The 115,343-nt window shown below is 68.6% G+C and carries 86 protein-coding genes and 2 pseudogenes (1 of these 88 only partly in view); 50 read left to right on the top strand and 38 right to left on the bottom strand.

Annotated elements, in window-relative coordinates; genetic code table 11:
• Positions 1-456 precede the first annotated feature (456 nt).
• Positions 457-1,416, bottom strand: coding sequence for a zinc-binding dehydrogenase (locus tag ORI60_RS15665; RefSeq protein WP_266038000.1), 960 nt, complete (start codon positions 1,414-1,416; stop codon positions 457-459).
• Positions 1,417-1,497: 81 nt separating this feature from the next.
• Positions 1,498-2,964, bottom strand: a complete 1,467-nt coding sequence (locus ORI60_RS15660) for an aromatic amino acid ammonia-lyase (protein WP_266037999.1) — start codon at positions 2,962-2,964, stop codon at positions 1,498-1,500.
• 30 nt (positions 2,965-2,994) lie between these two features.
• Here ORI60_RS15660 and ORI60_RS15655 point away from each other — a divergent pair, with 30 nt between their 5' ends.
• Both ORI60_RS15655 and ORI60_RS15650 read left to right on the top strand, forming a co-directional pair.
• On the top strand, positions 2,995-5,973 hold the full coding sequence (locus ORI60_RS15655) for a DEAD/DEAH box helicase (protein WP_266037998.1): 2,979 nt from the start codon (positions 2,995-2,997) through the stop codon (positions 5,971-5,973).
• A complete protein-coding gene (locus tag ORI60_RS15650; protein WP_266037996.1) occupies positions 5,966-6,793 on the top strand; it encodes an SWIM zinc finger family protein in 828 nt (275 codons plus the stop codon). Before ORI60_RS15655 ends, ORI60_RS15650 begins: the two co-directional genes overlap by 8 nt.
• 157 nt (positions 6,794-6,950) lie before the next feature.
• On the opposite strand, the gene ORI60_RS15645 is transcribed toward ORI60_RS15650, so the two are convergent.
• From ORI60_RS15645 to ORI60_RS15630, 4 genes are all read right to left on the bottom strand, one after another.
• Positions 6,951-9,134, bottom strand: coding sequence for an esterase-like activity of phytase family protein (locus tag ORI60_RS15645; RefSeq protein WP_266037994.1), 2,184 nt, complete (start codon positions 9,132-9,134; stop codon positions 6,951-6,953).
• A gap of 1,405 nt (positions 9,135-10,539) precedes the next feature.
• On the bottom strand, positions 10,540-10,812 hold the full coding sequence (locus ORI60_RS15640; protein WP_266037993.1) for a GlsB/YeaQ/YmgE family stress response membrane protein: 273 nt from the start codon (positions 10,810-10,812) through the stop codon (positions 10,540-10,542).
• Between the two features lie 63 nt (positions 10,813-10,875).
• On the bottom strand, positions 10,876-11,358 hold the full coding sequence (locus ORI60_RS15635) for a hypothetical protein (RefSeq protein WP_266037992.1): 483 nt from the start codon (positions 11,356-11,358) through the stop codon (positions 10,876-10,878).
• Positions 11,359-11,452: 94 nt separating this feature from the next.
• Positions 11,453-12,517: a DUF2786 domain-containing protein gene (locus ORI60_RS15630; protein WP_266037991.1), complete on the bottom strand. Its 1,065-nt coding sequence runs from the start codon at positions 12,515-12,517 to the stop codon at positions 11,453-11,455.
• A gap of 62 nt (positions 12,518-12,579) precedes the next feature.
• On the opposite strand from ORI60_RS15630, the gene folP reads away from it, so the two are divergent.
• From folP to ORI60_RS15615, 3 genes are read left to right on the top strand one after another with little or no spacing between them, the layout of a single operon-like run.
• Positions 12,580-13,404, top strand: a complete 825-nt coding sequence (gene folP / locus ORI60_RS15625) for a dihydropteroate synthase (RefSeq protein WP_266037990.1) — start codon at positions 12,580-12,582, stop codon at positions 13,402-13,404.
• Positions 13,405-13,418: 14 nt separating this feature from the next.
• Complete coding sequence (locus ORI60_RS15620) at positions 13,419-14,357, top strand: hypothetical protein (protein WP_266037983.1); 939 nt, start codon at positions 13,419-13,421, stop codon at positions 14,355-14,357.
• 48 nt (positions 14,358-14,405) lie between these two features.
• Positions 14,406-14,690: a hypothetical protein gene (locus ORI60_RS15615; RefSeq protein ID WP_266037982.1), complete on the top strand. Its 285-nt coding sequence runs from the start codon at positions 14,406-14,408 to the stop codon at positions 14,688-14,690.
• On the opposite strand, the gene ORI60_RS15610 is transcribed toward ORI60_RS15615, so the two are convergent.
• Positions 14,647-15,114, bottom strand: coding sequence for a cytochrome P450 (locus ORI60_RS15610; protein WP_266037981.1), 468 nt, complete (start codon positions 15,112-15,114; stop codon positions 14,647-14,649). The two genes, ORI60_RS15615 and ORI60_RS15610, sit on opposite strands and share 44 nt — an antisense overlap.
• A 217-nt stretch (positions 15,115-15,331) precedes the next feature.
• Here ORI60_RS15610 and ORI60_RS15605 point away from each other — a divergent pair, with 217 nt between their 5' ends.
• From ORI60_RS15605 to ORI60_RS15595, 3 genes are read left to right on the top strand one after another with little or no spacing between them, the layout of a single operon-like run.
• On the top strand, positions 15,332-15,496 hold the full coding sequence (locus ORI60_RS15605) for a response regulator transcription factor (protein WP_266037979.1): 165 nt from the start codon (positions 15,332-15,334) through the stop codon (positions 15,494-15,496).
• Positions 15,497-15,528: 32 nt separating this feature from the next.
• Positions 15,529-16,677, top strand: a complete 1,149-nt coding sequence (locus tag ORI60_RS15600; protein WP_266037977.1) for an exonuclease domain-containing protein — start codon at positions 15,529-15,531, stop codon at positions 16,675-16,677.
• Positions 16,674-17,180 carry a hypothetical protein gene (locus tag ORI60_RS15595; protein WP_266037975.1) on the top strand — a complete coding sequence of 169 codons (507 nt, stop codon included), beginning with the start codon at positions 16,674-16,676 and terminating at the stop codon, positions 17,178-17,180. The genes ORI60_RS15600 and ORI60_RS15595 overlap by 4 nt, the downstream gene beginning before the upstream one ends.
• Here ORI60_RS15595 and ORI60_RS15590 read toward each other — a convergent pair.
• The 5 genes and pseudogenes from ORI60_RS15590 to ORI60_RS15570 form a co-directional block, all read right to left on the bottom strand.
• A complete protein-coding gene (locus ORI60_RS15590) occupies positions 17,177-20,950 on the bottom strand; it encodes an SbcC/MukB-like Walker B domain-containing protein (protein ID WP_266037973.1) in 3,774 nt (1,257 codons plus the stop codon). The genes ORI60_RS15595 and ORI60_RS15590 overlap by 4 nt on opposite strands.
• The gene (locus tag ORI60_RS15585) at positions 20,943-22,016 is read right to left on the bottom strand and encodes a TIGR02678 family protein (RefSeq protein WP_266037971.1); all 1,074 of its coding nucleotides are present in this window, start codon (positions 22,014-22,016) and stop codon (positions 20,943-20,945) included. Before ORI60_RS15585 ends, ORI60_RS15590 begins: the two co-directional genes overlap by 8 nt.
• Positions 22,013-23,413 (bottom strand): TIGR02677 family protein, encoded by a 1,401-nt coding sequence (locus ORI60_RS15580; protein WP_266037970.1) that lies wholly within the window; start codon positions 23,411-23,413, stop codon positions 22,013-22,015. Before ORI60_RS15580 ends, ORI60_RS15585 begins: the two co-directional genes overlap by 4 nt.
• Before the next feature lie 55 nt (positions 23,414-23,468).
• A pseudogene (locus ORI60_RS15575) lies at positions 23,469-24,230 on the bottom strand (TIGR02679 family protein); the annotation flags it as partial.
• A 447-nt stretch (positions 24,231-24,677) separates the two neighbouring features.
• Complete coding sequence (locus ORI60_RS15570) at positions 24,678-25,727, bottom strand: hypothetical protein (protein WP_266037969.1); 1,050 nt, start codon at positions 25,725-25,727, stop codon at positions 24,678-24,680.
• 372 nt (positions 25,728-26,099) lie between these two features.
• On the opposite strand from ORI60_RS15570, the gene ORI60_RS15565 reads away from it, so the two are divergent.
• Both ORI60_RS15565 and ORI60_RS15560 read left to right on the top strand, forming a co-directional pair.
• Positions 26,100-26,462, top strand: a complete 363-nt coding sequence (locus ORI60_RS15565; protein ID WP_266038032.1) for a DUF5655 domain-containing protein — start codon at positions 26,100-26,102, stop codon at positions 26,460-26,462.
• A gap of 147 nt (positions 26,463-26,609) precedes the next feature.
• Entirely contained in the window at positions 26,610-30,410 is a 3,801-nt protein-coding gene (locus ORI60_RS15560; RefSeq protein WP_266037968.1) for an AAA family ATPase, read from the top strand.
• 34 nt (positions 30,411-30,444) lie between these two features.
• On the opposite strand, the gene ORI60_RS15555 is transcribed toward ORI60_RS15560, so the two are convergent.
• Positions 30,445-32,574: an N-6 DNA methylase gene (locus ORI60_RS15555; protein ID WP_266037967.1), complete on the bottom strand. Its 2,130-nt coding sequence runs from the start codon at positions 32,572-32,574 to the stop codon at positions 30,445-30,447.
• Positions 32,575-32,752: 178 nt separating this feature from the next.
• On the opposite strand from ORI60_RS15555, the gene ORI60_RS15550 reads away from it, so the two are divergent.
• From ORI60_RS15550 to ORI60_RS15535, 4 genes are read left to right on the top strand one after another with little or no spacing between them, the layout of a single operon-like run.
• On the top strand, positions 32,753-34,414 hold the full coding sequence (locus ORI60_RS15550; protein ID WP_266037965.1) for a PD-(D/E)XK nuclease family protein: 1,662 nt from the start codon (positions 32,753-32,755) through the stop codon (positions 34,412-34,414).
• Positions 34,411-35,529, top strand: a complete 1,119-nt coding sequence (locus tag ORI60_RS15545) for a hypothetical protein (RefSeq protein ID WP_266037964.1) — start codon at positions 34,411-34,413, stop codon at positions 35,527-35,529. Before ORI60_RS15550 ends, ORI60_RS15545 begins: the two co-directional genes overlap by 4 nt.
• Complete coding sequence (locus ORI60_RS15540) at positions 35,522-38,962, top strand: hypothetical protein (RefSeq protein WP_266037963.1); 3,441 nt, start codon at positions 35,522-35,524, stop codon at positions 38,960-38,962. The genes ORI60_RS15545 and ORI60_RS15540 overlap by 8 nt, the downstream gene beginning before the upstream one ends.
• Before the next feature lie 13 nt (positions 38,963-38,975).
• On the top strand, positions 38,976-41,717 hold the full coding sequence (locus ORI60_RS15535; RefSeq protein ID WP_266037962.1) for a pPIWI_RE module domain-containing protein: 2,742 nt from the start codon (positions 38,976-38,978) through the stop codon (positions 41,715-41,717).
• Between the two features lie 670 nt (positions 41,718-42,387).
• On the opposite strand, the gene ORI60_RS15530 is transcribed toward ORI60_RS15535, so the two are convergent.
• The 9 genes and pseudogenes from ORI60_RS15530 to ORI60_RS15490 all read right to left on the bottom strand — a co-directional run bounded on the left by ORI60_RS15530 (position 42,388) and on the right by ORI60_RS15490 (position 60,085).
• Positions 42,388-46,518: an Eco57I restriction-modification methylase domain-containing protein gene (locus ORI60_RS15530; RefSeq protein WP_266037961.1), complete on the bottom strand. Its 4,131-nt coding sequence runs from the start codon at positions 46,516-46,518 to the stop codon at positions 42,388-42,390.
• Positions 46,518-49,424, bottom strand: a complete 2,907-nt coding sequence (locus ORI60_RS15525) for a DEAD/DEAH box helicase (protein WP_266037960.1) — start codon at positions 49,422-49,424, stop codon at positions 46,518-46,520. The genes ORI60_RS15530 and ORI60_RS15525 overlap by 1 nt, the downstream gene beginning before the upstream one ends.
• A 14-nt stretch (positions 49,425-49,438) precedes the next feature.
• Positions 49,439-55,594 carry a protein kinase domain-containing protein gene (locus ORI60_RS15520; protein ID WP_416234410.1) on the bottom strand — a complete coding sequence of 2,052 codons (6,156 nt, stop codon included), beginning with the start codon at positions 55,592-55,594 and terminating at the stop codon, positions 49,439-49,441.
• 322 nt (positions 55,595-55,916) lie between these two features.
• Positions 55,917-56,939, bottom strand: a pseudogene (locus ORI60_RS15515) (PIN-like domain-containing protein).
• 345 nt (positions 56,940-57,284) lie between these two features.
• The gene (locus ORI60_RS15510) at positions 57,285-57,551 is read right to left on the bottom strand and encodes a hypothetical protein (RefSeq protein ID WP_266037957.1); all 267 of its coding nucleotides are present in this window, start codon (positions 57,549-57,551) and stop codon (positions 57,285-57,287) included.
• Positions 57,548-58,852 (bottom strand): WXG100 family type VII secretion target, encoded by a 1,305-nt coding sequence (locus tag ORI60_RS15505; RefSeq protein WP_266037955.1) that lies wholly within the window; start codon positions 58,850-58,852, stop codon positions 57,548-57,550. The genes ORI60_RS15510 and ORI60_RS15505 overlap by 4 nt, the downstream gene beginning before the upstream one ends.
• Complete coding sequence (locus ORI60_RS15500; protein ID WP_266037954.1) at positions 58,849-59,334, bottom strand: DUF6346 domain-containing protein; 486 nt, start codon at positions 59,332-59,334, stop codon at positions 58,849-58,851. Before ORI60_RS15500 ends, ORI60_RS15505 begins: the two co-directional genes overlap by 4 nt.
• Positions 59,331-59,636, bottom strand: a complete 306-nt coding sequence (locus ORI60_RS15495; RefSeq protein ID WP_266037953.1) for a type VII secretion target — start codon at positions 59,634-59,636, stop codon at positions 59,331-59,333. Before ORI60_RS15495 ends, ORI60_RS15500 begins: the two co-directional genes overlap by 4 nt.
• Positions 59,633-60,085, bottom strand: a complete 453-nt coding sequence (locus tag ORI60_RS15490) for a YbaB/EbfC family nucleoid-associated protein (RefSeq protein WP_266037952.1) — start codon at positions 60,083-60,085, stop codon at positions 59,633-59,635. The genes ORI60_RS15495 and ORI60_RS15490 overlap by 4 nt, the downstream gene beginning before the upstream one ends.
• 56 nt (positions 60,086-60,141) lie before the next feature.
• On the opposite strand from ORI60_RS15490, the gene ORI60_RS15485 reads away from it, so the two are divergent.
• The 6 genes from ORI60_RS15485 (at position 60,142) to ORI60_RS15460 (ending at position 66,969) form a co-directional block, all read left to right on the top strand.
• On the top strand, positions 60,142-60,693 hold the full coding sequence (locus ORI60_RS15485) for a hypothetical protein (protein WP_266037951.1): 552 nt from the start codon (positions 60,142-60,144) through the stop codon (positions 60,691-60,693).
• A gap of 83 nt (positions 60,694-60,776) precedes the next feature.
• Complete coding sequence (locus ORI60_RS15480; RefSeq protein WP_266037950.1) at positions 60,777-61,388, top strand: hypothetical protein; 612 nt, start codon at positions 60,777-60,779, stop codon at positions 61,386-61,388.
• Between the two features lie 112 nt (positions 61,389-61,500).
• Positions 61,501-62,820 carry a purine-cytosine permease family protein gene (locus tag ORI60_RS15475; protein WP_266037949.1) on the top strand — a complete coding sequence of 440 codons (1,320 nt, stop codon included), beginning with the start codon at positions 61,501-61,503 and terminating at the stop codon, positions 62,818-62,820.
• A 9-nt stretch (positions 62,821-62,829) separates the two neighbouring features.
• Positions 62,830-64,371 carry a hydantoinase/oxoprolinase family protein gene (locus ORI60_RS15470; protein ID WP_266037948.1) on the top strand — a complete coding sequence of 514 codons (1,542 nt, stop codon included), beginning with the start codon at positions 62,830-62,832 and terminating at the stop codon, positions 64,369-64,371.
• A 10-nt stretch (positions 64,372-64,381) separates the two neighbouring features.
• Positions 64,382-65,443, top strand: a complete 1,062-nt coding sequence (locus ORI60_RS15465) for a DUF917 domain-containing protein (RefSeq protein ID WP_266037947.1) — start codon at positions 64,382-64,384, stop codon at positions 65,441-65,443.
• Positions 65,440-66,969 (top strand): helix-turn-helix domain-containing protein, encoded by a 1,530-nt coding sequence (locus tag ORI60_RS15460; protein ID WP_266037946.1) that lies wholly within the window; start codon positions 65,440-65,442, stop codon positions 66,967-66,969. Before ORI60_RS15465 ends, ORI60_RS15460 begins: the two co-directional genes overlap by 4 nt.
• 3 nt (positions 66,970-66,972) lie before the next feature.
• Here ORI60_RS15460 and ORI60_RS15455 read toward each other — a convergent pair whose 3' ends face one another.
• The 3 genes from ORI60_RS15455 to ORI60_RS15445 all read right to left on the bottom strand — a co-directional run bounded on the left by ORI60_RS15455 (position 66,973) and on the right by ORI60_RS15445 (position 69,026).
• Entirely contained in the window at positions 66,973-67,752 is a 780-nt protein-coding gene (locus ORI60_RS15455; protein ID WP_266037945.1) for a sensor histidine kinase, read from the bottom strand.
• Between the two features lie 116 nt (positions 67,753-67,868).
• Entirely contained in the window at positions 67,869-68,546 is a 678-nt protein-coding gene (locus ORI60_RS15450) for a class I SAM-dependent methyltransferase (RefSeq protein ID WP_266037944.1), read from the bottom strand.
• A 108-nt stretch (positions 68,547-68,654) separates the two neighbouring features.
• Positions 68,655-69,026 (bottom strand): nuclear transport factor 2 family protein, encoded by a 372-nt coding sequence (locus tag ORI60_RS15445; RefSeq protein WP_266037942.1) that lies wholly within the window; start codon positions 69,024-69,026, stop codon positions 68,655-68,657.
• 59 nt (positions 69,027-69,085) lie between these two features.
• Here ORI60_RS15445 and ORI60_RS15440 point away from each other — a divergent pair, with 59 nt between their 5' ends.
• Positions 69,086-69,523 (top strand): MarR family winged helix-turn-helix transcriptional regulator, encoded by a 438-nt coding sequence (locus ORI60_RS15440; protein WP_266038031.1) that lies wholly within the window; start codon positions 69,086-69,088, stop codon positions 69,521-69,523.
• Here ORI60_RS15440 and ORI60_RS15435 read toward each other — a convergent pair.
• Positions 69,520-70,347, bottom strand: coding sequence for a DUF4082 domain-containing protein (locus tag ORI60_RS15435; RefSeq protein ID WP_266037940.1), 828 nt, complete (start codon positions 70,345-70,347; stop codon positions 69,520-69,522). The two genes, ORI60_RS15440 and ORI60_RS15435, sit on opposite strands and share 4 nt — an antisense overlap.
• 111 nt (positions 70,348-70,458) lie before the next feature.
• Between ORI60_RS15435 and ORI60_RS15430 the strand changes: the two genes are divergently transcribed.
• The 6 genes from ORI60_RS15430 to ORI60_RS15405 are packed head-to-tail and all read left to right on the top strand — an operon-like array spanning position 70,459 to position 76,735.
• Positions 70,459-72,672, top strand: a complete 2,214-nt coding sequence (locus ORI60_RS15430) for a xanthine dehydrogenase family protein molybdopterin-binding subunit (protein WP_266037939.1) — start codon at positions 70,459-70,461, stop codon at positions 72,670-72,672.
• A 13-nt stretch (positions 72,673-72,685) separates the two neighbouring features.
• Positions 72,686-73,141 (top strand): (2Fe-2S)-binding protein, encoded by a 456-nt coding sequence (locus ORI60_RS15425; protein WP_266037937.1) that lies wholly within the window; start codon positions 72,686-72,688, stop codon positions 73,139-73,141.
• A 36-nt stretch (positions 73,142-73,177) separates the two neighbouring features.
• Positions 73,178-74,419 (top strand): SLC13 family permease, encoded by a 1,242-nt coding sequence (locus ORI60_RS15420; RefSeq protein WP_266037936.1) that lies wholly within the window; start codon positions 73,178-73,180, stop codon positions 74,417-74,419.
• Between the two features lie 2 nt (positions 74,420-74,421).
• Positions 74,422-74,856: a universal stress protein gene (locus ORI60_RS15415; protein ID WP_266037935.1), complete on the top strand. Its 435-nt coding sequence runs from the start codon at positions 74,422-74,424 to the stop codon at positions 74,854-74,856.
• A gap of 53 nt (positions 74,857-74,909) precedes the next feature.
• Complete coding sequence (locus tag ORI60_RS15410; RefSeq protein WP_266037934.1) at positions 74,910-75,896, top strand: hypothetical protein; 987 nt, start codon at positions 74,910-74,912, stop codon at positions 75,894-75,896.
• 44 nt (positions 75,897-75,940) lie between these two features.
• Positions 75,941-76,735, top strand: a complete 795-nt coding sequence (locus tag ORI60_RS15405; protein ID WP_266037933.1) for a TIGR02452 family protein — start codon at positions 75,941-75,943, stop codon at positions 76,733-76,735.
• Here the strand turns inward: ORI60_RS15405 and ORI60_RS15400 are convergent.
• On the bottom strand, positions 76,719-77,495 hold the full coding sequence (locus ORI60_RS15400; RefSeq protein ID WP_266037932.1) for a hypothetical protein: 777 nt from the start codon (positions 77,493-77,495) through the stop codon (positions 76,719-76,721). The genes ORI60_RS15405 and ORI60_RS15400 overlap by 17 nt on opposite strands.
• Complete coding sequence (locus ORI60_RS15395) at positions 77,485-78,000, bottom strand: SigE family RNA polymerase sigma factor (protein ID WP_266037930.1); 516 nt, start codon at positions 77,998-78,000, stop codon at positions 77,485-77,487. The genes ORI60_RS15400 and ORI60_RS15395 overlap by 11 nt, the downstream gene beginning before the upstream one ends.
• A gap of 155 nt (positions 78,001-78,155) precedes the next feature.
• On the opposite strand from ORI60_RS15395, the gene ORI60_RS15390 reads away from it, so the two are divergent.
• From ORI60_RS15390 to ORI60_RS15370, 5 genes are all read left to right on the top strand, one after another.
• On the top strand, positions 78,156-78,677 hold the full coding sequence (locus ORI60_RS15390; protein WP_266037928.1) for a ribbon-helix-helix protein, CopG family: 522 nt from the start codon (positions 78,156-78,158) through the stop codon (positions 78,675-78,677).
• Between the two features lie 68 nt (positions 78,678-78,745).
• Entirely contained in the window at positions 78,746-79,588 is an 843-nt protein-coding gene (locus tag ORI60_RS15385) for a DUF4097 family beta strand repeat-containing protein (protein WP_266037927.1), read from the top strand.
• A 10-nt stretch (positions 79,589-79,598) separates the two neighbouring features.
• Positions 79,599-80,534: an ATP-binding cassette domain-containing protein gene (locus ORI60_RS15380; RefSeq protein ID WP_266037926.1), complete on the top strand. Its 936-nt coding sequence runs from the start codon at positions 79,599-79,601 to the stop codon at positions 80,532-80,534.
• The gene (locus tag ORI60_RS15375; protein WP_266037925.1) at positions 80,531-81,313 is read left to right on the top strand and encodes an ABC transporter permease; all 783 of its coding nucleotides are present in this window, start codon (positions 80,531-80,533) and stop codon (positions 81,311-81,313) included. The genes ORI60_RS15380 and ORI60_RS15375 overlap by 4 nt, the downstream gene beginning before the upstream one ends.
• A gap of 14 nt (positions 81,314-81,327) precedes the next feature.
• Complete coding sequence (locus tag ORI60_RS15370) at positions 81,328-82,524, top strand: cytochrome P450 (protein ID WP_266037923.1); 1,197 nt, start codon at positions 81,328-81,330, stop codon at positions 82,522-82,524.
• Between the two features lie 6 nt (positions 82,525-82,530).
• Here ORI60_RS15370 and ORI60_RS15365 read toward each other — a convergent pair whose 3' ends face one another.
• From ORI60_RS15365 to sigK, 6 genes are all read right to left on the bottom strand, one after another.
• Entirely contained in the window at positions 82,531-83,232 is a 702-nt protein-coding gene (locus ORI60_RS15365) for an SDR family oxidoreductase (protein WP_266037921.1), read from the bottom strand.
• Between the two features lie 51 nt (positions 83,233-83,283).
• Positions 83,284-85,149, bottom strand: coding sequence for a hypothetical protein (locus ORI60_RS15360; protein ID WP_266037919.1), 1,866 nt, complete (start codon positions 85,147-85,149; stop codon positions 83,284-83,286).
• A gap of 101 nt (positions 85,150-85,250) precedes the next feature.
• Complete coding sequence (locus tag ORI60_RS15355) at positions 85,251-86,234, bottom strand: fatty acid desaturase family protein (protein ID WP_266037917.1); 984 nt, start codon at positions 86,232-86,234, stop codon at positions 85,251-85,253.
• Positions 86,235-86,323: 89 nt separating this feature from the next.
• Positions 86,324-86,674, bottom strand: a complete 351-nt coding sequence (locus tag ORI60_RS15350; RefSeq protein ID WP_266037915.1) for a VOC family protein — start codon at positions 86,672-86,674, stop codon at positions 86,324-86,326.
• A gap of 43 nt (positions 86,675-86,717) precedes the next feature.
• Positions 86,718-87,440: an anti-sigma factor gene (locus ORI60_RS15345; protein ID WP_266037914.1), complete on the bottom strand. Its 723-nt coding sequence runs from the start codon at positions 87,438-87,440 to the stop codon at positions 86,718-86,720.
• Positions 87,437-88,036, bottom strand: a complete 600-nt coding sequence (gene sigK, locus ORI60_RS15340; RefSeq protein WP_266037913.1) for an ECF RNA polymerase sigma factor SigK — start codon at positions 88,034-88,036, stop codon at positions 87,437-87,439. Before sigK ends, ORI60_RS15345 begins: the two co-directional genes overlap by 4 nt.
• 244 nt (positions 88,037-88,280) lie before the next feature.
• On the opposite strand from sigK, the gene ORI60_RS15335 reads away from it, so the two are divergent.
• The 3 genes from ORI60_RS15335 to ORI60_RS15325 all read left to right on the top strand — a co-directional run bounded on the left by ORI60_RS15335 (position 88,281) and on the right by ORI60_RS15325 (position 91,374).
• On the top strand, positions 88,281-88,931 hold the full coding sequence (locus tag ORI60_RS15335; RefSeq protein WP_266037911.1) for a fasciclin domain-containing protein: 651 nt from the start codon (positions 88,281-88,283) through the stop codon (positions 88,929-88,931).
• Positions 88,932-89,109: 178 nt separating this feature from the next.
• Entirely contained in the window at positions 89,110-90,582 is a 1,473-nt protein-coding gene (locus tag ORI60_RS15330) for a molybdopterin-dependent oxidoreductase (protein WP_323055912.1), read from the top strand.
• Between the two features lie 141 nt (positions 90,583-90,723).
• The gene (locus ORI60_RS15325; protein ID WP_266037911.1) at positions 90,724-91,374 is read left to right on the top strand and encodes a fasciclin domain-containing protein; all 651 of its coding nucleotides are present in this window, start codon (positions 90,724-90,726) and stop codon (positions 91,372-91,374) included.
• A gap of 65 nt (positions 91,375-91,439) precedes the next feature.
• Here ORI60_RS15325 and ORI60_RS15320 read toward each other — a convergent pair whose 3' ends face one another.
• Positions 91,440-91,826, bottom strand: coding sequence for an NAD-binding protein (locus tag ORI60_RS15320; protein ID WP_266037910.1), 387 nt, complete (start codon positions 91,824-91,826; stop codon positions 91,440-91,442).
• Positions 91,827-92,254: 428 nt separating this feature from the next.
• On the opposite strand from ORI60_RS15320, the gene ORI60_RS15315 reads away from it, so the two are divergent.
• The 3 genes from ORI60_RS15315 to ORI60_RS15305 all read left to right on the top strand — a co-directional run bounded on the left by ORI60_RS15315 (position 92,255) and on the right by ORI60_RS15305 (position 94,882).
• Complete coding sequence (locus ORI60_RS15315; RefSeq protein ID WP_266037909.1) at positions 92,255-92,953, top strand: hypothetical protein; 699 nt, start codon at positions 92,255-92,257, stop codon at positions 92,951-92,953.
• Positions 92,954-93,084: 131 nt separating this feature from the next.
• Positions 93,085-94,521 carry a hypothetical protein gene (locus ORI60_RS15310; RefSeq protein WP_266037908.1) on the top strand — a complete coding sequence of 479 codons (1,437 nt, stop codon included), beginning with the start codon at positions 93,085-93,087 and terminating at the stop codon, positions 94,519-94,521.
• Between the two features lie 127 nt (positions 94,522-94,648).
• A complete protein-coding gene (locus ORI60_RS15305) occupies positions 94,649-94,882 on the top strand; it encodes a hypothetical protein (RefSeq protein WP_266037907.1) in 234 nt (77 codons plus the stop codon).
• Between the two features lie 96 nt (positions 94,883-94,978).
• On the opposite strand, the gene ORI60_RS15300 is transcribed toward ORI60_RS15305, so the two are convergent.
• On the bottom strand, positions 94,979-95,341 hold the full coding sequence (locus ORI60_RS15300; RefSeq protein WP_266037906.1) for an STAS domain-containing protein: 363 nt from the start codon (positions 95,339-95,341) through the stop codon (positions 94,979-94,981).
• A 291-nt stretch (positions 95,342-95,632) separates the two neighbouring features.
• Here ORI60_RS15300 and ORI60_RS15295 point away from each other — a divergent pair, with 291 nt between their 5' ends.
• From ORI60_RS15295 to ORI60_RS15285, 3 genes are all read left to right on the top strand, one after another.
• Positions 95,633-96,460, top strand: a complete 828-nt coding sequence (locus tag ORI60_RS15295) for a GAF and ANTAR domain-containing protein (RefSeq protein WP_266037904.1) — start codon at positions 95,633-95,635, stop codon at positions 96,458-96,460.
• 182 nt (positions 96,461-96,642) lie between these two features.
• Positions 96,643-97,248, top strand: coding sequence for an ANTAR domain-containing protein (locus ORI60_RS15290; protein ID WP_266037902.1), 606 nt, complete (start codon positions 96,643-96,645; stop codon positions 97,246-97,248).
• A 91-nt stretch (positions 97,249-97,339) separates the two neighbouring features.
• The gene (locus tag ORI60_RS15285) at positions 97,340-98,077 is read left to right on the top strand and encodes a GAF domain-containing protein (RefSeq protein WP_266037900.1); all 738 of its coding nucleotides are present in this window, start codon (positions 97,340-97,342) and stop codon (positions 98,075-98,077) included.
• A gap of 22 nt (positions 98,078-98,099) precedes the next feature.
• Here ORI60_RS15285 and ORI60_RS15280 read toward each other — a convergent pair whose 3' ends face one another.
• Positions 98,100-99,140 (bottom strand): fatty acid desaturase family protein, encoded by a 1,041-nt coding sequence (locus tag ORI60_RS15280; RefSeq protein ID WP_266037898.1) that lies wholly within the window; start codon positions 99,138-99,140, stop codon positions 98,100-98,102.
• Entirely contained in the window at positions 99,137-100,318 is a 1,182-nt protein-coding gene (locus ORI60_RS15275) for an AI-2E family transporter (RefSeq protein ID WP_266037896.1), read from the bottom strand. The genes ORI60_RS15280 and ORI60_RS15275 overlap by 4 nt, the downstream gene beginning before the upstream one ends.
• A gap of 1,102 nt (positions 100,319-101,420) precedes the next feature.
• On the opposite strand from ORI60_RS15275, the gene ORI60_RS15270 reads away from it, so the two are divergent.
• The 9 genes from ORI60_RS15270 to ORI60_RS15230 form a co-directional block, all read left to right on the top strand.
• Positions 101,421-104,951, top strand: coding sequence for a penicillin-binding transpeptidase domain-containing protein (locus tag ORI60_RS15270; RefSeq protein ID WP_266037894.1), 3,531 nt, complete (start codon positions 101,421-101,423; stop codon positions 104,949-104,951).
• Positions 104,948-106,996, top strand: coding sequence for a hypothetical protein (locus ORI60_RS15265; protein WP_266037892.1), 2,049 nt, complete (start codon positions 104,948-104,950; stop codon positions 106,994-106,996). Before ORI60_RS15270 ends, ORI60_RS15265 begins: the two co-directional genes overlap by 4 nt.
• Positions 106,993-107,280, top strand: coding sequence for a hypothetical protein (locus tag ORI60_RS15260; RefSeq protein ID WP_266037890.1), 288 nt, complete (start codon positions 106,993-106,995; stop codon positions 107,278-107,280). The genes ORI60_RS15265 and ORI60_RS15260 overlap by 4 nt, the downstream gene beginning before the upstream one ends.
• 10 nt (positions 107,281-107,290) lie before the next feature.
• Entirely contained in the window at positions 107,291-109,030 is a 1,740-nt protein-coding gene (locus tag ORI60_RS15255) for a hypothetical protein (protein ID WP_266037888.1), read from the top strand.
• The gene (locus ORI60_RS15250; RefSeq protein WP_266037886.1) at positions 109,027-111,207 is read left to right on the top strand and encodes a hypothetical protein; all 2,181 of its coding nucleotides are present in this window, start codon (positions 109,027-109,029) and stop codon (positions 111,205-111,207) included. Before ORI60_RS15255 ends, ORI60_RS15250 begins: the two co-directional genes overlap by 4 nt.
• A gap of 31 nt (positions 111,208-111,238) precedes the next feature.
• Positions 111,239-112,402, top strand: coding sequence for a hypothetical protein (locus tag ORI60_RS15245; protein WP_266037884.1), 1,164 nt, complete (start codon positions 111,239-111,241; stop codon positions 112,400-112,402).
• Complete coding sequence (locus tag ORI60_RS15240; RefSeq protein WP_266037883.1) at positions 112,399-112,908, top strand: hypothetical protein; 510 nt, start codon at positions 112,399-112,401, stop codon at positions 112,906-112,908. Before ORI60_RS15245 ends, ORI60_RS15240 begins: the two co-directional genes overlap by 4 nt.
• Positions 112,909-112,979: 71 nt before the next feature.
• Complete coding sequence (locus tag ORI60_RS15235) at positions 112,980-113,555, top strand: hypothetical protein (RefSeq protein WP_266037882.1); 576 nt, start codon at positions 112,980-112,982, stop codon at positions 113,553-113,555.
• Between the two features lie 392 nt (positions 113,556-113,947).
• Positions 113,948-115,343 carry the 5' portion of a TerB N-terminal domain-containing protein gene (locus tag ORI60_RS15230; protein ID WP_266038028.1) on the top strand. Its footprint extends 752 nt past the window's final position, so the window shows 1,396 of its 2,148 coding nt (coding positions 1-1,396); it begins with the start codon at positions 113,948-113,950; its stop codon lies off the right edge, out of view.

The raw sequence follows: 115,343 nt of genomic DNA, 5'->3' as shown, positions 1-115,343 counted from the left end.
GGCTGGCGCCACCTCGCCACAGGCTTGCCAGTCGTTGTGGTTGCCGACGCCCCCCACCGCTTCGGCTGTGGTCACCGCCCCGGTACCGGCCTCCCGCCGGTCCCGCAGCCGATCTCCCGCCACCTCGCCGCCGGCCTGCCGCCGTTTCTGCCGTCGTTTCTGCCGTCGGTCTCCCGCTATCCCGCTAATGAGGCTGTCGCGCCGTCCCCGCTGCTAGTCACCCGCTGCTGCACTGTCGCCATCCCGCCACCGGCCTGCCCCGCGCCAAGCCGGCTGCCGGCGCCCACCACCTCGCCCAGCGACCACCACCTCGGCCGCAGCCGACGCCCGTCTGCCAGCTGCCACCCTTCCCGGCGACCGCCACGCCTCCCGGTTGCCGCCACACATCCGCCTGCCCCAGCGCAGCCGCCCAGCCAGCCACCCGATGACCGAGCCCGACCCCGGTCGCGCGAGCGGTCACACCAGCAGCAGCGACTTGCCGAGGGTGGCGCGTTCCTCCAGCGAGCGGTGAGCCTTCTCGGCCTCCGCCAACGGATACGTCGCACCGATCACCGGCCGGATCCGGCCCTGCGAGGTGAGGGCGAGCGCGTCCGTGAGGAGTGCACGCACGGTCGCCGGGTCGGGCGGCCCGGCCGCCAGCACGTTGTCCACGTGCACCTGCCGACTGGCCGCCAGGTCCGGATCGATGTCGGCGAACCCGTCCGAGGTGCCGTAGGTGATGAAGCGACCGCCGGAGGCCACCGTCTCGAACACCGCCCTGCCGAGCGGTCCTCCCGCGCCGTCGAAGGCCACGCCGACGCCGCCCGTCGCCTCGCGGACCTGGTCCTGCCAGCCGTCCAGCGAGTAGTCGACGGCCAGGTCCGCACCCAGGTCGCGGCTCAGTGCGAGCTTGCGTTCGCCGCGGGCCGCGGCGACGACTCGTGCGCCCGCGTCGCGCAGGAGTTGCACGAGCAGCGAACCCGCGCCGCCCGTCGCGGCCGCCACCAGGACCCACTCGTCCTTCCTGATCTCCGTGCGGCGGGCGAGCATGAGCGCGGTGACGCCGTCGTGCACCAGTGCCGCCGCCTCGGCCGAGCCCAGGCCATCGGGGACCGCGACGATCTCCTCGGCGGGGAAGACCATCTGCTCCGCGTAGCCGCCTGATCCGCGGCTGATGACGTGCCTGCCCAGCCACGCCGGGTCCACGCCTTCGCCCACCGAGAGCACGTGACCCGCGCCGCCTCCGCCCGGCACGTAAGGGAGGGTCAGCGGGAAGTACTCGCCGCCCCAGCCGTTGCGCAGCAGCGTGTCGAGGAAGATCACGTCGGCGACGGCCATGCCCACCACCACCTGGCCCGGGCCCGCCACCGGCGCGGGAACTTCCTCCGCGCGGAGCACCTCGGGACCACCGAACTCGTGCACACGGACAGCACGCACCACAACCACATCCCCCACCTTGATCAACCTGGCCGCGTCCCACCGTAAAAGCTCCAGTTCGGTGGAGATCAAGCCCGGATCTCAGCAGGTGGCGAAGTCGTCCAGCAGTGCCGAGGCGACCTCGACGTCCGGGCTGAGCTGGCGGTCGGACATGTCCGGGTTGAGCTTCGACTCGGCGGCCTCGAAGGCGGCCCGCAGCGACTCGGTCCGAGGTGTGATGCCGCGCAGCCGCAGGGCGCGGACGGCGGCCACGACCTCGCACGCCAGGACCAGGCGGAACGCGCTCAGCGAGCGCAGGGCCTGGGAGGCGGACTGGAACGCGAAGCTCGAGTTCTCCTCCTGGCCGCGCGACACGACGGCGTTGCCGATGCTCGCGGGCTCGGCGAGGGTGCGGACCTCGGCCAGCGCGGAGTTGGCGCTGTACTCGAGGATCATCACGCCCGAGCTGCCGGGGACGCCCTCGGCGAGGAACGGGCGCAGGCCGGTGAAGCTCGGCTCGACGAGCGTCGCGAGGCGGGCGGTCGAGATGTGGCCGGTGTGCAGCATCGAGAGCCGGAGCCGGTCGAGCGCCTGGCCCAGGTACGCGCTGTGGAACGCGCCGTGGTGGTAGGCGGCGTCGTCCTCGGGGCCGAAGTGGTCGGAGACGATCAGAGGGTTCTCGGCGGCGGCGTTGAACTCGACGTCGAGCACGTGGGCCAGGTCGGTTGCGGCGTCGACGGCCGGGCCGTGGATCTGCGGGAAGCAGCGGTAACCGAACGGGTCCTGGATGCGCGCCGGCGGGCGTGGTGGTTCGCCGATGAGGCGGCGCATCTCGGCGGCCACCGCCACCTGACCGGGGTGCGGGCGGCCGAGGTGGACGCGTTCGTCGTAGGCCTCGACGGCTCCGTCCACGGCGAGGAACGACAGCGCGGCGACGACGTGCGTGGCCTTGAGGAGCTGGTGCGCGTCCTGCCAGGCCAGGCCCGCCATGCCGATGGTGAGGGCGTTGCTGCTGATCAACGCCAGCGCGTCGCCCGAGTCGAGCTCGATCGGGTCAGGCGTCTGCGTGGAGCCGAGCCAGTAGCGCTCGCCGAGCAGCGTCAGGCCGGTCTCGGCGAGTGCGGTGAGGTCGCCCGTGCCGATGGCGCCGTACTCGTGGACGCCGGGGTAGCAGCTGCTGTTCAGGGCGGCGAGCAGTGCGTCGGCCACGGCTCTGCGCACACCGGCGCCGCCCGCGAGGAGCTGGTTGAGGCGCACGACCATCATGGCGCGGACCTGCTCCTCCGGGAGCATGCCGCCGAGCCCGCCCGCGTGGCTGCGCAGCAGGCGCAGGCCGTGCTCCGCCCAGCCCTCCGTGCTGATGATCTGGTTGCGGTTCGCACCGACGCCGGTCGTGCGGCCGTACACCTGTCGCCGCACCACAAGGCGCTGGCTGGCACCCCACGACGCCTCGAGGCGTGCGAGGCCGTCAGCGTGCAGGGCCACCGGCGCGTGGTACCGCGCGACGCGCACCACCTCGTCGGCGCTGAGGGACCGACCGTCCAGCACGACAGGGGAGTCTTCGACCATGGCGCCAATGTGAGCACATAGGGTTCAGAGGTGCTCGTACTGCATGGCCTGTGCACGACCGACGGTGTTCTAGCACTGTGGGCCGAAGACTCCGGGCTGCCCGCACGCAGCGAGAGCACGCGCCGGGACGCGCCACACCCGTTCGCGGCGTCGGCCGAATCGCTGGCCGCCGCGCTCGGGCAGGAACCGGGCAAAACGACCACACGGGCGTTGCTGCTGCCGTCGTTCTCCTCAGGGCCGATGGCGTCGCCTGAACTGGTGCGCGATCCGTTGGCGGCGGAACGAGCGCAGCGCGGCAAGGTGCAGCTGCGGCAGTGGGGCGTGCCCACGATCCGCCTCGACGGTGCCCCGGAACGCGGCGCCGAGGTGCGGCTGAGCGCCTCAGCGCGGTTCGTGTTCGACGTGGCCGGCTTCGCCACCGACCTGGTCGACCGTGGTCGCGTGCTGCCGTCGGTCGCGCCGGACCGGGCCGTCGCGCAGTGGGTGCCGCTGCTCTCGGGAACGGATTCGGCGCGGTTCGCGGCGTTGCAGGCCGCGATGCCGCCCGCCTGCCGGTGCGAGCAGATCGTCAGCGACCCCGCGGAACTCGTGCGCGCGGCCCTGACGACCGCGGTCGACGAGCAGGTGCGGAGCCGGCTGGGCGGCACGGCTCTCGCCCCGGCACGACGTGGCCCCGCGACGACGACGGCGGAGTCCTGGCTCACCGCGCTCACCGGCGAGCCCGTGTTCGACGCGGACCCCGTCGAGCTCTACGAACTGCGTGAGCGACTGGACCGCTGGCGTGACACCGCGGGCAACGAGAGCCCTGTGCGCACGTGCTTCCGGCTGCGCTCGCCGGAGCAGCGCGACGACGAGGAGTGGGCCGTCGAGTTCCTGCTGCAGGCCGTCGACGAGCCGAGCGTCCTCGTACCCGCGCACCAGGTCTGGTTCGCGGACGACAGCGTCCTGCGGCGCTGGATCCCGGCACCGCAGGAGCACCTGCTGGCCGACCTCGGCCGCGCGAGCAAGCTGCACCCCGACCTGGACGAGGCGTTGCGCGGCTCGCACCCCGCCGAGATGGAGGTCAGCGCGGAAGGCGCGTACCGGTTCCTGACCGCCGCACCGGTGCTGGCGCAGGCCGGGTTCGGCGTGCTGCTGCCGTCCTGGTGGCAGCAGACGACGAGGCTGGGCCTGAAGCTCACCACGAAGAGCCGTGGCACCGCCGGCACCGTCGCGAAGGAGAGCGAGATCGGCCTGAAGTCCATCGTGGACTACAAGTGGGAGCTCGCTCTCGGCGAGGACACGCTGACCGACGCCGAGCTCGCCGAACTGGCCAGGGCGAAGGTGCCGCTGGTCAAGGTGCGCGGCCAGTGGGTGCAGGTCGACCAGAAGCGGCTCGCCGCCGGGCTCGCGTTCCTCAAGCGCGGCGGCGGGCAGATGACCGCCGCCGAGGTGATGCTCCACAGTGGACTCACGGAGGAGGACGAGAGCCTGCCGCTCCCGCTGATGTCCGTCGAGGCGGACGGCTGGCTCGGCGACCTGTTGTCCGGCAAGGCCGACGAGCAGCTGGAACCCGTGGAGCCGCCGGAGAGCTTCCTCGCGCGGCTGCGTCCGTACCAGCAGCGCGGCCTGGCGTGGCTCGCGTTCCTCGACAAGATTGGCCTGGGCGCGTGCCTGGCCGACGACATGGGCCTCGGCAAGACCGTTCAGCTGCTGGCGCTGGAGGCGTTGAACCGCGCCGGCGGCAAGAGGCCGCCGACGTTGCTGATCTGCCCGATGTCGGTCGTCGGCAACTGGCAGCGCGAGGCAGCGCGGTTCACCCCGGAGCTCTCGGTGCACGTGCACCACGGCGCGGACCGCCAGAACGGTGACGCGCTGCGCGAAGCCGTCGAAAGCCACGACCTGATCCTCACCACCTACGCCTTGGCCGCGCGCGACGCCGAGGCGTTGAGCGACCTCACGTTCGACCGCGTGGTGCTCGACGAGGCGCAGAACATCAAGAACAGCGCGACCCGCCAGTCCCAGGCGGTGCGGCAGCTCAAGGCACGCCACCGCGTGGCGCTCACCGGCACGCCCGTCGAGAACCGCCTGGCCGAACTCTGGTCGATCATGGACTTCGCCAATCCGGGCGTGCTCGGCACGGTCAACACGTTCCGCGCCCGCTTCGCCGTTCCGGTGGAGCGCCACAACGACCAGGACGCCGCCGCACGGCTGCGCAAGATCACCAACCCGTTCGTGCTGCGCCGCGTGAAGACCGATCCGCGCATCATCAGCGACCTGCCGGACAAGGTCGAGATGCGCCAGCTCTGCAACCTCACCACCGAGCAGGCCTCGCTCTACCAGGCCGTCGTCAACGACATGCTGGAGAAGATCGAGGAGGCGGAGGGCATCGGGCGCAAGGGACTGGTGCTCGCGACCATGTCGAAGCTCAAGCAGGTCTGCAACCACCCCGCCCACTTCCTCGGCGACGGCTCCCGCGTCGCCGGCCGCTCCGGCAAGCTCGCACGCCTCGAGGAAGTGCTCGAGGAAGTGCTCGCCGAGGGCGACAAAGCGTTGTGCTTCACGCAGTTCACCGAGTTCGGCAGCATGCTCGTGCCGTACCTGGCCGCGCGCTTCGACACCGAGGTGCTGTTCCTGCACGGCGGCACGAACAAGGCGTCCCGCGACCGCATGGTCGAGCGCTTCCAGGACAGCAAGGGGCCGTCGCTGTTCCTGTTGTCGCTCAAGGCGGGCGGCACCGGCCTCAACCTCACCGCCGCGAACCACGTGATCCACTTGGACCGCTGGTGGAACCCGGCTGTCGAGGACCAGGCGACCGACCGCGCGTTCCGGATCGGCCAGCGCCGCAACGTGCAGGTGCGCAAGTTCGTGTGCATCGGCACGCTGGAGGAACGCATCGACGCCATGATCGAGGAGAAGCGCGCGCTGGCCCAGCTGGTGGTCGGCGCGGGCGAGAACTGGCTCACCGACCTGTCCACCGCGCAGCTGCGCGACCTGCTGACGTTGTCCGGGGAGGCCATCGGTGAGTGAGCACTGGTCCGGCGAACGTCCCCGGTACGGCAAGACCATCAAGGTGGACAACGGCCTCAAGGCCAAGAGCAAGCGCGGCGACATCGGGGCGACCTGGTGGTCGCGCCGGTTCATCGAGGTGCTGGAGTCGTTCGGCATGGGAGGCCGGCTGACCCGCGGCCGCACCTACGCGCGGCAGGGCCAGGTGCTGTCGTTGTCGCTGTCCACGAGCATGGTCATCGCCCTCGTGCAGGGTTCACGGCCCACGCCGTACAAGACGCGGATCGCGATCAAGTCGTTCACGGGCCAGGAGTGGCAGCGCATCGAGCACGCGCTGGCCGGCAAGGCCCTGTACGCGGCGAAACTGCTGGCCGGCGAGATGCCCCCGGACATCGAGACCCTGTTCGCCTCGCTGGGACTGCGGCTCTTCCCCGCGACGCAGCGCGAGCTGACGATGGACTGCAGCTGCCCGGACTGGGAGGTGCCGTGCAAGCACCTCGCCGCCACCTGTTACCTGCTCGCCGAGTCGTTCGACAACGACCCGTTCGAGATCCTCGCCTGGCGCGGCCGCAGCCGCGAGGACCTGCTCGACCGTCTCCGCGCACTGCGCGGCAGCGTGCGTTCCACCGTGGTCCGCGAGGAGGCGCCGCCGCTCACCAGGTGCCTGGACACGTTCTGGCAGCGGCAGACCACGTCGAGCCTCAGCCTCGGCGACCCCACTGCGGCGGTGCGCACGGACGCGGTGCTCGATCAGCTCGACGGTGTGCCGATCACCGTGGGCGGGTCGTCGCTGGCCGGCCTGTTGCGCCCGGCCTACCTGTCGCTGAAGCCCGAGGAGTGAGGGGGGGGGGCCGGGGGGGCTCCGGAACGCGGGGGGGCCGGGGCCCGGGGGGGGGGGGCCGGCCTACCGGCCGCTGAAGCCCGAGGAGTGAGCGGCGCTGACCGGCTTCCAGCGAAACCGGTCAGCGCCGCTCACGAGCTCGAGTCGTCCGTCCGCGTCAGCGGATCCAGCCGAGGCGCAGGAACACCGACTCGCCCGGAGCGTCGTCCAGCCCGTCGTTGTCCACCACGCCGACGAGCCGCTGGAGCGGCCAGGTGCCGATCACGGCGAGGCCTTCCGGCTTGTCGTGGGTGGTGGCGCCGCCGGCCTGGAGGGCGGGGAGGAGGTCCTCGGCCTGCTTCTTGGCCACCAACGGCTTCTCGGCACCCGCGGCCACCGGCGTCACGCCGGTGATGTCGACGCGGTAGACCTTCTTCGTCCTGGCCGCGTCACCGCGCTGGTTGTCGCGCTCGAGGACCAGCAGCGTGCGGTCGTTCAACGCGGTGATCTCGGACAGGCCGATCCACGCACCGGCCTGCGGAGCGTCGAGCGGGTACGCGGCGAACGCCCACTCACCGGTCGCCGGGGTGTAGCGGGCCAGCGTCGCCTGGCCGAGCCTGTCGGCCTTCCACTCGCGCTGCACGGCGAGCCACACCTGCTCGGACCTGCCGCTGCCGATCACGGTCACGCCTTCGAACCCGTTGCCGGTGGCGGTCTTCGCGATCACCTCGGGCAGCGGGACCTCCTTGGTGACAGCGCCGTTCGCGGCGACCTCCACGAGCAGGTTCGGCTTCTGCTTGCCGTCGCCTTCCACCGCGATCCAGTAACCGCTCCCGCGCGCGGCGATGCCTTCACCGTCGTAGCCGACGGGCTTGCCGTCCTTGGTCAGCGTCAGCTCCGCGCGCACCTTCGCGGGCGCGGCCACGGTGTCGACGGTCAGGATCCGGGTCGGGCTGTAGGCCGAGTCCGTCACGGCGACGACGTCGCGGTGATTGCCCGGAATGCCGGAAAGCCCTGACAGAGCACCGAATCCGATGCCGTCCGACACGATCGACGGCGTCCCCTGGTTGCGCTGCGACGACAACGCCAGTGGCTTGTGGGTCAGGCGGTACCCGCTGAGCGACGAGCGGATGCCGTCCCCGGCCGCGTCCTCCTCCGCGGCGACCACGAGCGTGCCGGTGGCCGGAATCGGCAGCAGGCCCTCCGGCCCGACGCCGGTCGGCAGCGCCTGCAGGAAGCGTGGCCTGCGCGGGTCGCTCACGTCGTAGACGGCGACGAGGTTGGCGCGCTCCATGCCGACGAACGCGTACCTGTCGCGCCCGAAGGTGGCGACGGCCAGGCCCTCCGGCTCGACACCCTTGTTGTCCGAGCGGCCGTCCGGGTACTGGCCCTGCTCGACGGCGATCCGCTGGAGGTCGTTGCCCGAGGAGAACACGACCTCGCCGGAGCCGGCGTCGAAGACCGTCCACGTGCGCGAGCCACCGAGGTAGTCGCCCTCGTCGGCGGTGCCGAGCGTGCGGTCGTCCAGCCAGGCGACGGCGTCGGGCTCGCGAGCCGCGGTGATCGTCTCGGTGGGTTCGAACCTCCCGTCGTCCTTGGTGTCGGTGCGGGCGACCGTGGCCGTGCCCGCCGAGAAGTGGCGCACGATCCGGCCGGACCGCAGGTCGACGATCGCGATGTGGTTGTTCTCCTGCAGCGTCACGGCGACCTGGCCGCGTCCGTTGATGCTGACGTACTCCGGCTCCGGGTCGGCCGGCGCGACCTGAGCGATCCCGGTCAGCTCGACCTCGCGCAACTGCCAAGACGCCGGCCCGCCCCCGACCAGGTCGACGATGGTCAGGTACCCGGCAGGCGCCTGGGGGAGCGCGCCACCGTTGACGTCCTCGTCGCGCTCGTTCTCGACCGCGATGGCCGCGTACCGGCCGTCCGCGGAGATGTCGATCGAGTCCGGCTGCCCGCCGAGCTCGTGCGTGGCCACGACATGCCGGCTGCCGAGGTCCACGACCACCAGCACACCCGACGGCTCGGTGTACGACTTCGAGGTGTCGACCGCGACCAGCGCGAGTCGTCCGACGATGTCGACCGAGGTCGGCTCGCCCGGCATCGGCAGCACACCGTCCGGCGTGAACTCCCGCCCGGCCTTGGCGAACCCGATCCGCCTCCCCGGCGAGTCGGTGTAGACGACCAGCTCGCCGTCCGCGGTGGCAGCCGCGATCTCGGCGGCCGTGTGCTCGGCGGCCGAGCTGTTGCGGAACACCGGCATGGTGTCGAACCGCTGGAACCTCGACGGCGCCGACGCCCCGGCCGGCGCGGCCGAGACGAGCAACACCAAGGCCACCAGGCCTGTGCACAACCGGACCACTGGTCCTCCTCAACGGTCGGAGGCGCGCAGTGTGGCCGACCGAGTGGTCCGCGGGATGAACGCTCGCTGATCATCCGGGGTGGTTCGGGTTCAGGCTCGGCTGCGTTGGTGGGGAAGGGGATCGGCCGGGTGGCCTCCTTTCGCGTCAGGTGGTGTCGGGGCGGAGTGGGCGCGCCGGTGGGCTGGTGGGTGGGCGCGCCCTATGGCTGGCGGGGCAGGTGCACCTGGTGGGGCGGGTGCTCTTGGCGGGTGGGCTGGGGTTCCTGGTGGGCGGTGGGTTGGTTGGGCAGCGTGTGGCTGGCTGCTGGTGGGGACCTGATGGTTGGTGGATGGCTGACAGAGGCGCTTCTGGTGGTTGATGGGGTGGCGGGGTGGCTGGCTGCCGGTGAGCGGGCTCGCTTGGGGGCCGCGGTTCAGCTGGTGGGCTGGCCGGTGCCGGTGCCGGTGCCGGTGCCGGTGGGCTGCTGGCTGTCGGCGGGTGAGTTCGCTGAGGGCCGCAGGTCAGCTGGCTGGTGGGTGGGTTGGCTGGCTGTCGGTGGGTGCGCTCTCCAAGGGACTGCGGGTCGGCTGGCGGTGTGGCCGGAGGGCGGGCTGCTGATGGTTGGGTGCGCCAGCGGCTGGTGGGCGGGCTGCTGGTGGGCGGGCGCTCCGGTGGCTGGTGGGCGGCTGACTGGGTGGGGGCACCTGAGTGGGCCGGTGACTGGCGGTGTGGCTGAATGCCGGTGAGTGGGCGCGTCGGCGGTTGGCGGGCAGGCTGACGCGGTGGTTGCTCTTGGTAGGTGGTGGGCTGGTTGATTGGCGGGACGGCTGGTGCCGGTGGGCTCGCTCAGTGCTGCAGGTCGACTGATGCGGTGGCCGGAGGGCTGGCTGCCGGTGGATGGGCTCGCTAGGGGCTGGGTCAGCTGTTGAGCCGGCCGGTGGTTGCCGGTGGCGGCTTGGGTTTGTTGGTCGGCTGGAGGCCGGGCTGGCGGCGTGTTGGCAGGTTGGCCGGTCAACGAGGCTTTTCGTTGTAGGGCTTGGACATCTGCTTAGGGCCGCAGCTCGCGTGCACTGCCCGTACTCCCGCGGCATGAGGTCGGGCGTGCGTTCAAGGGATGCGGTGGTTCGGGGTGGCGCTGCACGCCGAGGCCGTATGACCCGCTGAAGGCGGTGGCCTGCTCCGCCGCTCGGTGGGCAGCAGTCAACCGCGTATCAGGCTGCGGATCCGTTGGAAGCACTGGGATCCGGCGCGTTCAGGCGCGGGGAGGCAGTGCGGCGGGGAGTGAGACGCAGCCTGGAGAGGGCCGGTGGACCCGTTGGGTGCTGTGCGGTCCGGGCGCGGTGGCTTGGGGGCGCTCGGAGGGCTCGCGGCTCGGGTCTGTCGGCTGAGGGCGTGTGGGCGGCTGGGCCGCCCCTTGGCCTGGGGTCAGCGGAGGAGTTTCTGTTTGGAGCGGTTGGCCCACAGGGTCACGCCGGCGCCGGCGAGGCCCACCTGGAGAGCCAGTTCGATCCAGTCGATTCCCGGGGTGTTGGCCACGCCCAGGACCGTGGCCGCGGCGGTGCCCAGCAGGGCGGCGACGATGCCTACGAGGATGGTCGCCAGCAGCGACACGTGTTGCCTGCCCGGGACCACGAGGCGGCCCAGGCCGCCGATGATGGCTCCGAAGAGCAGCGCGGTGAACAAGCCGCCGATTTCCACTGTGTACCCCCTGGACTCTGGTGCGTTGCCCTTCCAGGGTCCGCCGGGCGCAGGGGCCGCGAATCAGGTCTTTCCCTGACTGCTCCCTGAACTCGCCCCTAGGAGCACGGCGGCTGTGGCGGAGAGTTCGCGGCCCGGCACGTCCGGGTCGCAGCCCACCCTGGCGAGGCGGGCGCGGATGGCCGTGGGGGAGCGCTCCATGGCGTCGGCCAGGGACCTGATCAGCTTCGGGGAGTCGGTCTCGGACGCGGTGAGCCAGGCGGTGCGCAGGTCGGTGTCGAGGGCTTCGGTCCAGGGCTGGTTGGCGTTCGCGTGGCGGGACGGGCGGCTGCGCAGGCGCGTGTGGGCGCTCAGCACCCGCGCGAGGAGCTTGCCGACCGTGACGCCGCCCTCTACCGGCAGGCGCAGGCGGCCGTCCGCGACCACCTCGCCCGAGTCGAGTGAGCCGAGCAGGTCGAGCACCACCGACTCGTCGGAGTCGGTCGTCGCGCTCAGCCGGTAGTGGACCTCGCCGAGCTTGATCTCGTTGTGGAAGGTGGATGTCATGGGGTCGACGTTAGGGAGGGGGTCTGACGGTTTTCCGGGGTGGCGCCCCTGGAGGCCTTTGTGGTGCCGGGAGTTCACCCGAAGGGGTGGAGGGCTACCCGGAGGTCACGGCGTTGCGGCCCGTCCCGATGTCGGCGGCGTCCGCGGCGGCACGTCCCGCGCCCCACCCGGCGGCTGACCGCACCGTGACGCGCGAGGTGCGCGTGCGCGTGAACATCTGCTCGAACAGCGTGTCCACGGCCTGCTTGCGGTCCGCGAGCACCGGCAGCAACCGCTCGTCCGAGGCGATCGGGTCGTCCGGCGCGGCGGGCGCGGACGCCACCGCCTCCAGCCGCTCCCCGATCCGCGACGCGTACGCCACCAGGAACGACTTCCGGAACGGCCGCGAGCGCGCCTCGCTGCCCTTGCCGGCCCGGCCGCCGACGGCGACCATCGCCCGTGTCGCCTGCACGAGCAGAGACGTCGACAGCAGCTCCACGCTCTCCAGGTCGACCTCGTCACCGACGAGAGCGATGAACCCGAACCCGTCGTAGGCCACCGCCCGCGACCGGAAGGCCTCCGACACCACGTGCACGAGCTGCGACTTCTCCTTGAAGTAGCTCTTGTCGAGCCACATCCGCCGCGACGTCGCCTGCGCGGGCAGGTCCGCGTCGAGCATCGCCCGCTCCAGCGCGTGCCGGTTCATCAGCTCCTGCGCCTTGGCCGACAGCGCCTCCGCCTCCTCGGGGAACGCCGTCGACTCGGCCTTCGCCAGCAGCCCGCGCACCCGGTTGAGCACCTTCGGGTCCAGCCCCGCGCGCACGGCCGACATCAGCACGTCACCCGGCAACGGCAGGATCTGCGGCAACGACGGCAACCGCCCGAGGAACTTCAGCAGTTCCGCGGCCGTGCGGTTCGCGTACGACAGCGTCTCGATGTGACGCGTCGCCCACGCCTCCAGCAGCGGCCCCTCCCACCACACCGAGGCGCCGATCTCGTCCAGCTGACGCTGCCACCGCGGATGCACCGTCGCCGGAGCATGCGGCGAACAGGACAAAGCGATCACGTCCACCACGAGAGAGGTAGCCGACTCATCGAGCGAACGCGACACCATCTCGCGCACGTCGTACGGCAGCCAGCCGCGCTGCCAGAGCGCGTCGACCGCTTTCACCAGTTCCACGCCACGCAGTATGAGACGTCCGCCATGTGCACAGGTCGGGGACCACCTGGTAGACACGGGATGTGATCGAGCTCCAGTTCCGCGGCCGGACCGTCGTCCGCGACCACGCGCTGGTGATGGCGATCATCAACCGCACCCCGGACTCGTTCTACGACAAGGGCGCCACCTACGCCGAGGACGTGGCCATGGAGGCCGTGCACCGCGTCGTGGACGAGGGCGCGGACATCGTGGACATCGGCGGCGTGAAAGCCGGCCCCGGCGATCTGGTCGACTCCGGTGAGGAAGTGCGCCGCGTCGTGCCGTTCATCACCCGCGTGCGCGACGCCTACCCGGATCTGGTCATCAGCAGCGACACCTGGCGCGCGGACGTCGGCCGGCTCGTCTGCGAGGCCGGTGCCGACCTGCTCAACGACACGTGGGCGGGCGCGGACCCGGAGCTGGCCGAGGTCGCCGCGGAGTACGGCGCCGGCTACGTCTGCTCGCACACGGGCGGTGCGGTACCCCGCACGCGTCCGCATAGGGTTAGTTACCCGAACCTCGTCGCGGACGTCATCGCGGAGACGACGGCGCGCGCGGAGAGGGTGGTCGCACTCGGTGTGCCTCGCAAGAGCGTGCTGATCGACCCCACACACGACTTCGGCAAGAACACATGGCACAGCCTCGCGCTGGTGCGGCACACGGACGAGCTGGTGGCGACCGGGTGGCCGGTGCTGATGGCTCTGTCCAACAAGGACTTCGTCGGGGAGACCCTCGGCGTGGAACTGCACGAGCGCGTCGAGGGCACCCTCGTCGCGACCGCGATCGCGGCGTTGGCGGGCGCCGCGGTCTTCCGCGCGCACGAAGTGGCGCGCACCAGACGAGTACTCGAGTCCGTCGCTCGACTCTGAGCTGGAGGTATCAGGTGGACGACGTCTTCGCCCGGTTTTCGGATGACCGGTGGGACGACTTCCTCGACGAACTCGACAAGATCCGCGTGAGCGTGGTGGATCCCGCGGAACGACAGCAGATGAAGGTCACCGCACGCCGTGACGCACGAGAAGCGGGCACTCAGCCGTTGCTCGTGCGGATGGCCCTCGCGGACCACTACCTGAACCTGCTCGCCATCGGCGTGTGGGCGGGCGACGAGAGCTGGCGCGCCGATCTGCGCGACCTGGTCGTCTCTCTCGTGCCCGCGGACGACGAGTCACATGACGACGCACTGCTGAGCTCTGTCATCGCCGTGGTGCTCGCACAGCTGCTGCAGGACGCACGCCTGCGCGGCGGCTCCGAGGCCGATGTCATCGCACGGTCGGCGTGGGAGAAGGCCCAGGAGTGGGCTGCCTACGCCGAGGACCGTCACGTGGAACGGCTCCTGCACGCCTCCACAGAGGCCGGTGCGCGCGTGGTGACGGCCTCCGAGGTCCAGGAGGTCATCGAGCTCGCCACTGCCGCGGCGGACGACCAGCACGCCGAAACGATCGCCGCACTGGAGACCGAGGGCTTCACCGCGGAGTTCATGAACGGCGTGTGGGTGGTGGAAGGCGAGTTCCGCAACGCGGTGCGGGCCGCTGCGCGCGCGATCACGCTCACGGGCCACGGCTGCGTTCTCGCGCGCAACATCCGGTCATCGGCTGTGATGTTGTGGCACGAGAACACGCTCGCCATGGCGGACTCGAAGGTGCCGCGCTGGCGCGTCTACCCGATGCTCGCGCCCGTTACGCCGCAATCGAAGTTTTCAGGTGGTGAAGGCCTGCCGTTCACCCGCGAGACGCACCCGTTGGCACCCGCTCCAGAAGTCGTGCGCCGGTTGGCGGACGCCGTTGGTGTCAACCTGTCCCATCTGCTGGCTGCATTGCGGTGAAAGGGTGATCTTTGACTTTCCGCAACCTCGACTCGTTATCTTGGTGTCATGCCCAGATTTGCCGAGTTCGATGTGGAAGGCCTGCGGAAATCCAGCGCCGTAGCGGACTTTCCCTGGTCAGAGACGTGGGTCACGTTGATCCGCGTCGATGCCAAGGGAGTTGTCCGGCAAGCCAAGTCGTTGACGGAGAAAGTGTCTTTGCTGACCGTGGCGTCGGACAAGGACCTCGTCATCGCGTCCTGTCCCGAGATTTACGCGGTCGACGACCTGTCGGCCGCCCGTGCCGCCGTCAAGGCTTCGGTCGCACGCGAAATGATCCCAAGCCTCGGATGAATGACTCCCTCCACTCGGGCTCAGCGGCGAGCGCGAGTTCAGGGAAACGCCTCAGGAGCGTTCCGAACGCGATCTCACCCTCGATGCGAGCCAGGCGCGCCCCCACGCAGTAGTGGACCCCGTGACCGAACGCGACGTGTGGGTCTCGGCCCAGCTGCAACACGTCCGGGTCGGAGTACCGGGACGGATTCCGGTTCGCCGCCCCTGGTGAGACGGTGACCTGCGAGGCTTTCGGAATCGTGACCCCTCCGATCACCACGTCGGACGTGGCGACGCGACCCACCCCCAACGCGAGCAGGCCGTTGCCGATGAGCTGCACGGTCGTCTCGTGTCCTGCTGTGATGAGCAGCACAAGGGTGGTCACGAGGTTCGGTTCGTCGCGAAGCTCGGTGATGACGTCGTCACCGGGCTCCTTGATGGCCACCAGGCGTTCGGCGTACGCGGCCAACCTGCCGTACGCCTCGGCCGTGGTCGCCGGTGCGAGCCGCCGGAAACATGTTGCTGCTCGAAGCACGGCGTCTGCTGGGAGAGGCACGGCCCACGCATCCGTTCGCGCGGCTCTGCGAACTCGCTTACGTGGAGGCGTTGCTGGGCAACGACTCCGCGGCGCTGGAAGAGGTGGCCGCTCGGTTCGAGGAGGCGTGCTGGCCGCACGAGGACTCACGAACAAGGAGATCGCCGAGTCGTTGGTGATCTCCGTGCGGACCGTCGACAACCACCTGTCCAACACCTACGTGAAGCTCGGGATCGCGACCCGCGGCGAACTCGCGTTGGTCCTAACGGATGACCTCGGCGGTCAGGGATAACGCCCGGCACGGGTCCGAACGACAGGTCCGGCATGAGCAACGGGTACGCGGTCGCCGACGTCGAGACCACCGGGCTTTCGCCTGGTCAGCGCCACCGGGTGATCGAGGTCGCGGTCGTGCACCTCGACGCCTCCGGCCGCCGGACCGACGAGTGGTGCACACTGGTGAACCCTCGCCGCGACCTCGGTGCCCAGCACGTGCACGGCATCAGCGCCGCGGACGCCCGCCGCGCGCCCGAGTTCGCCGGGATCGCTGGTGAGCTCGCCGCGAGGCTGTCGGGACGGGTCCTCGTCGCGCACAACCTGTCGTTCGACCTGCGGTTCCTGCAGGCCGAGTTCGCGCGGCTCGGCCACGAGCTCTCCGCCCCGGCCGGGCTGTGCACGATGAACCTCGCGACTCGTCACCTGGGCGCGTCGTCGCGGTCGCTCGCCGCGTGCTGCGAGGCGGCCGGCGTCCCGATGGGCACCGCGCACTCCGCACTGCACGACGCGCGCGCGTCCGCCGGGCTGCTGGCGCGGTGCCTGGACCGCATCGGGCACGTGGAACCGGTGCGGCTGACCGTGCCGCGGACCGTGAACGCGTTCGCCGTGCAACGCAGCCACGCGCACGGAACCGAACAGCACTTCCTGGCCAAGCTCGTGCGCCTGCTTCCCCGCGTGGAGACGGCGTCGGGTGACGAGTACCTCGACGTGCTCGACCGTGCGCTGGTCGACCGGCACCTGTCGCACGAGGAGCAGGAAGAGCTGGTCGAGGTGGCTCGTGCGCTCGACCTGAGCCTGCCGCAGGTGATGGAGCTGCACCGCGGTTACCTCGCCGCCCTGGCGGACGCCGCCTGGGAGGACGGCCGGGTGACCGCGGACGAGGAGGCCGACCTGCGCCTGGTCGCGTCGTTGCTGGGCGTGGAGGTCGCCGGTGCGCTGCGCCGGCCGGTCCGACTATCGCCGGGGGATCCCGTCGTGTTCACCGGTGAGATGCGCGAGCCCCGGGACGTGTGGGAGAGCCGGGCGCTGTCCGCCGGGCTCACCGTGAAGGCGGGCGTGACGAAGAAGACGGCGGTGGTGATCGCGGCGGACCCGGACTCCATGTCGGGCAAGGCGGACAAGGCGCGCAACTACGGGATTCCGATCGTGTCCGAGGACCTGTTCGCCGGGTTGCTCGGGCAGTTGAGCGGGTCGGCGTGAACGCCGTGGACCGGGTGGCCGAGCTCCTCCGGGAACGCAACCGCATCGACGCCGAGCTGTCGTCGTGCATCGGGCGACCGGCGTTGACCGGGCACCTCGGCGAGTGGATCGCCGCCAAGGTCTTCGGCATCGCTCTGGAGACGTCCAGAGGCATCAACGGCAGGTTCCGCGACGGCCGGACGGTGGACGTGAAGTGGTACCCGAAGCGGGAAGGGCTGTTGGACCTGAAGCAGGAGGGGCCGGACCTGTACCTGGTGCTGGCCGGGCCCAAGGTGCCTCCGGCCAGCTCTCGCGGCACGACGAGACCGTTGGTCATCGACGCCGTGTACCTGTTCGACGCCGCCGCCATCGTGGCGGCGCTACGCGCGCGTGGACGCAGGATCGGCACCGCGTCCAGCGTGCGCGCTGAGCTTTGGGAGGCCGCGGAGATCTATCCGCGGCACAACCCGTCGTTCCCCCTCACTTCCGAACAACGCGAACAGCTGGCGTTGTTCGGAAGCTAGTCATCAGCCGTGAGGCTGTGCCCGTCCCACGTGAAGCGCACGGTCGTCACGGCGTCGTCCCCGTCCGTGCCGGTCGTGAGCTGGTGGATGGCGATGCCGGTCAGCTCCCGGTAGTCGCACCACTCGTGGTCCGACGTGAGCACCAGGTCGAGGTCGAAGTTGACCAGCAGTTCCAGCAGCTGGCCCCGGTTGGTGGCGTCGACGCCGACGAAGACCTCGTCCAGCAGGATCAGGCGGGGTGCGGTCGGGGTGGCGTGGTAGTGCGCGGCCGCCGCGGCGAACAGCGGGAGGTGCAGCACGATGGCCTTCTCGCCACCGGACAACGCGCCGTGCACGCGTTTGGTGACCGGGACCCAGCCTTCGCCTCGGTCCACCTTCACGACGAACTGGTGCCACGTCGTGTAGTCGAGAACCTGGGCCAGTTGTTGTTCCCAGCCCGTGGCGGAGTCGTGTGCGCGTGCTTCTTCCACGCGCTCGCGGAAGAACTGGTGCAGCAACGCGCGTTCGTCGTCGTTGAGGTCTGAACGCAGCAGCAGGTCGCGAGCCTCTCGCGTGCCCGGCGGCAGCTGGGGATCGACCTGCCAGTCGAGCTGCACGCGGATGCCGGAGGCGGTCTGGACGCGCTCCAGGTGCTGGTTCATGGTGACGACGAGTTCGGACGCGCCCTGGATGCGCTGGGCGATGTGCCTTCGGGTGTCGCCGGTCAGGGTCTGGTCGAAGAGGTCGCGTTCGCCGTCCGTGATGTGGGAGCGCACGCGGTCGCGTTCGGCTTGCAGCGTTTCAAGCAGGGCGTGCGCACCCATGCGCGCGCCGTCCAGCGTTGCGGTGAGCACGGTGACGTCGTCGTCGGGGTCGAGCGACAGGTGGATGCGTCCGGCCAGCTGGTGCTGCGCCTCGTGCACGGCGGCGCCGAGACGGGACTCGGAGTCGCGGATCAGGCGCGGGTCCACCGGTTCGTCGGGCACCTCACCGGCGTCCGCGGGCAGGTGGCCGCTGGTCAGGTGCCGGTAGCGGGCTTCGGCCGCCTCGTGCACGACCGCGGCTTCCGCGGCGCGCGCGGTGTCGCCCTTGCGCTTCTCCTCCAACGTTCCGAGTGTGCGCGCCAGGCCCGTTTGCTTGTCCTGCAGCAGTTCGCGTTCCTCGGCGATCGCGAGAGCCTTGGCGCGCAACGAGATGAGCTGCTGGTCCAGTGCCTGGAACTCGGAGCCCGCGGCACGTTCGACGGTCTCCAGCGTGATGGCGAGGTCGGCGGCCTCCTGCTGGCGGGCGGCCGTCGTCTCCTCGGCCTCGTCGGCCAGCGCGCTGCTCGTCGAGGCGCGGGTGCCGGCCTCGACCGACAGCGCCTCGGTGGCGAACGCGTCGTGGCGGTCGTCCAGCCAGCGGTGGGCCGCGGTGGCGAACGCCGCCAGCGCGTCCGCGTCCGGGACGTCGGTGGTGGCGGGGTGCTGGGCGACGACGGCCTCGGCCTCGGCCACCCGCTGGGCGGCGGCCGCGACGGCGTCCTTCCTCGCCGCGCAACGCAACTGCGCCTTGGTCCGCTGCTCCTCGGCGATCTCGATCGGGTCGGTCGAGGGCTGCCTCGCCAGTTCGCCGGCGAGCGTGGCGCGGCGCACGGCGATCTGGTTCAGCGCGGCGTCCACACCGGACAGGTCGGTGGCGAGCTGCTCGATCAGGCCGGTCAGTTCGGCGATCCGCCCCGCGCGGGCCCGTTTGCGGGCGTCCGCGCCGATGTAGGTGGGGAAGTCCTTGGTCCAGCGGCCGTGCGCGCTGGCCAGGCGCCACGTCCCGTCCGCGCCGATCGCGACGGCGTGACCGGTGGCCGTGTCGCCGAACGCGACGCTCTCCAGGAACCGGCGACAGCGCTCGTCATCGGTGACGAGCACCTCCAGCAGCGAGTAGCCGGCGGCGGGAGGCGCCAGCGACGGTTCGGCGAAGCGGTCCTGGTGCAGCAGGCCGAACGAGCTGTCCGGCGTGATCCACGCGTCGAGCAGGCCCGACGCCTCCAACGCCGCCTCGACCGCACCACGCACGGGCAGCGGTGTGCCGGGGCGGAAGTCGACCAGACGCCACAGAGGGGCGCCCACGGCGTGAGCGCGGTACTCGTCGCCACGCGTGTACGGCGCGGGCGGAGGCACGTCGACCTGGTTGGCGAGCTTCTCGCGGATGGCGTTGTACTGCGAGAGCTGGCCGTTCAACGCCGTGCGCGTCTCCTCCAGACGCGCTTCGATGCGGCTGAACTCCTCACGTGCGCGCGCGGCGGCCTCGACGACCTCGCCGTGCTCGGACACGTTCAGCTCAGAACAGCCGTGCGCCCACGTGTCGAAGTCCGCGCGGAACTTCGCAAACGCTTGCTCGAACGTCCGCTGCGCCGCGGCTTCCGCTTCCGTGGCGAGTTCGAGCTCGTCACGAGTTTCCTCAAGCCGTTGGCGTGCGGCATTGCGTGCGTCTACGGCTTTCTCGTGCGCGGCGACGGCACGACTGATCGCGTTGATCTCGGTGGACCGCGACTCGATGGCGGCGGTGAGCAGCTGACGGCCCGACCGCGCGTCGGCGTGCGACTCGATCTCCTCGAACACCGACGGCATGCCCGCCTGCTCGGCGGCTTCCCGTGCGATCACGGCGGAGCGTCGCAGCTCATCGGCGCGTGCGGCCGCATCGGACTTGGCCTGCTCCGCACGTTCCTCGTCGGCAACGGCACGCGCGCGGAGTTTCACGGCGTGTGCGGAGGCCTCCGAAGCGCGCAGGTTCGCGGCGGAAAGCTGCTGCCGCAACAGGTCGAGCTGCTTGCCCTCCTGGTACGCGGGCAGGTCGGAGATGCCGGAGATCTCCGCGTCGACCGCGCTCGCCTCCCGGCCCAGCGCCGCGAGCTGCTCGAACGCCTCGTCGGTCAGCGTGATCTGCCGCTGGTAGCGGTGTTCGCTCATCCGCGCGGCCCGCGTCAGGTCCTCGAGCTGCTCGGTCGCCGACTCCAGCGCCCGTGCGGCCACCCCGAGAACGCGCTGGGCGTAGACGCGCTGCACGTCCGCGAGCCGTTCGGCGGTGGTGATCTCCTCGTCGAGCCGCCGCAGGTCCTCGCGCTGGCGGTCGAGCCGTTCGAACCCCTCGGCGATCTCGGTCAGGTCGGACTGGTCCAGCGGCGGAAGTGCCTTGGACAGCAACGAGGACAGCACGCCCGGATCGAGCCGCTCGGACAGCTTCGGCGTGCGCAGCTGCAACAGCGCGGTGATCAGCGAGTCGTACCGTTGCTCGCTCACGCCGGGGAACAACGTCGTCCGCACCGTGTGGCGGTAATCGGCCGGTGAGGCGTGCACGACGCCGTGGTCACCGATCGCGGCGGCGAGATCGGTCTTGGTCAACGGGCGTCCGGCCTCGTTCACCAGTGCCAGATCGCCGATCCGGAGCGACGTGGTGAAGTACGTGGCGATGACGTTCGTCGTGTTCGTGGTGGCCTGAAGGCGCGCACCGCACGTGAACCACTGCTCGCCGTGCTGGAACTCCAGCCACACGTACCCGACGCGCGTGCTGCCCTGGTTGCCCTCGCCCATGAGGTTCCAGTGCATCGTGCGGTCCGCGCTGCCGAACGTCGACAGCCGGTGCGGACGCAGGTTCGCGTCGAATAGGTACGGCAGCAGCAGCTCGAGCGCCTTCGACTTGCCCGTGCCGTTGGGACCCCTGAGCAGCAGTCTGCCCTGGTAGAACGAGAAGATCTCGTCGTAGTAGCGCCAGACGTTGATGATGCCGGCGCGGCTCGGTTGCCACCGGTCAGTCATTGAGCTCCTCGACCGCGTACCTGGCTGCGGCGGGCAGCCTGTGAACGGTGCCGTTCTCCGTGCGTGCGAGCCCGAACGCCTCCAGCAGCTCGAGCGCGTCCGCCGCGAGCCTGCCCGCGCCACCGTCCGACTGGTAGGCCTTGGCCCAGGTGCGGAACTTCGTGAGCAGCTCGCGTACTTCTTCTACCAGGTCCTCCGTGGTGGCCGGACCCTGTGCCAACCGGTCGAGCAACAACAACGCGGCGACCTTCGCGTGGTTGTCGTCGTCCGGAAACCTCGTGTCCGTGGCGATCGCGTCGGCGTCGACCACGAGATAACCCTCTGCGCGTTCCTCCAGCGTGCATCCGGCGAGCCGGATGCCCGTCTGGACGACCTTGCGCCCGGCGGGGGCCGTCAGGAACGCGAGCTGGTTCGCGTTCAGATCTTCCTTGTACAGCACCGGGTCGTCGATGAGCCTGCGCATCACGGAGTGGCGCTGCCACAGGCTGCGGTGCGCGGTGTCGTAACGGGTCTCGCGGGTCAGTCCGGCGATCGTGTCCACTGTGGAGGGCGGCACCGGTGCGGCCAGCAGGCGGGTGATGAGCGTCGGATCCGCGCGGACGTGCTCGCCGGTCTCGACGGCGCCGTGCTCCTCGAGGAACGTCAGGACGTCGTTGAACGCGTTGCGGTCGCTGCGCCTGGCCGGGTCGAACTGGATGCCGTCTTCGGCGGCGGCCTGTCTCGTGCGGGTGGTCAGCTCGTCGAGCGTGCACACCGGCGTCGCCAGCAGCTCCGCGCACACCAGACACAGCAGCGTGTAGCGCCGCCGGTCGAACGCCGGCCGCGTGCGGTCAGGCCGTTGCGTCACCTTGAAGAGGCGCGCGTACCCGGCCCGCGGCTCGACGACCACACGCCAGCCGCAGTAGTAGTCGAACCACTTCGTGATCGGCTCGCGGCGCCTCCGGATGAGGTCGAAGCCGTCGGGGTCCTGCGTCGCGGTCAGCAACGGCCGCGCGAGCAGCAGACGAACGCCACGCGCCACCTCTTCGCTCTCCAGCCGTGCGAGCTGGTTCCCCGTGCGGCTCATCGGCTCTGCACGTCGATCACGTAGTCGGGCCCGCTCAGCGTGCCCTTCTGGGTGGTCATGGTCGCCCAGCCGCGCGCGTTGCGCAGGTTGATCTGCATCCGCCCGTCGCTCGTGCCGGCCGTGCGCGTGCCGGTGCTGTCCGGATCGCTGCCCAGCGCCCTGCCGACCAGGTCGATCAGCCGGTGGAAGGTGTCGTGGTCGAGGTTGGTGAGCGTGGAGATCCGGATCGCCCCGTCGGTCTGGATCTGCGACCACGCGTACTCGAGCTCGGCGCGTTCCCTCTCCGCCTGCTCGCGGCGGTTGCGGCGCACCTCGTCGACGTTGCGGACCTTGCCGGTGGCACCGATGTGCTCCTGCTTCCCGGTCGCGCGCAGCTGCGGTGACACGGGCACCGGCGGCGTGTTGTGCCACGCCTCGCCGCTCGGTAGCAGCTCCCCGTCGGCGTGCGCGAGGTGCGCGTGCCTGGCAGGCCACAACCCGAACGCGGCGTTGAACAGCTCGTGCGCCTCGTCCTCGGTCTCGGTCCGCGCGAACCACCGAGCGAGCGCCCGGAAGTCGGCCGCGGTGTTCGTGGGCTTCTTGCGCTGTTCACTGATCCGGTCGAGCACCCGCAGCAACTGCACGATCGCCTTGCGCGACACGTCCTGCAGCTCCTCGACGCGCGGCGGGTTGTCGCAGAACCAGACGCGCAGGCTGCTCCAGTTCTCCTTGCGCTGCTGCATCCACTGGTCGTGGACGAGCCCGGCACCGCTGCGCGCGCGTTCGAGCAGCTCGGCGGAGTCGATGGCTTGGACGGCCTCGCGGATCCTCACCTTGCGCGCGTCCAGGTCCGCGATGAAGTCGCGCAGGTAGGTGACCGTCGTGCGCTTGACGTCCTGGAACGTGGCCAGGTCGGCCTGGTCGTCCCTCAACAGCCTCTGCAGGTCGGCGTTGAACCGCGTCGTACCGGTTTTGAACGTTTCCAGGTGGCCTTCGAGCTGGGTGAGCGTGGTGAAGGTCCGGCGCTCGTCCAACGGCTCTTCGAGCTCGTCCAGGTGGGCCGCGATGGCGTCGAGCACGGCGGTCTGCAGCGCGCCGTCGGTCGTGAGGATGTGGACGGCGTGCCGGATGCCGGCGTACGCGGCCTCACCGGGTTTCGTCAGGCCGTACCGGTGCTGCGAGGCGTCGAGCAGGCCCCATCCACGCAGAGCAGTGAGGGACGCGGTGAGCTCCTCGTCCGTCACCTGCTCGGACCAGCCGACGCTGCGCAGCCGTTGCTGCACGTCATCGGCGGTGAGGACGGTCTGCAGGCACTCGTTCGCCACCCCGAACACGCGCATCACCGCAGTGTGCAGCTCCGCCTGGTCGGTCGTGGTGAAGCGGAACAGGTCCGCGGGCACCGGTGGAAACGTCGTCACCTGTGCCACCGTAGCTTGTCGGAGTAGGGCTTTCGGGTGACAGGGTGGGCGGCCATCAGGCCTCCCAATCGCTCAGAAGGTCATCCAGTACGAGTTCCTCCTCGATGCGACGGCCCGTATGACTCATCGCCGGTGCCAGGGCGGGATCCCAGCGTGCTTCGACCGGTGTACCGGCCAGCGGACGACCCACCCCACCGGCAGCGAGGTAAGACGCGGTGTCGAAGCGCCACGGCGTGAAGGGCACGCGGTCCTGCAGCACGTTCGCGATGCGGATGCCGCCCCAGTCGAAGTCGCCGTGGTAACGCAGGGTGCCGCGCGCGGAGACGATCAGGCGGAGCAGGTGCATCACGGCGGCGCTGGGCTGGCCGCTCGTGCAGACCAACGGTGGGCAGGACGGCCCGAGGTGGTCGGCCGCTGCCGCCACGACGACCGGGTTCTCGCAGACGAACACGTCCAACGCCGCCAGCCGCGGGAGATCACGGACGAGCTGGCGCAGGGTGAGGTGCACCGGTTGACCGAGCCATGCTTCCAGGCCCTGATGGCCGCCGAAGCCCAAGGTGATGACCGTGGTCGACAGTTCGTCCCGCGTCAGGCCGACCGACGCCCACACCTCTCGGCGCCATTCCGAGCCGCTGCCGTCCGGCAGGCCGCTCAAGGCGAGCACGGCACGAAGTACCAGTGTCGCCAGCGGACGATCATCGTCCAAGGCGTGGGCGTCGCCTGTCATCCGTGCCGCGAATCGTCCGATCGGCTCGCCGCGCGAAGGCAGGCTTCTCACAACGACGTTCAAAGTGGTGGGCAGATCGGCCGCGCCTGTGGGGTCGGAGCGAGGCGTTTGACCAGGCCGCTCATGCGCAGCGAAAGGGCCCTATCGGCGAGACGTGGATCGTCCAGCTCCTCGAACGCCCTGTCCCACAAGGTCTCCAGGTCGACCGGTTCCGTAAGCGGGCCGGTCAGTACGAGCACCGCCGGACCGAGGCAGTCTGGATGGGTGCCGGATCGGCGCAGCAGCCCGTCGACTGCGGGCAACGGCACGTTCAACGCCCGGCCGGGGGGCGATGCACTGCCGGACCTGTGGGCGTTGAAGGAATTGCTGTCCGCACTGCGCGGGGTTCCTGGTACTGGTGAACCCCGGCGGGCAGGCGGGCGCGGATCTGCGGGGCGAGCACTTGGTGCAGCTGGCCACTGCACAACCCGGCTGAGGTGTGCCGTAGTCGTGGGCACGTTTGGAACCGACGAGTCCGCGAAGTGGGTGCAGGCTTGTTCAACCTGTTCCAGCACGCCACACCGGATGCATGTAAGCGCGGCGAGTGTCTGGAGCCGCATCACGGACGAGGCTTCCGTCGGCGCTCCGGTAGATGCAGTCAATGCCGAGACGGTGCAGATAGTCGATGCCGTACTGAGCAAGCCTCAACGGGAACAGGGGGCTGAGCCGCGTCACAGGTCGACGGCTTTGAGCGGAGTAGTCCAGCGACTGCGCTGTGGCTTCGCGGACTTTTTCGTGGTTGGCCAGACTCTTGGCTTCCACGATCTCGACCTCGTCCTGCTCGACGCGGTACAGGTCGGCGCGCTTGTCGTTATGCGTGCGAAAGCTTGTGAACACCACGTCTGTGTGGAAGTGCTGGTGCTGGGACACCAGCTGACTTTCTACGCGATCGTATTGTGCATTGCGCTCGGCGACGTGCTGCGACACCACGTCGATGTGGAAGTTCTCGACCGGAATTATGTAGGAACCAGTGGTGAGTGCTTGGTTGATGGCAGTGAGCTCTGCACTGATTCGAGCTTCCGTCACAACAGTCGCTATCTGGAGCTCGGTCAGGATCCGCTCCGCGCGTTCGTCGGTAACCAGCCGCTGGCCCGCTGCGTTGTCACCCTCGTCGAATCCAAGCCTGCGCCATACCTCGCGCTGGGGTCGCTCGATCACGCGGATGTTGCGCACGCTGTAGACGTTGACAAAGCTTCGCCCGCTGTCGAACTGATCCCACATCCGATCGGCGAGAGGCTGGTTGCGAACGAGATATCCGACCTCACCTGCTGCCTTGACCTTGTTGTCTCCGGTGAACACGACGACGTCTCCAATGCGGAGCCGGTCCATCATCCTGTCGTGCGTGGCGATCGCGCCCCAGCAGTGAGCTCTTCCGGACGGGTGGAGGTCGCGTAACGCCGCCAACTCGGGCGCCTGCGGCAGCTCGCGGTGCTCGTTCGATTCGAAGTCGATGCTCGCTTCAATCGTCTTGTGGTAGCGGCGACGCGTCTTTGTATTGCCGTAGCAGGGCGCCAGAAGGACGTACGGCCGTGTGCGTTCATCCCCCAAAAGGTGACAATATCCCGTCGGTTTGTGTTGTCGCTGGCTGTTGAAGAGCTACCCAACCGGTGATCAACGGTGATATCAATGTGAGTTCGAGTGGGTGCACAGGAGCCGTTGGGGCGGATGTCGGATGAGCGATCTCAAGCTGTTCCGGAACACGGCTGGTCGAGCTGAGGAACTGGCGAGCGGTTCGGTGGCGTTGGAGCGTCATCTGACCGCCTGGGGCCCGAAGCCGCGAAGCAGATCGACTGGACGAACCCGAGGCTGGTCTGTGTCGCCGGCGACTTCACGCCTTACGACGAACATGCGGTCCGTCAGAACAACCACAACATCGAGCTTGTCCGGTACCGTGACTTCGGTGGTGAGCTGTTGACCTCGGTGAGCACGACTACACCGATGCTTCAACGGCCAATTCCGATGAAACTGGCGTCATCAGCCGAGCCGACTGCGGTCGATTACCTGACGAAAGCACCCGACGACCTGAAGTACCTGTATGCCGATCTGGATGCGAGACTCCTCGCATTCGGTGATGACATCCAGAAGACCACTGGGAAGCTGTACTTCTCCTACAAGCGGCTCAAGAAATTCGCTTGTCTCGAGGTGCACCCGCGAAGTCGCGCCCTCTTGGTCTACCTCAAGGTGAGCCCGGAGTCCGTGGACCTCGAGTCGAGCTTCTCCCGGGATGTGCGCAGCATCGGCCACTTCGGCACCGGCGATCTTGAACTGCGCATCACGAACTAGTCAGACCTGGACAAGGCAGAGCCGTACCTTCGCATGAGCTACGACATCAGCTGACCGTACGACGTGAGCACTACAGCTGATGCCCCGTGGTAACGCTGCGAACGGTGGTCACGAATACCGGGGCAGCTGATGCGAGTGAGGAGTATCGTGAGCGGTGTTCAGCACCTGTCGATGCGGGTGCCGTGGCGGGATCGTGCGTGGGACCAGTTCGTTTGTGATGACCCGTTGGGGAACTCCTCGTGCACTCTGCTAGCGAACATCGGCCCCAACCGCGACGACTCCTTCGAGGCCGCGAACGCGTCGGCGGGCATCGACACCCTCGACCAAGACAGGCTGCCGTGCCTGAGTGAACGCGCCACGTTCATGTCACCGCTCGGGTACACGGTCATGAAGACGCACCCGTACGCCTGGAACCGGGCGCTCAAGGGCAAGATCCACCCCACCCCTGTCTCTCTGCCGGGCTATGCGTTCGAAGCCGTTCCCTTCCGCTGGCTCAACCGAACCTCGCTCGCTGAAGACATAGGAGCGAGTCGGGTACCGGCGTTCAACCCAACGGCGGAAGACCACGTCGACGATGCTCTCGGATTCGACGGAGCCTCTTGGGTGATGGACGGGCACAACCAACGGGCCCTGCTGGACGCGTTCTTTGCGTCGGTGGTGGCCGGTGACTCTCTCGTCTTCATCTACCTCAAGCACTCACCACTGCAGGAGCAACGCACCGACCGCCTCCTCGTCGGCGCCGCCCGTGTCACTGGAGTGACGTTGCCGCCGATGTGGAAGCAGACCGGGCACCCTCCGTTCAACTCCTCCATGTGGGAGACCATCGTCGAGCACAGCCTGCGTCCTGACATGGTCGACGGGATCCTGCTGCCCTACCAGAAGTTGATTCCGCTCCTTGATGACGGTGTCGATGTCGACAAGGCACTCGCGTGGGCGCCGGAAGGCCGCGATGTCGAGTTCTCCTACGTGACCGAGCATCTGTCCGATGACGCCGCTATCGAGGCACTCGCCTCCCTTCAGCAAGCCGCGCTCGGAATGCGCGCCCTCGACATCGAGGTACCCGACACCGCGCTCTGCTGGATCTCCACGCAGACCGAGCGCCTGTGGCAAGTCCGAGGTCCGGTTCCCGGCCTACCTGCCGCACTGGCCTACATCGGCGTGGCCGAGCCTTATGTCGCCGCACGGGCCGTAGTCGACCACGTTGGCGAGACTGACCCCTGGCCGTTCCTCGAAGGCATCTTCGCCGACCCCGGCACGGCCCCTGACGCACTCCGTTCGCATCTGCCCAGACCAATCGGCCGCATCTGGAGCAAGCTCCCCGCCGAACACCAAGCAGTGCTGCAGCTGCTGTCAGCACTCGACATCGCACCCGACCAGGTGAAGATGCTCATGGACGGCAAAGCTGAGGTCGAAACCTCCGCGGAGGAACTGCTGGAGAATCCGTACTTCGCAGCGACGTGCACCTACACCATGCCGGAACACGTGCCGTTTTCCGCGGTGGACCGGGCATTGTTCCCGCCGACTTACGTGACGTGGACACCCGCGGTGCCGGATGAGATCAAGCTGGAAGGGCCGCTGGACCGTCGCCGTATCGAAGCTCTGTTGACCGATGTGCTGGAGCGGCAAGGCCGACAGGGTGACACCGTTGTCCCCCAAAGCGAAGCTATAGAACTTGCCAACTCGGTGAACCTGAGTCAACCGCCGAACCTCACCCAGGTCATCACGACGGGCCTCGATCTCGACCACGACTCGTTGGTCGACCGGTCTGAATGGTCGCCGCTGACCAGCGTCCCCCTTGCGAACGGATCATCGGCGTACAAGCTCACCCGATACGAGAACACCTCCGATGTCATCCGCGACTGGATCGCGGCGCAGGAAAGCCACACCAACCTCGGCGTGCTGGCCAACGCCCGCAAGGTGCTTGACGAGGCACTTGACCGCAACCAGCAGGTCACCACGACATCCGAGACGACCCACAGCGAGCTGGAAGAACGCGCCCGCACCGAGAAGGCCGCCGGTCTCTCGGCTCTGCACAACTCCTCGCTGTCGGTTTTGATCGGGCCGGCGGGGACTGGCAAGACCACGTTGCTCAGAGCCCTGGTCGAGCATCCCGGTGTCGACGCGGGCGGAGTACTGCTGCTTGCGCCGACGGGAAAGGCGAAGGTCCAGCTAGACACCAAGGTCGGGCTGACGGCGAAGACTCTCGCCAGTTATCTGACCACGACGGATCGCTACGATGGCGATACTGGCCGCTATCTCGTCTGGGGCGACCAGAAGCCGCGTCAGAGCTTTGGTCTCGTCGTGATCGACGAAGCATCCATGCTCACCGAGGAGATGCTGGCTGCCACCCTCGACTCGTTCACCGGAGTCAAACGCCTCGTTCTCGTCGGCGATCCGAAGCAGCTGCCACCGATCGGTGCCGGGCGACCATTCGTCGATCTGGTCAACAAGCTGCGTCCCACCAAATTCGCGGATTGGTTGCGGGTTGCGCCTGGGTACGTAGAGCTGCAAGTCCCCAGGCGGCAGCTGCCGGACGGAGGCATCGGCACTCGTCACGATCTGGAGCTCGCGGCCTGGTTCGGGGACGGTGTCCGCGGAGCGGCCGACGACGATATCTGGACCGTGCTCGCAGCCGACCCGAACCAGGCGACGGTGCGCTACGAGTCCTGGGGCGATCGATCGGCGGTCCAGGCGTTGACAGACGTGATGCAGGAAGAGCTCGCCCTCGACGGGCATCTCGACCAGGTACGGGCTTTCGCCTGCACCTACGGCGGAACTATCAACGGTGAGTACCTGAACTGGGAACCTGGCGCCGGGAGCGCTGCTGAGAACTGGCAGATTCTCTCGCCAACCAGATCTCGCGCGTTCGGAACCGTCGAGCTCAACCGCCACATCAAGCGGACTTATCGAACCTCGGACACCCGTTTCGCCCAGCGCACTTACAAGTCCAACATCGCCGCACCGATCGGTCCCGAACTCATCGTCCGCGGTGACAAGGTCATGCAGACCATCAACCGGCGACTCAAGGCATATCCAGCCGATGGCGGACTCAACTACGTCGCTAACGGTGAGATCGGTGTCGGTATCGGCCGTACGCCAGCGGCGAAGCGCCCCAAGAAGGCGTTGGCCTTCAACGTCGAGTACTCCTCGCAGCCTGGATTCCAGTACAGCTACTGGCCGACCTCCCGTGAGGACGTCCAACTCGAACTGGCCTGGGCCGTCACCGTGCACAAGTCCCAGGGGTCCGAGTTCGGGATCACCTTCCTGGTGCTGCCAGCCCGCACCAACGTGTCGCGGGAGCTCATGTACACCGCAATGACCCGGCAGAGAGACAAGGTCGTCATCCTGCACGAGGGCACTCTTGCGGACCTGCGCGACCTCGCACAGCCATGGCGGTCGGAGACATCCCGCCGCCTCACCGACCTGTTCACCGCCCCGGAGCCGGTGTCTCTCAAGTTGCGGGGCGAGGCGCGGCGGTACGATCGCAAGCTGATTCACGTCTCCGCCGACGGCACGCCGATGGCTTCGAAGAACGAGGTCATCATCGCCGGCCTGCTGGACCAGCTCGTTCCCGGACAATGGGAGTACGAGAAGCCATACATCGGCAATGACGGTCGCGAAGTACTGCCGGACTTCACCATCGCCACTGCGGATGGCCGCACTGTGTTCTGGGAGCACGCCGGCATGCTCGACCTGCCGGACTACGCCCGGAAGTGGGAACTCAAGAAGGCCTGGTACACCGACAACCGCGTTCTTCCGCATTCGGACGGCGGTGGTCCCAACGGCATCCTCCTGTGGACCGATGACCGCAAGGGAGCCGATGCCCAGGCCTGGCTCGCCCTCGCCGCCGAGGTACTTGGCGTCGACAGCACGACCGTGGTCTCAGGCGGGCACTCCGGAACGACGACTCGGCGCGTATCCAAGAAGGTGCCTACCCGTCGTCGCTAGGGATGGGCAGGCACCGGAAGTTCCTTGGAGTTGTTCATGAGTGAGACGCGACCGTTTCGTCCGCGGTCGAGCTCAAGGTAGAAGCTATGGCGTCTGCGGAGTTGCGAGCCAGTTCGTAACCGAGATCGCGCACGGTGCTCAAGGAGCGCATGAACTCAGCAAGTCGGCGGAATGCTGTTCCGTACTGCACCTGGTGTTCAAGGGGCAGGAGCAGAATCCGGACCTTGCGCGGATCGATGCGACTGCCGGACCCCGTCGAACTTGTCATCGAAACCGCCTGCCGCCCTCCATCGGTGCTGGAGAGGTAACCGGCCAGGTACCAGGGGTCCAGGATGTCGCTCTGTGTGCGGATCAGGTGAATGCCGACATCGAGGTGCGCCCCGGCGTCATCCTCTGTGGCTACTCGGGCGACTGGCTTCTTCGCGAACATCGGCACGAGGACATCGCCTGCTCGGATCGGAGGGTTCTCGAGAATGTCGTCGGGAACGCACCCCATGCGCGATGGCCCGCGACCGAGGGAGATGTCCCTGCTCGTGAGGTAACGGGCTGGACCTGGCGTTTGTGACAACGCGCTGATAGCCAAAGGGCGACGAAGTAGCACGACTCCCGACTTGACCAGGTCGTTCAAGGTCACGGTCCGCGTGTCTGCCGACCGTGGAGCCGGTACTTCCGGAAGTGGCGGGACCGCTTGTTTCAGAAGGTCAAGTGCGTCTTCAAAGTCGCCACGCGTCGAGTTCAGTGCGGCGGTCGATGTGGCTCGGCGCACCGGCAGAGGCAGGTGACGGCGAGGGGTCAGGTCAGTTTCCTCGTCCAGCAGAGTCATGACTGGTACTGCTCGGGCGACTCCGGGACGCTCGGCGAACTCGTCTGGCGCTGCAACGAATTCTGACCAGATCTCGGTGACCAGCGTGCGTATCTGCTCGCCTTGCCCGGCCGCGCTTTGATGGTCGCGTGCCACGTCACTCGTGTCGACGAGCAACATCCGGGCAGGGATCGGTTGATCGACTACCGGGCGCTCCAGCAACCAGATCTGCAGAGACAACGCGTAGTGGGTGGCGAATCCTGGCGGTAGTGAGATCAGTGCTCTGAGGGCTCCACGCTTCGCCAGTTCGGCGCGGATGCGTCGCCCGGAACGACGGAAGGCCACACCGGGCGGTAGGAGCAGCACTACCGGCGCACCAGGGGCGGCGTATGACAGTGCTCGTTGTACCCATGCGAGCTCGGACTCCGCGCGTGGCGGAAAACCGTACTCCCAGTCAGGCCCGTCCTCGAGCTCCTCGTACGACCAGCTGCGCTCAGCGAACGGTGGGTGCCCAAGAACCGCAGCTGCTCGCCCACGCCGGAAAGCCGGATCTGTCAGGGAATTCTGCGCGTGGACGGTGAAGGGGACCGAACGGCCGGCAAAGTCCTTGTTGCGGAATGCCAGGCGGAGCGCGGCGACGAGTGCGATCGCTGGATTCACGTCCTGACCCTGTACACGGCGGTAACCATGTTCAGCTGCGGCGAGCAGGAAGGTGCCGCTCCCGCACACCGGGTCCACCACGGTTCCCGAGACGTTCCCCGTCAAGTCCACCATGAGATCCGCGAGTTCCCGTGGCGTGGCTGCGAAGCCGGTTCGAGCGCCCTGTGCGAGGAAGCGCTCGCAGAGTTCGTGGAACGTGGCTGCGGCGCCGTTCGTCATCGCGGCAGTGGCAGCTGCGGTGAGCAGACTGAGGTGTCGCGCTCCCAGGTCGTACTGAAGCGGCAGGAGCAGCTCGCCCAAGCCACCGGCGTCGGCCCCTGGCGCCTCGGTGAAGGTGTGCTCGGCCCGCTGCATGAGGTCTGTGAGACCGGCCTTGTCATGTGGAACTTCCTGCATCTGGTGCTGATGCAGGTGAAACAGCAGAAGTCCGGCGAGCGCAAGAGCGGCTTCGCTCGGCATGACGTCACGTGCGGACTCGAACGCTTGCCACAACTTCTCGGCCGGAGCGATCGAACTGGTCTTGCCTTGCTTGGCTAGCCAGGCCTCCACCGCGCCGAGGTCGAAGCGCGGACTGCGATCCGTCCCGCCCACCGGCTCCGGGAAGTCACCGTGCCGCTTGCGCCAGTTGCTGACGGCTGTCGGCTTCACGTCGGCGATGCGGGCGATGTCCGCAGCGGTCACCTCCACCCGTCCGGCAGTCATGCCACACCTCTCGTCTCATTCATCTACCTGCATAAACGTCGTTCCGATCATACCTTGTCGTGTAGTGAGGGCGTTAGCAACCGCACTGTCCACCTTTTGTCCACAAATTGTGGTTGGCACTATTCACAGTGAGATCTGGTACGGTTCACGTGATCCTCTCGACTGGGAGTGACAGACAGTGCGGATCAAGACCTGGGAGGGTCTCGTGACCGACCACTCGCCGATGCCGGCCGGCCTGCGGGGTAACCCCCGGCTGCTGCGCATCAGCGCCTCACTCGCCGGGCAGGCAGAGGACACCTGTCCGGATTACACCGCAGCCAAGGCGCGGCCTGCGGTCTCGGCGAGGTTTCCTGTGCGGTACCCCAAGGCCAGGCTCGAGGACTTCCCGCTCGCACGGGTTCAGAAGGTCCTCGACCGGGTCGAGTTCGGGGGCGACTCGATCGACTCCGCCCTCCAGGACGTCGAGCGGTGTGCACCACCTCTTCACGACATGCAGCGCAACTTCGTCCGGCATGCGGCGCGGTCATATCTGGCCAACCAGCGCCCGCAGGACGCACCTCCCGTCGTTCCCTGCCGACATGAATGGGCGGTTCGTGGCACCAAGGGGGACCGGACCTGGGAGAGCACCGCATGGGGGCGGCAGTACCACGACCCGGCCACCGGACTGCGCGAGTTCCGGTTCCTGGTCCTCGGTCAGACCGGGGAGCAGAGCGGGAAGAAGGATCGCCCGGCAGCTCAGATCGCACACGCGGCCCACGTCGCGGCCTTCGGGCAACCAGCTGAGCGGGCGGAGTGGAACAACCAGCCCTACCGGCTGCTGGGCGCAGAAACCGTGAACTGGGTTCGTGTCGCCGAAGTCGGTCTGATGGACGGTTCATACGAGTTGCTGTTCGAGGGCACCCCGGAGCAAGCACGGGCGTACTTCGCCGAGCACGCGAAGGACCGGATCACGAGTCTGGTCCGGGGCGGGCGTCAACGTCCCGGTGCGTCGTGCCTCAAGTGCAAGCTATTGACCTCGTGCGACGCGTTGCCCAAGACACCCGGTCTGCTCGGCCTTCCGTCCCGGCGTTCCCCGTGGCCGCTGCGGAAGGTGTCGGTGAGTGATCTCAGGTACCACAGCGACTGCCCCGGCATGGCCTTCGGCTACAGCAGCCGCCTGCCGCGTGCCAACGAGTACAGCCTCGAAGCCCAGCTCGGCAAGGCAGTGCACTGGTGGTTGGAGCGGAACCACCGTCACGGCGCGGGCGAGTGCAACGCCTTCGACATGCCGATGGCGGACCACCGCTGGGGTGAGGATCCCTACATCATGTCTGGGGAATGGGCGCGGATTGGTTCCCAGATGCTCGGCTGGCACCTGGACATCTGCCCGTTCAACGCGGGCTCGATCACCGACGTGTCAATCGAATCCGATCTGGCCTTCCACGACACGAGCGCGAACGTCGTGGTCGTCGCCAAGCCGGACATGCTCTTCCACGACAACGGTGCAGTCGTGTGGCGCGAGATCAAGACGACGCAGCGCGACAGCCGCTACCACGACGACCCGCTCGACGCCCACCCCCAGCTCGCGTTGGCCACCGTGTTGCTGGCGGACGGTCACCTGGGAGGGGATCTGGCAGGAGCTCGTGTCGAGTTGGAGACCCTCAGGCCTGACAGCGCGAACCTCGAGTGCATCGAGCCGTTCCATGAGCCGGAACGGGTCGCCAAGGCGCGTCGGATCCTGCACGACCTCGCCGAGCCGTGGCGTAGCGACGAGATCTTCACGGCCAGGCCGACGGGCCGGGTCTGCGGCACCTGTCCGGTTTCACAGTGGTGTTCCAGCGCACTCGGCGGTGGGCGGTGACCGGGCTGTCCTATTTCGACGGTGAGCCGCTTGTGCGGCTACTGGCGACCGCCTTCGTCCGGCTCTCGCAACTGCGCTCGGCAGGAGATCCCGTATACCCGGATGCAGTGCAGAACGCGTACAACCATGTGGTCCTGCACTGCATCCGGCGGGATGTTCGCCCGCCGGGCAGTGTTTCTGAGCTGGTGCGCTGGGCAGCCGAACGGCCGTTGTCCCGCTGGCCTCTCCACCTGTCGGCCGACCTGGGCATGGGCGATCGCCTGCTGGTGGACCCGGAAACCGGCAGCCCGACCCAGGAGTGTCTGGAGTGGGCGGTATCCGCGCCCGACCCGGCGGCGGAGCGGTTCGAGAACGACCTCATGTTCGAGGTGCTCGGCCTCTGCAGGGCGGCTCGGTCACCCGAGGCCTACACCGCATTTCGCAGGCTGCTCATCGAACGGCCGACGCTGACCGCGACCGAGCTCGTGTTGCTCGGTGAGGATCTCGACCTCGGGCTGCTGCACGACGCGATCAAACGGTCGTACGCGCCCATCACGGCCGCGTATGTCCGTGATGGCAAGGCAGCTGCATGTGCGAGTTGCAACTGCCTTCTCGTTCCGATCGGCGAGGCCCGGTACGTCTGCCAGCTCGACCGGTGTCGTCGCCAGGCTGTCCGGGTCGCCCGCGGTCTGGACCCCGTGGCCGGTGGCGGCGTCTACCAGCTCACCAGACCGTTGCGGACGTTCATCACCGGTCCTGGGCTTGCTGAGACCGCCCTGGAGGGCGAGCTGCGTGCCCTCGGCCTGGAGCCGGAGATGTGGCCAAACTTCGACGCCTACGACCTGTGCGTGCGATTTCCGGATGGCCGCGTGTGGGCGATCGACGTGAAGGACCGCGCCAACCCGGCGCTGCTCGGCCGGTCCACCCTGCCGTTGCGCCCCGACCCGCCATACGACCGTGGCTTGCTCGTCGTGCCGCACTACCGCTTCATCGAACGGGATGGCTACCGCGAGGTGTTCCGCCAGCACCTGCCGGACGAGTCCGCGGGACGCGTCCAGTTGTTCTCGGACCGCGAACTCGTGCGAGAGGCGAAGGCATTGCTTCGCCGCAAGCAGAGGAGAGGCCAGGATGCGTGACCGCAGCAGCTGGCACACCGCATTGTCCGCCCAGCTCCGGGATGCATGGCCCGAGGACATGTCGTCCTTGCGGCCTGGTGACCTCTTGGATGTCGAGCTCGGCCTGTACCTGCTCGAAACCACGATGCCGACGCGCACCGCGGCGGACGGGTGGACGCTCTTCGGCGGCTACCCCTATAGCGAAGCGTTCGGTGATGTCCGCACGGAGGCCCAGCGGCTGCGTATCCGGCGCGGCCGTCACTATCTGCTGCCCTTGCGGCGCCGCCGCGAGTGGCTGCTCGCACTCGCTGCCTACGCGCGTGTCCCGCAAGCGTTGCGCGGCTACGACCTGACCTCGGCTGACGACGTACCGATCAGGCGAGCGCCGTCTAGGGTACCGCGGCGCTTCGACCGGTACGAGCAACTCCTCACCAGCCCTCCGCCGTTCCTGACGCAGCGCGTGCCGGTTGCAGGGCCTGGCGAGCACTGGTTCCCGGTACGCGACCGGCGGCACGCGGTGACCTTCACCGATGATCTCTTCCCCGCCCCCGCACCACAGGCGCACAACCTGGATGCGTTGCCCAACGGCCGCGGCGCGCCCATAGAGGTCACGTGGGAACAGCTCGAACAAGCGGCTGTGCGAATGGACGAGATCGAGGCGGAGCAGAACGGCGGCAAGCCGAACATGTGGGCAGCGCGGCTCGGCCGGGTAAGCTTGCTGGTCCGCGAACGCTCGGAGTTCGTCGCGGACAGGCCGCTGAGGATCGACGGTCTGCTCAACCTCGTCGGCATGGTCGGAGCAGGCAAGAGCACGCTTCGCGACATCCTGGCGTTCTGGGTGGTCACCGTCCGGCAGCTGCGCATCACCATCGTGGTCGGTGACGTCGCGGAGACGCTGAACGTCGTCAACCTGTTCAACAGGCTAGGAGTCCGAGCCGCGCCCGTGCTCGGGCGGTCAACGCTGGAACGGCACATCCAGCGTTTGCACCGGCGGGTGACCACCGCGGGTGAGCCGACCATGCTGACCCACGATCACCCAGGCTTTGCCTACGTCAACAGCGCCTGCCCCCTGGACGCCCTGCGCGGTCTCGACGCCGATCGGGCGTTGCGGATCGGTCAAGCTCCGTGCACCAGCATCTATCCCGCCGCGAAGCGGGCTTCCCAGTCGCCTGCCGCCCTGTTCTCCGAAGAACGTGAGCCCGAACCTGTCGCTCCTGAACGATCCAAGCGCCACAGCTGTCCACTATGGACGCGCTGCCCGCGCCAGCACGGAGCCAGGGAGCTCGTTGATGCCGACGTGTGGGTCGCTACGCCGGCCAGCCTCGTGCACACGTCCGTCCCGCAGCCGCTGCACGAGCAACGGTTGCGGTACCTGGAACTCGCGTGCCGGATGAGCGATCTGGTCGTGGTGGACGAGGCCGACCGCGTGCAGATGCAGCTGGACACCGCGTTCGCCCCGGCAACCACGCTCGTCGGACGTTCGCCCAACTCCTGGTTGGACGAGGTCGCCGGCCACAAGCTGCTCGAACTGGCCCGGCAGGGCCGGTTGCAGCTTTCCGCCCAGGACGTCGACGACTGGACGAACGCCGTCAACACCGTCACCGCGGCCACTGATCGCCTCTACGCACTGCTCATCCAGGACGCTTCGTTGCGTTCGTGGATCACTCAGGACTACTTCAGTGCGATCACGTTGCACCAGTGGCTGATCAACGCGTGGTTTCCGGACTTGCGGGAAACCGATCCGAAGCCCCTGCCCGACGGCACGACGGTCGAGAGACGTACTGCGGCGCGGGAGCGCATCGACCGAATCCTTGACCGCCTTCGCGACGACCCGTTGCAGCGACAGGTCTTGGCGGACAACGACGACGGCGTTGCTGAGATGGTGAACGAACTGGTCGACCTCACGCTGGGCCTGCTGCACGCACCACACGGATCGGGCACTCGCACTCGGGTTCGCTCAGTGCTACTGGATCTCGTCGCCGGCGATGCGGCGATCGTGGAGGAACTCGACGTGCACGCACCTCGTTTCGAGCTCACCCTCGTCCTCGCGGCACTGCACCACCGGCTGAACTTCATGACCGACATGTGGCCCCGAGTCGAGGCAGCGCTCAACCTCGACTCGACGTCGAACGTGCTGTCCCGCCGTCCGCCGCGTGACTTCGAGCCGGTGATTCCCGAGTCCCCGATGGGCAACGTGCTGGGCTTCCAGTTCCAGCTCGACGATCGCCGCAAGGACGGCGAGCAGAGCGGAGAACTTCGGTTCTTCCGGTGCAGTGGTGTCGGCAGGGAACTCCTGCTCGACCTGCCAGACCTGCCTGCGGTCGACGGCAGGCCGGGTCCGCACGTGGTGCTGATGTCGGCCACCAGCTGGGCCGGGACATCCAGCCGCTACCACGTTCACGCTGAAGTGGGAGCCGTGCTTCGCCCTCACGACGAAGAGGTTGACGCCATCCTGCGCACCACGTTCCGCAAGGAGTTCCTGTACTGGCCCGACAGCACCAACCCGATCCGGTTGTCCGGCTGTGAACCTGACAAACGCCCGCAGGCGCTGATCCAGATGTTGCACCAGCTCGCCGAGCCCGACCGTAGTCTCGCCGGTTCACGAAGCCCGTTTGAGCTGGAGCTCGCCGACATCGACGATCCCGACCGGCGCCGGATCTTGTTGCTGGTTGGCAGCTACGAGGAGGCGAAACGCGCGGCGCAGTACCTCAACTCGCTTCCGGAGTGGACCGGGCGCATCACCCAGCTGGTGTCCGACGATGCGGACGTCGACTCCGCATGGACCGCTCTGCCGCGAAACAACGATGTGAAAGCGTTGCGCCGTGGCGATGTCGCAGCGTTCGCCCGCACCGGTGGCGAGATCCTGGTCGCGCCTCTGCTGGCGGTTGAGCGGGGACACAACATTGTGATCCCCGGCGGGAAAGCGGCCATCGGCACCGTGTACTTCCTCGCTCGGCCGCACCCGCGTCCGGACGACATTTCGCTCGCGATCCAGGCGATCAACGACTGGGCGGTGCGCCAGGTGCGTGGACCAGAGGGGGAGTTCCATCAGGCCGCGCTTGCCGCAGGCACCCCGGACCTCGCCGCCCTGGCGTTCCGCCGGGCTGCCCGCGGCAAATGGAACCGCTTCCTGACTCGTCGCCTGTCATGGACGAGCCTGCCCGAGGACGAGAAGGTCGCCTTCACCTGGGACCAGCTCGTGGTGATGTGGCAGGTCATCGGTCGACTGGTGCGCGGAGGGGTGCCGGCCCGCGTGGTGTTCGTCGACGCCGCCTTCTCTCCGCGTGAAGCCGGTCTGAACGCGACCGACACGCCGGCGAGCAGCCTGCTGGCCAGCATGCGTGAGCTGCTCACCCCGTACTTCGACGACGACCCGTCCGTGACCGACATCGACAAGTCCCTGGTCACCGCGCTCTACGAGCCGCTGTACCGCGCACTCGCCGAGATGGACTGAAAGGCCCAATCCCATGGCATACAACAACATTCAGCCTGCATCGTTCATCCCATCGGCGGACGCGGGCCCGTTCTACGTGGCCCATCACGCGTTGTCGTTCCCGCGCTCCTGGCGTGACCCGCTGCTACGCCTGTACCGGCACGGCCGGTCCGACCGGATCAAGCAGGTGCCGATCCGCAGGCTCAACCACGTCATCGCCGCGCTTGCCCCGGATCTCATCTCGGTCGCCACGAACGCCCCGCTCGACGACGGCAAGCCCTGGCTGTACGCCGCCGACCCGTACCCCAGGTCGGTGATGGCGAACTTCATCCACGCGTGGTTGCGGGACATGCAGCCGAGTCCAGAAGCGCACTCACTCGTCAAGGAGATAGCCGGCGAGCTGGCCATCGGCTCACTGAACTGGGACCTGGTCAGCGTCGACATGCTCGAGCAGACGGTGTCCGATGGCGGCACTGCCGTTCCGGCGTCCCATCTGTGGCGGCTGCTGCCCGAGACCTTCGCCGCTCGGATCACCCAGCTCGAACCGTACGAGCACTTCGGCGAGAAGCTCAGCTTCCGTCAGGTAGCTCAGACCGCGGGCGCACCGGGTGCCGAACTCGTTTCGTGGCCGCCGCTTGAACACCTCTCCGGTCGCGGCGAGAAGAGCAGGCCGTGGAGCTACTCCGCGTACATTCGGATTTCCCTGCGCACCGTGCCGTTCTCCGCCGTGCCGCGCATCAACATCAGCACCGGTGTGCGGCGCTGGGTACGTGGCAAGGTCTGGATGCCCACAAAGGGAAGCGTTTCCGTGTACCTGCTCGCCGACGAAAGTCTCGTGCTCGACGGCCCGTCACCCGAACGCTTCGCGGTGGGTCAGTTGGCGTGGAACACCAGGACGGGGGAGAACCAATGGAAGCAGGGCGGTCCGGAGGGGATGCTCCAGCGGGTGTCGGCACTCGGCAACCTCCCGTCCGCCGAGCTCATGGTGAAGGAACCCGAGACGTGGCTGGACGGCAGGGACGGCCTCACGGCTGCAGTGCTGCACCACACGATGATGGGCGCTCACGGTGTCAAGGCCGGGATCATGCCGAGCGAGCGGCGCCGGTTGACCGAATGGGCAGCACAGGCGCTCCAACCGGAGTTCGTCCCGAGCAGTGAGCTGACGAGGAGCAGGCTCCAGCCACAGGTCCCGCACAAGCTGCTCCAGGAGAACGCCCCGCTGAAGAAGGACGCGACCGAGGCGGAAGCGGCCGAGACGGCGGCGCGCAACGCCGAGATCGCGGAGGCCAATGCGGCGGAGAAGCGTGAACTGGTCGCCGCTGCGGTGGGACAGGGCGGTCTGAACATCATGTTGCTGAACCAGAGCGACGTGATGCGCGACCACCTCGTCCGTGCAGCTGAAGCCAGCCTCGGGCTTGCGGAACACCGTGTGCAGGCTGGCCCTGATCTCTGGGCCTGGGAGCACCCGGAGCTCACCGTGCGACTGCACGTGCGCGAGCTCGGAGCCTTGGGTGACAGCATCGGTGGAGACAAGGCACCGCGGCGGGGAGCGGACTGGGACGCGGCCATCCTGGAACGCCGTACTGGAGTGCGTGACACGTTGCGCGAGTGGATGCGTGATGCCACTGGGCCCGCATCGGTCGTCTTTGTCGAACTGGAGGGACGCAAGGCCTTCAAGCGAACCGCCGATCCAAAGCACCCCATCAGGCTCGGCTGCGCGGACGCCGGTTTGGTCAGCCAGTTCCTGGAAGTCCCCTCGGCATCCGACGACGAAAGCGCACCGCACCGCGCGGCGGCGGCATGGGCCGACGGTCTGCGGCAGCTGGGCATGCGGTTCGTGCCCAAGCACGCGGTCGGTGAGCACATCCCGGCTGAGCTCAATCAGGTGGCGTTCTGGCTCGTCAAGCGTCGCGTCAGTAGCGACAACCAGTATCCCCAGTTCACGCCGATTGCCGTGCTCATCCGCGGTGGCCAGAGCTGTGTCATGGGCCGGACGCCGCAGATGCAGGAGTGGGTTCCGTATCCGGAGCTGCTCAGGAGTCTCACCGGGCAGATCCGCGGTGACGACCTCAAGACCAAGGCCCAGCAAGAAGACATCACGGCCCAGTTCATCCAGCAGACGCTGTACAAGCTGCGCGGCGAGCCCACGCTCGCGTACACGCACGCGCAGAACACCAGGGAACGGTGGCCGTGGCTCACGAACAGTGGGCTCGTCCCCGACAAGGTCCGACTGGGCAACGGGCCGTTGCAGCGGCTGGCCTCGCAGGGCAGGCAGTTGAGGATCGTGCGGGTCGCGGGCAGTGACCGGAACGAAACCCCGCAGTGGTGGGCGCCGGACAAGACCAGTGCCGGCATTTCCAAGGGCCTGTGGGTCGTCGACGATGAACAGGGCCGTGTGTTCTACAGCACCTCCGACAAGGCCAGCCAACACAAGGTCGGCCGGGACGTCAGCAAGTTCACCGAGCACCGCAATAGCGGTGGGTCATCCCAGCGCAAGCCCGACAAGTCGGCATGGAACCCCGAGCTGTTGGAGCTGGCAATGGCCGCGTTGCAGCCCGGCGACGAGGCGGAGCGGTGGGCGATGTTCGTGCACCAGCAGCGCTTCGCCGACGACTACACCGATGCGCTCGGGTTGCCGCTGGTACTGCACCTGGCGTCGCTCGCCCATGACTATGCCTTGCCCCATGAGGACCCCGAGCAGGCAGAACCGGGGGCGGCGGCGATCGGCGACACTCCCGAGCAGCTGGAGCTGGACTGGGACGACAACGCCGACTGATCAGTCCTCAGTGGATGCCGGGACGCGTGATGCTCACGCGTCCCGGCTACGTGCTGTGACGATTCTCAAGGTGGTCGCTCGTAGGACTGAGCGAGGTTGAGCCGGTTCGGTGTGTTCTGCTCGGCCGCGTTGCCCAGCACAGGAAGCTGCGGGACCGTCGAAGTTCGGGGGTAAGCGCAGGTCCGCATGCTGCTCAGGGGGTGTCCATTCCGTGCACGCACTGATCGCCAGTCCATTTCTGGACAACTTCCTCGTCCTGCGGCCGGGAAGCACGTCCGGGATCAAGTTGCCGCACCGGCATTGGATCGAACTCCAAGGCACCGCACCGACGAGTCGGTGCCCGGACTGGCTGGTCGATGCGGTGGGGCGCTCCTGGCCCGTCGGTGAAGATCGGCGAGGTCGGTCCGACCCACTGACGTGGCAGGCGCTGTGTCCCGGCCATAGCTGGTGGCCGGGACACAGTCGTGCAAAGCACCATCTTCTCGTTGTCGAGTGCGTTGTCCGCATACGGACCTGTCGCCTTGGAGAACGCCGAGAGTCATTGCCGACAGGCACGTTAGGAAGCTTCGCGCTGCCTGTGTGTCGGTGAATCTGGTCTACATGACGTCAAGCACCCAGTTCACGGCGCTGGCGCTCTGTTCTCGGTGGACTCGAAGATCAGGTCGACGGATCACACCGTACCGCTGGCCGCAGCGGGATGGCGCGGGCCGTGGCCAGGCGGCGGGGTGAGCGTCGACGTGTAGTTCTCGCCGTCGACGAGAGGGACGTCGAGATCGACGCCGGCGGGAGCCATGCGGTCGTACTCCTCAAGAACGAAGTCCTTGGTTCGGTACGTGCCGTACTTCGCGATCTCGTTGTTCTTGAGGCCGCCACCCGAGTCCGACTGGAAGGTCTCCAGGATGTAGTCCACATCGGGACGATCTATGCCGTAGAGGTGGAAGAAGTACGCGTCGAGCTCTGCCCGGATCCGCGCGCGCCGTTCCTCGTCCCACTGGAACGGTGGCCCGGAATCCCCAAGATCGCGCGCAAGCCCCGCCATGTCGTACGCCGCATACGCGAGCTCTAGGATACGTGGAACGATAAAGACTGTGTGCCGCTTCAGGTCCTCAGGAGACGGAACTGGGAGCTGCTTCCAAATCATCAGAGCCATGTGTATTCCACCCCCCACCTTCTGGCGGCTTACAAAGTCGAATACGAGTGAGCTCTGAGCTGCCACAAGGGCTGCGACAAGTGCTGGAGACACGTGCGGAAGCATTAGCGGCAACGTGTGGCCGACAGCAGTTCGGGGAAGGAACGCGGGAATCGCTGTACGTTCATCGGTCGCCCGGCAGACATCGCGCCAGCCGCATAGCCACGCCCGATCCCAGTTCAGTGTGCCAAGACGCAGGTTGATTCCTGCGATCTCAACCTGCTTGTTCCTTCGGCGTGTGGGAATATGTCCGGACTCCTGCACCCAGTAGCGCGGATCGGCTACTGTCGACGGATCTCGCTTTTCGGCAAGGGAGACCCGACGACGGTCTTCATTTCCGGTGCCAAAGTATGAGTTCCAGCGATGATCGGCATGGTGTACCATTTTTGCTTCGTACAGTGGGAGCATTCGCTCTTCGCCTCGCGTGAAGATGTTGCCCTCAAGACGCCAGCCTGCCGATGTCAGCTGTTCATGAGTTCGGAAAAGGTCGGAATCGTCTGTCATGTGAAACGGAGTTGGTTCGAACTTGATGCGCCACGGATTGTTGACCGTGTTTGATTCGCTTTGCAAGATGGGAATTCGGCGATAGATCGCTACAGTAAGGTCTGCTTCGCGGCGAGTCCGGCAGATCGGAAGACTTCCGGTGTTGGGGCTGATAATGGCTATCTCATTGGGGCTGAGTGCAAAGATGCGGTCAGCGTCATCGAGATCAGGCGTATCCGCGAGGCAGAAGGCAAATGCCGCTGCGGGTTCACGCAGATCCCGGCCGACCAGTGACAGCATGCAGAACCTGTACCTCGAGTCAACTCCGATAAAGAGGGGTCTGCGGTTCTCGAAGTCGTAGAGATGAGAGATGGCGCCGCGGTAAGTAAGATCACCGAACAGGAACTGCGCTCCAGCGCTCGTCGCGATGGCGGTCGGGATAATGCATCCGATGCGACCTGGAGGTGCCACGATGGTCATGAATCGCTCCGCGAAGAGCTGATCGGTCTGAAGCATGGTGACACCCTTGACTGAAAGCCCTTTGCCGCATAGCGGGAACACTCCGGAGCTTCCTGCGAAGAGGAACGTTGACTTCACCCTGCGACGCGCTGCCCAGTAGCGTTCTCCCGCATCCGGGTACTCCTCGCACCACTCAGCAATCCGCGTTCGCCGCGCCGTGCCCGAGATTGCTGCGATCGACGGCTCGACCACGTCGAAGTACTTCTTGTCTTCGAAGTCGACCTTGTCCCACGGCGGGTTGCCGAGGACGCACGAGAAGCCGCCCGCCCAACCGGTGGCCAGATCCACTCCAGAACCGTCCTCAGGCACGGTGAAGACGTCCGGGAACGCCAGGTGCCAGTGAAAGAAGCGATACTCGTCACGAAGCCGCACGATCTCGTCGTGAGTCCCCTGAGATGCGGCCGTCGCCGCAGGATCCTGAAGCTTCAGGAAGACGTCGTTCGTGATCGGGGTCGGCGCGTCCTTCGTCTTGTGCCACACAAACGCCGCACACCATGCGTCCGCCACGTGCCGGGCACGCTGGTATGCGGCCGAGTCTTCCCAATCCCGATAGTCGGCTGCTTGCCGGTGAACGTCCGCCAGCGTGTCAGCCGGGGCGTCGGCGATGCGGCGCAGACCGGCAGCGAAAGTAGCGTTCGCTACCTTCGTCTCGACAGTCCGTTCGAAGAGCCCGATCCAGCCCTTGCGCTCCTTGTCGTTCTGCTTCTCCAGTGAGGCCGCGTGCTTTGGATCATCACCTTCGACCGACTTGAACGCCTTGTTCGGAATGCCGTCTCGGAGCAACGCCGGCGTGGCACCGATCAGACCGTTGCCGTGCTTGATGTGCGCGTCCAGGAAGCCCAACGGCTTGCCAGGCTCCAGGGCTTCCAGCCACAGCGAGACCTTCGCCAGTTCGACGGCCATGGGGTTGAGGTCGACTCCGTACACACAGCGGGCGATCACCTCGTGCAACGCGTGGCGTACCGCGTCGAGAGTGGGTTCCGGATTCTTCTCCCGCACAGAGGCGACGCGTTTGGCGATGCGGCGGGCAGCGGCGACGAGGAAGTGTCCGGAGCCGCAGGCCGGATCGCAGACGGTGAGTGACAACAACTCCGCGACGATGCTGTCGGTGGCGTCAGGCTCACCGGCAGCCGAAGCCTTCACCTCGCCACGCTTCTGAGCGTCGTCGATGACCGGGTCCAAAGTGGAGTCGAGCAGCGTCTCGATCAACGAGCTCGGCGTGTAGTACGAGCCGGTCTTCTTCCGGTCGTTGCCGAGCCGGTCGATCAGCTCGAAGGTCCTGTCCACGGCGCTGTGCTTAGGCACGAGTTCGAGCAGGGACTCGTAGATGGAGCCGAGCTCCTCCGCGCCCATGTTGCGGTAGTCCACCCGGCGCCATCGTCCGGAGTCCTCGTCCCGGACACGGGACAGGTGACGCACAGCGTCCAGCAGATCGACATTCGCCAGGAACAACCCGCGCAACGGCGCATCGGCATCACTGTCGTCGAACAGACCGCCCAGACCGGGCAGACCCAGCTCCGGCCGGCCGTTCTCGTCACCGAGCGCGTCAAGGACGATCCGTAGGGCCTGATAGAGGTCGGTGTGGGCGGTGCCTTTCCGGCGGTTTGCCTGGTGCCGCAGGCGAGCGGAGGAGAAGTAGTTGGCGTAGCGCCGACGAGCTTCCGTAGAGGCCTCCTCTGGATGGAGCACCTCCCGGTCCTCTGCGACGAAGAGGAAGATCAGGCGATAGACGAGACGCAGCAAGGCCGGATGGAATGTGTGGACGTCCAGGCTGTTGCGGAGTTCGGCATTGGCAGGGTGCCTGAGGAAGCCCGTTCCCAGGCTGATGATCGCCTTCTTGACCCCGTCCCGATGGTGGTGCAGTGCGCGGACGCCCGAGTCGATGGCCTCGACCCGCCACTTCTCCAGCCAGCACGCCGAAGGCGCTTCACCCTCGTCGATCTTGAAGCGGGTGACGTGCAGCAGCCGGTAGAGCAGGACGAACTCGCTGAACAGTTCGCCGTCGAAGATGGCCTCCAGGTCGAACTCGACGTAGGAGGCGGTGGCGAGCGCATTCGAGTCGCGCAGCAGCCGCAGCTGGCGGCCGTTGCTCACGATGCCCCACAGGTGGGCGTCCGCGCGGTTCAGACATTCCTGAACGAGCGACTGCGGCGGCACGGTTCCGGCACCACCGGGGCGCTTGTCCAGCGACGAGTTCCAGGCCGCCAGGTGCACGGGAACGTGGTTCCACCGGTGGCTGATCGCGAAGGTCTTGCTGCCGTCATCGGAGACAAGCCCCGACGTTCCGAGCGCGGTCAGTTCTCCGAAGCCCAGTTCGGCGAAGAGAGGCTCCAACCACTGCGTGACGGCGAGGCCGGTGGGATCGGCCGGGGTTTCGGCTTCCGGCGCAACGGGAAGCCGCTCTCGCAGTTCACGCCAGACCGCCTTGAGGTAGTCCCAGCGGCGCTCCGCGTCGTCACGCACCGAACGCTTGCCGACCACGCGGTAGTCGACGGGTTGAGAGCCCTTGACGTCCTTACCGTCTCTGATGCGCGTGAGCATGTCGGCAGGCAGCAGACCGCCGACGGTGTGGATGGCGGACAGGATCTGGTTGCGGGCGAGCAGAGACATCAGGCGGCTCCTCCCGCGTTGCCGGACACCGGGAGGTAGACGTAGACGCCGAGGATGTCGGCGGATCCCTCGGTAGAGACGTTCAGGCCGCGCACGATCTCACCGGAAGCGCTGCGCACCCGGCGGTGGGACGCGAGAAGTTCGTCGGCGAGCTCCCGTCCGTACGCCTTCAGATGCTCGTTGGTGGCGGGTAGCCCTTCCAAGACACGGGTCATGGTGCTTTCACCGAAGGCGGGATGGGTGTTCTCGTCGGCGGTCAGGTCCAGCAGTCCCAACGCATCCTCCGTGGAGAGCCAGGTGGCGCTCGCCGGGGCACCGCGGAACGCGAGCAGGCGGGCGTCCTCGGCGACAAGCTGACGTTCGCCCGCGCGGGACGGAAGCGTGAGGTGGAATCGGTAGCGCACGAGCAGAAGAGTTGTGCGGGTTGCCACCTCACGGGTGCGGATCACACCGCAACGACGAGCGGGCCTGGGGCCGTCGATCTTGCTGTCGAGAGCAGCGTTGAGGACGTAGCCCGCCATCGCTCCCACAACCGGGTCGGTGCGCGTCAGGGCGGCTTCGCCACGCGCCACGGCGGCCGTGGAGCGGAAGGGTACGGGACGTTCGACGGCGTCGCCGCCCAGCACCGGAGCGACGACGTCACGAAGTCCAGCGGGTGTGCCGCTGAGGTCTGCGGTGAAGCCGTCGCCGTCATCGCGCAGCACAGCCTCAAGTCCAGCCATTGCCTGCCGGACGAATCCGCGGATTTCCCCGGCGCGGCCCAACGTGTCCCGGATCGCCGCCACCTCGCGGGCGACTTCCTCGATGTGGATGGCACGTTGGGTGAACCGCGACCGGGAGGCCTTCTCCCGTTCAGCTGCCGACTGCCACTCCACCGCGATCTCGTCGGACCTGGTGGCGAGGTCCTCGGGCTCGAACAGGCCTACCTGCTGAGGTTGCTGGCTGCGCATCAACAGCCATTCGACGATCGCGTCCGTCACACCGGACGACATGGCGTCGGGCACGGAGACCGAGACGCCGAGGTCCTTCCAGATCTGTCGGTGCTTCTTGATGAGGACTTCGAGGACCTTGCCATCGATGCCGTTGTCGTTGCCGTACAACGTGATGACCTTGACGATGTCCCGCTTCTGGCCGAAGCGGTCGACACGACCTTCGCGCTGGTCGTGTCGCGTCGGGTTCCAGGCGAGGTCGTAGTGGACTACCGCGTCGAAGTGGTGCTGGAGGTTCACGCCCTCCGACAGACAGTCGGTGGCGATCAGCACCCGGCGAGCCGCGGGGTCTGCACCAGCGATCTCAGCCAGCTCCTCGATCCGCTGCAAGCGTTGCTGCGGGGAGAGCGTGCCGGTCACCGCGCGCACGACCATCTTCCTGCCCAGCTTCTCCGCCAGATGTTCAGCCACATACTCGGCGGTGGGGATGTATCGGCAGAAGACGATCGGGTGGTGCCCCTCCTTCAACAGCACCTTGAGGTGCTTGGTCAGGGCCGCCAGCTTCAGGTCACCATCCGGACCTTCCAGCTGCTCCGCCCGGTCAGCCAGCTCCGCGAGCCGGGCGCCCGCGTCTTCGATCTCCGCGCCCGGCGCGACATCGAGGCCTTCCAACGCATCGACATCGGAGGCATCGCTGGTGAGCGGAGCGCCGAGCTTGTCGGCCTCCTCGGCTGTGCCGGCCAACGCTGCGGCGGAACGGGTGCGCAGGGTCTGGGCAGCGGCACGCGGGGAGGAAACCAGCGAGCGCAACAACGCGATCGCCGACCACCAGGCGATTCGGGCGTCACGCTTGCTTCGGTCCCGCGCGTTCGTGACGCGTTCGCCGGCGTAGGCGATGGCGTCTTCCAGCAAACTCCGGTATGCGGACGACAGCTGGTAGGTCTCGTCTTTGAACTTCCGGTCGACGGGGAACTCGGTGTCCTCGCGCAGGCTGTCGTCGGACAGACCGTCCTGTTTCGTGAGGAACTGCCGCACATCGGCTCGCCTGCGGTGCACGAAGTGCCCGGCGAGCAGCTTGCGGCCTGCCTCCGTGTCGAGGTTCACGTTGGCGAGCTCCGGGCGTACCAAACCGAGCAGGTTGCGGAAGGCGCTTTCCTTGCCGCTGTGCGGTGTTGCGGTCACGAGGAGCAGGTGGCGCTCTTCGTCGGCGGCTACGCGCTGCAGGAGCTCGTAGCGCAACTGGTTCTGAGCTGAGGTGCGCTCGTCCGCGGCGACACAGGTGTGTGCCTCGTCCACGATCACCAGATCGGGGCAGTGCCGGACGAAGTCGTCGCGGTGCCGGGTCGACTTGATGTAGTCGGTGGACACGATCACGTGCGGGTGTTTGTCAAAGAGGGACTGTCCCAGGTCGAGTCCACGTTCCAGCTTGGCGACGGTTGAGGCGAGCACCAGCTCCGCGTCGATGCCGAACTTGACGCGCAACTCGTCCTGCCACTGTTCGGCCAACGCCGGCGAGCACAGCACAGCCAGTCGCTGCGCGCTGCCCTGGGCGAGCAGTTCGCTCGCTATGAGGGAAGCCTCGATGGTCTTGCCGATGCCGACGTCGTCCGAAATGAGCATCCGGACAGTCCGCTGTCGCAACGCCATCATCAACGGAACGAGCTGGTACGCCCTGGGTTCGACGGCGATACCCGCGAGAGAGCGGAACGGCCCTGCACCCGAACGGAACCCGATGCGCAGAGCAGAACGAAGTAGTCCCGCGGCGCGTGCGTCGCCGAGGTCGTCCACGGACGGCGGCGGGAACTCGGCGCCGCGAACATCCTCGAAGGCGGGGAAGACTGCCGCGATGTCGTCGTCGGCCCCACCCAGTGGACGCAGGACGAGCATGTCGGCGGCGCTTTCGGGAAGCACAACCCAGTCACGTCCGCGAGCAGTGACCAAGGCGCCGGCGGCGAATGTGGTCGTCATCGGTGTCATTGTCTCTTTCATCGTCAGACGGCCACACGCCCGAAGTAGCGCTCGTACTGGTTCGCGATCGTCGTCCAGTCCGCGTCGTACGGGAACCGCACGATTTCCCAGCCCAGGTCGGTCAGACGTCCTTCGGCCTCGGCGTCGCGTCCGGCGACCGACGGATGGTCGTGGACCGGCCCGTCGACGAAGACCGCGATGTTGACCCCTGGCAAGCGATACACGAAGTCCGGCCGTGCGACCGCTTCGGCGACAAAGGTCTGTGCCTCGTCAGGAAGCCGGAGGCCTCGCTCCTTGAGCCAGGACAGCAGGTCACCTTCCAGCGTGCTGTCAGCCTGCGCTGTGAGCCGGGCCAGCTGCTCCGTGCGCGACTCGTCCCTGCCGGTCGTGAGCGACTGTCCGTTCGCAAGGCGCACCAGCAGGTCCCGCACAGAGAGACGATCGATCGCACTGTGGTTCAGCTGGTTGCCATAGGTGAGCAGACATTCGTAGCAGCCTCGCGCGCAAGGCCTTTCGGGATGCGGGCCCTTGAGGTCGTTGCCGTCACTGTCGAAGTGACAGATGGCCAGAGCGAACTGTGCGGCACGCGCGAGCGCGTCCTGTTCGGACTGCATCAACCGCAGCACACCAGCACCACCTTCCGCGGCCTCGGTGAACAGCATGCGGTCGCGGGGGCCGTCATCGGGCGGCAGCAGCTCGCTGGTGAGTTCGGAGTCCTCCAGCTCGAACGCCGCTTCAATGCCGCGTTCCAGCGCGTACATCAGGGTCAGTGCCATCGGTTCGGGGATCGGCTCGGTCAGCTTCACCACAAGGATGTTGCGCCGGTCCTCGACATAGGGCAGGACGCGCTTCCTACGACGGCTCTCGTTGCCGTCGGCGTCGATGACGGGCATCTCGCTGGAGTCCCCCGACGCATCCGCTGCGTCGCGTTCGCTCATCCAGCGGCCGTCGGCGGGGTCCAACCAGAAGCCCGGCGGCTCGTCCTCCCTGGCCCTCACCCGACCGGTGTTGGTGATGCGCACGGTCGCGGAATCGCCATATGTCAGCCTGGCGAGCGCGCCGCTGCCGTCGGAGACGATGGCGTCTCTGCGGCCGGGCCGCAGCCCGTGGTCACGGAACCGGTACGAGGTCACCAGCCGGAAACCCGCACGGCGGCGCTCCTCCTCGTCTGAGGAGATCCGCTCCCGTCGACGGGTGTAGACGGTGTGGAGTTGGAGCAGGCCGGACAACTCCTCCCGCAACGGCTCATTGCACATGTCGCATTTGTCGTGACGATCCCGTGGGTCGTGGTGATATCCGCAAGCCGCGCATCGCTTGGCGGATGTCGTCACGACGTTGCCCGCCTCGTCCGGTGGCAGCTGAACTCGTGTGACCTGGTAGCGGGCGCCTTCGTGATAGATGAGCGCGCCGGGTCCGAACTCGCGGATCGCAAGGAAACGGGGCCGCTGGAGGTAGTCACCGTCGCGGAAGCCGCGGCCGGTCATGGGGATGTACGCGGCGAGCGGCAGGCGAGGGAACGAATAGCCGGGCAGGAACCCCTCACTGGCGAGATACCGGTACGGGTTGAAGTCGGACAACACCGACTTGCTGTCCGCGTTTTCGTTCTTGAGCAGGTTGAGTTGGGTCTCCGCCTCCCTGCGGCGGCCGACAGCGATATTGCGGTCGCGTTCGGAAAGCGTGTGGTCCAATACCCGGCGGTTCTGCTCGGCCTGATCGACGAGGGCCGCCTTGAACAGCCCGCGCCACCGGTCGAATGCCGAGTTGAACTGCTGAGGAGCGGTGCGGACGGTGTCCTCGATCCACTGGTCGTGCCACCACGTGGTGGCCGTGAACTGGTCCAGCAGCCCGCCGAACACCTGACGTGCGGCTGAAGCGGTACGTTCCCGCGCGCTTGTGTCGTTGAGTTTGGCAATGATGTCGTCGTGCAACGACAACGAAGGGTTGGGCGTGCGCGCGTCGTCCAGGTAGCTGACGTCGATAATGCCAGGGATGGCCTGCCCCAGCCGGAGCGATGACTCGGCCAGCCAGATGGCCTGGACATGAGATCGCACCAGATCCTCGTTCGCGAGGTCGAGGCGAGGCGGCGCGACGACGCCGGCGACCATCCGATCCGAGCGCCGGAAGTAGTACTGGTCGTGGCTGTTGCCGGTGGCGCAGTACGTCGTCACGAGCGCGGGTTGTCCCGACCTGCCGGCACGACCGCTGCGCTGCGCGTAGTTGGCGGGCGTGGGCGGCACGTTGCGCATCATCACGGCGTTCAGCTCCGAGATGTCCACACCCAGTTCCATGGTCGGTGAGCAGTAGAGCAGCTTGAGCTCGCCTTTGCGGAATGCTTCCTCGCGCCGCTCTCGTTCCTCGGGATCGACCTGAGCGGTGTGCTCCCGGGCGGTGAGTCCGCCTAGTGCCCCGGCGGTGTTGCGGTAGAGGTCGCGGAAGAACGTATTGATCCTGGGGCCTTCACCGGCGGCGTAGGTACGAGTCAGTGGATCGTGAACGCCGGTCTCACCGGTTCCCGCCTTCCACACAAGGGCAGCCGCCGAGACTCGATAGCCGGTGATGGTGGATCCTGCTGATCGCCGGAAGCGACCCGATTGCTGCGGCGCCACAGCAATCTCGTGCACCAACCGGTTGCCGGCGAGGACCTTCAGCAAGTCCGCGATGACCTGCTGGGCATCGTCAGTCGAAAGATCCTTGAAGTGCACCCGCCGGAGATACTTGCCGAACTTGGCGCGGCCGGACAGGAACAAGCCCGAGCGGTCCATGCCGGGCCGAGAGGGCCGCGGATAGGCGGTGCCCACCTTGGGGCGATCATTCGATGACAGCACCCAAGGGTCGACCAGGCGCTCCTCACTTGCTCGCTGCAGAGTGTCGAAGTCCTCCCTGAAGTACTGCACGTCGATGGCCAGGGCACGGCGCATCTCGTCCAGCAGGACCTTCATGATCTCGGCGCGACGGCCAGGTTTCGCATCGCGCAAACTCGGATGGCTGGTGGACCACAGCTCGTCCTTGCCCGCGACCCAGTCAAGATCGGCGTAGTGGATCTGCAGCAGGCCGGTCTGCTCGAGGTTGGGCATTGTGATGCGCCAGCCCCGTTCCAGATCGAGATAGAGGCGAAAAGCAATGACATCCCGCAGTGTCTTGGCTGCGTTGCGAGCCAGCGATGGAGGAAGATCCGCCGTACCCGCATAGTCAGCAGACTCCAGGCCGAGCGCGACCGCGACGCGGGACGGCATTTCCTCGTGCTGGATCCCGTCTTCGCCCGCTTCGAGCACTGCTCGGTACAAAGCACCGCGCAGTTGGATGATCTGCACGAAGTCGTTGAAGTGGCCCGCTTGCAGCGATGCGTCCTGCCGGTTGTCGACGAAGGTGAGCAGCTTGCGGGCTTTCTTGTCGAGCGCCTCGGCGGGAACCTCCTTGAGGGACCGCACGATGGAGGTCGACACGAGTGAGGTCGCGGAGGAGCGGCCCTCTTGGTCGAGTGTGGCGAGCTTGGCGAAGTCCTTGCCCCTGACCTGTTCATAGCTCACTCCACAATGGAGGCAGAACAGGAACGGTGCCGGGATGAACGCGGCCGTCAGCTCTCCTCGGCCCTCGTTGCCGTAGGGGTCGACGGTGATGGCGCGCGGAAGCCTTCGTTGGTATGAGTCTTTGACGAACTCGTTGCCGTGGTCGTCGGTGTCCAGCCACGACTCCGGCAGTCGCCGCCTGGCGTCCTCGGGCGAACTTGGCCAGGGACTGTCGGAGTCGATGTACAGGTATCCGTCGCCTGCTCGCCCTCCGGATGCTGCGGTGTCCCGGCGGGGTTCGTAGAAGGTTCTGCCGTCCCTCGTCGTCCGCCAGACAGTCAAGTACTCCTGGCCGCAGTCGCGACAGAAGGCCAGTGGGAGCAGGATCTTTCCGTCCGTACCCGGCTGCACCAGCTGATAGTCGCGCGTTCGGTGCCGAGTCTGTTTGTCTTCGAGCGTGACGAGGACTGTGTCGCCCTTGGACAGAAACTGGTGCAGGCGGAAGGCGAACAGCGGGCGTTTCGTGACTGGATGACGGACCCCCGCACCGGCCTCCAGCGTGCGGCGGATCGCCTTGACGCAGGTCTCCTCGTCCACCCCGCTGTCGTGCGCGAGTGCAGCGGCCGCCACTTCGATCTTGGCAGGCTTCTGGCGGACCAGACGGCCCGACGGATCGGTGGTGAGACCGAAATGCGCTTCGATCCAGCGGGCCAGTGGATCAGCCACCAGATCTGCATACGCGCGCGGTGCGTCAGGTGCTCGGAGGCGTTCGGCGGGCACGGTCTCGGGGGCCTCGCCGGTGGCGCGTATGAGCGTTTCGCCGATGATGTTCTTGGGGCTGATGGGGACGCCGAACAGGGTGCTCGCGACTTCCGCGACCACCTCGCGCTGCTCTTCGGCTGTTCCCTCGGTCGACATCGTGGCGGATGTGCCCACACATTGCAGCCGATCAGCCTGGCATGCTTCGCGCACGCGGCGAACGAGCAGCGCCACGTCGGCGCCCTGCCTGCCGCGGTAGGTGTGCAGCTCGTCGAGGACCAGGAAATCCAGCCCCTTGGCCATCTTGATTAGTGACCGCCGGTCGTCGGGCCGGGTGAGCATCAACTCGAGCATCACGTAGTTCGTGAGCAGGATGTCCGGTGGGTTGTCGCGGATCTGCTTCTTGCGTTCGTCTGACTCCTGCCCCGTGTAGCGCGCGTAGGTGACCGGTTCCCGGCCCTTTCCGTAACCGTCGAGCAGGTACTTGTCGAGCTCCTTCAGTTGGCTGTTGGCCAGGGCGTTCATCGGGTAGACGATGATTGCGCGAACTCGCTTGGTGGCATCGGCACCCTCTCGGCGCCGGTCTTTCAGGACCTTGTCGACGATCGGCACGATGTAGGACAGCGACTTGCCGGAACCGGTGCCCGTTGTGAGGACATAGGACTCACCGGACTGAGCGGCGTCGACGGCCTCACGCTGATGCCGGTGAAGTGACAACGGGCGGCCGTCACACACCGTGCCGCCCTCGGTCTTCTCCGCCTGGAAGATGCGAGCGCATTCCTCGTGCAGCACGCCCTGGTTCGCCAGCTCGAGCACGGTGCCGGCCGAGTCGAAGAACGGGTTCAGCGACAGCCACGGGTCAGGCCATTGGGTTTTCGCGTCCAGGTCCTTCTTGACGAACCCGGCGATCCGCTCGTCGCGAATGATCGTGCCGCCCTCGGTGAAGGCCCGGTAGTCCTTGATGAGCTTGCGGTGCACGCCGAAGACGTCCATGCCGGATGAGGCCGTCCGGGTCTCCGGAACACTCTCGTCGATCGTGGGCTTCATCTCGCGAACCTCGGGACGCCGAGTGACCGGGTTGAAATCGTGCCAGCCGCGGACGCTTTCCTCACCTACTGCCAGCGGCAGCAGGGTCTCGCGAACGGTGACGGCATCGGCGGGTCGATCAGCGGGTGCCTTGGCCAGCAACCTCTCGATGAGCATGGCCAGTTCCTCTGGAACGTCTGATCGCAGCAGCTGGACCGGAGGAGGTGCTTCCTCGAGATGCTTCTGGCCTAGCTCGTGCGAAGACGCGCTGTGGAACAGCGGCACGCCGGCGAGAAGTTCGAACAGGACACAGCCTAGGGCGTACAGATCTGCCGCTTGTCCCACCGTGGAAGCGCGGAACTGCTCAGGTGCCATGTAGCGGGCAGTGCCGACCGTGACCCCAGTGCTTGTGAGCCGGCCTTCGTCGATGTCGTCGACGATTCGGCCCATACCGAAGTCGAGCACCTTCACGGTTCCGCCACGCAGAACCATGACATTGGACGGCTTGAGGTCACGATGAACAACGTTCTCGGCGTGGGCTGCTGACAGGCCGTTGGCAATCTGCGCGCCCAGTGCTGCCACCCACGAGACCGGCAGTTGCGGCTGTTCGGATACGAGATCGGCCAAGGTCCGCCCGTCGAGCAACTCCATCGCCAGGTAGGGGTGTCCTGACTGGTCCACGCCGCCGTCGATGGTCCTGGGCAGGTTCAGGTGGTTAAGCATCCGCATGATCCGGACCTCGCGGCTGAACCGCTCGACCACGTTGGTGTCGAATGCCGAGTTGAACACCGTGCCGAGACGGCTTCGCAAGATGAGCTTCACCGCGACTATCCGGTCCGCAGCTCTCTCAGCTGCCTGCAGATCCTCGGCACGGTGAACTTCACCCATGTTGCCTGCGCCGATGGGTCCCGCCAGACGGAACCGTCCTGCAATGACTTCTGGGTCAGCTGGCACCGTTCGACCTCTCCGTAACCTGTGCACGACAAGTTCTACGCCACATCCGGCCCGCGCGCTGGCATATGGCAGATATCGCTGCTCCTGTCGCTGACCTGCATGTCGGCAGTCGTACGGCTTGCGTTACAGTTCGTAGTAGGAGGATGCCTGGGTATGCGCACCGGTTCGTTTCGGTGTGAAACGTGAAATCCTAAATGGCTGGCAGCTTGGGGACTGGCTCGGTTTCGATATTTTCAGGTCTGCAGGTGGGTGGCGGTCAGGGCACAAGCAAGGGGATCAGCTGCTCGGAGAGCGTGAACCCGGATGCCCACCCGAAGTTAGTGTGATCGTACTCGGTCGCGAGGACATCCACCGCTTCTTCTGGCACGACTCCCTTGTCGCGAAACTCTTGGACGATCCTCTTTGCCGGGCGTACGAATCCCTTAAGTTGTCTATTCGGATCGTAGTCGCCCAATGCATAGACTTCGTTGCGGCTGATGTAGCCATTCTTGGTGGCAGCCACTCGAATGGCCTTGGCCTGAACAGGTGCCTCGTAGTCGAGGCGCACGAGGAGGTCCTTCAGGGCCTCGGCGCCCCAGTCGCCGGTAGGCAGGTCTTCGTCGTCCGCAAGTGAGTTGCCGATTTGGTCGACGAACGCCGCTGATCCTTCGTCGACCGAGACCTGAAGTGTGGACTTGGCGTACTTCAACAGCTGGTCGGGCTGAATCATGAACAGCCGCGTGCCGGCGCGCTCGTGCAGTTCTTTCACCAGGTCGCGATGCGGGCCTCGGAGTTCACCACGGGAAGTCATCCTCCACCAGTCCGGCTTGCTGTCGGCAGTCACGAACAGCACATCGCGCTTGCTGACTCTCGCTTCTTGAAGAAGTTGCTCCCACGCGAGGTAGTCGCCGTACGCGCCCTACTCGCCTTTGCGCTTGACGTCGGAGAACCCCGGCGGAATCTCGGCCGCGACCCGCTCGTTGCCCTGCTTCACAAGATCATCGAACTCGTCGGCAGAGACAGCTGCGCCGACTTTGCCGTTGAGGATGTCTTCGAGTTCGGTCAAGACCGGATCGATATTGGTGTTCCGAGCGAAGGCGGCGTACTGCTCTTCCTCGTGTTCCTCGATCGTCCTCCGGATGAACTCGATGCTCTTCTGGGCGGTCCTGATAATTGCTCCGGTGCTGTCGGTCGACAGCGACGCGAGTTTCGCCCAGTTGGTGATCTGGGTTCGTGCCTTGACGCTCAGTTCGTCGAGTTGTTTGAGTGTCTCGGCGGCCCCTCGCGGATCGCGCAGCACGCTCTCGCGGTGGATCCGCGACTTGTCGTACAACGGCTTGGCGAGCAGGGGTGATGCCTCCGGCGAACAGCAGAATCATCAGCGTCTTGACGAATTCGTGTTCGTAGGGCTGGTCGACGGACTCCCACGTAGATCCCTTGAAGGTGACCGGTTTGCGTGTGCCTGCGTCCGCGGCAGTGAACTGCGAGTGGCTCATGGTCTGGACGAGCTCGCCGCCGGTGTCCGGGGTGATGGTGACGGTGCAGCTCCAGGACGCTCCTAGGTACCGCCAGTCGCGGTCGCAGAACGTCACGACACCGGTGCCCTCGGTGGGTTGGGGCCAGATGACGGCGCGGGCGGCGATAATCAGGCCGTAGGTGCAGTGGGCTCCCGCGAGGGCGAGGGGCCCGCTCCGACGTACCAGCGGACGTGCCTGCGGAGGCGGCGCACTTCGGCCCGCGGGCTCTGACGGCGCGAACGGCTGTCCTGCCACCAGATGCCGGCGCCGATCAGCACGACGGCGCCCATGGTCGGCGACGGAGCCGGGGTGAACGACTCGCGGGTGGGCACGAAGTCGAGCTGGCCCAGGCGTTGCATGGGGACTGACGTGTCGATGGCGATCCGCTTCGTCACTTCTTGTGCTCGGGGTTCTGCTGATCGTCGCCGCCCATCGCCTTGTTCATCTCCTTGCCGAGCTCCTTCGCCGGGTGGATCAGGTCGCCGTAGTGCGGCATCAGGTGGCTGATGTCCCGGCTCGCCACGGCACGCACCCAGTTCTGGCCGTCGAGCACGCCCTTCGTCATGGGTGCGTCCACGTGGTCGCCCGTGCGGCCGCCCCAGTGCGTGGGATCGCCCAGGTTCTCCCTGCGCGTGGTGAGCGGCGGTTGGTTCATCTTCTCGTAGAAGTCCCTGACCTTCTGCTTGCGCGCCGGGCCGTTCTCCTTCACGCGGTTCGCCCAGTCGTCGACCTTCCGGCTCGTGCGCTGGGCGAGGTCGTCGACCTTGTTCATCGCGTTGTCGACGCCGTCCTGCACACGCCTGCTCGCGTTGCCGAGTCGTTCGCCGACGTTGTCGAGCGTGTCGGCTCTCGACACCTTCGTAGCGGAGTCGGATGCCAGTTCCGCCGCGCGCTGGTTGCCGTAGCGGCTGTTCGGCATCTGCCTGCTCAGCGCGGCCAGTTCGTCGGCCTGCCTGCGCATGGCGTCGCCCGCGCTCTTCGCCAGGGAGCCGAGCTTGTCGAGGGCCTTGAACAGCTTGGCGACGAACCTCGCGATCTTGGTGCCGATCTCTACGGCCTTGGTCACGGCGCGCGTGATGAACGCGGCGATCGAGGCACCGGCCGTGGGGATGGCCGACGCGGCGGCCGGGATGCCCCACATCAGCAGGGTGCCTGCGAGGTCGGCCAGCAGATCGCGGATCAACGCCCTGGTGGCGGCGACGATCGCGCCGGCCACCTTGATCTTGTTCGCCGCGGAGGACGCTGCGGCCGAAGAGCCCTCCAGTTGGGCCACCAGGGTGCTGCACCGGGTCCGGTACGCGTCGGCGGCGTCGCCGGTCCAGTCCGCGAGCGACTTCGCCTGGTTGCTGTAGGCGGTGGCCTCCTCGCTCAGGCGCTTGGCGATGTTCTCCCAGGTGTTGCCTACCGCCTCGATGGCGGGAGGGTCGCCCGCGAGCTTGTCGAAGGGTTCGCGGATGAAGCCGACGTTCTCGATGATCCAGCCGACGACGGACGAGGCGAGTGTGCCGAGCGGGTCGGTGAGGAGACCGGCGACGTCGAGGACCATCGCGGCGCTGTCGATGCCGAGGGCGACCGGGTCGATGTTCTGGCCCTCGGTGAAGTGCTTGACCAGGTCCTCGCCGGTGTCGGCGAAGCCGGCGCCGGCGAACAACTTGTCGTCGTCGTCCTTCTTCTTGGCGATCAACGGGTTGCTCACGGGTTCGTCTCCAGGGTCGGTCGAGGCTGCTCTCGTCCTTCCGCACCGCCAGGCTTCTTCTTCCTGAACATGCGGAGGGTGATCAGGAACGCGCTTGCCGCTGGGATCACGATGCTGAGCGCCGCGAGGGCTTTGACGGGCTCGCGCCGTTCGGCGAGGGCCCATCTCTCGGTGGCCGCGTAGGACCTGCTGAACTGCACGAGATTGGTGGTCATCGGCACGCGCTTGCCGATGTCGGCCGGCGTGAGCGAGGAACTCCCGTTGCTGTAGTGAAAACGCTCGCCTTCGTTGGAGACGATGGTGGCGTCGCAGCGCCAGAGCGCTCCGAACGCCCACCAGTTCCTGGAGCAGGAGATGTTCTCCGCGTAGCCCATGGTCTCTCCGCCGGAGCCCGCCTCGCCGTTGAAGAAGCGGGGACCCGCCTGGGCGAGGTAGAGGGCGACGACCCACAGGACCGCGGCGATCGCGATGCGTTTGATCATCCGTGCACTCCCCGGAGTGCGTCGCGGTTGCCCTCGTCGGTCTGCTGGTAGGTCTCCGCGGTGGAGCAGAGCTCGTCGCCGGTGGCCTCGAACGCCTTGGGCAGTTCGGCGAGGAGCAGCTTCGCCTTGTCCAGTTCGTCGTCGAAGATCCACGACCACGCTTGGCAGAGCTCACCCATCGCGTTGGCGCCCAAGCTCACCTGGGAGGCGGAGGCGACCTCCTGCAGGGACGGGGAGAGCCGTCCGACGATCTGCTTGCCGTGGGCCGCGATGGCCTCGGACTGTGCCGCGAAGCCCGTCATCGCAGCACCGAGTTCCCGCCGAAGTCGTCGTCATCGCCCCTGGGTGGTGCGGGACGGCCTGGTGCCGGCTTCGGTTCCTCCACGGTGCCCGCCGGGTCGATCACGGCGATGCCCCGTTCGACCTGTTCGCGCAGGAAGGCCATGCCCTCGCCGTCGCCGAGGATCGGGCGCACCGTGTCCTCGATCTTGCGGGCTGCCTCGACCTGGGCTCGGCGGATGGTGTCCATGATCGTGCGGCCCAGGGCGGTGTGGCCGAGGTCGTCGGCGCGCGGGGTGAGCTGGAGTGACTCGATCCGGCCGCCGGAGCCCACGGTGACGAAGACCGAGCCGTCAGGGCTCTGGGCCTCGGTGCGGGATTCGCGGAACGCCGTCTGGACGGCGGTCGCTTGTTCCTGGGCCTGCTGCAGGCGCTGTTCGAAGTTCGCGAGGAACGCGTGCGGATCGGTCACGATCGAATGATCGCATTTGTACGAACTCTGCGCGCACGGTTCGGCACAATGCGTGCATGGTGAAGCCGCTCATCACTCGGGAGATGCGGGAACGCGCTCGGCGCGCGCCCAACAGTTGGTTGCACGTGACCGATCCGGGCCATGAGGGCGCCTCCACCGAGGCGGTGATCGGGCGTTACCTCGTCGACGCACGCGGGGAGATCACCGATCAGTACGTGCCCAACCCCCGCTATCAGGCGCGGGAAATCACCTTCGAGAACGACCTCGAGTCGTTGATGTACCTCGTGCACCGCGGGTATGCGGACAAGGCGGAACTGGTCGACGCGGTGCTGGCCGCCGAACTCGTGCTGCCCGCCGATCCCGCTCGCGAACCGAGGAAGCATCTCGTCCTGCGCAAGGACGTCGTGGACGTCTTCGCCTCGGAACGGGCGCGGCCGCGGGACTGGCCGCCGCACTGGCACCGGTTCAGCGGGGTTGAGCTGGCAGTCGTGGTGGACGCGCTGGAGTCGCCTGTCACGGTGCTGGTGACCGCGCAGGGCGGGGTTCAGTTCGAGATACCGGGCGACCTGCTCGTGGACGGGCTGCGCGCGGCGATCACGATGGGGTGATCCGCGTGGTGGCGTGGATGCGCGAACGGACTGCGTTGCGCCGATCGGCCTAATCTCCCGCCATGCGGACGAGGCTGACCCCCATGCAGCAGGCGGTGGTGGACGCCGGGCGCCCGTTGCCGCAGCTCACCGATCCGCTGGACGTCGAGCTCCAGGTCAGTGCCTTCGTGGGGCCGTTCGCGGACAACGAGGAGCTGTGGGAGGTCGTCGTCCGGCACCTGGGGGAGGTGCCGAGCCGGCGCAGCGCCGCGTTGCTGACGGCGCTGGGGCATCTGCTGCCCGGGCGGCCCGGGGTGTGGGCTCAGGAGGCCGCTCGTCACCAGGCTGAACCGAAGTGGGATCTGGGAACGCTCACATTCGGCGAGTGCTGGATCGGTGACCGATCGATCGACGCGGGATATCTGGCACTGCTGTGCAGTTATTCGTACGGCGACGCGCCTCATGCGATGGTTTTCATGATCGATGAAATCAGTGGCAGCCTCACGCGGCACGCGTTTCTCACGCGGCAGGTCGGGGAGGCACTGGCGCGCCTCAGGGACGAGATGCGGCTCGAGCTGATCACTCCCGTCGCGGCTCACTGGCTGCTCAGCCGCAGCTACGACCGGTTCGAGCGGCGTCCTGGGCTCGGGGTCAGCATGGACGTGCACCAGACGCGGTTGGTCGCACGAAGGCGAATCGCACTCGCGATGAATTAGGTGCCTGTGCGAATCGCAACGTGGTGATTCAGCCGACTGTGCACATTGTCTGTAGCTCGATCGTGGGAGGACTATTACTGTCCGGGTTGTCGATCACAGGGGAGGGATGGTCGTGGCTGTTCTTCTCGGGCGTGATGACCAGGCCCTCAGTCGTGTCCCTGACCAGGCGCGGCACCCGTGGTTGTCAGTCGCGACCCAGCGCTTCGGGCAGACGACCGCGCTGAGCCAGTTGCTGCTGGGCGCGACGCTCGGCTTCGGCATGACGTTCTGGGACGCGTTCCTCGCGCTGACGATCGGGGCCGTGCTGCTCAACGCCGTGGCGATCACGGTCGGGCTCATCGGGCAGCGAGAGGGGCTCTCGACGGCGATCCTGAGCCGGTGGACCGGGTTCGGGCACGCCGGGTCGGCGGTGCTCGGGCTGGTCATCGCCCTGTCGTGCACCGGGTGGTTCGGGGTGCAGACCGGGCTGGCCGGCGTGACGCTCGCGGGCGTCGCGGGGGTGTTGCCGGCGCCGGTGTGGTCGTTGCTGTTCGGGATCGTCGTCACGGTCATCGCCGCCTACGGCGTGCGGTGGATGGCGTGGACGGCGTACGTGGCGGTGCCCGCGTTCCTGCTGTTGCTCGGCTGGCTCGTGCTGACCACCGTCAACGATGTCGGCGCCGCGCTCAGCGGGCCCGCGCCGGGACCGTCGATCGGGATGCTGACGGCGATCACGCTGGTCACCGGCAGTTTCATCGTCGGGGCGGCGATCGCGCCGGACATGACGCGCTTCAACCGCAACGAGTGGGACGTCGTCAAGCAGACGGTTCTGGGCATCACGCTCGGCGAGTGGGTCATCAGCCTCGCCGGTGTGCTGCTCGCGCACGGGCTCGGCACGACGGACGTCATGGGCGTCATCGGCGCCTCCGGCGGCTGGATCGGGGCGCTGATCGTGGTCACGGCGGTGCTGAAGATCAACGACTGGAACCTCTACTCGGCCTCGCTCGGGCTCGTGAACTTCTTCGACGCCGTGTTCGCGCTCCGCATCAGCCGGGCCCAGGTGACCGTCGTCGTCGGGTTCGCGGGCAGCGTCCTCGCGGCGGCGGGCATCGTGCACCAGTTCAGCCACTTCCTGGTGCTGCTGGGCGTGGTGTTCCCGCCCGTCGCCGGGATCATGATCGCCGAGTACTACGTCGTGCGGCGGTGGCGCAACGAGATCATCTCCACCCGCCCGTACGTGCCGCGGTCGGCGCCCTCGTGGGTGCCCGCCACGGTGGTCATCTGGCCGGCTTCGGCTCTCGGCGGCGAGCTGCTGCCGTTCGGGCAGTCCAGTGTGAACTCGCTGGTGCTCGCGTTCGCGCTGTACGTCTGCGCGGGGCGGCTGGACCTCCTGCGCATGAGGACGCGCCGGGCCACCAACCGTAAGGTGGTCGAGGAAGCGTCGGCCGCCTGAGGGGTGGACATGCACATCGGTATCGACGTCGGCGGCACGAACACCGATGCCGTTCTCGTCGAGGGCCGGAGGGTTCTGGCGGTGTGCAAGGCGACGACGACGGCCGACGTCACGACGGGGATCATCGAGGCCGTGGGCGGGCTGCGGCACGCGTTCGAGCCGGCGGCGATCACCGCGGTCATGATCGGCACGACGCACTTCGTCAACGCCGTCGTGGAAGGCCGGGGGCTGGCGCGGACGGCGGCCGTCCGGCTCGGACTTCCCGCCACCACGGCACTTCCGCCGTTCGTGGACTGGCCGGAGCCGCTGCGGCGGGCCATCGGCGGGCACGCGTACCTCTGCCACGGCGGCCACGAGTACGACGGCCGGGTCATCTCGCCGCTCAGGGAGGACGAGCTGCGCGCCGTCGCCGCCGACATCGCGGACAAGGGCGTGCGGTCGGTCGCCATCACCTCGGTGTTCTCGTTGGTCAGCGGCGAGTTCGAACGCCGGGCCGCGGAGATCCTCACGGCCGAGGTGCCGGGACTGCTGGTGAGCTTCTCGCACGAGATCGGCCGGCTCGGCCTGCTGGAGCGGGAGAACGCGACGATCATCAACGCCGCGCTGCGCGTGCTCGCCGAGCAGATCGCCGACGGCCTCGTGGAATCCCTGACGGCACAAGGCATCGACGCTCCGCTCTACCTCAGCCAGAACGACGGCACGCTGATGGACCTGGAGTACGCGCGCTGCTACCCGGTCGCCACGTTCTCCTCGGGGCCGACGAACTCCATGCGCGGCGGCGCGTTCCTGTCCGGGACGGACGACTGCGCGGTGATCGACGTCGGCGGCACGACGACCGACATCGGCATGCTGCACAACGGTTTCCCGCGCGAGGCGTCGTCCGAGGTGCTCATCAGCGGCGTGCGCACGAACTTCCGGATGCCCGACGTCCGCTCGGTCGGCCTCGGGGGCGGCAGCGTCGTGCGGCAGCGGCCGGAGGTCGGGGTGGGCCCGGACAGCGTCGGGTTCCGGTTGTCCCGGCAGGCCCTGGTGTTCGGCGGCGACACGCTGACGGCGACGGACGTCGCGGTCGCGGCGGGCCTCGCCGACATCGGTGACGCGAGCCTCGTGCGGCACCTCGACCGCACGCTCGTGCGGTCGGTGCTCGACCACGTCGACGACCGGATCGCCGCGCAGGTCGACCGCATGCGCACGAGCCCGGCGCCGTTGCCCGTCGTGCTGGTCGGCGGTGGCAGCGTGCTCGTGCGCGACGGGATCGAGGGCGTCAGCGGCATCGTCAGGCCGGAGCACCACGCGTTCGCCAACGCCATCGGCGCCGCGATCGCGCAGGTCGGCGGCGAGGTCGACCGGGTGTTCACGATGGAACCGGCACGGCGTGACGAGGTGCTCGACGCGGCCCGGCAGGAGGCCGTGGACAAGGCGGTGGCGGCGGGCGCGGACGCCGGCACCGTGCGGATCGTCGAGATCGAGGAGATCCCGCTCGCGTACCTGCCGGGCAACGCGAGCCGCGTGCGAGCGCGTGCGGTGGGTGATCTGCTGCTCGGCCACTAAAGTCCCGCGCATGCACCTGCTGCAGCCCGACGAGGTGGACCGGCTCGCCCTGGGTGTGGTCATGCTCGGCAGCGGTGGCGGGGGCGGCGAGCAGGAGACCCACGCGTTCGCCGCGATGTTGCGGCACGAGATGCGGCAGAGCGGACCGGTCACGGTCCTCGAACCGGGGGAGGCCGACCCGGACGGCTACGGCGTGCGGGTCGGGCTGCTCGGCGCCCCGACCGTGATGATCGAGAAACTGCCCTCCGGCCTGGAGGCCGAGGAAGCCCTGAAGGCGTTGCAGGCTCACGACTCCACGGCCGCGACGGCTGTCATCGGGTGGGAGATCGGCGGGTGCAACGGCCTGTTGCCGCTGCTCCTGGCCGCACGCCTGAGCCTGCCGTACGTCGACGTCGACGGGATGGGACGGGCGTTCCCGCGGATCGACCAGACGACCTACGACGCGGCCGGGCTGCCCACGACCCCGCTCGCCATCACCGAACCCAGCGGCAACCGGGCGGTGCTCGACTCGACCGGCATCGAGAAGCTCGCCCGCACGGTGATGGTCGACTTCGGCGGCTGGGCGATGATGGTCGCGAAGCCGCTGAAGCTCGCGGACGCGATCGGGGCGGGCATCACGGGCTCGCTCGCCCGCGCCCTCGAACTGGGCGAGATCTGGTCGCGGCACTCGGACCCCGTCTGCGAACGGGCCAAGGCCTCCGGTGGTTTCCTGGTGACGCGGGGAAAAGTCGTCGAGGTGTGGCGCGAGTCGGTCGGCGACTTCCCGCGCGGAACGGTGGCACTGCGGCGGCTGGACGCCGACGATGCGTACGTGCGCCTGGAGATGCAAGGGGAGTACCTGGTCGCGCTCGCGGACGGCGAGGCGCTCGTGACGACACCTGATCTGCTGTGCTGCCTGGACGCCGAGACCGGTCACCCGCTGTCGGCCGAACGGCTCGGGTTCGGCGCGGTCGTGGACGTCGTGGCCCTCCCCGCACCGGCCCAGTGGCTGCCCGCGGAGATGCTCGGCAGGGTCGACCCGCGGGCGTTCGGCTACGACCTCGACCACGTGCCGTTCCGGGGCGCCGAGTGATCGGCGACGCCGACTCCCTGACCGTGCGCGATCTGCTGGAGATCGGCGTCTTCGGCGACGCGACCCTGCTGGCGGGCGAACGCGGCATCGGCACCGAGGTCTCGGACGTGCGGCTGGCGGCGGACATGACGGCCGTCGAGGCGTGCTCGGCCGGAGACCTCGTGATCCTGACCGGGCACCAGCCTTACCTCGTCGAGGTGGCGCTGCGCCGGGCGTACAGCGCGGACGTGCGGGCCGTCGTGCTGGTGCGGCCGTCGACCGGCGCGTACCAGGCTCCCTCCGCCGCGACGATCTCGTTCGCGAACCGGCTCGGCGTGCCCCTGCTGCAGGCCGACGCGGACGACCCGCTGCTGGTCGCGGACGCGTTGCGCACGGCCGTGCGGCGTCCCGAGGTCGCGGCGGCCCGGCTGCTCAACGCGGTCACCGCGCGGCTGGGGCGCAGCAGGCCCGACCCGCGTTCGGTGGTCACGATCCTGTCCGGCGAGCTGCACGTGACGTGCGCCGTGATCAGTGCGGACGGCACCGCGATCGAGGGGGTGTCGCCGCCCGGCTTGCCACCGGAGCTGCTGGCCGGTTCCGTCGCCGCCACCGCCGAGATGGCCGGGGGCTTCGCCGTGGCCGTGCCGGTGGAGACCGACCGGACCGGTCACGTACACCTGTGGCTCGTCTCGCACGCCCGCGGCCGCGCCAGGCGCTGGGCCGAGACGGTCCTGCAGATCAGCCAGGTCGCGTCGTGGGCGCTGGGCAGCTGGGTCGCCGCCGAACGGCTGGAAGCCGAGCGCCAGGCCCGTTCCCGCGGCTCGCTGCTGTCCGAGCTGCTCGCCTCCGGCGACGACGTGCCGCCGCAGCTGGTGCAGCAGGCCGTGCTGGCCGGGTGGCGACTCGACGGCTGGCACACGGGCGTCTACGTGGTGCTCGCCGCGCCGGGCGTGCTCGACACCGCGGGCACCGAACGGCTGCGCGTCGAGCTGTCCCGCCGGGGCCTGCACGGCCAGCTGGTCGAGGGCGCGGAGGGCTGGTCGTTCTGGCTCACCAACGACTCCGAGCCGCCGCAGTCGCAGCACCGCGAGCTGACCGCGAAGATCGCCCAGGTGCTCGGCGGCTGCGCGCTCGTCGCCGGCATCGGGCGGCCGCACCCCGGTGTCACCGGCGTGGGCAGGACGCTGGCCGAGGCGCGCGAGGCCGCCGCGATGACCGGATCGGCGAAGGTCGTGCACGTCGACGAACTGGGCGTGCGGCGCCTGCTGTCGATGGCGGCCGAGACCCCGGCGCTGGTCGACCAGGCCGCGCGCCTGCTGGCACCGCTGGCGGACGTGGAGGACGGGCAGCTGCTGCGCACCCTCGCCGTCTACCTGGACGAGGAGTCGGTGACCTCGTCCGCGGCCGTGCGGCTGAAGGTGCACCGGAACACGGTGTCGCAGCGGATCAATCGCGTCGAGCAGCTGCTCGGGGTCAGCCTGCTGAACCCGGACGAGCGGCTGGCGGTGCACCTGGCCTGCCGGGCGGTCCGCGCCTCCGACGAGTGAGCGTCAGGTCGGCACGAACGCGGGCAGCACGGCGTCCACCTCGAACCCGCCGTCGTCCGTCGGTCCCGCGGTGAGGGTGCCGCCGACCATCTCGACGCGGCCGCGCAGGCCCAGCAGGCCGCTGCCGGACCCGGCGGTCAGCACGAGACCCGGTGCGGCCGGCGGCCTGGTGTTGCGGATGACCGCGCGGACACTGCTCGGTCCACAGTGGATGGTGATCTCGGTGAGGGCGCCCGGTGCGTGCTTGTGGACGTTCGTCAGCGACTCCTGGACCACCCGGTACATCGTGCGGCGCACGGCGGGGGAGATGGTGTCCGCGTCGCCGTGCTCGGTCAGGGTGATCTCCAGGCCGGTGGCGGCGGAGTCGGCGACGAGCCGGGAGAGCCGGTCCGGCAGCACGTCCGGGATGCGGGCGGCGCGGCCGGAACGCAGGACACCGACGAGGTCGCGCAGCTCGGCCAGCGACTGGCAGCCCGCGGTGCGCAGTTCCTCGGCCGCCTGGCGCACGCCGTCGTCCCTCGCGGCCATCCGCAACGCGCCGGCGTGCAGCACCATCAGGTTCAGCCGGTGCGTCACGACGTCGCGCATCTCGGCGGCGAGCCTGGTGCGCTCGTCGGCGCGGGCCTGCTCGGCCAGCAGCTCGCGTTCCCGCTCGGCGAGTTCGGCCGATGCGCGCGCGAGCCTGCGCCGCGTGCCGGCGTACAGGCCCGCGAGCACGGCGATCACGATCACGCTGGGACCGATGACGCCGACGGACGCCATCGACGCGTAGGCCGGCGTCACGCGGGTGACGATACTGCCGGTTTTGTGCCTTGGATCACCTACTGGAGCAGGGGGTTGACCCTACTTTCGCAGGTGGCGGCACCCGATCATTCCGCCTGCCGGACACGTGCGTCCGTTCACTGCACGTCCTTGCGGAACAGGGCCGTCCAGAGGAACGACCTGCCGAAGCGCGGGGAGTCCGGTGGCTCCTCCGTCATCCGGCGCAGGTCGATCTCCGCGAGGTCCTGGAAGATCCACCGCAGCTCGTCCGGCGTGTAGCCGACGCCACCGGACAGCCCGGACCGCTGGTACAGGTCCGCGTCCGGCACGGCGGTGCCCTCCTCGGAGGTGAAGCAGGTGAGCGCGAAGTGGCCGCCGGGCACGAGGGCGCGGTCGAGCAGGGCGAGGTAGCCGACGCGGCGGTGCGGTGGCAGGTGGTGGAAGCAGCCGGAGTCGTAGATCAGGTCGTACGAGCCTTCGGTCGCGAGCGCGTCGCCGTGCCGGAAGCGGACGCCCAGCCCTTCGGCGCGTTCCTCCGCCCACCGGATGGCCGTGGCCGAGATGTCCACGGCGTCGACCTGGAAACCGTTGCGCGCCAGGAAGATGGCGTTGCGACCGGGCCCGCAGCCGACGTCGAGCGCACGGCCCGGCACGAGCGTGCCGCGCTCCACGTGACCGGCGAGGTTCTCGTCCGGCTTGGTCACGAAGAACGGGACCTCGCGCGAGCGGTCCGCGTAGAAGCGGTCCCACCAGTCGCCGCCGCAGGGCGCGGACAACTCGTCCAGCAACGCCATGACGTCGTCGATCGTGCGCACGGTTCGATTCACACAAACCCCCAGGTAGACGCTCTGCAAGTCTACCGGGGACAGGGCTGCTGCAGGTGGTGGCAGGCGCCGGCCGAGGACGGGTAAGCGGTGAGAAGGTCAGAACGGCTCGTAGCAGTCGAACGTCTCGATGGCGCTGATCAGCCCGTCACGCGTGTCCACGAACTGCGCGATGTGCGCGACGAGCTGCCTGCCGTCGCGAAGCACGCCGGTCCAGGTGGGGCGCAGGATCGCGGTGCTGCCGGACACCACCGCCGAGTGGACGTCGTACTTCTGGCTCGACAGCAGCTCGGCGCCCTTCTCCGAGTTGGCGATCATCTCCTCGGCGGACGACCGGGCGCCGGGCGGCTTGACCAGGTTCGGGTGCTCGACGGTGACCGCGTCGGCGGTGAAGAAGCGGCGCAGCGCGGAGCCGGACTCGCCGGCTTCGAGGGCGCGGTGCAGGGACATCGCGAGACCGATTGGATCCATACTCACAACCATAGTTGTACAACCTTGGTTGTCAATGTGAGGATCGTGCCGTGGACCTGATGGACATAGACCTGGCGACTCTCGCCTACCTCACCGGCAGCTCCGCGAACGACGCGATCCTCAAGCGGCTGCGCGAGATCGGGCACGAGGGTGTCCGCGTGTCGCACGGGTACCTGATCCAGCACCTCGTCGAGAGCGAGCCGAAGGTGGGTGAGCTGGGCGAGCTGCTCGGCGTCACCCAGCAGGCCGCCTCGAAGCAGTTGCTGGAGCTCGAACGCCTCGGCTACGTCCGGCGCGTGCCGGACCGCGTGGACGGCCGGATCAGGCGCGCCCAGCTGACCGACCGGGGCCGGCGGCTGGTCGAGGACAGCCGCCGGCTCCGGCGTGAGCTGGACGTGCACGGCGATGACGAGGTCAAGCGCGCGCTGGTCAGGCTCCTGGTCGCGACCGGCGGCGCCGAGAAGGTGTTGAAGCGCCAGGTGGTTCCCGACGCCTAGGGCCGGAAGACCGGCTCGATCCCGTAGTTGCTGCCGAACCAGGTGTCGGTGGGGAAACCGCCGCTGTAGCTGTACACACCGGCGTTCACCGGGATCTTGAACGGCGTCTGCGCGAGGTTGCCGACGAAGTAGTTCTCCGTCGCCTTGTAGCCGCCCGCGGGCGTGTAGTACGAGACGACGTACTCGGTGCCCGCGACCACGGGAACCGTTGTGCCGAAAGTGATCCGCTGGCTGTGCGCCGCACCGGGAGCCTCCTGCTCGGCCAGCAGCGTGCCGTTCGACCACAGCCGCGCGGTCACAGGTCCGGTGTGGTCGCCGCGCTTGATGATCACGGCCGGGATCGAGCCGGGGCGGTCGACCGCGAACCGCAGGCCGACCTCCACGGCCTGCTCGTCGGGGTCGTCGATCGTCGGGTTGTGCGTGTCGTGCAGGACGAGCGACGTCTCGTGCTCGAGCGGGGGAACCGTCGAACCGCCGACGTGGATCGTGCGGGACACGGTGGTCGGGCCGGTCGTGGACGCGGTACGGGCGCGCGCGTGGATCGTCAGCGGGCCGGAGACGGACGGGAAGAGCCGGACCGACCACCGCTCGCCGCGCGCGTCGACGGGGGTCCAGTTGGTGCCGTGGTCGGTGGAGAACTCGACCTGGGTGATGCCGCCCGACTCGCCGTTGACGGCGCCGCCGATCACGAGCAGCGGCTGGTTCACCGGGACGGAGACCTCGGCGGTGGGCGAGAAGATCATCGCCACCGGGTTGTCCGCCGCGAGGGCGGGAGTGGGAGAGACCAGGACAAGTGCCAGCAGCAGTACTGCTATTCGTCTCATGTACGGCGAATCGTCCCCGGTACAGGCGCAGTTACGGCGGCCCGCTGTTCGGTCGTGCACCCGTTCGGCTGACGGTCGTACCCGTGTCCGCCAGATGTCGTTGACGAGTGCATGACCTGTGACAACGAAGTCCCGGTCCCTCCAGCCGGGGCCCCGGTTCGTCGTCGGCAGTTCCTCGCGTTCCTCGTGGCCGCGCCGGTGCTCACCGTCGCGGTTCCCGGCACGGCCGAGGCCGTCATCCCGACGCTGCCGCAACCGGCCGAGATCCTCGATCTCGGCGACGTCCTGATTCTCGCCGGTACTCCGACCGCGGGCGCGCTCGCCGTGCTCAGCGTCGGGGAGGACGGCGTCGTGACCCTCGACCTGCCCCGGGCCGAGGTCGGTCAGGGCATCACCACGGCCTGCGCGATGCTCGTCGCGGAGGAGCTCGACCTGCCCCTCGGCCAGGTCCGCGTCACGCTCGCCGACGCGCGGCCCGAACTGCTGATGAACCAGCTCACGGGCGGTTCCAACACGATGCGGTCGGTGTACGGCCCGGTCCGGCAGGCGGCGGCCGCCGCACGGGCCAGGCTGCTCGCGGCGGCGGCGGGGCAGTACGGCGTGGACGTCTCCGGACTGTCCACCCGCGACGGTGCGGTGATCCTCCCGGACGGCCGTCCCGTCCTGTACGGACTGCTGACGTCGGCCGCCGCGCAGCTCACGGGAGTGTTCGCGGCACAACCGAAACCGGCCTCGGAACACCGGCTCGTCGGCACGCCGCAGTCGCGCATCGATGCCCGTGCGATGGTCACCGGTCAGTTCCAGTACACCCTGGACCGCGACGTGCCGGGCGCCATGCCGGCGGTCGTGCGCAGGCCGCCGACGATCAACGGCTCGGTGAGGTCGGTCGACTCGGCGAAGGCCAGGGCCGTGCCCGGTGTGCTCGCGATCGGGGTCGTGCCGACGGGCGTGGCGGTCGTCGCGGAGACGTTCGGGCAGGCCATGGCCGCCCGGGACGCGCTGGAGGTCACCTGGAACCCCGGCACGGTCGACTCGTTGTCCGACAAGGAGATCCGAGCCGAGCTGCGGGCCGCCGCGCTGCCGTTCGCGGTGCCGCCGCTGCTGACCCAGCACCTCGACATGGAGTTCGACTTCGCGTTCGTCAGCCACGCGCCGATGGAGACGAACTCCGCGATCGCGGACGTCCGCGACGACCGGGCCGAGATCTGGGCCGGGTTGAAGTCGCCGATCGTGGCGCGGCAGACCATCGCGGCGGCCATCGGCCTGCCCGAGTCCGCGGTGACCGTGCACGTGACGCAGGGCGGCGGCTCGTTCGGACGCCGGCTCTTCTTCGACGCCGCGATCGAGGCCGCGCAGATCTCCAAAACCCTGCGGCGCCCGGTGAAACTCATGTGGAGCCGCACGGACGACATGCGGCACGGCCGGGCTCGCGCCGCCAGCCACCACAAGCTGCGCGCGACGTTCGCGCTCGGCAACGTGCTGACGTTCGAGCACCGCGTCGCCTCGGTCGAGACGGACTTCCGGCACGGTCTTGGCGAGATCCTCACCGCCACCGCCGCGTCGCTGCCGGTCGCGGGGAACCTGTCGTTCGCGCAGACGGTGTTCCTCACGACGTGCAAGGTGCCGTACGACTTCGGCGTGGTGACCTCGCTGCTCAACGAGGTGCCGCTGCGCATGCACACCGGGTCCTGGCGGTCGGTCTACTCGGCGAACACCCGTGGTGCGGAAGAGGTTCTGGTGGACCAGCTCGCGGCGAGGATGGGCAAGGACCCCGTCGCGTTCCGCCGCGAGCACCTGAAGACCGCTCGGCAGCGCGCCGTGCTCAACAAGGTCGTGGCGGAGGGCGACTGGGGCCGTGCGATGCCCAGGGGCTTCGCGCAGGGCATCGGTTTCCACGACGAGTACAAGTCGTGCACGGCGTGCCTGGTCGAGATCGACGCCCGCGACCCGCGGAACCCGCGCGTGGTCAAGGCGGTGATCGCGGTCGACGTCGGCCGCCCGATCAACCCGCGCGGCCTCGAAGCGCAGATGCTCGGCGGCCTGACCGACGCCATCTCCACCACGCTGCGCGCGGGTCTGCACATCGACAGGGGCCTGCCGCTCGAGGGCTCGTTCTCGCAGTTCCACTACGCGCGCCAGAAGGACACCCCGAAGGACGTGCGGATCTTCGTGATGCCGGCGACGGGCGAACCGGGTGGCGCGGGCGAACTGGGCGTGCCGGCCGCGGTCGGCGCGATCGCCAACGCCTACGCGCGGGCGACCGGCGTCGTGCCGCGCAGCTTCCCGATCAACTTCCCGGTCGACTTCGAGCCGTTCCCGCGCTGAAGGAGCGTCCCCTGTGCCTACCTACACGTTCGTCGTCAACGGGAAGCCGGTCACCGTCGACGCTCCCGCGGACCTGGCGCTGCTCTGGGTGCTGCGCGACAAGCTCGGCGTGCGCGGTCCGAAGTTCGGCTGCGGCATCGGTGTGTGCCGCGCCTGCACGTCCCATCTGAACGGTGCGGAGATCCAGCCGTGCGTGACGCCGGTGGCCGAGTGCGCCGGGCAGTCGGTGACCACGATCGAGGGACTGGCGTCGGGTGACGACCTGCACCCGGTCCAGGAGGCGTGGCTGGAGCAGGACGTCGCGCAGTGCGGCTACTGCCAGCCGGGCCAGATCATGGCCGCGGTGGCGTTGCTCCGGACGAAGAAGGAGATTTCGGACGAGGACGTCGACCGGATCGCCAACGTCTGCCGTTGCGGTACCTACTTCCGCATCCGTCAGGCCATAAAGTCGGCGGCGGCCAAGATGTAGAAGTCAGCCGGATGGGTGCCGGCGCAGGAGGATCCCGTGCTGGCACTGTCCGTTTTGCTGCTGGTCGCCGTGCTGGTGTGCGCGGTCGTCAGGCCGTGGGGCTGGCCCGAGGCGGCGGTCGCGGTGCCGGCGGCGGTGGTCGTCGTGCTCGCCGGTGCGCTGCCCGTCGACCACGTGGTGGACGAGGCGGTGCGGCTGGGGCCCGTGATCGGGTTCCTGGCCGCGATCCTCGTGCTCGCGCAGCTCTGCGACGACGAGGGCCTCTTCCAGGCCTGTGGCGCCTGGATGGCGCGTGCGTCCGGCGGCAGACCGAAGACGTTGCTGGGCGGGGTGTTCGTCACGGCCTCGCTGACGACGGCGGTGCTGAGTCTGGACGCGACGGTCGTGCTGCTGACGCCGGTGGTGTTCGTGACGGCCGCGCAGCTCGGTGTCCGGCCGAAGCCGCACGTCTACGCGTGCACGCACCTGTCGAACAGCGCGTCGTTGCTGCTGCCCGTGTCGAACCTGACGAACCTGCTGGCGTTCGCGTCGAGCGGGCTGAGCTTCACGCGGTTCGCGGCGCTCATGGCGTTGCCGTGGGGCGTGGCGATCGTGGCCGAGTACGTGGTGTTCCGGCGGTTCTTCCGCACCGATCTCGACGCGCCCGCGCACGCCCCGGTGGAACAGCCGCGCCAGGAGCTGCCGGTGTTCGCCCTGGCCGCGGTCGGGCTCACGCTGGCGGGGTTCGTGGTCGCGTCGGCGACCGGCGTCGACCCGGCGTGGGCGGCCTGCGCGGGTGCGCTCGTCATGGTGGTGCGCGCGCTCGCACGGCGCCGCACCACGCTGGTCAAGGTCGTGCGGGCGGCGTCGCTGCCGTTCCTCGCGTTCGTGCTGGGGCTCGGTGTCGTCGTGCGGGCGGTGGTCGACAACGGCTTGGACGACGCCCTGCGGCTCGTGATCCCGGGCGGCACCGGCCTGCTCGCGTTGCTCGGGGTGGCCGCGGTCGCCGCCGTGCTCGCCAACGTGATCAACAACCTGCCCGCCGTGCTGGTGCTGCTGCCGCTGGTCGCGCCAATGGGGCCGGGCGTGGTGCTGGCGGTGCTGCTGGGCGTGAACCTCGGCCCGAACCTCACCTACGCCGGGTCGCTCGCCACGTTGCTGTGGCGGCGGATCGTGCAGGACCACGACACCGAGGTGAACCTGCCGGAGTTCACGAAGCTCGGCCTGCTCGCCGTGCCTGCCACCCTGATCGGTGCCGTCGTGGCACTGTGGGCGTCCCTGCACGTGATCGGAGGATGACCATGACGGTGGTCGTGTGGATCGCCGACGACACCTGGCAGGACTGCGTCGACGCGGCCCGCGCTTGCTCGGGGGACTTCCTGCTTCTGCACGTCAGCGACCACGACGTGCCCGGCGCGGCGCACGGAGCGTTCGCCGGGCTGTTCGGCCGCGGCCATCCTTCGCGCGACCCCGGCACGCGCCTCGACGACCTCGCCGCGGACCACGCCTCGCGGCTCCTCGAAGCCGCAGCCGAACGCCTCGCGCTGCCGTGCACGACCCAGGCGCGGATCGGCAGGGTGGAGCACGAGGTCGTCGCGGCCGCCCAGGAAGCGTCGCTGCTCGTCCTGTGCCGTGACGGCGACGTGAGCCACGCCGGTCCGCGCAGCCTCGGCCCGGCCACCCGGTTCGTCGTCGACCACGCGCCCTGCCCGGTGCTCCTCATCTGGCCGTCATAGTTGCGTTTACGCAAACTTGCGCGTACGCAGTTTTAGGGCCTAGTGTCGGTGGCATGCGCGCCAAAGGCATCGCGTACGACACCGGTTTCGTGCGCCACGGAGAGATCTCGCTGGAGAAGTTCGACCTGGACGTGGTCAGGCGGGACCTGACCGTCATCAGGGACGACCTGCACTGCAACGCCGTCCACCTGGTCGGCGGTGATCCGGAACGGCTCGAACGGGCCGCGGAGATCGCCGCCGGGCTGGGGCTGGAGATCTGGTTCTCGCCCTACCCGCTGGAACTGGCCCCGGCCGAGATCCTCGGCCTGTTCGCGGACTGCGCGCGGCGGGCCGAGAAGGTCCGGCTCGCGGGTGCCGACGTCGTGTTCGTGACCGGCGTCGAGCTCAGCATCATGAACTCCGGCTTCCTGCCCGGCGACGACGTGATGCAGCGCCTGAGCCGGCTCTTGGGGCAGCCGCAACGGATGCAGGAGGCGGGCGCGAGGCTCAACGGGTTCCTCGCCGAGGCCGTCGCGGTGGTGCGGGAACACTTCGGGGGCAGGCTCACCTACGCCTGCATCCCGTTCGAGAACCCCGACTGGGACCTGTTCGACATCAGGTCGTTCGAGCTGATCCGGTCCGCCGAGGTCGCCGACGTGTACGCCGAGAGCATCAGGACCGTGGTGGCGCAGGGAAAGCCGGTCGCCATCACGGGCTTCGGCACGGCGGCCTGGCGCGGTTCCGGCGCCGTGGCACCGCGCAGCATGGAGATCGTCGAGCACGACGAGGCCGGGGTGCCGGTGGGGGTGAAGGACGGCTACGTGCGCGACGAGGCCGAGCAGGCCACGTACCTGCGCGAGGTGCTGGAGACGTTCGATGCCGAGGGCGTCGACGGTGCGTTCGTCTACATGTTCGCGCTCAGCAACTACACGCATCGGCCGGACGATCCGAGCCGTGACCTCGACATGGCCAGCCCCGGCGTCGTGAAGGTCTTCGAGGACCTGACGTGGGAGCCCAAGGCCGCGTTCGGCGCGGTCGCCGAGGTCTACGCCCGGATTTAACCGCTTGGCGCCGCCGGGGAACGACGGCCAGACTTGCGGGCATCATGAGCAGCAGGTTGCGAGCGATCGCCCACGACACCGTCGCCATCGCGGAGCGCGGCTCCTACTCCACCGCCTCGGGCGAGGTCGTCGTCGCCGTCGCTCCCGCCGTCGCGGGAACCCGGCTCCACCTGCCGGACGAGGTGCTGCCGCTGCCCCCGGAGACCGAGGGCGTGCGGATCGACGTCACCAACGAGTCCACTTTGGATGCCACCCGTCGCCTCGGTGGCGATGTCGCGGCGCTGAACTTCGCCTCCGCCCGCAACGCCGGAGGCGGGTTCCTCAACGGCGCGCAGGCCCAGGAGGAGAGCATCGCCCGTGCGTCGGCGATCTACCCCTGCCTGCGCGCCGCCGGTGAGTTCTACGCGTACCACCGCGCCCACGACGACCTCACCTACAGCGACCGCGTGATCTACTCGCCGCGCGTGCCGGTGTTCAAGGACGACAGGGGAACCCTGCTGCCGCAGCCGTACGAGGTCTCGTTCCTCACCGCCGCGGCGCCGAACCGGTCGGCGATCCTGCGCAACCAGCCCGAGCGCGCCGGCGACATCCCGCTCGCGTTGCTGCGACGGGCCATCCGCGTGCTGCACGTCGCGGCGGCGCACGGGCACCGCCGGCTCGTGCTCGGTGCCTGGGGTTGCGGGGTCTTCGGCAACGACCCCGCCACGGTCGCCCAGGTCTTCCGGATCGCCCTGCGGGACAACCGCTTCTTCGACCACGTCGTCTTCGCGGTGCTCGACCGGCAGAAGGGGACGCCGACGTTCGCCGCGTTCGCCGGCACCTTCACCTCTGCTCGGTGAACCCGTCGGGGATCGACGTCCTGAGCTGAGCGAGGTTCTCCGGCGTGGGAGGCAGCCACGTGACGTCGAACGCCGTCGCCCCGTCCTGCTCCCAAAGCCAGCGCTTCGGCAGGTAGGTGGCGGCGTCCACCCACATCTGGGTGGTGGGCTCCGGCTTGAGCCCGGCGATGGTCAGGTGCACCGTCGGCGACCCGCCGATCGGCTCACCGGGCCCGGCGACGGTGATGCGGCCGTCCCGGATCGCCTGCTGGATCCTCTCCGGCGTCCACACCTCGTTGTCGGGGCTCTCACCGGGTTCGGCGCGGAAGGTGCGGGTCCGGTGGTCGGTGAAGACGTTCCCCGCCGCCGAGCGGCTCAGGTCCACGATCGTCCTGCCGTCCGCGGACGCCCGGTACCGGAACGCGCTGCCGTCCGCGGCGTGCCACCGTTCCACCAGCCCCTTCTCGCCCGGCGCGAAGTACTTCTCGCGGTCGTCCGCCGGAGCCTGCTCGTGGATCACCATGCCCCGCACGCCTTCCAGCGCGCTGCTGGTGCGTTGCAGCGCGACCTCCGCCGGTACCGCCGGTCGCGGAGCCGGCACCAGCACGACAGCGGCGGCCGCGGCGACGGCGATCAGCGGAACCGCGAGCCACGTCCAGCGCCTGCGGGACCGTCCGCGCCGCACCGAGGCCAGCAGTGCGGCGGGATTCGCGGTCACGCCGGCGACCTCGGCGCTCAGCACCGTGCGCACGTCGTCGAGCAGTTCGTTGTCAGACACCATGAGCGTTCTCCGTGATCTGTTCCCCGAGCAGCTCACGCAGTCGTGCGACGGCCCGGCTCGTGTGTGCTTTGACGGTCCCCTCGGACGTGCGCAGCGCCTCCGCCGTCTCCGCCACCGACATCCCGGCGAAGTAGCGCAGCACCACCGCCTCGCGCTGTCGTGCCGGAAGCTTCGCCAGCGCCCGCCGCAACACGTCGCGGTCGACCACCGTGTCGGCGGGGTCCCGTCCGGAGGAGACCTGGCCCGCGTTGGTCAGCTCCTGTTCGGGCACCCGTCTGCGGGCGCGGCGCCACCGGTCGCGCGCCAGGTTGACCAGCACCTGGCGGATGAACGCCTCCGGGGCCGTGTGGACCGACGTCCAGCGCGAGGCCAGCCGCATCAGCGCTGTCTGCAGGATGTCCTCGGCGTGACCGACGTCCCCCACCAGAAGCACGGCTGTGCGCAGCAGCGCGGTCGAACGGTCCAGCACGAACCGCTCGAAGTCTGCGCTCGATTCAAGTTGCACGCACAGGTAGACGACGCTCTCCCGGCCTCGGTTGACATGGGTGGGGCATCGCTCACGAAGAGCCGTTCAAGCCCCTGACCTGCAGTGAGCCAAAATGGCATCACTTTGAGCCAGAATTGCTTGCTGGTGGTGCCACCGTGTGCCATAGTGATGCCATGGATCTGACCCCGTATGTGGCTTCCCTCGGCCGCGAGCTGCTGACCGCCGTCGAGACAGGCGGCGACGAAGCGAGTGCGCTGGTCGAGCGGTTGACCGTGACGATGGAGTCGGCGATCCGGCTGGCGCTGCTGGAGGCGCTGTCCGCTGCCGCCGACGAGATCACCGCGGACCTGGCACCGGACTCGGTGCAGGTGCTGCTGCGGGGCCGTGACCCGAAGTTCGTGGTGACGCGGCGGGCGCCGGAGCAGCCCGCCGCCACCCCCGAACCGGCCGCCGCCGCCCCCGCCGAGGACGTGGCGGCGGGCTTCGACGACGGCACCACCGTGCGCATCAACGTCCGGCTGCCCGAGCCGCTCAAGGCCGCGATCGACGAGGCCGCGGCCAAGGAGGGCCGTTCCGTCAACGCGTGGCTCGTGCGCGCCGCCTCGGCACAGCTGAGCCCGAAGCGCGACGCCGTCGCCGACGCGCTGACGGGCGGCGTCCCGGCACCCCAGCGTTTCGTCGGCTGGGTCCGCTAACACCGCTCCCGCACCACTTCGCCCCGACCTGCGGGGATGTTCCACCGACACCTTCTGAGGGGACAGCCATGCCTTCTTACGACACGCCAGAACCGATTTCCGTACTGCTGGACGTCTACGCGGGGTACGTCCAGATCACCGCGAGCGACCGCACCGACACGAAGGTCGACGTGCGGCCCTCCGACCCGGCCGACTCCTCGGACGTCGAGGCCGCGCAGAAGACCAAGGTCGACTACGCCGACGGCACGCTGACGGTGCGCGGGCCGAAGCGGACGTTCGACTTCTCCAAGAAGACCAGGTCGGTCGACGTCGTGATCGAGCTGCCCACGGGGTCCAAAGTGGACGTCGACGTGTCGGCCGGCGGCGTCCGCACCTCCGGGGTGCTCGGCGTGACCGAGGTCGACCTGTCCGCGGGCAACATCCACGTCGACCGGACCGGGCCGCTGAGGGCCGACACCGGTGCCGGAGCGGTCACCGTCGGCGTGGTCGAGGGCAACGCCGACGTCAAGACAGGCAGCGGCCACATCCGCATCGGCACGGTCCGCGGAGCGCTGGTCGCCAAGAACTCCAACGGCCACATCGACGCCGGCGTGGTCGAGGGCGAGCTGAAGGCGCGTTCCGCCAACGGCGACATCACCGTCGAACGCGCCGGTGGGCCCGCGGAGGCCAGGACCGCGATGGGATCCATCAACGTCGGCGAGGTCGTCCGCGACACCGTCACGCTCAACACCGCGATGGGCGGCATCGAGATCGGGATCGCCCAGGGCACCGCCGCGTGGATCGACGCCAAGACCTCGTTCGGCCGCGTTGCCAACACGCTCGAGGGCAGCGACGGCCCCGGCAACTCCGCGGAGACCGTCAAGGTCACCGCCCACACGTCCTTCGGCGACATCACCGTCCGCCGCAGCTGAGGGGGAAACCATGTACGCGATCAAGGCAACCGGCCTGCGCCGCTCCTACGGCGACAACGAGGTGCTCAAGGGCGTCGACCTGAACGTCCAGCGCGGCACCGTCTTCTCGCTGCTCGGCGCGAACGGCGCCGGCAAGACCACCACCGTCAAGATCCTCTCGACGCTCATCCGCGCGGACGGCGGCAGCGCGTCCGTCGCCGGTCACGACGTGGCGGACGACCCGGACGGCGTCCGCGCCGCCATCGGTGTCACCGGCCAGTTCTCCGCCGTCGACAACCTGATGACCGGCCGCGAGAACCTGAAGCTCATGGCCGACCTGCACCACCTCGGCAAGGTGGACGGCAGGCGCAAGGCCGAGCAGTTGCTGGAGCAGTTCGACCTGGTGGACGCGGCCGACAAGTCCGCGTCGACCTACTCCGGCGGCATGCGGCGCCGGCTCGACCTCGCGATGACGCTGGTCGGCTCGCCACAGGTGATCTTCCTGGACGAGCCGACGACGGGCCTCGACCCGCGCAGCCGCCGCACGATGTGGCAGATCGTGCGGCAGCTGGTGGCGAGCGGCGTCACGATCTTCCTCACCACCCAGTACCTCGAGGAGGCCGACGAGCTCGCCGACCGGATCGCGGTGCTGGACCAGGGGAGGATCGTCGCCGAGGGCACGGCGGACGAGCTCAAGCGCCGCATCCCCGGCGGTCACGTCCTGTTGCAGTTCACCGATCCCCGGCACCTCGAAGCCGCCGTCCGGATCGTGGGCGACTCCTCCCGCGACGGTGAGGCGCTCGCCCTGCGCGTGCCCAGCGACGGCAGCGTCCGCTCGCTCAAGGCCCTGCTCGACCGGCTCGACGACAACGCGGTCCTGGTCGACTCGCTCAGCACCCACACGCCCGACCTAGACGACGTCTTCCTCGCCCTCACCGGCAGCCCCGACAAGGTGGTCCAGTCATGAGCTACGTCCTGACCGACTCGGCGACGATGGTGCGCCGCAACCTCAGGCGAATGATCCGCTACCCGTCCCTGACGGTCCAGCTCCTGATCATGCCGGTCGTCTTCCTGCTGCTGTTCGTCTACGTCTTCGGCGGCACGCTGGGCGCCGGGCTCGGCGGGCCCTCCGGCGGCCGCGCGGAGTACCTCAACTACGTCACGCCGACGATCATCCTCATGTCGATCACCGCGGCGGTGCAGGGCACGAGCATCTCGATCGCGATGGACATGACCGAGGGCATCGTGGACCGCTTCCGCACCATGGCGATCGCCCGCGTGTCCGTCCTGACAGGACACGTCATCGGCAGCCTGGTGCAGACGGTCCTCGCCATGACGTTCGTCTTCGGTGTCGCGGTCGCGATCGGGTTCCGGCCGCAGGCGAGCGCTCTCGGCTGGCTCACCGTGGCCGGCCTGCTGGTCGCCATGTCGTTCGCGATGATCTGGCTGTCCGCCGCGCTGGGCCTCGCCAGCAAGTCCGTCGAGTCGTCGAGCAACGTCGGCCTGCCGCTGATCCTGCTCCCGTTCTTCGGCAACGGTTTCGTGCCCACCGACTCGATGCCGACCGTGCTGCGCTGGTTCGCCGAGTACCAGCCGTTCACCCCGTTCATCGACGCCCTGCGCGGTCTGCTGATGGGCACGCCGATCGGCAACAGCGGCTACATCGCCTTCACCTGGTGCGCCGTCATCGGGATCGGCGGCTACCTGTGGTCCAAGAAGCTCTTCAACCGCGAGTCCACCCGCTGAAGGAGGAACCGACCATGTTGCACGGCCTTCCCACGGACCGCGACGTCAGTCCGTTCGTCCCGCCCAGCCGGGTCTCCCTGGCGCGCGAGACCCGCCCGGTCAGCCCGATGCTCTTCCCCGACGGCCACGAGGGCTGGTTCATCACCGGCTACGAAGCCGTCCGGCAGGCCCTGGCGGACACCAGGTTCAGCAACCGGCAGGACCTCGGCATCATCCACGTGCCGTTCCCGACGCCCGGCATGCCCGAGCAGACCGAACCGTCCCCGCAGACGCCCGGGCTGTTCATCAGCATGGACCCGCCGGACCACACCCGGTTGCGCCGCAAGCTCACCGGGGCGTTCACCGTCAAGCGGATGAAGGCGCTCGAAGAGGGCATCGTCGAGATCACCGAACGGCAGCTGGACGCCCTGGCGGAGCTCACGCCGCCGGTCGACCTCGTCAAGGAGTTCGCGCTTCCGGTGCCGTCACTGGTGATCTGCGAGATCCTCGGTGTCCCCTACGCGGACCGCGACACGTTCCAGACCAACTCCTCCAAGTTCATGGAGAGGGAGGTGAACCTCGAGGACAAGATGGCCGCCTACATGGCGATGAACACCTACCTGGCCGAACTGGTCGTCAGCAAGCGCGCCGAACCGGTGGACGACCTGCTGTCCGATCTGGCCCGCGACGAGGACCTCAGCATCGAGGAGCTCTGCGGGATGGCGTTCCTGCTGCTGCTCGCGGGCCACGAGACGACCGCGAACATGTTGTCGCTGGGCACCTTCGCGCTGCTGGAGCACCCGGACCAGCTGGCCGCGCTGCGGTCGGACCCGGCGATGATCCCCGACGCCGTCGAGGAGCTGCTGCGCTACCTCGCCGTCGCCGACATCTTCTTCCGGTACGCCGCCGAGGACATCGAGTTCTTCGGGGAGACGATCCCCAAGGGTTCGTCGGTCATCCTGTCGTTGTTGGCGGGCAACCACGATCCGGAGCGTTACGAGCACGCCGACACGCTCGACGTGCACCGCAACGCCCGTGGCCACCTCTCGTTCGGGCACGGCGTGCACCAGTGCCTCGGTCAGCAGCTGGCCCGCATCGAGATGCGCGCCGGGTTCGAGGGACTGCTGCGCCGCTTCCCGTCACTGGAACTCGCCGTGCCGGCCCGTGAGGTCAAGCTCAGGACCGACATGAACATCTACGGCGTGCACGCCCTGCCGGTCACCTGGTCGTGATGCCCGTCAGACGGTGAAACCGCCGTCCGCGTTGATGATGGCGCCGGTGACGTACGCACCGGCCTCACCCGCCAGAGCCGCGACGACAGCGGCGATCTCCGCTGGTTCTCCGTAGCGCCCCAACGCCGTCAGACCCCGGATCGTGTCCGCCAACGGCCCGTCGGCCGGGTTCATGTCGGTGTCGGTCGGGCCGGGGTTCACGACGTTCACCGTGATGCCCGACGGACCCAGTTCGCGCGCCAGGCCCTTCGTCATCCCGAACAGCGCGGTCTTGCTGGCCGAGTACAGGGCGAAGCCGGGAAACGGCGAGTACACGGCGACATTGCTGCCGATGCTGATGATCCGGCCACCCTCACCCATGTGCCGTGCCGCCGCACGCGCAGCCAGGTACGGCGCGCGCACGTTCACGGCCATCGTGAGGTCGAACTCCTCCCGGCCGAGCTCCTCCAGCGGTCCGACCCGGAAGACCGCAGCGTTGTTCACGAGCACGTCGAGCCGTCCGAAGTGGACCGCGGTCTCCTCGACCGCGGCCACGACGGCGTCCGGATCGGCGCTGTCCGCCTGGATGGCGAAACCGTTGTCCGGCTTGGTGTTCTGGTACGTGACCGCGACCTGCGCGCCGAGTGCGGCGAGCTTCTCGGCCACCGCGGCTCCGATGCCCCGGCTCCCGCCGGTGACGAGAGCCGCTTTCCCCTCAAGTGATCCCATGCCGATCAGCCTGCTGGAACCGCGGTCAGGATTCTGGCGGGAATCGGACCGTCAGTTGGCGCCTCGGGTGTAGGCCCACGCGGTGCGGTTGAGGGTGTCCTCGATCCCCGTGAAGCCCTCGTTGGGGTTGAGCACGTCCTCGTGGAAGTCGACGTCCACGTCGTCGGCCGTGCCACCGATGCCGTCCGGGCCGACGCCGAACATGCCCTTCGGGTTGCCGCCCTGGTCCATGATCGCGTCGAGCGCGTTGAACTGGTCCTGGTGCCAGCTGCCCGACATGTGCCCCGCCTCGTGCGCGGTGATGTTGCCGATCGCCCGGCCGATGAACGCGATCTTGTCACTGGCCGGCGTGATGTAGGCGTTCAGCGACGTCTGCGACTGGGAGGCGGGTGCGCTGAGGACGTCGAGCAGCACCAGCGAGGTCTCCTCCTTGCCGAAGTTGCCCGCGTCGATCGACTGCGCGATGCCGACGGTCGGGATGCCGGACTCGGCGATCGAGCCGCCGACGACCACGCGGCTGACGTTCTTCTGGCCCCACGGGTCGGCGTGGTCGCGGCTGTTCAGGATCCGCACGGCGAACCGCCTGTTGGTGCCCTTCGCGGCCAGGTCGTGCTCGACGTTCTCTCGGACGGTCGCGACCACGCCGTCGATCACGGCGTTCTCGTCGGCGCCGGTGAGACCCCAGCCGGGCAGGAACTTCCTCAACGGAGAGAGGTCCTTGTTGCCCGCCGAGGGGTCGACGCCGAAGATCCGGGTGTTGACCCGCGCGCCGTCGAAGTCGAGGAAGATCGTCAGCACCTCGGGGCGCTGGTTGAGCTCCGAGCCGGGGCGATAGGCCTCGACCGTGACGTCGTAGCGGCCGTCACCGTTCTCGGCACCGACGGTGTAGCGGCCGTCCTTCGGCGCCACGAAGTCCGCGACGGCGTTGCCACCGGCGGGCATCGGGGAGTTCTCGGCGTACAGGAAGCTGAAGTCCTGCGACGAACCGAAGACCTCGCGCCCGGCGGGGTCGTGGACGACGACCCTGGTCGCTTTGCCCGCCGCCGACGCGCCCAGCACGTCACCCGCCTTCAGGTCGACCGAGAAGTAGTCCCTGTCCGCGGGGCCGCCGCCGGTCGCGATGGTCAGGTCGTAGGTGCCCTCGGTGAGGACGCGCTTGCCGGTGCCGGGGGTCATCGGGTCGGCCGGGATCCCGCCGGGTCCGGCCGCCGCGACCATGAGGTAGACGTCCTGTCCGGCGGGCACCGGGACCCTCAGCCTGCTGTCCGTGCTGCCCGCGAGGTTGTCGTGCTGGTCCAGGAGCCGCCCCGTCGCGTCGAACGAGGCGAGCAGGGTGTCCAGGTCACCGGTCGGCGTGTCCGTCTCGACGAGGACGATCCGCCCCTCGGCACCGCCGGACAGCTTGTAGAAGTCGTGGTCGCCGGTGCCGTCGCCGCCGCTGCCGTACGGGCCGTCGCCGATCTTGCCGCTGGTGCGCACGGCCCTCTCGCGGGCGGGCACACCGGGGTCGCTCGCGAGCGGGACGGCGTCGTTGGTCTCGGCGAACGGCGCCGCCACGGGGATCGTGGGGTCACCCGCGAGGTCGCCGGTGATCGTGAGCTTCGGGTTCTTGCCCCTGCCGGTCCCGAACCCGGCCACGTGCTCGGCCTTCGAGGGCGCGTCGTTGGCGCCCTGCCCGGTCTCCTTCTCGGTGTAGGCCAACGGCTGGCCCGCGCTCTTCGCGGCCACGCGCGACTGCTTGCGGGCCTCCCGGTTCCGCTGCACCGCGGCCCAGTCGACCTTCGCCTCCGCCGGCAGGAAGGCCAGCATCGGGTCGGGCTGGAAGGTCGGTGCCGCGGGCTCGGCCGCCGACTGCCCGCCGACGACCAGAGCCAGTGCCATACCTGCTGTGAGCACGCCAAACAGATGCTTTCGCATGGTCAGTTCCCCCGGTTCGGTCCTTCCACCGAGGAAACCAGCGCCGTGCGGGCCGGACGACCGTTTTGGTCAGCCTTTGTCCATTTCAGGACATTCGTGGATCAGGCCGCGGCCTTGCGCATCGGCTGCGCGACCTCGTGCAGGTGCTGCAGGACGAATCCGTAGGACCGGAACAGGCCGCACTGGGCGTAGGAAATCCCGTGCTGCTCGCAGAACTTGTGCACGATCGCCTGCGCGTGCTTCAGGTTCGGCCGCGGCATGCTCGGGAACAGGTGGTGCTCGATCTGGTAGTTCAGCCCGCCGAGCAGGATGTCGACGAACCAGCCGCCCCGGATGTTGCGCGAGGTCAGCACCTGCTTGCGCAGGAAGTCGAGCGAGTGCCCGGCCGACAGCACCGGCATGCCCTTGTGGTTGGGGGCGAACGAACATCCCATGTAGAAGCCCCACAGCGCCTGGTGCACCAGGACGAACGCGATGGCGTACACGGGGGAGAGGACCCAGAACACGACCGCGAGGTACACCACGACGTTCGCGATCATCACGGTCCGCTCGCGGCCCGAGTACCGGATCGAGTGCCAGTGCAGCGCGAAGCCTTCCAGCAGCAGCAACGGGAAGAACAGCACCGCCTGGTGCGAGGCGATCCACCGCAGCGGGCCGCGCTTGGCCGCGCCCTGCCGTTGCGTGAACGCGAGCACCGAGATGTCGACGTCCGGGTCCTCGTCCTCGTGGTTCGGGTTGGCGTGGTGGCGGCTGTGCTTGCCCACCCACCACTCGTAGCTGACGCCGACCAGCCCGCTGTGGGCGTAGCCGGTGATCTCGTTCCACTTCTTCGAGGCGAAGATCTGCTTGTGGCCCGCGTCGTGCCCGATGAACGCGAGCTGCGTGGACATCACGGCCAGCACGACCGCGACCGCGAGCTGCCACCACGAGTCGCCCAGCAGCGCGAACGCCACCCAGGCCGCCGCGTAGACCACGAGGTTCACGCCGATCCGGGTGAAGTAGTAACCGCGCCGCCGAGCAAGCAGGCCGGCCTGCTTGATCTCGGTGGACAACTGGGCGAAGTCGCTCGCCTGCCGGAGTGCCATTCGCGCAGAATGCCTGATCGCGGCGACTAAGTCATGCACGGCCCGTGAAGTCGTTACCAACCACGCGGGTCAGACCGGCATCGGCACGTCTACCAGCTCACGAGGCAGAAGGGGTGGCCGGCGGGATCCGCGTGGACGTGGAACCGCTCGCCGCCGCCTTCGAGCCTGCGCGCACCGAGGGCCCGCACCTGCTCGCCCGCCGCGGCGAGATCGTCCACCCGCACGTCGAAGTGCATGTGCGCGGTCTCGTCCGGCCATTTCGGCGGTTGCCAGCCCTCGACCCGTGCGAACGCCACGCCGGGACGGTCCGGGGCGTCACCGATGACGACGAACTCCTCGTCGTCCTGCACCCGGACCATCCCGAGCAGCTTCTCGTAGAACTCCGCGAGGCTTCGCGGATCAGGGCAGTCCACCACCAGGCCGTGCCAGCGTCCGATCATGCGCGGGATGCTGGCACGGAACCAGGACAGCTGCCGTCCTGGATCAGGCGAGTGGCATCGCCATCACCGCCGGCGTGGTGGGTGCCGGCGAACCTCCCACCGGCTCCACGGTCAGCGCGACCTCCTGCGCTCCGGTGAGCCCGTTGACGACGACCGGTGACGACCGCGAGTCGAGCAGCCCGGCCGGCTTCGGGTCACCGTCGGCGCCGATCAGCCAGAGCTGGTAGGTGTGCCCGTCCGGTGCCTGGGGCAGGTCCTTGGCGAGGAACAGCGCCTCGTCGCGGCTGGCCGAGATGACAGCGGTACCGGTGGCGCCGTTCGGTGCCCTGCCGTTGATCAGCTTCGCGTCCGGCGTGGACAGGAAGTCGGAGAACCGGCTGTACTCGCTGGAGAGCTGCGCCAGCTGCCGTTCCTGGTCGGACTGCGAGTACTGCACCGTCACGAACACCGCGGCGACGAGGCAGGCGGCCGCGAGCAGCCCTCCCGCCCAGCGCTTGCGGCGCGGGTCCGGCACGCGTGCCGCGTGGGGGGACAGCTGGCGGGTCTCGGCCGCCGCCGCGAGCACGCGGGCGCGGAGCTGGGGAGGGGGTGCGTGCTCGACCGCGCCGCCCAGCCGCGCGGCCGTGGCCGCGAGCTCGGTGACCTCGACCGCGCAGCTCTCGCAGCGGGTCAGGTGCGCCTCGAAAGCGGCTCGTTCGAAGTCCGACAACGCGTTCACGGCGTAGGCGCCGGTGAGCGTGTGCAGATCAGCGGATGTGGTCCTCATCCGGTCACCCCCATGCAGTCCCGCAGTCGGATCAGGCCGTCGCGCATGCGGGTCTTGACCGTGCCGAGCGGAATGCCCAGCAGACTCGAGACCTCCGGATACGAATAGCCCTGGTAGTAGGCGAGCAGCACGGACTCGCGCTGCAGCTCGGTCAGGAAGCTCAGACAGCGCCGCACCTGACGTTGCTCGAGCCGGCCGTCGACCTGCTCGCTCACCTCGTCGAACGGCCTGGCCGGGTCGAGGCGGGCCGCGCGGTCCTCGCGGTGCGTGGCGGCCTGGGCGGACCGGACGCGGTCGACGGCCCTGCGGTGCGTCAGCGTGAGGATCCAGGTGGTGGCACTGCCCCGCTCGGGGTCGAACCTGGTCGCGGTCCGCCACACCTCGAGCATCACCTCCTGGAACACCTCCTCCGACTGCGCCTGGTCCCGCACGACGCGCCTGATCAGCCCGAACACCGAGCCGGCCACGACGTCGTAGAGACGCTCGAACGCCGCCTCGTCGCCCCGTGCGACCAGCGCGAGCAGGTCGTCGGCGGTCGGGCCGACGTCACGAGGGGTGCTCTGCAGGCTTTGCAGCGCCCGCTCACGCTCTGGCATCCCAGGTCCTCTCCTCGGCTGTTGTCCTCTGGTTGTTCGCAGCAGAGGCGCAGATGGATCGGTCCGGATCGCTTCGTCACACCGAGGTGTGGCCGATCGTGTTCCAGCCGCCTTGGAAAACCGCTCGTCAGTCTGTTGTGGACACTGCGGTTGGTAACGGATTCATAACCACACCCATCCGCTTCCCGGGGCGCGGCGAATCACGAGTAGCAACTGCTCGATCACCCTTTGGAGATGTCTCGTCATGAACATGACCGTCCGCAACACCGTTCTGGCCGTCGGCGCCGCCTCGCTCGCCCTGTTCGGCGCGGCGTGCGGCTCGGGTGACATGGCCAGCAGCGGCAGCACTTCCAGCGCCGCGCCCACCACGACCACCCAGTCCTCGGCCGCGATGGCCGACCCGGCCGCGAACCTCGTCGGCCCCGGTTGTGCCGACTACGCGAAGCAGGTCCCGTCCGGTGCGGGCTCGGTCTCCGGCATGGCCGCCGACCCGGTCGCGGTCGCCGCGAGCAACAACCCGCTGCTCACGACCCTGGTGAGCGCGGTGTCGGGCAAGCTGAACCCGAAGGTGAACCTGGTTTCGACGCTCAACGGTGCCGAGTTCACCGTGTTCGCGCCGGTCGACTCGGCGTTCGCGAAGATCGACGCCGCGACGATCGAGAAGCTCAAGACCGACGACGCGCTGCTGACGAAGATCCTGACCTACCACGTCGTTCCCGGCCAGATCACGCCCGACAAGATCGCCGGTGACCAGAAGACCGTCCAGACCGGCACCGTCAAGGTCACCGGCTCCAAGGACGCGCTGAAGGTCAACGACGCCAACGTGATCTGCGGTGGCGTGAAGACCGCCAACGCCACCGTCTACCTCATCGACTCGGTGCTGCTGCCTGCCTGACATCACCCGCTCGGCACCTGGGCACTCACGTCTCGGACGTGAGTGCCCAATGCCGTGTTCCAGTCCAATGTGGATTGTTGAAAAACACTGCACGTGAGCCAATCCGCTCAGCGGTCTGTTCCGAACAACAGATGTGAAGGCAACACGATCCGTCCTCATCGGCCTTGTGTCGGTGGCCGTGGCGTTGGCGGTAGGGCATCTCGTCGCAGGGCTGGTGAGTCCGCTGGCGTCGCCGTTCCTCGCTGTCGGCAACACCGCGATCGACCTGACGCCTCATCCGGTCAAGGACTTCGCGATTCGCACGTTCGGTGAGAACGACAAGCTGGTGCTGCTCGGCGGCATGGCGGTCGTGCTCGCGGGCCTCGGCGTGGTGGCGGGGCTGCTGTCGCGGCGCAGTCCGTGGCCCGGCACGGCTCTCGCCGCGGTGCTCGGTCTCGTCGGCATCGTCGCGGTGCTGGCCCGGCCGACGACGACCACGTGGGGTGTGATCGCCCCGCTGGCCAGTCTTGTGGCCGGTGTGGCGGCGTTCCGCTGGTTGTGGTCCCGCGGCCAGGCTCAGACCCCGGCTCCGGCCGAGGCTCCGGGCAGGCGGAAGTTCCTGCTGTCGACGGCGGCGATCGCCGCGGTGGCGGGTGTCGCGGCGGCGGGCGGGCAGTGGCTCGCCGGCCGGGTGGACGTCGAAGCCTCGCGGCGCGGGATCACGTTGCGGCCCGGGAAGAAGGCGCCGGAGATCCCGTTCGACGCTGACTTCGCGCGTGAGGGCACACCGTCGTTCCTGACGCCGAACGAGAAGTTCTACCGCGTCGACACCGCGCTCACCGTGCCTCGCCTGCGCGCCGAGGACTGGCGCCTGCGGGTGCACGGCATGGTGGACAACGAAATGCTGCTCACCTACGACGACCTGCTGCGGCGTCCGCTGGTGGAGAAGACGATCACACTGGTGTGCGTGTCCAACGAGGTCGGTGGGCCGTACATCTCCACGTCGAACTTCATCGGTGTCGACCTCGCGGACCTGTTGCGGGAGGCCGGTGTGCGTTCCGGCTCCGACCAGCTCGCGACGCGCAGCGTGGACGGCTGGACGTGCGGCACCCCGGTCGACTCCATCATGGCGCCGGGCTCGAACGCGATGCTGGCGCTGGGGATGAACGGCGAGCCGCTGCCGCTGGAACGCGGCTTCCCGGTCCGCATGGTCGTGCCGGGCCTCTACGGCTACGTGTCGGCGACGAAGTGGCTGGTGGACATGGAGCTCACCACCTTCGACGCGTTCGACCCGTACTGGGCGCAGCGCAAGTGGGCCAAGAAGGCGCCTGTCAAGACCATGTCCAGGATCGACCGGCCGAAGTCCTTCGAGAGGGTGCCGGCGGGCCGGTTCGTCGCGGCGGGCATCGCCTGGGCCCAGCACACCGGCGTCGACCGCGTCGAGGTCCGGGTCGACGGAGGGCCCTGGCAGGAGGCGACGCTGAGCCGGGAGGTCAACGTCGACACCTGGCGGATGTGGCGCATCGAGCTGGACCTGAAGGAGGGCAACCACACCGTGGAATGCCGTGCCACCGACCGGAAGGGCTACACCCAGACCAACGAGCGTGCCGCCCCGATCCCGGACGGCGCGTCCGGCTGGCACTCGATGGTGTTCACCTCGGTGGCGGGATAGTCGTGCCCAGCAGGACAGTCCACATAGGACAGAAGTAGCAACACGAGATTTGTAACGGGTCTATAACCAGACCCATCCGTTCGCCCAGCTGTGGCGAATCACGAGTAGCAACTGACCGAACACTCTTGGAGATGTCTCGTCATGAACATGACCGTCCGCAACACCGTCCTGGCCGTCGGCGCCGCCTCGCTCGCCCTGTTCGGCGCGGCGTGCGGCTCGGGTGACATGGCCAGCAGCGGCAGCACTTCCAGCGCCGCGCCCACCACGACCACCCAGTCCTCGGCCGCGATGGCCGACCCGGCCGCGAACCTCGTCGGCCCCGGTTGTGCCGACTACGCCAAGCAGGTCCCGTCCGGCGCCGGTTCCGTGAGCGGCATGGCCGCCGACCCGGTGGCCGTGGCCGCCAGCAACAACCCGCTGCTCACCACGCTCGTCAGCGCGGTGTCCGGCAAGCTGAACCCGAAGGTCAACCTCGTGTCGACGCTCAACGGTGCCGAGTTCACCGTGTTCGCGCCGGTCGACTCGGCGTTCGCGAAGATCGACGCCGCGACGATCGAGAAGCTCAAGACCGACGACGCGCTGCTGACCAAGATCCTGACGTACCACGTCGTTCCCGGCCAGATCACGCCCGACAAGATCGCCGGTGACCAGAAGACCGTCCAGACCGGCACCGTCAAGGTCACCGGCTCCAAGGACGCGCTGAAGGTCAACGACGCCAACGTGATCTGCGGTGGCGTGAAGACCGCCAACGCCACCGTCTACCTCATCGACTCGGTGCTGCTGCCCGCCTGACATCTCCAGGGAAGGCAGTACCGCGACTCCGGGAACCGTGCTCACGTGCGGTTTCCGGAGTTTTTTCACGTCTGCTCGTCGGGAAGTCTGATGTGGACGGACGTCGCGTAGGAGGACACGAACAGCGCGTGGTTCTCCGGTTCGCGGATGACCACGATGATCACCGTGTCCGGGTTCGCCGCCCGCACCGTCCTGGTGATCAGGTAGGCGTTGAGGTCGTCCGGGACCGTGACGACGACGCGATCGGCGATGTCGGCGCGTGCGTCGTCCAGCGCGCATCTGTCCCGCCCGTCCCCGAGGACCGCGGTGGCACCGTTGGCCGTGGCCTCGGCGACGGCGAGGTAGTCGGTGTCCAGCACGGTCAGCAGGGCGTCCGGCTGCGAGGCCAGCACCGAGTTGATGGCGCGCCGCCCCGTGTCGCCGTAGCCGATGACGAGGATGTGATCGGTCACGTCCAAGGATTCGGGGCGCCGGCCGGGCCGGATTGCGTCCGTTCAGGTATCTGCTGAACGCGACCGGTAGTCACTCCATCAGGTGGATCGGGGGACAAGGCCGATCCGGCATGCCCGCGGCGCACGGATGTACAGCGCGCGGATCCGCCAGATGCGGTTCAGCCGGCTCGGGACGGCGCCACGCACGTCCCTGTGCGTCCGGTTTCGGAAGTGGGCGCACAGGGACGCGGCCCGCCATGTCGATCACTGCGCGTCGACGTCATGTGCACGATCTCGTGTCGCAAAGTAATCGCGAATTCATGTTTCGAATTAATTCGCCGCTTTGAGCTGCGTGAACGAAATTGATTCCACTTTCGAGTGAACCGGTGTCCGTGGGGTGTCGAATACACGGATGTACAGGTGCTGATTCGTCGAAAGGGGGTGATTACATGAAGTCGACATGCTCCACAGCACTGCGGCGGACGCTCGGTGTGGCCGGATTCCTCATCGGATTCGGGCTCCTGTCCGCCGGAGTGGCGAATGCCGACGAGGGGGACTCGCCCGGCCTGCTGGACGGGGTCACCGCTCTCGTCGCTCCCGTGACCGAACCGGTGCTCGCACCGCTGGCACCGGCCGTGGACACCGTCGTGCAGGCCCTGAGCCCGGCGTTGGAGCCACTCCAGCCCGTGACAGCGCCGTTGCTCGCCCCTGTGGCGCGCACGGTGCAGGACGTGCCGGTGGTGCCTCGGGCCCTGGAGCCGTTGGTGCCGCAGCCATCTGAACAGGCTGACGTCCCACCGCCGGTCACGCCGTCACCGGTGCCGCTCGCACCGGCCGTCGTGCCGGAGGTCCACGCCGCGGCGCTGCCCGACCGGGTCGTGGTGACAACACCACCGCGGCAGCAAGAGATGTACGCACCTGACGTGGCGCCCCCGATCGAGGCGCCCCAGAAGCAGTCACCTGAAGTGCCGTCCGCTCTACCCGGCACGACAGGATCAGCGTCCTCGAGCGGATCGGGGAACACAGCGGTGCCGGACCTCCCAGCGGGATCGGGAGTTCGCCCGCACAGCGAGTCGCTCGTCGTGAGCCGGGACCACCAGGTCCACGGGTCGTGGTGCTACTACTACGGCCGCAACCATCCCAGTTGACCAGTCCTGCCAACCAAGCCGACCAGATCACCAAGCTTGATTGACAGGAAGGTTCGACAATGCACAGCTCTGTGCGACGCGGCTTGCTGGCCGCAGCGTTCTCGGGAGGATTCCTCCTGTTCGGAACGGCGATGGCAAGCGCCGACACCGGGGGCAACGGTCTCCTCGGCGGCGTCGGCGACGTCGTGAACTCGGTCGTGAACGGTGGCAACGGCGGTGATTCGGGTGACGGCGGCAACGCCACCAGCTCGAACAACGCCACGTCCGGCAACTCGGGTGACTCCGGGAACTCCGGCGCCACCGGCGGCAACAGCGCCTATGGCGTGTGTGTGCTGGCCGAGTGCCACACGAACGTCAGCTCGGGCGACTCGGGTGACACCGGTGCCACGGGTGCGACCGGTGACGCTTCCAACCACAGCACCACCGTGGGCGGGAACTCCGGTCCTGCCGGCAACGGTGGCGACGCCACCGCGGCCGGTCGTGCGCAGAACACCGGTGCGACCGCGGGCAACGGTGGCAACTCGGGCAACGGCGGCGACGCCACGAGCTCGAACACCGCGCGGTCGGGCGACTCCGGTGACTCCGGCAACTCGGGTGACACCGGCGGCAACAGCGCCTATGGCGTGTGTGTGCTGGCCGAGTGCCACACGAACGTCAGCTCAGGCGACTCCGGGAACACCGGTGCCACCGGCTCCACCGGTGACGCCTCCAACCACAGCAACACCGCGGGTGGGAACTCCGGTCCCGCCGGCGACGGCGGCGACGCGGCGGTCATGACGAAGGACCAGAAGTGGGGCCACCACGACAAGTGGAGCAACCACGGCAAGTCCGGTTCGGCCAAGGCCACCGCGGGCAAGGGCGGCAGCTCGGGTGACGGCGGCAACGCCAGCAGCTCGAACAACGCCAAGACCGGTGACTCGGGTGACTCCGGGAACTCGGGCGACACCGGCGGCAACGAGGCCGTCGTCCGCACGACCGGTTCCGAGCGCGGCCACGGCTGGTCCTGGAACGGCACCAAGTCCTGGACCACGGTGACGTCGGGCGACTCCGGCGACACGGGTGCCACCGGCACGACCGGTGGCGCGGGCAACCACAGCGTCACCAAGGGCGGCAACTCCGGCCCGGCCGGTGACGGCGGCGATGCCTGGGCGGTGACCGAGCAGGGCAAGTCCTGGAACCACGGCAAGTCCGGTTCGGCCAAGGCCACCGCGGGCAAGGGCGGCAACTCGGGTGACGGCGGCAACGCCAGCAGCTCGAACAACGCCACGACCGGTGACTCGGGCGACTCCGGGAACTCCGGTGCCACCGGCGGCAACAAGGCAGTGGTGAAGACCGAGAACAAGCACCACCGCGGCGGCAACTGCCACGGCTGGAAGCACGACTGGAAGAACCACGGCACCAAGTCCTGGACCGAGGTCACCTCGGGCGACTCCGGTGACACGGGTGCCACCGGTTCGACCGGCGACGCCTCCAACCACAGCACCACGGCCGGTGGCCACTCCGGTCCCGCGGGCGACGGCGGCGACGCCACGTCCTGGACCCGCGGGAAGCACTCCGTGAAGGCGTGACCACCAGGTGATCACAGGGCGGGGCCGGCATCTGCCGGTCCCGTCCTTCGCTTTCCGGCGATGTGTCTTCCTCTGCCAGCGGGGTAGTCGACTGGGGGAGAACGCGATACCGGAAGAGGAGGAAACCGTGTCGATCAACGCCGACGCCCAGACGGTGACGGGTACGAAGGACAAGGACTACAACATCATCTGGTTCGTGGAGGCCTGCCTGAGCAACGCTCTGCGGCTGGAGACCTACGTCCAGGACGCGGAGAGCGCGGGCGACTCGGAACTGGCGGAGTTCTTCCGCCGCGCGCAGGGCGAGAGCCGCAAGGGCGCCGAGCAGGGCAAGGAACTGCTCGCACGGCGACTCGGCAAGTAGCTCACCGGATGTTCGCCGCCAGGCCCTGGACCTCCGGCAGGACGGTCGGGGCCGGGCGGCAGGCGGGCGTCGAGTCCGGTGTGGACCGACGATCCGCTACCGGCGGAGCCCCGCCAGCGCCTCGCTGAGCGTCGGGTGGACGCGGAACACCGTGTCCATGCCGGAGAAGTGAAGAGTTCTGAGCACCGCGGCCCTGTCCGCCACCACGCGGAGGTCCGCCGCGCACCGGTGAGCGGTCAGCAGGGCGCGGATGCCGGAGGAGTCGAAGAAGGTCACCTCACGCAGGTCCACGACCAGCACAGCGGGTGACTGGGACAGCTGGATGGTGACTTCCGCGCGCAGCAGCGGTGCGGTGTCGATGTCCACCTCACCCGCGACGGTGACGACCGGAACACCGTCCTGTCGCGAGCCGCGGACCGAGCAGCTGGGCGTGCCGGGATCAAGTCCTTGCTTCAACACGGTGACTCCACTCCGTGGTGGTGGGACGTTCACCGAGCTTCTGGTTGAACTCGACGGCGGGCTGCGGGACTTCTCTCCACGGTAGGCCTTGAAACCGCGGTCCACAACGCGAAGGGACAAGTGGTGCCGCATCTGGCACGGTCCAGGCGGCGGCAGCGCCACGCCGGCCGCCTGCGGTCCGTGCCCGGATCGCCTACCGTGGGTCAGGGGTTCAGAACCCAGCACCCGGTCAACCCCGTCGCCGTCACCGGTGTTCACCGGGCGGGAAGGAGACGATCCGAGGTGCCGCAGATGCCGCCCAGCGACGAGGACTGGAACCTCGACCGGACCAGGTTCACCGCCGACGCCGAGAAGGCGATCGCGTCCGGCCAGGCACCCACGCGCGATCACGGGGCACCACTCGGGCCGCTGGCCCAGCAGTTCGCGACCTTGACCTACTCGCTGCTGGACGCCACCACGACCGGGGAGGTGCTGGAGCAGGTCGTCGAGGCCGCGTCACGGGTCGTGCCCGGCGCGGACCTGGTCAGCGTCACCCTGCGGTCGCGGGACGGGAAGTTCCACACGCCGGTGGAGACCGACCGGGTCGCCACCGAGCTCGACCAGCTGCAGTACGACCTGGGGGAAGGCCCCTGCCTCGACGTGGCCGATCCGGCCGGCCCCGCCGTCGCGACCGCCCCCGACCTCGCCGCCTCGACGTCGTGGCCCCGCTTCGGCCCGGCAGCCGCCGACAGGGGCCTGGGCGCGGTGCTGTCCACGGCACTGCTGCCCGAGATCCAGTCACCCCGGCTGTCCGGCGCGCTCAACATCTACTCGCACCGGCAGCACGGCATCGACCAGACCGACCACGCGATCGCGTTGCTGCTGGCCACGCACGCGTCTCTCGCGCTGGCGCACACCGAGGCCGTCGACATCGCCACCCTGCAGGCCGAGCAGCTGCGCCGCGCGATCGACTCGCGTGACGTCATCGGCCAGGCCAAGGGCATTCTCATGGCGCGCCGCGGACTCACCGCCGACGAGGCGTTCGACCTGCTCCGCCGCTCCTCGCAGCACCTCAACGTCAAGCTCGTCGAGCTCGCCGAGACCATCGCCGGCCGTCACGACGAGCTGGAACTGCCCTGACCCGCCACCGCGGTGAAGTGCGCGGCGGGGGAGGGCTTCGTAGGCTGGAACTCGACGTGTGACCGTCGGCCAGAGGAACGCTGTTGGACGGGCAACGCCAGGACCGGCTCATAGAGCAGGTGCTCGAGTGCAGGACGACGTCAGGGCGTGCGGAACTGGGGCATGCCCTCAGCCTCGTGTGCGTGCGCGCGCTGCCGGACGTCGATGGCGCCGCGCTCGTCTTCTACAGCGGCTCGCGCGCTCAGGAACTGGTCGGTGCCAGTGATCCGTGGGCGGCGGGCATCGAGGAAGCGCAGTACACCGTGGGCGAGGGACCGGGCTTCGCGGCCGTCGCGGCGCACGGCCCGGTGCTGGTTCCCGACCTCAGCTTCGACGAGGTTCGGTGGCCCGTGTTCGCCGGGGCCGCACGGGGTGCGGGCCTCGCGGCCGCGTTCTTCTTCCCGCTGCGCATCGGCGCGATGCTGCTCGGCACGCTGGGGCTGTACCGCCGCCGGCCCGGCGTGCTGCCCGCGGAGTTCGTCTTCGAGGCGGCGTTGCTCGCCGACCTGATCTCGCACAAGCTGCTCCTGCAGAACGAGGAGATGGCGAGCGAGGAACGGATCTGGCTGGAGACGTCGTACCAGGACGTCAACATGGCGACCGGAATGCTGGCGGCCCTGATGCGGATCAGCCTGGAGGACGCGTTCCTGCGGTTGCGGGCGCACGCCTTCGCCAGGGGCAGGTCGGTCGTGGACGTGGCAGGCGACGTGCTGGCCCGGCGTCTTCCTCTCGACCAGCTGACCGACTGACCTCGCCGATGTCCTAAATGGACTTTCCGCTTCTGGTGTTGTGCGGCCTGTGCCGCGGGCACGGCGCCATGCCGGGTCGTATGCTGCGGGAGTGCCCCGTGCCCAGGAACAGATCGCCGTCACGTTGAGCGAGCTCACGGCGAGGCTGGTGGGCCGTCATGACGCTGATTCGGTGCTGCGCCTGGTCACCGCGGCGTGTGGGACGCTGCTGTCCGCGTCGGCGACCGGGGTGTTGCTGGCGGATCCGCGTGGTGGGCTGAGCGTGGTGGCGGCCTCCGACGAACGGGCCCGGTTCCTGGAGTTGCTGCAGAGCCAGATCGACGAGGGCCCGTTCGTGGACTGCGTGCGCGACGACGCGATGGTCGGCTGCCCGGATCTGGAGGACGGCCGTGGTCATTGGCCGGCGTTCACGCGTGCCGCGCTGGATGCGGGGTTCCGCGCGGTGCACGCGGTGCCGATGCGTCTGGCGGGGGACGCCGTCGGTGGCCTGAACGTGTTCTACGCGGCGGTCACGCCGTGGCAGGACTGGCAGCGGCGGCTCGGGCAGGTGCTGGCCGATCTGGCGGTGCTGGGCCTGTCGCAGGACGACGACGACCCCGCGCGCCGCCACCGGCTGGCCGAGCGGACCCTGACCACGCTCAACGACCGCGTGATGCTCGCGCACGCGATCGGCATGGTCGCCGGTGGCCTCGACACCGGCACCGACGAGGCCCGCCGCCTCATCTTCGATCACGCCACGAGGAACCGGCGACCGATCCGTGACGTCGCCCGCGGGCTCACCGGCGGAGACCTGGACGCGGCCGCGCTGCGACCGGCGGACGCGCACTAGTCTCACCGGTCCGCAGGCGGAGTCAGCGCGCCGTGCCGCGCAGAGGCGCTCCGGCGTCGTGCAGGTGCCGCAGCACCTGGGCGTAGGAGCGGACCATGGTGGTCTTGCTGTACGGAATGCCCTGCCTGGCGCAGAAGTTCTCCACGACGGGCTGCGCACGGCGCAGGTTCGGGCGGGGCATGTGCGGGTAGAGGTGGTGCTCGATCTGGTGGTTCAACCCGCCGAGCAGGGCGTCGACCCAGCGGCCACCGGTGACGTTGCGCGAGGTCAGCACCTGCTTGTGGAGGTGGTCGAGGCGCTGGCCCTCGGCGATGATCGGCATCCCCTTGTGGTTCGGCGCGAACGAGCACCCCAGGTAGACGCCCATCAGACCCTGGTGCACGGCGATGAACACGACGGCCTTCAGCGGTGAGAGCACCAGGAACACCGCGACCAGATAGCCGGCCAGCGGCACGAACTGGAGCGCGGCCTCACGCCACGGGTTGCGCAGTTCCCGGCGGAACAGGGCGACCAGACCGGAGATCCGCAGCACCGCGGCCTCGGCGAGCAGCAGCGGGAAGAAGAGGAACGCCTGGTGCTTGGTGATCCAGCCGTACACGCCGCGTTTGCCGTGCGCCTGCGCGCGGCTGAAGGCGAGGGCGTGGATCTCGATGTCCGGGTCCTGGCCCTCGTGGTTGGGGTTGGCGTGGTGACGGGTGTGCTTGGCCACCCACCACTGGAAGCTGATGCCGGTGAGGCTGCCGTGCAGGTGTCCGACCAGGTCGTTGTGGCGGTGGCTGCGGAAGATCTGCCGATGTCCCGCGTCGTGCCCGATGAACGCGAGCTGCGTCGACGCGACGGCCAGGGCCACCGCGAGGAGCACCTGCCACCAGGAGTCGCCGAGCAGGACGAACGTCACGGCGATCCCGCCGAGCAGCACGGCGTTGATCGCCATGCGCAGCGCGTAGTAGCCGCGGCGGCGGTCCAGCAGGCCGGCCGCCTTGAGCTCCTTGGTCAGGCGGGCGAAGTCGCTGCCCCGAGGCCGTTCGGCTGTGGTCGTCGACACGTCTTGGGTCGAGGTCATGATCCTGCTCCGGTTTTCGGTTGGTCGGCTTCGGTGTCCAGCCCGGGTTCGTCCGGTCCGGACTCCTCAGGTTCACTGGTGCGCACGTCGGCGGGTGCCACGTGTTCGTCCGCCTCGCTCAGCAGCGAGCGGATCGCGGAGTTGAGCACCGCCAGCAGCGGTACCGCGAGCAGGGCACCCGCGATGCCCGCGACGAGCAGTCCCGACGCGATGGCCAGCACCACCGCGAGAGGGTGCAGCTTGACCGCCCGTCCCAGCAGGAACGGTTGCAGGACATGACTTTCCAGCTGGTTCACGGCGATGACGATGATCAGGACGATCGTGGCGGTCACCGGGCCGTTGGCGACGAGCGCGATGAGGACGGCCACGCCACCCGCCACCACCGCACCGAAGATCGGGACGAACGCGCCGATGAACACCAGTGCCGCCAGCGGAACCGCCAGCGGCACCTTCAGCACGGCCAGCCCGATGCCGATGCCGAGCGCGTCCACCACGGCGACCGCTCCGGTCGCGCGGACGTAGCTGACCAACGCGGCCAGGCTGCGCCTGCCGGCGACGTCCACCCGCCTGCGAGGTCCGTCGGGAACGACGCGGATCAGGAACTGCCAGATCCGCGGGCCGTCGTAGAGGAAGAACGCGAGCGAGAACAGCACCAGCAACATCTCGACGAGGGTCTCGCCGACCGTCGCCGCCGTCGTGAGAGCACTCGACGTGATGCCGGACTGGTTGTCCTGCAACGTCTTCACGACCCGGTCGGCGAACTCGCGCAGCTGGCCCTCGCTGAGCTGCAACGGTCCGTTGACGAGCCAGCCGGACACCGCGTCGATGCTGCGGGCCAGCTGCGCCGCGAGGTCAGGCACACCGTTCACGAAGGTCACCACGACGAACGTGAGCAGCCCGCCCAGCACCGCCAGCCCGCCGACGAGCACCACCAGGGTCGCGAGACCCCGGGGAAAGCGCTTCGCCATGAGGAAACCCACGGCCGGCGCGAGCAACGCCGCCAGCAACAGCGCGATCGCGAGCGGCACGACGAGTGACGCCAGCCTGCCGAAGATGACGCCGACGACGTAGAGCGAGGCCACCACGACGAGAAAGCGCCAGCCCAGAGCCGCGCTGACACGCAGTGCACGGGGAATCGGATTTCCCGTGGGAGACGTGTCCCCGCGGTCGGTCGTCACGACGGCAGTACCTCCGGAGTCGATCTCCGACGCCGGGGTCTGGGGTCATCGGTGAAGTGAGAAGCGCGTAGTTCCGCGCCTGTCCAGAGGATTCCCCGCCGTCACTGCTGCAAACCCGGATGGAGTGTGGCGAGGTCGAAGTGCCGCCGGAGATCCCGGTCAGGCACTCCGCCGGTGGCGCGGCGCGACGGGCCGAAAAGCAGAGGAGCAGGCCGAGCGGGCCGAGCCGGCACCTCCTTCGACCCGTCGGCGTGTGTCAGCTCGGACGGTGACGTGGTCACGACGCCGCTCAAGCGAACCGTCAGCGCAGACTTCGACCGGATGGTCTGCTTCGTGATCGAAGTCGTTTTGTCCGAAGTGGATTCGCCACCGCGGTCGACCTGCTCAGCGCGGAGGCGGGTTCTCCCGGCTGCGAGCTCGTACTCCCGATTTGTCGAGAATTCGCGATGAAGTACCGGCAGGTTCCTGGGGCGGAGTCCTTTCGTTGCTCCTGTCGAGGGGCTGCGATCTGTCCGGGCGAATGCGGGGTGAGTGTGCGGCCTCGTCGAGCTGACCGCGGTTTGGGGTGTCCACGATCTGTCCACTTTTCCTCGTGTAACGAATTTTGTGGCCCGACGATGTATTGCCTGTCAACTCGGGTTCGGCGAAGTCAACGGACTTGTGGATGGTAGCGGTGGGACACCCCGCTCGGTCTGAGGGAGCGTGGGTGGTTCTACGCGGGGTTCCTGCTCGTCGCCGTAGTGGTGATGTCGATGTGGCTGGGGTTGTGCGATGCGGCTGGTCAGGCTGGTCGCACTCAGCCTCGCGAACCTGAATGCGGCACGCTCGTGTTTCGCATAAATTCTCTCCGGCCAGGAATTGATGACGGATCTGCAGGTCGCACACCTGTGGTGCCAGTGGAAACGGTGTGGCCGGACACGCCCTCGTTCATTCGAAGTCAGCCACTTGGGTGTGCTGCGCGTTGTGGCTGTTGGACTGTGAAACCGGCCGCGTGACGCCGTTGTCGCGGAACGCAACTTGATGACATTGCGGTACATCGGTAACGCCTCCGAGGGTTTCGCCGATCAGCCCGGCGACAATTATTTGGGGAGGATCGGAGCGTATGACGGAGATTGTCGCGGCCTTGGCGCTGTTCTTCGCCGGACCGACGGCCTGGAGTCGACTGCTCCTGCTCGCGGGCCTGGTGCTCGCGCTCGTCAATTCCTACCGCTTCTTCACTGGTCGCGAGAGCGTCGTGATGGCCGCCGACGGTGCCCCGCCTCGGTATGTCCACGCAGGGCGGACGCGCTATCTGCGCGGACCTGACGCCGCCATCTACACCCCGCTCGCCCTGGTGCTTGCCGGAGCGTGCGTCGGCGTCTTCCGCTTGGCGCCGTGGTTCCTGGTGTGCTCCGGGCTGCTTGGCGGGCTGGTGTTCCTGTCTCTGAAGAGACTGCGCGCTGAGCACGGCCGGCGTGGTGAGGACTCGGTCGCCGGTCCGGTGCTCGCGGTCTTGCTCTCGACCGCGACGCTGCTGCTGGTCGGCCTGGTGCTGGCGGTTCGGCTCGCGGTCGCGCCCGACCCGTCGGTCGGCTTCGCGCTCTCGTTCACGAAAGACGCCCTCAAGGAGGTCGCGCGCTCGGTCGCACTGCCGTTGGTCGTGCTGGCGGCCTTGCTGTTCGCCGAGCGCGTGGTGGACTCGCGGAGGGTCGCCGCCTGGCGGGGGAAGCTGCCGAAGCGGCCTTCGATCGTCTACCTGGCTGGAGTGGGCGCTGTCGTGCTGCTGTTCGTGGCGCCGATCTTCTACCCCGAGGGCGAAAACGACGCGGACCTCGTCTTCTTGGAACTCGCCACCGCCGAATACGGCAAGGTCCTCTTCATCTGGGTGCTGGCGGTGATCCTGGCCCGCTACGCCATCGGGTTCCAAGCTCGGCCCGGCAAGTTCCGCGCCGACCTCTCCGTGCTCGGCGCCCGCCGTGCGCTGGCGAAGAGCAAGCACGTCGTCTACACGCTCATGATCTTCGGCGCGGTGGGCGTCGCCGGTCTGCTCAAGGGAGACATCGGGCCCACCATCCCGCTGTTCGCCGCCACGTTCACGGTCGTGGTCTTCTTGCTGCGCCTCCAGGTTCGCTCCGGTGCGCGGCTGCGGAACACGCTCAAGGCCAGCCGGTCGCTGTGGTCCGCGCTGGGCTTGGTGGTGCTGGTCGCAATTCCGGTGTTGCAGATGCCGTACGTGCAGACGCGGCAAGACGCGTGGCATCGCCCGTGGACGTTCAACTGGTCGGTGGCCTGCGCGCCCGCACCCTCGGGCGTGATCGTGCCGACCGACACGCCGGACGGTCTGCTGCCTTGCCTGGAGACGCTCGACGGCGCCTCCGCGGGCAAGCGCTCGCAGATCGCGCAGTCGATGGCGGCGGTCGCGGACGGCGGGCTGTGGGGCCGCGGGCTGTCCGACACGCTGCTGGGCCAGTTGCCCGCGGGCAGCACGGACTTCATCCTCGCGGTGGCCTGGAACAAGCTCGGAGGCATCGCGATCATCCTGCTCGCCGTGCTGCTGGCCATGCTCGCGGTCGCCCTGGCTCGCTGCCGCACACACCTGGACCGGTTCGCCGACACCGACGACCAGGCCGTGCAGCGCCGGATCCGCGCGGCCCGGCTGTTCGCCGCCGGCCTCGCCGGCATGCTGGTCGCCCAGTTCGGCTTCGTTCTGGTCACCACGCTGAACCTGTTGCCGCACTCGGGCATCACGGCACCGTTCCTGTCCCGAGGCGGCCAGTCCACGCTCGCACTCACGGCGGGCGTGCTGATGGCGGTATGGCTGCTGTATCGAGCCGACCGGCCCGCGTGCCCGGTGCCCACCACGACGGCGCGCGCCGTCGTGAACCACACTCCGGTGCCAGCCGGGCTGCACCACGGCCGGCTCCGCCGGGTCGCGCCGGTCGGTCTGATCGCGATGTTCCTCAGCTCCGCGTTCCTGGCCACCACGATCACCATCGCGCCCTACGGCAGGTACGCCGAGGACCGCGTGTTCTGCCTCACCCAGGACGCCCGCGTCGATCCGGCGCGGTGCTCCACCGACCGCACGGCCAACCGTCGCACGTCGGCCGAACTCCGGATCGGCGGCCAAGTCCAGTACGTCCGGGATCGCGCCGAACAGGAGTGGCGCGAAGGTGACCAGCCCGCTCTGTCCTTCTCCGACCTGACCGGGCTCCTGCACCTGCACGGCACGAGCAGCTCACTGGCCTACGCGCTCGACCCGATCCTGGATGGAGGCTCGGGCACCTCGCTGCGCGAACGCGTCCTGCCCACGCCCGGCGGACCGCGGGCCGGGTACGTCGACCTCACGATCGACCCGAAGCTCCAGAAGGCAGCCACCGAGGCTTTGCGCGCCGACGCTGACGGCAAGGGCCCTCTCGCAGGCGGCATCGTGATCGTGGACGCGAGAACCGGGCACGTGCTCACCGCCTCCAGCGCACCCAGTGCGCTTGGCTGGAAGGAGGACGTCGAGCCCGCGGAACCGGATCAGGGCCAGGTCGAAGCGTACTACCAGAGCCACCGCAACTACGGGCCCATCAACGGCGACCGGGTCGACGAGTCCGACCGGGACTGCCACACCCTCGAGTGGGACGGCCGCTGCAAGAAGTGGTCCCTCGACAAGAAGATCGAAGACTTCGCAGCGGAGTTCCTGGCCGAGCGCCGCCGGTACGCACCGGGCACTCCGGACGACAAGCTGCCCACCGCGGACCAGAACCGTGCCCTCGACCGCGCCTACGGTCTCGGCTCGACGTTCAAGGTCGTGCTCGCAGCCACGTACCTCAAAGAACCCGGGACCACCGCGCAGACCAAGATCCCCTCACCGCCGACCTACAAACCCCGGTTCGGGCTTCCGATCAAGAACTACGTCGCTGGTCCGTGCCGCGGCACCGACGCCGCCGGGAAGATCACCCTCAAGCAGGCGCTCGCGGTCTCGTGCAACACCGCGTTCGTCGCGCTGGCCGAACAACTGGGCTGGGCGAAGATCCGCGACACCGCCACCGCACTCGGCTTCTGCGCGCTGGACCGCAGCACACCACAACAACGCGCGTGGCTCGCCGGTCCGGCGGCCGGCGCCGCTTCCTGCGTGCCAGCCGACGTGGACGCCGAGGGCATGGCAGGCATCGGCAACAACACCCTGGGCGGTGGCCGTGTGGTCGGCACGCCGTTGCAGATGGCCACCGTGATGACCCTGCTGCGCAACGGGGGCAAGGCCGTGCAACCCACCGTCGTGGCCGCCTCCGCCGATCCGTTCGGGCGCAACGAGCGACGCTACAGGGGCGAGGCGCGGCAGGTGCTCACGGAGGCCCAGGCGCGGGAACTGGACGAGGCACTCGCGGGCGTCACCGAGGACGACGACGGTACCGCGCACTTGCTGCGGGCTGGAGACCACGCGCTGCGCGTCAAGACCGGCACGCACGAGCTGTACGGCCCGGACGAGGAACCGCCGGCGGGCGAGTTCGCCAAGCAGGTCGCCTGGGTGGTCGGCGCGCTGGACTCCACCGCCGGGCCGGTCGCTTTCGCGATAGCGGTGGAGACGAAGGACGAGAACGAGGGATCGCGCCGGGCCAAGTGGCTCGCGCAGAGGGTGATCGACGAGGTCGTGGAGGTGCGGGGATGAGCGACGAGCGCTGGGTCGGGGACGTGCGCGCCCTGGTGATCACCAGGGTGCAGGAGGAGCTGTCCGTGCAAAGGCTGCTTACCGACGACCAGGTGCCGCATGTCCTCGTGCTCACGCCGTGGGCGTTGCCCGCCAAGGCGCAGAACGACGTGCGCAATGGAGTGCGCGAGGTGCGCGCGACGTTCGGGAACGGGGACGGTCGGGTGCGCGTCGAGTTCGACACCGCCGTGGACGCTCCACACCCGTGTGCGGTCCGCTGGGGACTGCCCGAGGCCGAGACCGCTGAAGCCGAGCCGGAGGAGAGCCACGGGTCCGCGCGCCTGCTGGTGCTCGGTTTCGCGGGCGTGGAATTCCACTTCCTGCTCGAGCCCGCGGCAGACTGGCTGCCGCTGGTGCGTCCGGCTGCCGGCTACGACGGCGTCGGGCTGTTGCTGCCCCAGTCGCTCGCTGGGATCCCGCACGGCCACCTCGTGGACCTCTGCTATCGCGACGGGGTGCTCAGCGCACGCCGAGCCGCCGAGCGGCTCGACTACGTCGTGTCCGTCGACGGGGTGGACCTGGTTGCGGACGGCGCGCCGGTGCCCGCCTCAGGCGAGATCCGCTACGTCTCGCGGGTCGGTGGCGAAGCCCGTGCGCTGACCTACGAGCTCGTGGACTGGAGCGACGAGGTGCCCGGCCCCGGCGGCGGTGCCGACGTGCTCGACGGCGCACCGCACCCGGCCGAGTACGCCGATCCCGGCCATCCCGGCACGCTGCTGGTCCAGCCGCCCGAGCCGGGCACGAAGGCGGGCGGGCGCCGGTTCCCGCTGCCGACGGGACGCGACGACGTCCGCGTGCGCGACGTGCACGTGCAGGTCCTGCACACCACGGCGACGCACCCCGGCTCGGCAGAGCGCTCGCACGTGAAGATCTACCGTTGCGCCACCCCTCAGCACGCCGCGTACCTGCGCCGGCACCTGGCCACCCAGGCGGGCCTGGTGCGGCAGGCCAACGCGGTCGCGGGCAGGGCCGGCGAACGAGCCTGGGCGGTCGCCCCCATCCACCTGGTCGCCGCGACCCCGCCGCCGGAGGTGCTGACGACCCGGGCCGTGCCGATGACAGTGGCAGGCGGACCCGAGCACCGGTTGTCCGCCTGGTTCGGCGTGCCCGGCCAGCCTCAGCCGGACTGCTTCGTGCTCGTGGCGAGCCCGCTGCTGGACGTGGTCGGCTGGGCCGGTTACGAGCAGCTGGGCAAGGCACCCAGCGGCGTGCAGCTCGCCGCGCTGACGGCACTCGCGGCCGGTGTGGACAAGCTGCACGACCTGGGCGTGGCGCACTGCGACATCAAGCCGCAGAACGTGTGCCACCACCTCGACGCGCAGGGCCGGAGCACCTACGTGCTGATCGACGGCGACGCGATCACCCGGTCCGTGGGGCCGGTGGGCGAGCTGCGGTTCACCCCGGAGTACGCCTCCACGGAGTTGATCAGGGCCGCGCGGCAGATCCGCGCGCCCGGTGCCCGCGACACCATCGACCTCACCGAGCACGATCGGTTCGGATTCGTGCTCGTAGTGCTGACCGCGCTGATCGGCGTGGACAAGGTCGACGCTCTGGTGCGCGGTGAAGAGGGCAAACGGCCGGTCGACTCGGTTTCGCTCGTGAGCGACACCCTGCGGGACGCGTGGTCGCCGGAGTGGGCGAAGTTCACCGCCCAGCTGACCTCCGCGTTCCAGCCGGGCGCACTGCTGGAGAGCTCGTGGACGGCGACCGCGTGGCTGGAGCGGCTGACCGCGCTGTGGAGCCCGGAACGCGTGGAGCCACCGGCCGAGGCGGCCCGGATTGCGGCCGGCCGGTTCGGCCGCGAGGTCACCGCCATCCGCACGGACGTGCGCGACGAACGCGCGCCCGCGTGGGCGGAATGGCGTGACGAGCTGATCGACCGGCTGCGCGCTGCTCAACAGCAGGTCGCACGTGATGCGTACGGGAAGTGGTTGTGGCTGGGGCGGATCGCGTTCGGCGTGTCGTTGCTGCTGCTCGTGTTGACGCTCGCGGGAGGACTGAAGTGATCGCGAAGTACCGGAAGACCGGACCTGACCACCTGGCCGCCGCGGTGAGGGCGCTGACGCTGGGTGGTCGCGCCGACGACGGCGTCGACCACCGCGTCGTCGACTGGGTGATGGGCGGTCTTGCCGAGTCCGCCGCGCGTGACGTGGAAGCCCGCCTGAACGGCTACCTCCAGGAGGCGGCCGATCTGGGCCGGTCGTACGCCCAGCGACGGTGCCGGCTGTGGCTCGCCGCCTGCGTCCCCGTGTTGATCGTGCTAGCCGTCCTGCTCACCCTCGCCGCGTAGGGGACCGCCGATGACCAGAAATCTCGACCGGTTGCGCCGGTGCCCCGCCTGCTACGCCGATCTCGGTGTGCCGCCCGCACTGGACGACGACGGCTACCCGCGCTCGCCGAGCCTCTGGCTCCAGGTGCACGGCACCCAGCCCGGCGACATGGAGTGGCGCATCGGCCTGTTCGGTGGTGCCCAGTCGTGGGCGTCCGCCGGCTTCCAGGAGCGCCGGATCCGGTGGTACTACCGGATCTGCGGCGACGGTCATGTGTTCCTCGACCACATCCGCAGCACGGGTGCCCGCCACGATCCGGAGTGGACGGTCGACAGCACCGACGTGGCCGCCGTGATCGGCGGCACGGCCGCGGGCAAGAGCTACCTCGTGCTGCGCATGCTCAACCAACAGCTCACGCCGACCGGCCTGGACGCGCTCGACTGGGACGCCGACGGTACCCGGATCGACCCGCAGACCTCGGACGTGCTGGAGGAGCACCCGCTCAACGTCCTCACCGCGCATTACGCGCGCACCGAGGAGGACGGGCAGCCCATGAACGCGACCCAGCTCGACGAGATGATGCCGGTCGCGTTCCTCAACGACACGGTGTCCGCCGATCTGGTCGACCAGATCGATCGCATCCACGAGACCCACGCCGCGGGCGCCGAGTGGGGCAAAAGCATCCGGCAGCCCATCGTGCGGCGCTACCAGATCGGGACCAAGCGGGTGCTCACCGCGATCGCCGACCTGCCCGGCGAGCTGTTCGACCAGCGGACGGTGCAGGCCGACGACCGGCAACGGCAGTTGCGCAACTACGGCACGCTGGTGTGGGTCGTGGACCCGGTGGTCACCGAGTTCTCGCACCTGCTGCCGGAGTTGCAGGCGCCGCGCGTGATGCGGGCGAGCATGCGGCCCGCCGCCGACGTGAACACCGACCACGACCGGGTGCGGCGCAAGCGCAACGGCGTTCAGGATCGGCTGGCCCGCCAGCTCGCCGAGTTGTCCGGCGCGCTCGCCGTCGACCTGGGCGGCACGCAGCAGGTGCTGGTGTGCGTGACGAAGGCGGACCTGGTCCGGCTGATGCTGGAGGGCGGCCGCTCGCTGCGCGACATCGGCCGCGACCCGGACGGTCTGGACTACCACGACGGGCGTCCCGACGACGTGGTCACCGGCACTGCGCGCTACCTGCTGGAGGTCGCCAAGCGGCACACGACGGCACGGCTGCGGCTCGCCCCCGGCGCCGCGGCCGTGGCCGAGCGGATCACCCGCAACCAGTACGACGGCGAGGTGCGCACGAAGGCAGCGGTGCAGATCGCCGAGGCGCTCGTGACGCACTTCGACAACCCGGTCGCGCTGTGGAACCTGGTGCACCTGGGCAACAAGGACACGGTGAAGATCCCGCCGGGTGACCCGTCCGCGCTCCTGCCGCCCGGGCTGATCCAGGTGCCTTCCCTGGACCGGCACCTGACCAACTCGCTGGAGGTCGGTCAGGCACGGGTGATGCGCACCCGTGACCTGGTGATGTCCGCGCTGACGTGCGGTCTCGTCTACGGCCTCGGATTCGGTGAGCAGATCCAGCGGATGCTCGACCAGGAGTGGCGCGAACTGCGCTTCTTCCTGTGCTCGCCGCTGGGACAGGTCCCCGTGCCGACCGCGGACGACGCGGTGAGCTTCAAGCCTTTGGGCCGGGGGCGCTTCACCGACCTCAGCGCGCCGTCGAGCGCGCTGTCACAACTGCTGCTGTGCGTGCTGGGGAGGCTGCGGCCATGACCGAGTTCGTGCTCGTGGAGTACGGAGACCTGGAGGGCGGCGGCTTCGTGCCGCACGTCGACGAGGGCAGCCCGGAGCCTCCCCCCACGTTCGCCGCCGCCGCAGCGAAGCTGGTGCGCGGCAACGTGCCCCAGCCGCCCGAGCCGGTCGACGACGGGCACCACCACCCGATGTGGAGCCTGCGGCAGGTGGACGTGGAAGATGTGCCGCACTGGTGCTTCGCGGTGCAGGGGCGCGGTGGTGAGTTCGGGCAGGCGGGCATGTGCCAGTTCCTGTTCGCGGGCGCGGACTTCCCGCCCCACCTGCTGTGGAGCAGGGCGAGCGCGTGTGTGCGCCCGGACGGCCGGTTGGCGCACCCGGACGTGGTCGGGATCGCCGACGCCTGGCGGCGTCCGGTGCCGTGGGACGCGCTCTCGGCGGGGTTGCGCGGCTTGTTCTCGTGCGACACCAAGATCGTGCTTCCCGGATCGGCGGTGGACGTCGCCGCGACGATCGGCGCGCTGCTGGCCGTGTTGCCCAAGGACGTCGCGGCCCGGCACGTCTGGTCGACGTACCTGGTGCGCAGGCCCGTGCAGGATCCGCGTCCGATCGTGACGGGCCGCTGGCCCCAGGAGCTGCCCGGCGGAAACGCGGGACTGCGGTCCTGGCTCGACCGCGCGCCAGAGCGCGCGGGCTCGCCGGTCGGACATCCGCAGGCGAGCGCGGTCGTGGACTGGCTGGTCGGTCTCGCCACCAAGGGAACAGCGTTGCCACCGGACTACGCCGCACAGCCCGGCCTGGAGGCGCTGTCCGCGCTGGTCGCGGCCGAGCAGCTGGACTTCCACCGGGCGGACGTGCCGCGGCTGCTCGACGCGGGTGATGATCGACTGACCTTCGGCCGAGGCCGCGACCTGCTGGCCGAGTGGACCGCGGACTCGCCCGTCGAAGCGATCGTCCGGTTGGTCCGCGGGCTGCCTGAGGCACTCGAGCACGTGGTGTTCGACACCGTGCTCGACGTGCATCAGCGCGCCGCGCCGGGCACGAACCCGGCGCTGTTCCCGCCGGCCGCGTCGCGGGTGCCGGGGTGGGATCTGAAGCTCGCCGAGTTGTTGTGCGCGCGGCTGGACCGGCACGAGCAGATGGTGGAGTTCGTGCGCGACCACGTGATCGCGCCCGGCCGGCCGTTGGACGGCCTGGTCCACCGCCACGAAGAATGGCTGGACCTGCTCGGGGTTCCCCCGAGCGACCCGGCCTCCGTGATCTACGGCGTGCCGACCGACCGGATCGTGGCGGAGATCCGGGACACCGGGGCTCTCAGCCCGGACAGCCTGGCGTTCCTGGACGCCGCGCCCGCCCCGATCGCTGAGGTGCGGCTGGTGGTGGACGGACTCACCGGCGTGCCGCCCCAGGCCGCGGCCGGCTTCGTGACGCTGTGCACGGACGATCGGCAGGCGTCGGACCTGCTCAAGTACGTACTCGACCGGACAACGGGGAAGAGCGTCGTGAGCTCGGTCGAGAAGTGGCTGCTCGACGTGCACGGGCTGGTCGAGGCCAAGCGCCGGCCGGTCGTGCTGTCCGAAGGGCTCGCGCACCTCCTCGGCCGGGGCGGGAAGCTGCCGGTGTCGTTGCTGGTGCTGGCGCAGCAGACCTTCGCCGAAGGCGTGGACCTGGCCGAACCAGTGCGGCGCGAGGTTTTCGCGCAGACAGCGGCTGAGCTGGAAGCCGGCGCGAAGAAGAGCACGACCGTCGGCGGGACCGCGCCGGCGCACCGCTCCCGCCAGTCGAAACCGAAGGCCACGCCGCTGCGGCACACACCGAGCCCTGTCCCGCGCACACCGACGCCCAGCACACCGCAGACCGCGCCCCTCCGCACCCCGGTCGTCGACCACGGCGCGTTCGTCGACGACAGCCCGTTCGCTGATCGCAACCCGTCCGCTGACGGCAGCTGGTTCGGTGACCACGGCTCATCGTCTGAGGGCACCCCGTTCGTTGACGACGGCTCGTCCGCGGACCACGACTCGACGAGTCGTCACAGCCGGCCGCGGGAGCGGGACGTCGAGCCCGTCGTCGGCAAGCGTCGGAGGTTGCCCGACCTGTCTGCCCACTGGCCGCTGATCGGGCGGCTGCTGGTGGTGGTGCTGGCGCTGGCGCTGCTCACCGCCGTCTACTTCCTGACCCGCCACATGCTCGAGCGATGATGACCCCGGAGAGCCGACGATGCACCCGCACATGCCCCCGCCAGGGCCAGAGACGCCGGCCGACCAGGTCGACCGGCTGGCCACCCGCGCGATCATCGAACTGGACCGGCTGGCGAAGTGCGGCCAGGACACCCGCCCGCCGCACCTCGCGCAGCTGAGCGCCGTGCTGGGCGAGGGCGTGCAGCAGGCCAGACAGGCCCAGGCCGGGTCGGCGGCCGTCAACCGCGCCTCGGAGGTGTGGAAGCTGCGCGAACCCGGATACCTGCGTGCGATCGTCGAGTACCCGATACCCCGGCCGGGCAGCACGTTGCCGTTGGTGCCGGTCGTGCTCACGTGGGCGATTCTCGGCATCGCGGAGTACAGCTACGTCAAGGACTTCACCTCGATCGACGCGGTGGCGCGCCCGTCGTTCTTCGCCGACTGGATGACCCAGCCGCTGTGGCGAGGGCCGGTCGGGTTGTCGTTCGCGATCGTTGTCACCGTGCTGGTGATCATGTGGCGGCACCGCGGCCCGGCCAAGGCCCAAAACCTGGCCGACGACGTGGACCGCGTCGTGCACAGGCTGGAGGTCGATCTGCTGGCGCCGCTGGCCGTGTTGCGGTCGGGCCTGGCACCTCTGCAGGTTGCGGAACACACCCGGCAGGCTGCGGTCGAGCTGTCCGCCGCCGCCCGGCAGTTCAGCGGCGCGACCCGCGAACTCGCCGGCGCGACGACGGTGGTGGACCGGCTGGTCGCGGGCGCGGACCGGCTGATCGCCACACTCCCGGAGCTGGGCAAGCAGGCCGAGCGGCTGGCCGAGGTTCGCGAGGAGCTGGACCGCACCGCCGGCGTGATCACCAGTCGGCTCGACCCGCTGGCGTCCGTCGTCTCCGATGTCTCGGGCGCCGCCGAGGCCGCGCAACGGGCGGTGGATGTCTCCGAGCGGGTGATGTCCCGGTCGTTCGAGCAGCTCGTCGAGTCGCGCTCCATCGCCGACAGACACGTCGGCCACACCGAGGCGCTGGCCGCCGCGCAGGCGCCGTTCACAGCGGTGGCCGATGTGGTCGCGCAGGCCGCTGGCCGGCTGGACAGCACGTCCGCACTGCTGCAGAAGACCGTGGCGGAGCTGGGGAAGGTCGTGGACGAGGTGAACTGGCTGGCGCTGGTGTCCGACGGCCTGCGTGCCGCCGATGATCAGCACGAGGACAACCGGTGAGGCGTCGCCGCGCAACGGCGTCCGGCACTTTGGGCATGGCCGGCTGGCTGTTCGCCGAACTGGCCCTGCTGCTGGTGGTTGTGGTGATCGGCTCGGAGATCTCCGACCCCCGCCCCGTCACCGCGGCGCCGACCAGCACTAGCACCACCACCACGACCACACCACCACCGAGCGTTGGGGCACCGCAGGGTTTGTCGTTGACCAGCAGGAAGTTCCGCATGCCCGCGACCCCGGACGCCGAGGCCGTGGCGAAGTTCCGCGACCTCATGACCGCCGAGATCGGGCCTGACGCGAAGGTGGGCCTGGTTCTGTTGTTCGGTGTCTCGCGCACGGGCTCGCTGGGTGACGGTGCCGTGGTGTCGGAACACCTGCGTTCCCTGGTGGTGCCCGCCGGTATCACGCAGCTGGCTTCGGCCGTGGACGTCCGTGCCTACATCGGCAGCGCGTCGGACGGAGCGAGCGGCGACGTGCTGGTCGAACTGTTCCTCATGAGCGGCCCGTCGTGATCGGCTTCTCGCGCTTCCGGAGATCCGCCGCACCCGAACCGGACCTCGTGGCCCACCGGGGAACCGCGGTCGTGGACGGCACCGGCTACGACGCCGGCGACGGTCTGTGCGATGCGCTTGCCACCTGCGGGATCGAGGCGGCCACCATCGATCCGTTCGAGATCGACGCGGCGACGGGCGTGGCGGTTCTGCTACTTCCTCTGCGCTCCAGCACTCTGCCCACCTCCTGCACCACTGCCCTGTCGATCCTGGGCCGGGTGGCGGCAGACCCGGCAGCCGCTTTCAGCGGTCGCCTGGTCCTGGTGTGGTATCTGCGCCGAGCGGCCAGAGCCCGTCTGTCGCCGGTGGGCGTGGCTCCGATGTGGAACGCGAGTGAACTGCTGCTGGCCACCTCGTGGAGCCGTGAGCTGGCCAAGCACCACGACGAACACGCTGCCGCCCAATGCCGCAGCACCCGCGTGTCGCGGATGGTCCAGGCCCCGACCCACTTCCGCCTGGGCGTGAACCGCGTCCCGGACGTCCTGCGCACCCTCCGCACCCTGGACGCGAACCTGCTGCACTCCCTATGTGTGGAGGTCGGCCCGGTCGACGACGTGCACTGGTCCGGCGCGGAGTCGGTGGCGGCAGCGGTACGAGCCCGGGCGTAGCGGCCTGGCCGGACGCACCGTCACCCGTCGCGAGGAGTTTTGACGGGCCGGGAAGAACACGTTGGTGGTGGCCTGGTAGCGGGCGCAGTCCGGGAGGTTGCGCAGGCTGTAGTACTCGGCGCGGCGTGCGCCGGTGTGCTTGGTCAGCGTGACGTACAGGGTCCAGGAGGTACCGCATCCACTGGAAGAAGTAGTTCGGGTGCCTGCGTATCGGTTCGTTGACAAGCGAAATTGTTCACCCGTTTGGTCCCGTAACGCTGTGTGATGCCGGGACGATGTAGTGGCCGTCCGGATCGTTGATGGCGTAAGAAGTTGGGGGCGGCGAACTGGTGGGTTTCCTGGAACGCGTCCGAGCCAAGCTCGCGGCACCGGTGTACCCGCCCGCGCCGCCGATGCGACCTCCTGTCACACCGCGGCCGGGAGGTCCACCCGCTCAGGTCCATCCCTTCGCCGTGGCGTCCCGCCGTCCGGAGTGGGTTCCCCGGGGCGTGACGGTCCGCATCGGACCACACGTGATCCAGGGAGGAATGCTGTACGTCGGTCCGGTACCTCGGGACGTGCACGAGTCCAACGAGATGCCGGAGAGCATCGACCCGGCTCTGCCGATCGATGATGCTCACCCTGACCACGCCGGCGTCGGCCTGCCGTACTGGCCCGCCTACCACTCGATCTCACCGCGGTCCCGCAGCGCGTACCTGTCCTGGCTCGCAGGCGGGCGGTCGGCACCGGACGCCTGCATCGGGTACGTATTCCTGTACTTCTACGGTCTTGAGCGCCGCGTGTTGCTGGACGCCGTCCACGATCCGGTGGCACGCGTTGACGTGCGGTGGATCTACACGGAAGTGCTCCGGTTGTTGCGGGTGTACGGCGGCAACTCGTCCTTTCACTCATACGCCTCGGAGTTCCAGCACTGCTTGGAACTCCTGCTCACCACCCAAAGCCCGAATCCGCCAGCGAGTCCGCCGGATCCGGCGACGACCGACAAGTACCCGACGCCGTTCGCCCTGGCACTGGGGTTGGGGGTGTTCGCCAGGGACGGTCTGCCGGTCCCCGCCGAGTGGGCGCACAGCTGGGCGTTGCTCAACCCGGAGATCTACCCGCGCACTCCGGCGGCTCGGTGCCCGGAAGAGTTCCGGCGGCTGTTTGCCACCCGCTACGCGCGCGAGCACGGAAACGGTCTGGTCATCGACCCGGTCAGGCCCCGTCTGTCGGTCGAGTACCGCCCGGCCAGCAGCGATCTGGACACCACACTGCTCGAACTGAGCGTCCCGGACGTGGTGACCGAACCGGTGGCGACTCGCGCTCTCGCGCAGCTGGTTGCGCAGTGCACCACGTTGCTCGACGCGTACAGCCGTCTGATCGGCAGACAGCCGGAAGCCAGGAACACGCTGGCCGCAGTGGCGTTGTTGCCGGCCGAACTGCTCGACCACGACGCGGAAGCACTGCGGCCGCTGCGGGACCTCGTCCAGCGCACGCTCGGTCCGTCCGTCGGGCCCGTGGTGGTGGAGTCGGCGGAACTGATCGCGGTGTGGCCGTCCCGAGTACCGGGCAAGTTCGCCAAGGCCGACGCAGTGAGCCTGGCCCAGCTGCTGGAACGGCTGGGACTCGGCGTGGAGCCCGATGTCCGCATGGGCGGACCCGTGTTGTCAGGTGGTCCCGCGGTGTTGTTCCGCGCGACGGACGAGCTGCCCACCACCCCGAGTCACGAGTACACCGCCGCGACGACCCTGCTGCACCTGGCCGCGGTGGTCAGCGCTGCTGATGACGACGTGTCCGAAATTGAGCGCG

The sequence above is a fragment of the Lentzea sp. NEAU-D7 genome (assembly GCF_026242055.1).
Classification (GTDB): Bacteria; Actinomycetota; Actinomycetes; order Mycobacteriales; family Pseudonocardiaceae; genus Lentzea.
The sequence above is the reverse complement of the archived record's forward strand: the minus strand, read 5'-3'. Positions and strand labels throughout refer to the sequence as shown.

Coding starts and splice junctions, on each gene's coding strand:
- ORI60_RS15660 (WP_266037999.1), bottom strand. CDS start 2,964: ATGGTCGAAGACTCCCCTGTCGTGCTGGACGGTCGGTCCCTCAGCGCC.
- ORI60_RS15635 (WP_266037992.1), bottom strand. CDS start 11,358: ATGACATCCACCTTCCACAACGAGATCAAGCTCGGCGAGGTCCACTAC.
- ORI60_RS15615 (WP_266037982.1), top strand. CDS start 14,406: ATGCCCAGATTTGCCGAGTTCGATGTGGAAGGCCTGCGGAAATCCAGC.
- ORI60_RS15600 (WP_266037977.1), top strand. CDS start 15,529: ATGAGCAACGGGTACGCGGTCGCCGACGTCGAGACCACCGGGCTTTCG.
- ORI60_RS15590 (WP_266037973.1), bottom strand. CDS start 20,950: ATGACTGACCGGTGGCAACCGAGCCGCGCCGGCATCATCAACGTCTGG.
- ORI60_RS15585 (WP_266037971.1), bottom strand. CDS start 22,016: ATGAGCCGCACGGGGAACCAGCTCGCACGGCTGGAGAGCGAAGAGGTG.
- ORI60_RS15555 (WP_266037967.1), bottom strand. CDS start 32,574: ATGACTGCCGGACGGGTGGAGGTGACCGCTGCGGACATCGCCCGCATC.
- ORI60_RS15540 (WP_266037963.1), top strand. CDS start 35,522: ATGCGTGACCGCAGCAGCTGGCACACCGCATTGTCCGCCCAGCTCCGG.
- ORI60_RS15535 (WP_266037962.1), top strand. CDS start 38,976: ATGGCATACAACAACATTCAGCCTGCATCGTTCATCCCATCGGCGGAC.
- ORI60_RS15530 (WP_266037961.1), bottom strand. CDS start 46,518: ATGTCTCTGCTCGCCCGCAACCAGATCCTGTCCGCCATCCACACCGTC.
- ORI60_RS15525 (WP_266037960.1), bottom strand. CDS start 49,424: ATGACACCGATGACGACCACATTCGCCGCCGGCGCCTTGGTCACTGCT.
- ORI60_RS15520 (WP_416234410.1), bottom strand. CDS start 55,594: ATGGGTGAAGTTCACCGTGCCGAGGATCTGCAGGCAGCTGAGAGAGCT.
- ORI60_RS15500 (WP_266037954.1), bottom strand. CDS start 59,334: ATGATCAAACGCATCGCGATCGCCGCGGTCCTGTGGGTCGTCGCCCTC.
- ORI60_RS15495 (WP_266037953.1), bottom strand. CDS start 59,636: ATGACGGGCTTCGCGGCACAGTCCGAGGCCATCGCGGCCCACGGCAAG.
- ORI60_RS15485 (WP_266037951.1), top strand. CDS start 60,142: ATGGTGAAGCCGCTCATCACTCGGGAGATGCGGGAACGCGCTCGGCGC.
- ORI60_RS15480 (WP_266037950.1), top strand. CDS start 60,777: ATGCAGCAGGCGGTGGTGGACGCCGGGCGCCCGTTGCCGCAGCTCACC.
- ORI60_RS15470 (WP_266037948.1), top strand. CDS start 62,830: ATGCACATCGGTATCGACGTCGGCGGCACGAACACCGATGCCGTTCTC.
- ORI60_RS15465 (WP_266037947.1), top strand. CDS start 64,382: ATGCACCTGCTGCAGCCCGACGAGGTGGACCGGCTCGCCCTGGGTGTG.
- ORI60_RS15445 (WP_266037942.1), bottom strand. CDS start 69,026: ATGGATCCAATCGGTCTCGCGATGTCCCTGCACCGCGCCCTCGAAGCC.
- ORI60_RS15440 (WP_266038031.1), top strand. CDS start 69,086: ATGGACATAGACCTGGCGACTCTCGCCTACCTCACCGGCAGCTCCGCG.
- ORI60_RS15435 (WP_266037940.1), bottom strand. CDS start 70,347: ATGAGACGAATAGCAGTACTGCTGCTGGCACTTGTCCTGGTCTCTCCC.
- ORI60_RS15430 (WP_266037939.1), top strand. CDS start 70,459: ATGACCTGTGACAACGAAGTCCCGGTCCCTCCAGCCGGGGCCCCGGTT.
- ORI60_RS15415 (WP_266037935.1), top strand. CDS start 74,422: ATGACGGTGGTCGTGTGGATCGCCGACGACACCTGGCAGGACTGCGTC.
- ORI60_RS15410 (WP_266037934.1), top strand. CDS start 74,910: ATGCGCGCCAAAGGCATCGCGTACGACACCGGTTTCGTGCGCCACGGA.
- ORI60_RS15405 (WP_266037933.1), top strand. CDS start 75,941: ATGAGCAGCAGGTTGCGAGCGATCGCCCACGACACCGTCGCCATCGCG.
- ORI60_RS15400 (WP_266037932.1), bottom strand. CDS start 77,495: ATGGTGTCTGACAACGAACTGCTCGACGACGTGCGCACGGTGCTGAGC.
- ORI60_RS15390 (WP_266037928.1), top strand. CDS start 78,156: ATGGATCTGACCCCGTATGTGGCTTCCCTCGGCCGCGAGCTGCTGACC.
- ORI60_RS15385 (WP_266037927.1), top strand. CDS start 78,746: ATGCCTTCTTACGACACGCCAGAACCGATTTCCGTACTGCTGGACGTC.
- ORI60_RS15380 (WP_266037926.1), top strand. CDS start 79,599: ATGTACGCGATCAAGGCAACCGGCCTGCGCCGCTCCTACGGCGACAAC.
- ORI60_RS15375 (WP_266037925.1), top strand. CDS start 80,531: ATGAGCTACGTCCTGACCGACTCGGCGACGATGGTGCGCCGCAACCTC.
- ORI60_RS15370 (WP_266037923.1), top strand. CDS start 81,328: ATGTTGCACGGCCTTCCCACGGACCGCGACGTCAGTCCGTTCGTCCCG.
- ORI60_RS15365 (WP_266037921.1), bottom strand. CDS start 83,232: ATGGGATCACTTGAGGGGAAAGCGGCTCTCGTCACCGGCGGGAGCCGG.
- ORI60_RS15360 (WP_266037919.1), bottom strand. CDS start 85,149: ATGCGAAAGCATCTGTTTGGCGTGCTCACAGCAGGTATGGCACTGGCT.
- ORI60_RS15355 (WP_266037917.1), bottom strand. CDS start 86,234: ATGGCACTCCGGCAGGCGAGCGACTTCGCCCAGTTGTCCACCGAGATC.
- ORI60_RS15350 (WP_266037915.1), bottom strand. CDS start 86,674: ATGATCGGACGCTGGCACGGCCTGGTGGTGGACTGCCCTGATCCGCGA.
- ORI60_RS15345 (WP_266037914.1), bottom strand. CDS start 87,440: ATGAGGACCACATCCGCTGATCTGCACACGCTCACCGGCGCCTACGCC.
- sigK (WP_266037913.1), bottom strand. CDS start 88,036: ATGCCAGAGCGTGAGCGGGCGCTGCAAAGCCTGCAGAGCACCCCTCGT.
- ORI60_RS15335 (WP_266037911.1), top strand. CDS start 88,281: ATGAACATGACCGTCCGCAACACCGTTCTGGCCGTCGGCGCCGCCTCG.
- ORI60_RS15325 (WP_266037911.1), top strand. CDS start 90,724: ATGAACATGACCGTCCGCAACACCGTCCTGGCCGTCGGCGCCGCCTCG.
- ORI60_RS15315 (WP_266037909.1), top strand. CDS start 92,255: ATGAAGTCGACATGCTCCACAGCACTGCGGCGGACGCTCGGTGTGGCC.
- ORI60_RS15310 (WP_266037908.1), top strand. CDS start 93,085: ATGGCAAGCGCCGACACCGGGGGCAACGGTCTCCTCGGCGGCGTCGGC.
- ORI60_RS15295 (WP_266037904.1), top strand. CDS start 95,633: ATGCCGCCCAGCGACGAGGACTGGAACCTCGACCGGACCAGGTTCACC.
- ORI60_RS15280 (WP_266037898.1), bottom strand. CDS start 99,140: ATGACCTCGACCCAAGACGTGTCGACGACCACAGCCGAACGGCCTCGG.
- ORI60_RS15270 (WP_266037894.1), top strand. CDS start 101,421: ATGACGGAGATTGTCGCGGCCTTGGCGCTGTTCTTCGCCGGACCGACG.
- ORI60_RS15265 (WP_266037892.1), top strand. CDS start 104,948: ATGAGCGACGAGCGCTGGGTCGGGGACGTGCGCGCCCTGGTGATCACC.
- ORI60_RS15255 (WP_266037888.1), top strand. CDS start 107,291: ATGACCAGAAATCTCGACCGGTTGCGCCGGTGCCCCGCCTGCTACGCC.
- ORI60_RS15250 (WP_266037886.1), top strand. CDS start 109,027: ATGACCGAGTTCGTGCTCGTGGAGTACGGAGACCTGGAGGGCGGCGGC.
- ORI60_RS15245 (WP_266037884.1), top strand. CDS start 111,239: ATGCCCCCGCCAGGGCCAGAGACGCCGGCCGACCAGGTCGACCGGCTG.